This is a genomic window from Bacteroides faecichinchillae JCM 17102, assembly GCF_000614145.1.
Classification (GTDB): domain Bacteria; phylum Bacteroidota; class Bacteroidia; order Bacteroidales; family Bacteroidaceae; genus Bacteroides; species Bacteroides faecichinchillae.
Genome location: NZ_BAKK01000005.1, coordinates 1 through 115,343, shown reverse-complemented (window position 1 = coordinate 115,343; position 115,343 = coordinate 1). Strand labels below are relative to the sequence as shown.

Here is a 115,343-nt window from a genome sequence, read left to right as displayed (position 1 = left end):
TATTCCTTTATTGACTATGGGATTGATGAGTCGCGAATATAGTAGTGGCTCTATTAAGTTATTATTTTCATCTCCAGTGACTAATAGCCAAATTATATTGGGTAAATATATATCAGTTCTTATTTATAATTTGGTATTGATACTTCCTTTATTTTTAATAGGAATTTTTTGTAGTATATTTATAAAGAATCCTGATCTGGGATTATTATTTACTGGTATTTTAGGAATATATTTATTGATTTGTGCTTATGGTGCAATTGGTTTGTTCATGTCTAGTATAACCTCTTATCAAGTAGTGGCAGCAATGGGGACATTGGCTGTATTAGCTGCTCTAAATTATGTTGGAGATATTGGACAGGATTATGCTTTTGTACGTGATATTACTTATTGGCTTTCTATTTCTGGTCGGGCCTATGAATTTATCGGTGGGATGATTTGTAGTGAAGACTTGCTCTATTTTTTATTAATTATAGTGTTTTTCCTAACACTTTCTGTATTGCGACTTCGTGCAGGACGTAGTAAAATATCTTATGCAAAAACTTGGGGAACTTATGGTGTAGTTGTTGTAGTGGCTTTATTGATTGGTTATGTCTCAACATTACCTTCAATGAAATTATACTATGATGCCACTGCTACTGGTCGTAATACATTGACACAGGTGAGCCAAGATATAATGAATAAGTTGGATGGGAAACTTAAGATTACTAGTTATGTCAATCTACTGGATGACAATTATGGTATTGGTTTGCCAAGTCAATTAAAATCTGATCGCGAAAGATTTGAACGGTATATTCGTTTCAAACCGGATTTAGAAATGGATTATGTTTATTATTATGATGAAGCGAATTCTCAGCTTGATTTCCGTTTGGAAGGTTGTAAGACTATAGAAGAGCGGGCTAAAAAGATGGCCAATATATTGGATTTAGATCTTAAGATGTTTTTAACTCCGGACGAAATAAAAGAAAGAATAGATTTAGCTTCAGAAGGTAATCGCTTCATACGTGTAGTAGAACGCGAAAATGGTCAAAAAAGCATTTTGCGTTTATTCGATGATACAGAGAAACATCCATCAGAAACAGAAATTTCAGCTGCGTTCAAACGTTTTGTGGTAAAGTCTCCAAAGGTTGCTTTCCTCGTAGGTCATGATATGCGTAATATTCATAAAACAGGTGATCGTGACTATAATCGATTTGCTGAAAATCAATATTTTCGTCATTCGTTGTTAACTCAAGGGTTTGATGTTGTTACTTTAGATTTGGCGAAAGATGATATGCCGGAAGATATTGACATTGTAGTTATTAGTGAAGTAAAAACTCCTTTTATTGAGGTTGAGCAAGAACGCTTGAACAAATATATAGCTCGTGGAGGTAATCTCTTTATTTTAGGTGATGCACGTCGGCAAGATATTATGAATCCTATTGTGGAACAATTTGGAGTAACTTTTATGCCGGGAACATTGATTGAAATAAAAGAAAACGATTCTCCTTCATTAATTATTGGGCATATCACTAAAGACGCGGCTGAACGCTTTAAACCATATACACGTCCTTATGAATTTGGTTATACTGTAACAATGCCAGATGCTACTGGATTATCTTTTGATGTTTCTAAAGGTTATAATGTCATGCCGATTATTGTGACAGACTCTTTATCTTGGAACGAATTACAAACAACAGACTTTTTGGATGATATCCCTCAATACAACCCAGAAACAGGAGAAAAACAAGGAGTAATTCCTACAGTGCTTGCTCTTGATCGTAAAGTTGGTGATAAAGAACAACGTATTGTGATTGCGGGAGATGCAGATTGTGTAAGTAATGGCGAGATGAGTAAAAGTCGTAATGGATATGCATCTACTAATTTTACAATAGTAACTGGGACATTTAAATGGCTTTCTTATGATGAGTATCCATTGGATACAGAGCGCCCTAATCCAAAAGACAATGAAGTGTATATTAGTCGTGATGCACGTAAGTTGGTGAGATATGGGTGGTATGGGATCATGCCGGTCGTATTGGCAGCTATCGGAATTACTATTTTAGCTCGTAGAAAGAGAAGATAAATGTATATTCTATTAAAAATACAAATATATAATGGAAGAAGTAATTGTTAGAGTAGAGCACCTGTCGCATCGTTATAGTGTAGATTGGGCTATTCGCGATATAAATTTTGAAGTAAAAAGTAAAGGAGTTTTTGGGTTGTTAGGATCTAACGGTGCCGGAAAGTCTACTACTATGAACATAATATGTGGTGTTTTGAATCAGACAGAAGGGAATGTTTGGATCAATAATATCAACTTACGTGAAAATCCTGTAGAAGCAAAAAAGTTCATTGGATTTTTGCCTCAGCGTCCTCCTTTATATCCTGATATGACTGTTGAAGAGTATCTAACTTATTGTGCTAATCTTCATTTGATGGAAACAGGAGAGGTTGGGAAAGCTGTAGAGCGTGCAATGGATCGTTGTGGGGTCACTCACTTCCGTTCTCGGCTGCTTGGTAATTTGTCAGGTGGTTATCAACAACGTATTGGTATTGCACAGGCTATTGTACATCATCCTAAGTTTGTGGTATTAGATGAACCTACTAATGGTTTGGATCCGAATCAGATTGTTGAGATTCGTAATCTGATCAAAGAGTTAGCTGTCGATCATGCAGTAATGTTATCTACACATATTTTACCTGAAGTACAGGCTACTTGTGATGAAATCCGTATGATTGAGCAGGGTAAGGTAGTGTTTTCTGGAACTATAGATGATTTTGATAATTATGTGGCTCCGACTTCTTTTACTGCTACTTTGGGTAATGCTCCTACTAATGATGTATTGGCAACATTAGAAGGAATTACTAAAGTAGATGATCTGGGTGATCATCATTATCGTTTCCATTTTACAGACCCGAAGGACATTACTGAGAAAATGATTGCTATTAGTGTTGCTAAAGGTTGGCAAATAGAGGAGATTCAGTTAGAACGTCTTTCTTTAGATGAGATTTTTGCTCGTCTTTCTGGAAAGAAGTAATCATAAACTTTGAAAATAGAAATAAGTATGAAAACTATATGGAAAATAGCAAAGGCTGAATTGAATACACTCTTCTGTTCACCTATTGCATGGTTAATTCTTATAATCTTTGCATTTCAGGCCGGACTCACATATTCCGATTTGATTGCGGATCAATTGCGTTATTTGGCGTTAAATTATCGTCCTTATAATTTGACTGCAAAACTGCTTGTAGGATACAGTGGTGTTTACTCTGATATGCAGAATAATTTATATCTCTATATTCCGTTACTTACAATGGGGCTTATGAGTAAAGAGTATAGTAGTGGTTCAATTAAACTATTATATTCTTCTCCTATTACAAATACACAAATTATCATAGGTAAATATGTATCTATGTTAGTTTATGCGTTAATTCTGGTAATTATTTTATTTGCTTATTTTATTTATTCAGCATGTATTATTGAGAATTTCGATTATCAGCTAGCTTTTACTGGAGTCTTGGGGATTTTCTTGTTAGTATGTGCGTATGCAGCTATTGGGTTGTTTATGTCTACATTGACAGCTTATCAAGTAGTAGCTGCTGTGGGAACTTTAACTGTTCTTGCTATATTAAACTTTATGAATTCTGTTGGACAGGATATTGATTTTGTTCGTGATTTAACTTATTGGTTGGCTTTAGCAGGACGCTCGGATAAATTCTTGAAAGGAATGATTTGTACTGAGGATTTATTCTATTTTATTATTGTAATTGCATTATTCTTGTCTCTTTCTATTTTAAAATTAAAATTCGAACGTACGAGCACAAGTAGACTTAGTAAAGTATCTCAGTATGTGGGTGTGATTTGTGTAACTTTATTATTAGGTTATACTACTTCACGTCCAAAATTGATGTATTATTATGATGCGACAGCTACAAAAGCAAATACATTGACTCCTCCAAGTCAAGAAGTAGTGAAAAAACTCGATGGTGGATTGACTTTAACTACTTATGTGAATCTTTTGGATGATAATTTTGGTAAGGGAATGCCTAGTAGTAGAAATTGGGAAATGCGTAAGTTTGAAGACTATATTCGTTTCAAGCCTGAAATGAAGATGAAATATGTCTACTATTATGATCATGCATATAATAATTCTCGACTTTATGCTCAATATCCAGGAATGACGGATAAGGAAATTGCACAACGTCTATGTGATACGTATGATTATGACTTTGATATGTTTCTTTCTCCAGAAGAGATAAAAAAACAGACACTTTCTAAAGGAATAAACTTGGAAGAGGAATACAATAGTTTTGTATATTTGTTTGAACGTGAAAACGGGCAAAAAGCCTTCTTGCGTATTTATGATGATAATCAGCGAGATCCTTTTGAAGCTCAAATAACTTCTGCTTTAAAGACAATGGTTGTAACTCCTCCTATGGTTGCATTTGTAACGGGACATGGTGAACGTGATATTTACAAAGGAGGTGAACGTGATTATAGCGCTTTTGCTAAGAACAGAACTTTTCGTCATTCTTTGATTAATCAGGGATTTAGGGTAAGTACCTTGGATTTGAGGGCGGATACTGCAGCTACTGAAATTTCTAAAGATATTGATGTTTTAGTAATAGCAGACGTACGTGAAGCGTATACTCCAGAAGAAATAGCTAAAGTGCAGCGCTTTTTAGCTCGTGGAGGTGATATGATAATTGCTTGTGAGCCTCGCCGTCAACCATTGATGAATCCGTTAGTTGAGAGTTTAGGTATTACCTTTTTGCCTGGAACGGTAGTAGAAGAAACGAAAGGATATGCTCCTAATCAGTTGTTCTTGGATCCTACAGAAACAGCAATAAAAGAGAATAGTGATTTTCGTCGTATGTCGAGATATGGATCAAAACTTTCAATGCCAGGTGCTGTAGAGTTTCAGGTTAATGATAGTTGCGGATTTAAATCAACTGTTCTGTTTGCTACTTCTTCAAAAGCATGGAATGAACTACAGACTACAGATTTTGTGGATGATTATCCAACAATTAATATGGAGACTGGTGAAAAAAATGATTCTATTCCTTTGATTACTCGCTTGACTCGTCAAGTTGGTGATAAAGAACAACGTATTTATGTTTGTGGAGATGCGGATTGCATGGCTAATAGTGAACTAACTACCAGTAGAGATGATATAAGTACATCAAATTTTACTTTAATTAGTGAGGTATTCCGTGAACTTTCTCATGGTGAATTTCCAGTGGATGATAGTCGTCCACATCCTGCTGATGATAAAATGTCTATTGGACAAGGGGCTTTGATTTGGGTTCAGATCATTTTCATGGGACTAATTCCTGTAGGCTTGTTAGCAGGCTATATTATTACTTGGTGGCGTCGTCGTAAAAAATAATTAGAATATAAGATTTGTTGGATAACAGTATATAACTAAACACTGTATTTATGAGAGAAAAGCGAAATTTTGTTGTTGGTTGTTGCTTAGCAGCCTCCCTATTGGTGTGCACTTGTCCTGTAAGTGCACAAACAACTACGGTGACTGTTAAGGTAGAACATGAAAGTAACCGTATCATTAAGGGTAAGGTTACTGATTTAGACGGACACTCTTTGCCAGGAGTGAATGTTGTTGTCAAAGGTTTCCAGGGTGGGACTGTCTGTGATATTGATGGTAATTTTAAAATTAGTGCTCCACGTGAGGATGTTATATTGAAATTTTCTTATATCGGTATGGCACCTCAAGAAATTACAGTAAAAGCAAATCAAAAGAAAGATCTTCAGGTCCGTATGAAGGAAGATACGAATGAGATCAATGAAGTAGTTGTGACGGGATATGCTAATTTAAAGAAAGAGAGTTTTACTGGAAATACGGTGACAATTAAAAGAGACGAATTGCAGAAAGTTTCCAAGACTAATGTAATTTCTGCTCTTCAAGCCTTCGATCCGTCTTTCCGTATTGCAGAAAATACGACATGGGGATCTGACCCGAATGCAGTACCTGAAGTGTATATTCGTGGTAAATCAGGAATTGGTGTGAAGGAATTGGATGCAGAAAGTGTGACTTCAAAGTCTAATTTGCAGAATAATCCTAATCTTCCAACATTTATTATGGATGGTTTTGAGATTAGTGTGACTAAGCTATATGATATGGACCCTTCGCGTATTGAAAGTGTTACCATACTGAAAGATGCTGCTGCAACTGCTATATATGGTTCGCGTGCAGCAAATGGTGTGGTTGTCATAACTACCGTTACCCCAAAACCAGGTAAACTGAATGTAGCTTACAGTTTGACTGGAGAGATCGAGATGCCTGATTTAAGTGATTACCATCTGTTGAATGCATCAGAAAAGCTGGAGGCCGAAAGACTAGCTGGGGCATTTGAAGATCCAAATGGTGAATATGAGTCCGCAAATAGCAATTGGGAATATTATTATAAAAAACTTTATAATGTAAACAATGGAGTAGATTCTTACTGGTTAAGTAAACCGTTGCGTACTTCATTTAATATGACACATAGTCTTTATGTTGATGGGGGGTCAGACAATCTACGTTTCGGGGTAGAGTTGAACATGAACAGGAACAATGGTGTAATGAAGGGCTCTAAACGTGATGTTTGGGGAGGAGGAGCTTATATTCAGTATGCGGTAGGGAATTTTATATTCCGTAATCATTTTACGTATAATTCAAACTCTTCAGTTGATTCTCCATACGGATCTTTCTCTGATTACACTAGTCAATTGCCGTATGATGTGTATCGGAATGAAAATGGAGAATATTTGGAAGAACTAGCATATTGGGGTGAAAAAAGTAATCGTTATAATCCATTATATGAGGCTACCTTAGGAAGCTATACTAGGAGTTCGTATGAACAAGTGATTAATAATTTTAGTGCTCAGTGGAATATTTCTAAATATTTATTGTTTAAAAGCACATTAGGACTTACTCGTCAATTTGAAAGTAGTGATAGATTTCTTGATCCTCATTCTCGTAAAAACTCAAAATTATTGAGTAGCTCGAATCTTTCTTCTGGTGAATTGACTGCTGGCTCTGGAAATAGTTTTACGATTGACTGGCAGGCTTCGTTAGCTTACAATCGTTTTATTGGTAGACATAATATTAATACATCTTTAGGTATGAATATTATGGAAAATAAATCGAAGAGCCTTAGTGCTAGATATGAGGGATTTCCATCAGGTAGTTTGAGCTCACCTAACTATGCTCAAACGGTTGTGGGTAAACCATCTCAATCTGAACAACATTCTCGTTTGATGGGTTTCTTGGGAATGGTGAATTATAGTTATGATAATATTTATTTGTTTGATGCTAGTGCCCGTCTTGATGGTTCGTCTAAATTCGGTTCAGATAACAAGTTTGCTCCATTTTGGAGTTTTGGTGCTGGTTTGAATATTCATAACTACGAATTTTTTAGAGATTTGAGTGTTTTCGATTTATTAAAGGTTCGTGCAAGTTATGGACAAGTAGGTAAGGTGAATTTTGCTTCATATGATGCTAAAACTACTTACCGCATTCTTACTGATCAATGGTATAAATCAGGGTATGGTGCTGTGTTGTATGCTTTAGGTAATAAAGCTTTGACTTGGGAAACAACTAATACATTGGATATGGGACTTGAAATAGGTCTATTTCAGCAGTTGATTTATTTAAAAGGTAGTTACTATATTAAAAGAACTGTAGATTGTATAAATTCAGTCACTATTCCAAGCCATTCTGGGTTTACTACATACATTGATAATATTGGTGAAATTGAGAATAAAGGTTTTGAGTTGGATGTACGCGCTAATATACTTCGTACACGTGATTGGAATCTCTCTTTGTTCGGTAATTTAGCACATAATAAAAATCGTATAGTGAAAATAGCTGAAAGTTTGAAGGCATATAATGATAAAGTTGATGATTTTTTGAATGACAACAAGCAGAGTGTTTCTCAAGCTGGTTCTAAAAGTTATAAAAAGTATGCGGAGGGTGTTTCACAATCAGCTATTTGGGCTATGCAATCTATAGGTATTGATCCTGCAACAGGTGAAGAACTTTTCCGCAATCCTGATGGGACAATTACTAAATATTGGAATTCTGCGAATCAGGTAGTGGTCGGTAATGAAGAACCGAAAGCGCAAGGTACGTTTGGATTTAACCTGACATGGAAACATTTTACGCTTTACACTACATTTATGTATGAATTTGGTGGGCAACGTTATAATAGAACTTTGGCAGACAAAGTGGAAGGTGTGGATATCTTGAACTATAATGTAGATAGACGTGTGCTGACTGATCGTTGGAAAGAACCAGGTGATTTATCTGCATATGAAAAAATTCAGATAGTGCATGGTACAGGCGGTGTTACGACTACTAAAGCTACATCTCGTTTTGTCCAAGACTATAATTGGATGAATATCAATTCTGTTACATTGGAATATGATTTTGATTCAAAATTAGTTAAACCACTGGGATTAAGTATGCTTCGCTTTAGTATTGGTGCAAATGAATTGGCACGTTGGTCGTCAGTTGAATTAGAGAGAGGATTGAGTTATCCGTATTCCCGAACAATTAATTTCTCATTAAAAGCAAGTTTCTAAAAAATTATGAAGAGAATGAATTTATATAAACTTTTTATAGCTTTGAGCATATTGCTAGGATTAAGTTCTTGCAATTGGCTGGACTTGGAGCCAACAGATACAACGACGGAAACTGATTTGTTCAAGACAGGAGATGGTTATCGTATTGCATTGAATGGTATATATCAGCAGATGTCGGAAACGGACTTATATGGACAGCAGTTAACTTGGGGGCTTTTGGATGTTCTAGGACAAACTTACAGTTCTAGCTTTTTAGGTACTGCTTATTATGCTTCGGCTAATTATAAATACACGGACAATCGTGTGAAACCATTAGTGGAAGCGATCTGGGAAAAGGCGTATAATAGTATAGCGAACTGTAACAATATAATTCAACGTATTGAAACGGAGTCTGCTAGTCTTTTTGAAGAAGGGGAGACAGAAAAGAATTTGATTGAAGGAGAGGCTTTGGCTTTACGTGCTTATTTGCATTTTGATATTCTTCGTCTTTTCGCTCCTTCGATGAAGAAGGATGATGGTAAATCGTATATTCCTTATGTTGATACTTACCCTTGCACATTTCAGCCTTATACAACTAATAATGAGGTGTTGAAAAAAGCAATTGCCGATTTAAAAAGAGCTAAAGATTTAGTAGGACCATTTGATACAGCTGATCTTAAGTGGATGCTTACACGATATCGCTTTGAGAATGACGTTAGAGCTGGCGGAGGACGAACTAATCTATTTTTGGCCTATCGTGGTTATCGGATGAATTATTTTGCAATTTGCGCATTGTTAGCTAGGGTTTATAACTATGCAGGTATGCATAAAGAAGCGTTTGATGAGGCTTCAATAGTTATCGAGGCAACTGGTGATAGTTATGGAACTCTTATTTTTGAACCTACTTCTTTAAGTGGATTAAGTGATGGAAATATAAAATTATATGATGAACTAATTTTTTCTTTGTCTAATCGGGATTTGTGGACAAATTACAAATCATATTATGTTTCCACTAGTGATCAATTAGTTCTAGCCGAAAGAAATACGACCGATTTGTTTGATTCACCTATTGATATGAGAGGGAATGCTAAGTTAGTCAAACTAGAGTCTCGTAAATTATTCTGTCTTAGAAATGTAGAAGTTGGAGGAACTTATGCTACATTTGTAAAAGATATGATTCCAATGATACGTTTAGGAGAAATGTACTATATTCGGGCTGAATATTATAATAGTTTGAAAGATATTGAAAATGCAAAATCTGAATTGGATGAATTCCGCTCAGGCTATAGTTGTCCTCCTGGAATGCTAACTGATGATATAGAAAGTGAAATAATAAAAGAAGTACATCGGGAATATTTAACTGAAGGACAATTATTCTTTTATTATAAGAAATTTAATCATTTGCCTAAGAAAATGCAATCGGACGATAGCTTTGTTTTCCCGCGTCCAGATAGTGAAGATTTATAGAAATAGTTTATTATTAATAGAATGAATAAATATTTATATTTAAGTATAATCCTTTTTTCTTTGAGTGCATGCACAAAAGAAGGGGTACAAATGTATGATGCAAATGCACGCTATCTCTATATACCTAATGAGGATGGCGTAAATCAGTTAACATTTACATTTAAACATCATTCGGATGATGTACAATCTTATGATTTGTTTTTTGATGTAAAATTGGCTGGATTGGTTTTAGAAGAAGATAAAACTTATGGAGTGGAAGTGGTAGAAGACGAGACTACTGCTGATGTAGCTGATTACACTGTAGACAAGCAACAAATCTTTCATGCAGGAAAGTTTTCAGATCAATTGAAAGTTACTGTGAATAAAACAGCACATTTAGATACGGAAGTAGTGAATCTGACGGTGCGTTTGGTACCAAATGAAACTTTCGGATTGGCAGAATATTTAGGAGAGAAAATGAATGAGAAGGCAATTACTGCAACTGTTACTTTTAGTAATAAGATGAGTAAGCCTGATTGGTGGGATGATGATATTATTCAAAATTATTTAGGAGAATGGAGTGAATTCAAATATCAACGTTTTATTGAATCTTGTGATGGTGAGGTGCTTGATCTATCTGAAATGACTGCTGATGAAAAGTCGGTATTAGCACTCAAATTTAAGGATGATATTAGAATATATGATTGGAGAGATCCTGATACTAATGAGTTATTGGAAGTTCCAATTTTGGATAAATAGATGAATTTGTAAAAAATGAATTTATGAAATACAAAATATTATTATTGTTGCCTTTTTTAGGCTGTTGCTTGGCGAGTTGCTATGAAGACAAAGGAAATTATGATTATAATGATTTGCTTCAAGTTTCTGGAGTGACTTTTGTTAGAGATGTAGATGGAGAAGAAACAGAATCTGGTTCTTGGGAGGTGCCTGTAGGTACTGTTTTGAAAATTCGTCCGATTCTTTCGTTTACTAAGGAAAAAAGCAAGATGAATCTTGCTTATACATGGATTTATAAAGATGAAGTGATAGGTCAGGAAGAACAGTTGAATTGGTTGACTGAAGAAGTTGGTGGTGGATATGTACGACTGGATATTGAAGATCTAGATACTGAGAACCATTTCTTATTTAATTTCTCTGTGAATATTACAGATCCTTATAGAGATAGTGGATTTTTAATTTTAAATGAGAAAGATGGTATTTCTTACTTCAACTTTATAAGAGGTAGTTATTATGGCAACGATGTAGATACGGAATATGAGCCGTTATTAGGACTTTATCAGAAGGAAAATGGAGAAACATTAAAGCCGGAAGCTGAATATTTTAAGATACATGAGCATTTTCGTAAAGATAATAATTATCCATCTTATAATACTCAATTCATGATTGTTGGTAAACATGAATTGATAGATGTGAATGCTTATACTTTTAAGGAAGTGATAAGAGGTTCCAAAGACATGTTTATGGCTGGAATGCCAGAAATCTCTGATGTGATGTTCATGCAATGGTTTGATATCGTAACAGATCAGGAGGGTAAAGTTTATCGACGTAAGAAAAGTACTAATGAATTGTATCATTCCAACCAATTCTTAGCGGCTCCTATGAAAGATGATAAAGGTAAAGAATTATCTGGAATTAAGATAATTCCTGGTGATTTATCGGATAATTTTTGTTTGTTGTTTGATCAAGAAAGAAATTGCTTTCTGACTATCTCGGATTGGAAAGATTCTTATTATGGAGATAATAATCTTGGGCAGATATCTGTTTTAGAATCTGGATCAGGTGAATGGCCGGAGAATTTTGTTCCATTGGATAATTTGGGAGATTATAAAATGATCTTTTGTGGATTTTATCGTGATGCATGGGGGAGTATTAAACGATATTTTACCATTTTAAAGAAAGATAATCGTTATTATTATCAGCAATTTTCTGTTGATAGTGATTATAATACTGGAATTTTCTATGTGGACAATTGTGTTCGTGGAGAGCTGACTGGTTTCACTGATAATATGGCTGATGGTATTATGTCATTGATGTGGTATTCTAATGGATTTGATTCATCAATGCATCCTTATTTATTTATAGCAAAGGAAAATAAACTTTATCTTTATGATTATACTGCAATAAATGACTCTAAAGAAAAAGTGCAAGAGATATATACATTTGATAGTCCAATTGTAGCTATAGATGGTACTTGTATTTCTGGTGTTCATTTAGGAGTTGGACTTGCAGATGGAACATTTCATGCTATTAAAGCAACTAATGCAAAATATTATTTGAATGATCCGTCTCTCATTCTTTGGACACAGAAGAATTTAGGTAAAATAAAATGTATCAAATATAATACCTCAGCACAAGCTCCTGCTTATTATTAAAAAATAGAGAAATTTAATTTATAAAGATTACCCTCTTTACAATTAGTACTGAGGGTGATTTTTTTTATAAAACTTTAGAAAATTTACTAGGCAGTTAGTTTCTTTGTGAAACGAATGTGTATTTCTTAGTACGCCGCCCTATACTTTCCCTCCTCCTTATCCTCCAACATATTCAGATAAGAAGTATATCGTGACTCACTGATAAGATGTTCCTCCACCGCCTTACGTACAGCACATCCCGGTTCATGCCGATGTGTACAATTTCCATATTTACAGTCTGCAGAAACCTTAAAAATTTCCGGAAAGTAATGACTCACTTCTTCTTCTTCCATATCGAAAGTTCCGAATCCTTTGATTCCCGGCGTATCAATGATATACCCATCTCCCGGAACAGGGAACATTTCAGAGAAGGTAGTAGTATGCATCCCTTTATTATGATAGGTTGAGATTTCACCGGTTTTTGTTTCTATACCTGGTAGGATAGCATTGATAAGAGTTGATTTACCAACTCCGGAATGTCCGGAGAAAAGAGTAATCTTACCTTCCAGTTCCTCTTTTATTGCATCTATTCCGATTCCATCTTTTGCAGAAACTTTAAAGCAAGGATATCCGATATTAGTATACAAGTTGATAAGTGCATCCAAATAACGTAATTCATCTTCATCGTAAGCATCTACTTTATTAAATATCAACTTGACAGGTACACGATATGCTTCAGCGGATGCAAGAAAACGGTCAATGAAAATAGTAGAAGTTTCAGGATAATTGACCGTTACTATCAGCATACATTGATCAAGGTTGGCGGCAAGAATATGAGACTGTTTGGAAAGGTTAGAGGAACGGCGGATAATATAGTTTTTTCTATCCTCTATTTCACTAATAAAAGCAGTCCCTTCTTGGTTTAATATAATTTGAACACGGTCACCTACCGCTACAGGATTAGTGCTGCGGATACCTTTTAACCGGAAATTCCCTTTGATTTTACATTCGATAAATTGTCCGCCGTCGGTCTTTACTTGATACCAACTACCTGTATTCTTGATTACTAATCCTTTCATTTATTTAGTGGATAATGGAAAATAGAAAATGACTATGCAGATATTATTTCTCTGCATAGTCATTTCTTTATATCCGTTATTAATATTAGACAGTCATAATTTCTTTGTCTTTTTCTGCCAACATCTCGTCAATCTGCTTGATATACTTATCATGTATCTTTTGCAGTTTCTCTTCGGCATTCTTTTGTTCGTCTTCAGCCAAGCCATCTTTTACAGCCTTCTTCAAAGCGTCAATACCATCACGACGAGCATTACGAACACTGATCTTAGCAGTTTCGCCTTCACCTTTACATTGTTTTGCCAGTTGTTTACGGCGTTCCTCTGTCAAAGGAGGGATGCCAATACGAATGATTTCACCGTTATTTTCCGGCATGATACCTAGTTCGGAGTCGATAATTGCTTTTTCGATGATACGGAACATACTTTTGTCCCAAGGCTTGATGGTGATACTACGTGCGTCAGGAGTAGTAACTGCAGCCACATTACTGATGGGCACCATGCTTCCGTAAGAATCTACACGGATACCGTCCAACAATCGGGTACTCGCTTTTCCGGCGCGGATATGTGCCAACGCTTCTTCCAGATACATTATAGCCATATCCATTTTTTCTTGTGCATTGCCAAGACAAGTCTTTACATCTACCATATTTTTGATAATTAAAAGTTGCTATTGGGTTGATTGATTAGCAAAAGTATACTATTTTTTATTTATCTGCAACAGCATACCCATCTTTTTTATAAGCGTCTTTCCTAAGATAATCAAAGTGACAGCGGTAATAATCATTAAAACACCAGCCATTAAGCGCGGAGTTAGTTGCTCATGGAATAAAAGTACTCCGAAGAATAAAGCTGTTACCGGCTCCAAAGCACCAAGAATAGCAGTAGGAGTAGAACCTATATAGTGAATTGCTAATGCAGTGCAAACCAATGATATCGCAGTTGGCAATATAGCTAATGCTATAACGTCTGCCCAAAGCCATCCGGTAGGTATCATTTGTAGTTCCGTACAGAAATGCAAACGTATGATATAGATTGACAATCCAAATAGAATTGCGTAAAAGGTTAGTTTGGTGGTAGGCAGGTTTTTCAAAGACGAACGGTTTACTCCTACGATATAAATCGCATAGGAAAGAGAAGAAAGTAATACTAAGATAACACCAATTGTTGATAACGGCTTATTTCCATCACCTTGATAAAGCAAAGCAATACCTGATAATGCCAACAGAATGGAAAAAATGGTGATTGCGGAAATTTTCTCTTTAAAAAATGCCCCCATAATGATTGCTACCATTACCGGATAGACAAATAGAATGGTAGAAGCAATTCCCGCGTCCATGTAATTATAACTCATAAACAGAAGTAGCGAAGAGAAAGAAAACAATAATCCCATGATGACCAAAGGGAGAATGTCCTTTTTCTGAAGGGCAAAAGACTGTCGCTGTACCTTCATCAGAATGCCGAGGACTATGGCTGCAAGCAGGTAACGATAGAATAATACGGTATCGACACTCATGCCCGCCCCATATAGAGGGAGTGTGAAAAGAGGATTCATGCCATAGCTGGCAGCTGCAATCGCTCCGTAGATGAAACCTTTGGTTTTGTTATTCATTAATTGTACTTTCTAAAATAGCGTGCAAAAGTACAGAGTTTGCAGATGAGAAACAAGCGTTTATGTTGTTGATAGCATAATTTAATCTTTTGATCACAATAAGTACTAGAGCTATCGGAAACAAGTACTAAAGTAAATCTAATGATGCACAAGATTTACTCGAGAGAAGTACTAGGTTTAGTTGGAAGGAGTACTAGGGTTAATTAACTGAAGTACTCGAGTTGAAGAATAGAAATAATATTTAGTTATTGCATTTGAGTTGTTACTTCACTGAAATCGGTTGCTTGTTTTGAGCGAATTGAATGTTTAATTGTTCGCCCCAAACTATAGGAAGTTTATTTCACTTTTCCCCATACTTTTTTTCTATCATTGGGATGTCTGAGCACAAACTTCTCAATCTTTTTCTCCGAGAGTTAGCTTATTCGATAAAATGAAATCATCTTTTCGCTTCGTCATATTTCTCTATATCTTGTTGTCATTCAGGAGAATAAAATGAAGCATCTTTTTCCTCTTTGAAGAACAGATAATCACTTGTTTCTAAAATGGGGAAGAGGTAACTTAGATATGTCTGTGTTTTATTATATATTAAAAATTGAACAAAGAAATATTACTAAATTATTGAAAAAGATGACGCAATTCAAATGCTTACATAACAGGTAAATAAGAGAATCTATGACGAAGGAAAAACATTCTATTGTTATATGAATGAGTCATTATTCTCTTATTTGTTTCTTTTTCTCTTTGAATATTTCTTTTATTCCATAAATTTACTTGAATCGCGAATTACAATTTCGCCAGCAAGATTTACCGTTACGGGATATGCAGATTTATCATTGATTCTTCTGAACATTAACTCAACACTGACATTTGCGATCTCTTCGCAAGGTTGCTTAAAAGAGGTTAGTGAATGTTTCAAATGCATGGAGTATTTCATATTATCATAAGCACAAATAAGAAGATCTGAAGAAATCTTCCAGCCGATGTCTGTTAAAGAAGACATCAAAACAGCTGCGGTAGAGTCATTTGCACAAATAATACCTGTTTTCCCTGGAATTATTTGCATTTGCTTGACAAAGTTTGTGTCTTCGGGGTTTCCACAATGAACATCTGATAAATTGAACGGCAGTTTATTTTGCAGCATAACTTCTTTGATACCTATTAAACGCATATCAACGGAATAGGCCGAGTCGGGTCTATGGAAAAAATGAATATTCGTACAGCCCTGGTCTATAAGGTGTTGTGCCATAATGCAACCTGCACTGAAATTATCCAAGCAAACAATATCAAAATTACTTCTTTTAGGGAATTTGAATATGTCTCTATCAATTAGAATGAGTGGAATTCCTGCTTCTTCCATCCTTTCACAAATACGCATGTTTATCTCATTAGCGTCAGCTACTCTTTCCAAAGGAGAAAAGAATACCCCATCTACTTTTTTGCTTATGTAATTATCGCAGCAACTGTCAATTAACTCTCTTCTGATATTTGCATTACTTGCCGTTGCACCTTCCCATAAACATTTGAAATTACATTTTTCCGATTGTTTCAGTAATTGATCGTTGATAATGGAAAATATCTCAGACTCACCTGCTCCGGGAAGCAATAATCCGAAAGTTAATGTTTGGGAAGTCTGTTTATAATTTACAATAGTACCCAGTCCTTTTTTTTTCGTAATGTAACCTTCTGTTTGCAATTGATTGTAAACTTTTGCTATAGTTGGTCTTGAAACTGAGTATTGGTCAGCCAATGTAAGTTCGGTAGGTAATAAAGAACCTGTTGGGAATGTGCCGTTTAAAATATCCTTTTTTACTATACTATATATTGATTTATAGCTTGATTTTGTTTCCATTGCTCTAATTCTTTCTTTGATATATTCTGCAAATATAATAAGATTTTGTGGATTAGTGAGCCGTATATATGAATAAATGCAAAAATGATATCGAATCTATATTTAATAAAAGAAGAGCGTATGTGATTTTATTGTTTTCATATATGTTATTAATATGAATACCGATTTTATTTTAAAATATTACATATATGTTTGCTTATTGTGAAAAGATACTTTATATTTGCTGCTGTAAAACTTACAAACGCTTAAAATAATAATATTATGAGAGTCAAACTGCTGTTGTCACTGACCTTATTTGCAATGAGTATATCTGCGCAAGTGGTGAAAGATTATAATCCTGCTATTCAACGAACTACCAATCTTCAGTATTTCAAGCCTGTGGAAAATCGTTTATTCACAGGTGATTGTATGCCCTATTATCATGAAGGTACATTTTATATTTATTGGCTACTGGATGAGGACATCATGCCGGTCTCGGTGGTTTGGGCGGACATCAATGGGCGTTGAGTACTTCCAAGGATCTTGTGGAGTGGAAGCATTATCCGGTAGCTGTTGGTATCGATGAAGATTGGGAGAAATCAATTTGTACAGGTTCTGTAATTGCTGACAAAGGTAAATTCTATGCTTTTTATTCAACCCGGGTACAAGATAATGACGGAAAAGTACATGAACAATTGAGCTATGCGATGAGTGAAGACGGAGGAGTTTCCTTTGCAAAGCAAGCACCCAATCCTTTTTATTATGCTCCTGAAGAATGCGTAAGCCGGGATTTTCGTGATCCCAAAGTTTTCAAGGATGATAAAGGTGCATACCATCTTTTTATTTCGGGATATAAGAAAGAGCCTGAATTAGAAGGATTCGGAGGATATCTGGTTCATCTTATATCGACCAATCTGAAAGATTGGAAAGAAGTAACTTCGCCTTTGACGGGACAAGTGGCTACTCCTGAATGTTCTGACTATTTTCATTGGAATGGCTGGTATTATTTATTATATAGTATAGGTGGAGACACTTATTACGTAAAATCAAGAAAACCCTATGGACCGTGGGAATATCCTACGACACAAGCTTTCGTGGAATCGTGGGCAAGTGTGTATAAGACAGCGGAATATAAAGATAATCGAAGGATAGCAGTGGCGTACATGCCTTGTAGGAGTAATAATAAGGACTTTGATGGACCTATCTGGGGTGGAAATATGCTTCTGAGAGAAGTAGTGCAAGAGCCGGATGGTACATTGAATACAAAGTTCTTATCAGAGTCTCTTCCTGCCATGACTCTTATCCAGATGCCGGAAGTTGAAATTCCTGCTGACAGCAAAACGGTTTCATATTCGAATGGTAAACTGACTTTAAATTCTCCCAATGGAACCAGTGTCGCTTCTCTTTCCGAACTACCGGTGAACTACCGGATCACAATGAAAATAAAGCCACTAACTAATTATGATGAGATCGGCTTGTTTGTCAGAGCTACTGACTCAAGAGACAGAGGATATAAGGTTGAACTGAACGCTAATAAAGAGAGTGCTTTCATTTATAACACCGGAATAAATACGGTAAAAAATTTAAGGGGGGAAATTACCTTGGATCTAATACTGAAAGATGAATTTATTGATATGAATATTAATGGTAAAAGGTCAATAATCAATCGTCTGCCGGAGAAAAAGGGGCATAAACTTTTCTTTTTCCTTAAAAATGGAAGTGCAGAAATTAAAGACATAAAGATTAGTCAATGGAGTAACGATATTTGGTGAGATTGAGGTAAGGATTGTTTGGGAATAATTTGATTTGTAAATGTGTTTTGCTTGTGATATTTACATATATGCAATAAATAATGGGCAAATGTTAGTGTAAAGTATCAAATTTGATAGCATTTGAAATAAATTTTATATTTCTCAGCTAGTCAAATTCATAGATTTGTGCCGAAATGATGCTTAATATGTAAACTACAAAAACACTATTATCATGAATACTACTTAATTTTTATTTCTGTTTTAATCTGTAAAATCAGGTATTAATAGATTTTACAGCGAGGTACAATAGTCTTTTTATTGAGGAATAGATTGCAAAATTTGAATTTATAAACCTATCGTTAATCATTAAATGTAGAATTATGGAACATTCTAAAAACACGAAAAAAGAATCGGTCGGTATTCTTAAACTGTTTTTACTGTTACTATGTATGGCGGGGACTTCCGTTTTTAATCAGGTGTTGGCGGCAGCTGATCAAGAACCGTTGAAAGTAACAGGAGTTGTGTTTGATGAATTGGATACTCCTCTTCCGGGAGCTACAGTTCAGGTAGACAAATCCACTAAAGGTGTTATTACTGATTTGGATGGAAAATTTGAAATTGAAGTATTGCCGACAGACAAATTACTTATTTCTTATGTGGGATATGAGACAAAGTTAGTAACTATCGGTGATAAGAAATCTTTAGTTGTAAAACTTGAAACGAAAGCCAATGAATTGCAGGATGTAACAGTTGTTGCCTTTGGTAAACAAAAAAAGGAGAGTATGACTTCGGCTATCGAAACCATTAATCCTAAAGAACTTAAGTTGCCAACTGGAAACTTAACAGCTGCTTTGGCTGGGCGATTGGCAGGAGTGATCTCTTATCAAAAAAGTGGAGAACCGGGTAAAGATAATGCAGAGTTTTTTGTACGTGGTGTGACTACGTTCGGGTATTCATCTTCTCCTTTGATTTTATTGGACGGTTTTGAAATCTCAGCGAATGATTTGGCTCGCATACAACCAGATAATATTGAACAGTTTTCAATATTGAAAGATGCGACTGCTGCCGCACTATATGGATCGAAAGGTGCAAATGGTGTTATTATGGTAACAACCAAGAAAGGAAAGGAAGGAAAGCCGCGGGTGACTTTCCGTCATGAATCACGTTTTTCTACACCTACTAAGATTCCTGAAACGGTAGATGGGGTGACTTATATGAAATTGTATAATGAGGCACAGTTCAATGATAATCCATTGTTGCCTCCTTACTATGAAGCGCAAAAGATTCAAAATACGATTAACGGAGTCAATCCATATGCTTATCCTAATGTAGATTGGTATGATGAGTTGTTTAAGAACTTTACATACAATCAATATTATTATTTGAATGTAAGTGGGGGTAGCAAAGATATTCAATACTATTTGGCGGCTGCTTATACCAATGAAACCGGTATCTTGAAGAATGAAAAAAAGAATAATTTTCAGAATAATATTAATATCGGTACTTATGATGTAACGGCAAAAGTCAATCTACAATTGACAAAAACGACTTCTTTTGAGGTTAATATGAATTCTCGTTTTCAGAATTATACAGGTCCCTCGGTTGAGGCAAACGATATCTTTAACAGAGTGATGGACGCTAATCCGGTCGAATTTCCTAAATATTATTTGACGGATGAGGAGCACCGTTATGATGAGCATGTACTTTTCGGGATGAATCCCCGTAACAGCATGGCCAATCCGTATGCGGATATGGTGAAGGGTATAAGGATGGATTCTCAAGTAACATCTTGTCGCAGTTTTCCCTTAACCAGAAGTTGGACTTTTTAACTAATGGACTTGCTTTTCATGCCAAAGTCTCTATCAAGACGGATAGTTCACACGACAGCAATCGTTCATATAATCCGTATTTCTATAATATCAAAGATTACGATGAACTGTCTAATATCTATTCTTTGTCTCAAATAGCAGAAGGTACTAAGGTACTGGGCGATCCTGCTAATACTCGTACGGCTAACAGTCATTTTTATTTTGAAACAGGCTTGAGTTATGCCAATGTATTGAATGAAGATCATGAATTGGGAGCAGTTTTGGTGTATACACAGGAAGAAAATAAAAATACGGCAGCAGAAGGAAGCATTCAGGTTACATTGCCACAACGTAATCAAGCTATTCGTGCTCGTGCGAATTATGCTTATAAGTCTAAATATATGGCAGAGGCCAGTGTGACTTATAATGGTTCTGAAAAGTTTGATGCAGATCATCGTTGGGGTGTTTTTCCTGCCATGGGTGTAGGTTATATGATTTCGAATGAGGATTTCTGGCAACCTTTGTCAGAGGTTATGGAAAAATTCAAGTTACGTTACTCGTACGGATTGGTAGGAAATGATAATATTTCAGATCCGAGGGATCGTTTCTATTTCTTATCGGATATAAAAAGAGAAGGCGGATATACATGGGGAAAAGATTTTCTGACATCTTATAGTGGATTGAAAGTAAATCGTTATGCTAATCCGGAAATCACATGGGAAATCGCTCGTAAACAGAATCTGGGCATGGAAGTTAATCTATGGAGAGTATTGGATATTCAACTGGATTATTTCATGGAAAAACGTGAGAAGGTGTACGAGAAACGAGCACATATCCCGGCAACGATGGGAATTATAAATGATATTTGGGGAAATGTCGGAGAAGTAAAATCATGGGGATGGGACGGATCAGCCGACCTGAATTATGTGATCAATAAGGATGCTTGGGTTACAGGTCGTTTCAATTTTACTTATGCAAAGAATAAGGTTACGGAAAGAGAAGAACCCGCTTATCGTGATGAATATCTGAGAACTATAGGATGGCCGGTAAGACAGCAATGGGGATTAATAGCCGAACGTTTGTTTATTGATGAATATGACGTAGCTAATTCTCCGGTCCAGAATTTAGGAACAAAAGCTCAGGCGGGAGATATTAAGTACAAGGATATTAATAATGATGGAATAATCAATGATAATGATAAAGTTCCTATCGGTTATCCGTCAGTACCTGAGTTGAGTTATGGTTTCGGTTTATCGGCAGGATATAAAAACTGGGATATTTCTTTCTTCTTTCAGGGACAAGGACGTTCTTCTTTCTTTATAGATCCTTATAAAATATCTCCGTTCAGGAATTACCGGAATGTGGTATCTTATATTGCCGACGATCATTGGAGCCAGAATAATCCGGTCAGTCACGCATTCTGGCCTCGTTTGAGTACCCAGGATAATTCGAATAACTATAAAAAAGAATCAACCTGGTGGTTGCGTGACGGGCGTTATCTCCGTCTGAAAAACGTAGAACTTGGCTATTCTTTACCTAAACATACTTTGCGTAAGGTGGGATTGGGTAATGTACGCTTTTATTTCACAGGCTTGAATTTACTTTGTTTCAGTTCGTTTGATTTATGGGATCCGGAAATGGGAGACAACGGGCTGGGATATCCTTTGCAGCGAGTGTATAATGTAGGTGTTCAATTTGATTTTTAAAAAGTAGTAGCAATGAGATTTTCATTAAAACATATTATGGGAGCGATGGCTATCGTCCTAGGGATGGGCAGTTGCGATTATCTGAATATTGTTCCGGATAATACCATTGAGTTGGAAAGTATGTTCGAGACGCAGAAACAAGCTTATGGAGCATTGGCGGCTTGCTATGAGTATATGCCTAATTACGGTTGGTTAAACAATTCTATGAACCTTGCGGGGGATGAATTTATTGTTCGTCTGGACGGAGGTGAATCAGGGAATCGTGACCGGATGCCCGGTGAAAAATTAATGAAGGGATGGAACAGTGCTCAAGATCCTTTCTTGAGTTATTGGAACGGAAATAAAAATGCGGCATCTTTGTATGTGGGTATCCGTTATTGTAATCTTTTCCTGGAAAATATTCATCTGGTAAAAGATATTAAAGAGGAAGATAGAAAAGATTGGATTGCGCAGGTAAAGGTACTGAAAGCTTTTTACCATTTCTATCTGACTCGCCTGTATGGTCCTATTTGTATTGTAGACAAGAACCTGACGCCTTCCGCTTCACCGAGTGAGGTGCGTTTGAAACGTCAGCCTGTGGATGTTTGTTTCAAATATGCGGCCGATTTGATTGATGAGGTATTATATGATGAGAACGGGAATGAGAAAACAGACCTGAAAGACGATCGCCCCAATGAATTTTTGGGAATGGTAGACCGTACGATCGCTAAGGCGATTAAGGCTGTTATATTAGTGACTCAAGCCAGTCCGTTGTTCAATGGGAATGCTGAGTATTATAGTAATTTTAGAAATGTGGATGGTGAGTTGTTTTTCCCGATGGAAAAAGATAACGAGAAATGGAAGAGGGCGTTGGATGCCATTAAGATTGCTATCGATGCGGCTCATGCAAGAAACAAAAAACTGTATAGATATAATGCTGAAGGTGGAGCGAATATAGAGTTTTTTGATAAAGACATCTGGGGAAAATCGGAGATGATAGAATATTGTTATAATAATCGTTATTCCATTGTCGATCCTTGGAATGATGAATTAATATGGGGGTATTCAAATGTTGGTGGCTTCGACCAAGGAACTTTCCAACATGCTTCTCAATGCCGTCGAATGGATAATCAAGGAATGTCGGAATATAGTTGGCAATGGCTGTGTGCCACTTATCGGATGGGTGAGCTGTATTATACAAAAAATGGAGTACCCATCAATGAAGATCAGACCTTTGATTATGACAACCGTTTGGATATAGTCACTATTCCGGATGATACTTATCATTTGGGTTATATGCAGGCTAATGAGAAAACTGTTAAGTTATACTTGAACCGCGAACCACGTTTCTACAGTTGGATTGCCGTTGATAATTGCTATTGGCGTAATCATCAAAACAAATTGGAAATGCATATGAAGTACGATGAATACCCCGGTGGACGTTACGGTACGAAACAGGATGACTTTTATTGGTCGGGTATTGCTATCAAGAAACTAGTGCATCCGGAATCATTGAATGAGTATGCTGTTCGTATGGTTCGTTATCCGAATCCGATTATCCGTCTGGCGGATCTTTACTTGCTGTATGCAGAAGCTTCTAACGAGTATTACGGACCGGGTGAAGACGCTTATTATTATTTGAACGAAGTGCGGAAAAGAGCCGGACTACCCAAAGTAGAAACTGTTTGGAGCGATGCGTCTATTGTGAAGAATGTAAACAAACACCAGACACAAGAAGGATTGCGAGAAATCATACAGACAGAAAGGTTGATTGAACTTTCGTTTGAAGGACACCGTTATTTTGACCTTTGCCGTTGGAAACGTGCTAATGAGTTCTTTGTATCGTCGGTGAAAGGATGGAACGCACGTACCGGTCGTACCTATGAAGACTTTTATCAGGTGACTGAATTGCAAGCGCGTGTATGGGAGACTCCTAAGAATTATTTGTTCCCGATTCCGCTGGATGATATTAATAAAAATCCTAATCTGGTGCAGAATCCGGGATGGGGAAAGTAAGTATTCACAAAATATAAATAGGAACATGAAAAAGATATATTATGGCTTAATGTTGCTTTTAAGCGGAATGTTTATGATCACTGCAAGTTGTTCAGACGATGACGAAGATAGTGGTGACAAGGCAGCACCGGGACAAATCTCTAATGTACGTTTTGTTCCCAATTACGGTGGAGGATATTTCTTGTATGATATCCCGGATGATCCGGACTTCTTATATGTGCGTGCCGATTATACGGTAGATTCCGGTGAGAAAATATCGAAGACGAGCAGTACATACACTGATACTTTGTTTATTGAAGGATTCGGGCAGGTGAAAGAATATGAAGTCAAACTTTATTCCGTAGACCGTAACGGTAACGTATCTGTACCGGTAGTTGAAACGATCACTCCGATGGAGGCCAATACGAATATGGTAGCTTCCACATTGAAGATACGTCCGGGTTTCTCTGCATTGATTGCCGAATGGACCAATGAATTAAAGCAAACGGTAGACGTATATGTACGTCTCAGTGATGGGGAAGCTGTTGCTGAGAAAGTGCTCTCATCCAATTCAAAAGACGGCTTCTTCTTGGTAGAAAACTTGCAGAATAAGGATTATACGGTTTCTACCTATGTGAAAGATCAGTACGGAAATGTTTCCGGGGTACAGGATTGTGGAACCCTGAAACCGTTGGCTGATGCTCCTTTGAGTAAATCAAGTTGGACTTTTCTTGCTAACCAAAAGTTGTATGGAAATCGCTGGAATTATGATATTGATCCGAACCCGGATAACCAGCAACCTTATGATGAGTATTTAGAGGCCTTTACAAAAGACAGTTTGCGAAATGCGCCACCGGCTGCTTATGAAGGACGTATCGAGAAGTTCTGGGATGATGTAACTTATAAGATGAGTCCGGAAAATTATAACATCTTTAATACTGGGGAATGGGGATATCCATATTCTTATTTCATTGATTTGGGACGAACAGTCAGAGGAAGTCGTGTGCGTTACTGGCAACGCTTATCCGATAAATATGGTAATGAGAATGTACAAACTTTCCAATTATATATCAGTGATGACAAAGATCCGACGGACGGAATAACAGACTGGGAGTTTGTAGGAACATATAAAATCATTAAACCGGCGGATTCTTATGAAGCAGATCAGGAGGCAATAGCCGGACATGAGTTTATCTTATACCCGAAAGAAACCAAATACACTAAACCATTCCGTTATTTGAGATTTAAAGCTATCAAAGGATTTTCGGAAAGAATGGTGTCTGTAGGTTCTGAAATCACGTTATATGGGTTGGAAGGTGAATGATTAATCTAAATAAAAACGGATAATTATGAAACGTAAATATATTTATATAGTAGGAAGTTTGTTGTTATTTGCTGGTCTGATCGGTTGTGAGGATATGGATAATAACTATAAACAGTATTTGCAGGAATACAGCTATTCCGGTAAGGTTGAGGCTTTGCGGAGTTACATCGGATTTGAACGTATAGCGTTAGCTTGGGATGTCCCAAAAGATCAAAAGTCAAAACAAATTCTGGTTGAGTACGGAGCAGATAAACAGCAAAAATTATTTGACCACATGGTGGATTCCGTTGTGATTGACGGGTTGGATGCTGCTACGGGATATGATTTTGCCGTATATACTTTGGATAATGCCGGTAATCGTTCTGTACCTGCTACTATTACAGCTTTACCTATTTCTCGGACGATGGTGGATAATTTGGTTCCACCTACTTGTTCTTATGTCGAAGTAGATGGGGTACCAAACGTATATTGGGCCGGACTTTCAGCTGTCAGTATGGCATTCTGTAAGTATAGTTATATTGATTATAAAATAATATTGGAAGATGAAAGTGAAGTTGTTACAAAGGGATGTCTGAAAAATGCAGATATAACGAGTTTGAATCGTGTGAGTGAATTGAAACTGCCTGCTCCGCAGTTGAGCAAAGGATCGACTTATTATGTTGATTTTACAGCCTATGTATATCCTATTTCAAGCGATATTGTTACCATGGATTCGGTTCCTGTCAATAAAAGGACCAGAATTATAGTAGAATAGTACTGTTTTCAAGGCGGAGCTGACTAAAGAGTCGGATAGGTTATCTCAATCCATTCAGATATATCATAAGGACTTTGGGTCAGCCCGTAGTGTGAAGCACTTTGTTTTATATAGGGAAAGTTCTTGTTCTAAGGCGTAAAACACTTTGTTCTAAAGCATGAAACACTTTGTTTCAAGGTATGAAACACATTGTTTCCCTATATGAAACACTTCGTTCTAGCGGTTGAAACTATTTAATTATACGGTTGAAATTAGTTTCTTTACTGTGTAGACGCTTCCGGGAAGCATAAGTAAACTGGTGATAGGTGATAGATAGGGTGATAGGTGATAAGAACAACCTATCACCTCTGAAAGTCCGATGAATAAAGGCATACAGCATTTTGGTGATAGGTTGATAGAGGAAATGATGTTTTTATCTAGGTAGAAGTATGAAATCTACAATAAGTACCGATTATAAATTAATTGTAATGATGTACTTGTGGAAAAATAATGTACTTTTGTGATACTCATCTCCGTATATTTAATAAACTAAAATTATGAATAGAATTAAAGGAATATGTTTAGCAGCTTTTCTGATTATAGGGGAGCGTTCTATAGCGTCCGATAAAGTGACAATAAGCACTTTGTTGGATGAAATGATTTCATTCGAAAAGGCAGCGGAGTTTCCGGATCCTTATTATACGTGTAAAATGATTAGCAGTTATGATCGCCGGACGGTATCTCCTGATAAAGACTGGTGGTATGCCAATGACGATGGTTTCGGTTGCATGAGATTGGATACGATTCAAGGTCGCGTAGAAAAAGTCATGTTCGATTATGAAGGGCCGGGAGTAGTTACACGTATCTGGCTGACTACAAATGTAAAGAATGGTACCCTTCGTTTTTATTTTGATGGCGAAGAAAATCCACGACTGGTAATTCCCGCTTACGATATGACACGTGCTCCTTTCAGGGTAGGTGATGCACTTTCTTTAATTCATACCAATTACACCCCCGAAGGTGCAGGAGGAAATACATTTATGTTTCCACTTCCTTATCAGAAAAGCTGTCGGATTACTTTCGAAGAGCCCAATAAAGATAGGAACACTTGGTCACCGCGATATCATGAAATTGAATACCGCACTTATGCCCCAGGAACAGAAGTCGAAACTTTTCATCCGGGACAGGTACATTCTCATATCATGCAAGAGAAGATACAGGATGTAAATAAGGCACTTTGGAATCCTCAGACTTTTAAAGGTGGCGAACGTCGTGAGTTTGCTATGGACATTGCTCCTAATCAAAAAAGCTCATTGGAACTTCCTGCCGGAAGTCATGCGGTCCGTTCATTGATTATTGATGTACATTGCCGGAAAGGAGACTATGCAAAGATGATGCGGCAGTTGATACTCAAAATTTCTTTTGATGGAAAAGAAACGGTTTGGGCGCCGTTAGGGGATTTTTCAGGAGCAGGATTGGGAGCTCCGAAGGTAGATAGCTGGTATATGGATGCAGACGGTCGTGGACATATCACATCACGCTGGGTAATGCCTTATAAAGAAAATGCTAAGATAGAAGTGGAGAACTTATTTGAATTCCCTGTCTGGATGAATGTCAGAGCACATGTGTCAGACTGGAAGTGGAACAAGAATACGCTTTATTTTCATACGACTTGGAAGCAGGAGAGAGGGATTGAATTATCAAACCGATATGATGACCATAAGGGGGATCATATGTGGAACTATATCACAATCAATGGTAGAGGAGTCTTTAAAGGCGATTTGCTTTCATTGTTTAACTATGCTCCCGATTGGTACGGTGAAGGAGATGAGAAAATATGGGTGGATAATGATGTCTTCCCTTCCCATCATGGGACGGGTACGGAAGATCATTACAACTGTTCTTGGGCACCGGTGGTTCCTTTCCATACTCCATATGGAGGTGCACCGCGAGCAGACAATCCTTCTTCACATGGTTTTAATGCTTTTGTACGTACCCGAAATCTGGATGGCATTCCATTTCAGAAATTATACCGGTTTGATATTGAAATGTTGAGCTGGAATCCGGGTAAGGTGGATTATGCAGTGACAAACTATTGGTATGGAGATTTGGATGCCAAGATAAATGAAAGTTCTGGTAAAGAAGAAGTAGTGAGTCCTTTACCTTATCTCATGTAGTTGAAACAAAACTGATAAATATGTATTGCGTAGGAATTGATATAGGTACGAGTTCTGTTTGTGGTGTCGCTTATAATCTATCAACAGAAGACTACATCACGATTGTAAAGGATAATAATACAAGTATTATCTCTGGCAATCAATGGGAGAAAACACAGGATGCGGATGCTATCTTTCATATTGTAGAGGAAATCCTTTTGGAGTTCAGACAGCAATGTACTGATATAAAAGGAATCGGATTCTCCGGACAGATGCATGGCGTGTTGTATGTGGATACATGCGGTGAAGCTGTCAGTCCGTTATATACGTGGCAGGATGGCAGGGGAAATCTGATTTATAAAGAAGGGCGAAGCTATGCAAGTTTTCTGAATCAGAAAACAGGATATCCGATGGCTACAGGCTATGGATTGGTAACTCACTTTTATAATGAACAAAACAATCTGGTTCCTTCGTCTGCCAATAAGCTGTGTACCATTATGGATTATGTGGCCATGAAGCTATGCCGTCGAAATGAACCGCTTATCGATTATTCCAATGCTGCCGGATTAGGGCTTTTCGATAAAAGACGTTTGTTGTTCGATGTATCGGCTTGTGACGCAATACATTTAGACAGAACCTTATTGCCGGAAGTTATACCTCCGGCTCATTGGTGGGGTATTGTGAAAATATTCCTGTATACGTTGCGATTGGTGATAATCAGGCAGCATTTTTAGGATCAGTGAAAGACATTGAGCATTCCATACATATAACGATAGGTACTAGCAGTCAAATATCTGTTTGCACAGACCGTTATGTGGAAATTGAAGGGTTGGATATCCGTCCATTGCCCGGAGGTGGATATATTCTGGTTGGTGCTCCTTTATGTGGTGGTGCCTCATTTGCTATGCTAAAGGATTTCTTCGCTGATACGGTGAAGCTTTTTACAGGAATAGAGAAAAGCAGTCATGAACTGTATGAACGTATGATTTCTATTCCCTATCAAACGAATACCAATGACGGTATCGAAGTGGAAACTTTATTTAGCGGAACACGAGTGGAACCGGACAAAAGAGGGAAAATAGACCATATATCACTTTCTAATTTTACTCCTGAGAATTTGATACGGGGATTTGTCAAAGGAATCAGTCAGAGCTTATATGATTACTTCCGGCTAATTCCTGATTCAGTCAGACAGAATAAAACAATATTAGTTGGATCGGGGAATGGCATAAAAAAGAATCCGTTAATACGTCAAGCACTTGAAGAACGCTTTGGTTATTCCTTGTATTTATCCAATGTACAGGAAGAAGCCGCTTTGGGAGCATGTGTTTGCAATATGGTATCAGATAAGAAATAATCAGTCAGAGTATGAGTATAGTGGTAATAAGAAATTTGTATGTGAAAGTATTATGCTTCTTATGGATAACATTATGCTCTTGCTTAATGGCATTAAGTTCATGCAGTTCGGGAAATGATAAGACTAATTGTATAGCTTTAGAGAATTTGCTGGATGAAATGGTATCTGTAGAGGCGGACGTTGCTTTTCCGGAACCGGCTTTTACTACCAAGCATGTCTCTAGCTATGATAGGCGATCTGTACTTCCGGGCACTTCTTCGTGGCATGCAAATCGGGATAACACAGGTTTTGTTCGTTATGAGTCCAATAACGGTAGGGTAGAAAAAGTATTGTTTGACGAAGAAGGTCCGGGAGTCATTACCCGTATGATAACAACGGGTGGTGCTAACGGAGCGAATTTGCGTATCTACTTGGATGGAGCGGAAGAAGCTGCTATTTTAATTCCCGCTTATGACATTGCTAAATTCCCGCTGGCAATTCCTGAAGGATTACTCTATCGTCACGAGCATTATGATACGACACAAGGCAGCAGTTTTTATTATCCGCTTCCTTATGCGAAAAGCTGCAAGATTACGGTAGACAATGTAGATCGTGATTATTTCTTCCATGCTTCGTGCCGTACCTATCCAAAGAATACGGAAGTCAGGACTTTTACTTTGGAAGAAGCGAATGAGTTGCAGGCGAGAGCACAACAAGTGAGCAATCAGTTGATGCACCCTCGTACTTATGGAGATAATCCGGTCAGCCGGAAGGAGTCTATGGCTGCCGGAGCATCCATCTTTATGGAATTACCTAAAGGAGGAAAAGCTATTCGTAGTCTACTATTCCAAATTTCAGAATTTGATTCCATTCATTATGCTTCATTGATGAGGGGACTGATCGTGAATATCTCTTTTGATGGCAAAAGAACGGTTCGTGTACCATTAAGTGATCTTATTGGTGCCGGTATGGGTGCTCCTGCTGTGGATAGTTATTATTTGGAAGCGGATGGCAAAGGTAAAGCGTTTTTACGATTTGCGATGCCTTATCAGGAACAAGCGGAAATTGAAATCAATAATATTTCCGGCTATCCGGTTACTTTGGAAGTAAAAGCTTGTCTTTCCGATTGGAAATGGGAAAATAATACACTCTATTTCCATGCTGACTGGCGACAGGAAAATGGCTTGCCTACGAATTGCGGAATAGACTATAATATGGGAACGTTGAAAGGAAAAGGTGTTTTTAAAGGCGATATGTTGTCTCTTTATAATCATTCTCCACGCTGGTATGGCGAAGGTGACGAGCATATTTGGATAGATAACGACACTTTCCCTTCTCATTTCGGATGTGGTACAGAAGATTATTATAACACGACCTTCGCACCTATTCACGTCTATTTTAATCCGTTTGGAGGAGCTCCGAGAGAAGATGATGAGGCATCCCGGGATATAATACTTTTGTCCGTACCCGTAATTTGGATAATGTACCGTTTAATGAACATTTGAAGTTTGAATTTGAACTGATCAGTTGGGATGGGGGGAAGGTAGATTATGCTTCAACTCTGTTTTGGTATGGTGATTTGGACACGCACATGACAAATCCATCGGATGATCAGGCTGCATTATATGATTTTCCGCCTGCTATTTTTACGGATACAGAACACAAATGATACTATTAGAATAATAGGAAATATGAAAGCTACTCTTAAAGCTATGTAAACTGTATCAATTGGCTGATAAGCGTATGGAACTAACATTTGGATAATTGATTTATTTATATAGAAACACAATTGAAAGTATGAAGAAATATGTATGGATAATTGGTCTTTGTACCTAATGACGGAGGAATGATCTCTTGCGAACAAACCGGTAGTGAACAGGAAGGAGCACGAATACATTTACTGAATAATAATTGGAATTTAAATGTGCCTGCCGTAGCGCAAGCGGAATTGAACGGAGATTCGGTTGAAGGCACGCTACCTGTTCTTTCAGATATAGAGAAAGGTTTTACGATTAAATGTAAGGTAAACTTGTGCACACCGACTTTTGACCGTCATCTCATAGAAATACCTGGAGTACTGGATGTTTGCCTTAAACAATATAATCCTTTCGACCGTAATAAGCAGAATTATCCGGCATATAAAATGCAGGATGGTACTGTTCCGGTTTTGGAAGCCGGACTGGAATTAAAGTCTCCGGTAGATGGACATATGGAACGAATGACAGTAGGTATTCCGTTGGCTATGTTGGAACAACCGTGGGGAGAACATGAAGTTGTTTTAAACTTTTCCGGTGTTCGTTGGACTATGTATGTAGATGGGCAATTGTTGGATAATGATTTCCCTTTAGGGTATCCTCTGGTGGAGAAAATGGAACGTTGGAAGATAGACACAACATTTGTTTCACAAGCTGAGTTGTTTTATCCGGCTATACAACCCGAACGCATGGGCGGAGCAGAAGCGGGATTACAGCCCCAAGTACAATTCTGGACACCTACCGGACATAATGCGTGGGTAGGGGATGTTGTCAGTCTGTATCATGACGGAACTTATCATCTTTTCTATTTATATGATCGTCGCGGACATCAAAGTAAGTTCGGACGGGGCGGACATTATTTCGAACATCTTTCAACGAAGGATTTCCGGCATTGGACAGAGCATGAGGCAGCTGTGCCTATTGAAGAACAATGGGAAACATTTGGCACAGGTACTCCTTTTGTTTTCAATAACCAGCTTTGTATTAGCTATGGCTATCATACCACTCGTATCTATCCTCGTGAAGAAACTACACTCCCCGAACTGTATAAGTACTTGGAGGATAATGGACATACAGGTAACTTTGACCGCCATCAGATGTCGGGTGTTGCAGCGGGATCCTCTTATTCGGTAAGTGATGATGGCATTCATTTCCGTAAGACAGGTGTTTTGTTTCACCCTTGTGAAAATCCAAGTATCTATGTCGATCCGAAAGGGAATTTGAAGATGTTGGCCAATTATGGTGCTCGTGGTACGTGGGCTTCTGATTCTGTGAGTGGTGGCTGGCGTTGTTTGGACGAGAACTTCCCTTTAGGAGGTGACTGTACTTTCTTCTTCCATTGGGGAGATTATGATTACATCATCGGAGGTTTTACCCGTTTATGGATTAAGCCAACTGCGCAACCGGATTCTGCTTATCAGGATATGGTAGCAACAGGTACGGATTTTTATAACGGTTCGTGTGTACCGACTATTACGGAAATATTCGACAACCGTTTTGTGATGGCAGGATGGATGTGGATGAAAGCTTGGGGCGGACCATTAGTAATTCATGAACTTGTACAATTGCCTGAAGGACGTATCGGTACGAAATGGATGGATGAATTGCTACCTGCAACCTCAACGGAAGTTACAACGATTCCGGAGAATTCGACGAAGATAGAGACTTTACCTTCTAATTCTTTCTTATTAACTTTTGATGTCACTCCGATTACTTCTGGCGGAAAGTTGTCAGTCTGTTTGTTGCCCTCTATTGATAAAGGTATGCAGGATGCCTGTGAATGGAAACTGGATGGTGCTGAAAAGCGAGCACAATACTCTTTTGCCGGTGATTGGACTACTCGTGAACGTTCTTTACGTGAAGGTGGTGCTCCACAGCAAGGACGTAATTATGCCATTGAGAATTTGATTGATACGGACCAACCTTTTAGGGTACGTATGGTTGTCAAAGCCTCTGATAAATTTGACGGTTCTCTTGTGGATACGGAGATTGCCGGAGAGCGTACAATGGTATCTTATCGTGAAAAATTGACTCCGGAACGTATGCAATTCCGTACAGAAAATATGAATATCACGAATATACGTATTACTCCTTTGGCGGATTAAGAAGTTCTACTGAAAATACGAATCGGATAAGATCAGGGCGGGAAACCTGAACTTATCCGATTATTTATCTGTTTAGGTTGAATTAAATCTGATAAGTAATGCTATCTTTGTGAGTTGGCATTACGTATATGACAAAAGAATCTATAAATAACAGTAAATATGAAAGATAATAGACAAACTTATATTCCTTCTCCAATGGACCTCTCATCAGTAGAATTACCCGAATCTCTTATTGAGTTGTCGGAAATGATTGCAAAGAATGTACATGAGGTATGGTCTAAATCCCGAATGGATGAAGGATGGACTTATGGCCCGGAACGTGATGATGTACATAAAAAACATCCTTGTCTCGTTCCTTATGAAGAATTGCCGGAAGGGGAGAAAGAATATGACCGGAATACTGCTTTAAATACAATAAAGTTGGTAAAGCATTTGGGGTATAAAATAGAGAAGGAGAAATAAAAAGACCACGAATACTATGAAGTTTCAATTGATTAAATAAGAATGCGAATCCATAGTTGAAGATCGCTTACTTTATTGTTTATGTGAAAAAGCATGTTATTCGTGGTAATATACCAATGGAGAGGATTAGTTGTGAACGACAGTTCCTATTTCTTCGCCACTGATTACTTTCTTTAAGTTGCCAACAGTATCCATATCGAATACTACAATTGGCAGATTATTTTCTTTGCACATACAGGTAGCGGTCAGGTCCATTACTTTCAGGCCACGTTTTAATACTTCGTCATATGTAATATCGTGGAACTTGGTAGCAGTCGGATCCTTTTCTGGGTCGGCAGTATAGATACCGTCTACTCGGGTGCCTTTCAACATAACATCTGCTTCGATTTCGATACCTCTTAAAGAAGAGCCGGTATCTGTAGTGAAGAAAGGATTACCTGTTCCGCCGGACATGATAACGATTTCACCATTTTCCATGCATTCGATAGCTTTCCATTTGCTGTAGAATTCACCGATAGGTTCCATACGAACGGCTGTCAGTACGCGGGCTTTCACTCCGGCTGCTACTAGCGCGGAACTTAATGCAAGACTGTTGATAACGGTAGCCAACATTCCCATCTGATCACCTTTCACACGATCGAAACCTTTGTTGGCTCCGCTCAAACCGCGGAAAATATTACCTCCGCCAATCACAATACCTATTTGTACTCCCTGCTCGTGAATATCCTTAATCTGAGCAGCATATTCAGCCAGTCTTTTTTCGTCAATGCCGTATTGCTTTTCGCCCATCAGACTTTCCCCGCTCAGTTTTAGCAGGATTCTTTTATACTTTGCCATATCGATTTACTTTTAATTTCGGACAAAGATAGAGATAAAAACTGAAAGAGAAAGTCGTCCTGTCCCTATTTTTGATGCAGATAGATTTAGAAATGTACGAAGCAGATAGATGGGATCTCATTAGAGAAATATGACCTTTCTTCCCAAGTAGGTTTGTACAATTCCACGCATGGAGAGATAAATAAGGAAAGCTAGCCATAGTGCATGATTACCAAGAAGATGATGAAATATATAGTAAACTCCAAAAAAGCAAGCAGATGCAATGAACATAGAAATAAGCATTTGGCGGGTGGCGGTAACACCAATAAAGATTCCATCCCATAAGAAAGCGGAAAAACCAGCGAGAGGAATGGCAAGCACCCAATAAAAATAAGAGTTTGCTTCCTTAATTACTGAAGATTCATTGGTTAATATGCCCAAAAATGCTTTTCCACCTACTAGATAAAGTAATGTAAATGCTAGTGAAAGGCCGAATCCCCAAAGGAAAAGCTTGCGTACAATCCGGTGAAGAGCGATTTGGTTCCCGGCACCTATATATCGCCCGGCTAAAGCTTCTCCGGCATAGGCAAAACCATCCATGATGTAAGAGAATAAAGTAAATAATTGCATGAGTAGGGTGTTTACAGCCAATACAATTTCCCCTTGTGCTGCTCCGGCAGAGGTGAAATACATGGTTACAATTACCAGGCAAAGTGTTCGGAAAAAAATGTCTCTATTAACTTGGAAGAAACGATTCATTGCTTTCTTTTTCAGAATTTCTTTCCAAGTAATGTGCTGTTTATAAGGCTTATAGTAGCGTAAGTATAATAAGATTGCCATTAAAAAGCCTGCATACTGTGCTATTAAAGTTCCGGTGCTACGCCTGCTACTTTCATATCTAGCAAGTAAACCAAACATAGACTTACAATGATATTCACAATGTTTTGAGTGATGGCAATGTACATCGGAAAACGGGAGTTTTGCATGCCGATGAACCAACCGGCAAAACCATATAAACCCAACATAGCAGGAGCTCCCCAGATACAAATGTAAAAGTAGAGGATAGCCAGTTCTTTCACTTCATCAGTGGTATGTATGAGCATAAAGGCTATCTTGCAAATAGGGTATTGGAGCAAAAGTAAACAGAAAGCTAAAAATAATCCGATCCCTACAGATCGGATTAATAATCGTGTTACCTCGTTTGAGTCCTGCTTACCGAAAGCCTGAGAAGTCATTCCACTGGTTCCCATACGCAGAAAACCAAAAATCCAATATATGATATTGAAAAGCATACCACCCACTGCTATGGCGCCAATGTAGGACGGTGCTCCCAAATGGCCGACAATAGTAACGTCAATAAGCCCCAATAACGGTACGGTAATATTGGAGATGATGGACGGAATAGCTATCTGGAGAATACGTTTATTCGCGGTATTTTGCTTTATCTTAATCACTTTTATCTGGTTCTTTGTTAAAACAACAGCAAAAGTACTCTTTTGTTAGCTATTCTTAAAGCAATCTCTTTATTTAGCCAATAATTTTTGTAATTGTTCCGGCTGATTGGTGGTGATATAGTCTACACCTAAACCAATGAAATATTTCATATCATCTTCTTTATCTACAGTCCATACATTTACTTCCAGACCGAGTTTATGCGATTCTTTTACCCATTCAGGATGTTGCTTTATGGCTCCCATTGAATAATCGATACCTGCAAAGCCTAATCTTTTAATCTTTTTCGGTTCCATATCTCCCTCTAAGTAATAAATCTTAGTGTCGGGAAGTAATTTTTTGAAAGTCAGACAAGCATTAATAGAGAAAGCGATAATGTCCGTTCGGTCCAGTACCTTATATTTCTTTAAAGCTTTTACGATTTTAGCTGCGGCTTCATCTTCTCTTTTGATGTCTGTTAATGATTTCATTTCCAGTACGAGACGAGTTTTTGTGTTGGCCGCTGCATGTTTTAAGTATTCATCTAATGTCGGTAACTGTTCTCCATTATCCAGATATACCTTGCGTATTTCAGCAAATGGGGTCGTTTCCATGTTTACGCCTTTGAAGCTTTTGTCGTGATTGACTACCAGCTTACCATCTGTAGTCATCCATACATCAAATTCAGAACCAAATGCACCGATAGCATCAGCTTTTGTGATGGAGGCTATAGAATTCTGAGCAGACCCCGGAGTAGTCCAATAGCCTCGGTGGGCTACCACTTTGACTTGTGCACATACCATTGTACACATTGCAAGTGTAAATACTGTAAAAAAAGCAAATCTTTTCATCATATTATTTGATATTAAAAATAAAACTATTCTATTTCTTTTCGTCCTCTTCATAGCCATTCGCTTTAGCTTTCCAAGCGAGCATAAAGACAACTGCTCCAATGGAACCGAAAATAATTAAAGCACCGATGGCATAGTTCCAACCCATTGTTTGAGCTAGTAGTCCCAGCCCCCAACCAGAGATTAATGTACTTGCGTAACCAAACAGTCCAGTGAATCCTGCTGCACTTGCGGCAGCTTCTTGTGTTGCGATATTGGCTGCGGCAATTCCTACTAAAGCTTGCGGTCCGTAAATAAAGAAACCTGCACAACCTAGAATTAAAGCTGCCATCCACATAGGCGGATGATTTAATCCCCAAAATAGAGTGATAAATACGGTAGACATAATCATACAGATAACACATACGCGTGGTCCGCGTCCACCAAAGAAACGATCGGTTGCCCATCCGGCTACCAACATTCCGATAATACCGGATATCTCAAAACCTGCTACCATCCAACTGGCGTGTTCAATGGAAATACCTTTCCATTCTCCCAATAAGGTCGGTCCCCAGTCGAGTACAGCGTAACGAACAGTATATACAAAGAAGTTGGCAAAAGCTAATATCCAGATGTAAGGATTGCAAAATACTCGTTTACGAATGATTTGCTTGAACTCTTTCGAGTCTTCATCCTTCTTTTCTTTTTTGGTAATGTTTAGTTCGGGGAGTCCTACTGAACTAGGAGTATCCCGTAGGGCGAACCATAAAAAAACTGCACCTAATAAAGCAACTATAGAAGGAAAGAAAAAGCACCAACGCATCCCAGATTAACTACATAACCGCAGATGATAACAACCAAACCAGCTCCAATGGAATGGGATGTGTTCCAGATAGACATTTTGGTGGCCAGTTGTTTAGGGGGAATCCAATGCGTTAGCAATCGTACACAAGGAGGAAATCCCATGCCTTGGAACCATCCGTTTAGTACCCACATAATACCTAATATTAATACTGTGGAAGAAAAACCGAAAAGAATGTTACAGAATGCGCAGAGAACCAAACCTGTAACCATAAAATAGCGGGAGTTTACTCGGTCGCCTAAGATACCGTTTGCAAAGCGAGATACGCCATAGAGCAATCCATGTAAGGTTAGAAATAAACCTAGGTCTGTTTTAGTGATACCTAGTTCGAGCTGCATGGCTGGCATGGCGATACTCAAGTTCTTACGAACAAAATAAAACATTGCATATCCTATCATTGTAGCTACAATCGTCCGAGTCTGCCAATATTGGAATTTTTTAGCAACGTCTTGAGGCGTAGTTGTAAGTTGTCTCATTTTCCTGTTTTATTTTAAAGGTGTATTTTCATCATAGTAATAAGCGGGTTTCTAGTCTGACAGATTAAACCGTTTTGAAGTATTAGTGTTTCGAATACTTTCGATTAAACGGTTTGATTTGTTTTCTGTGTCGCAAATATATGGAAAAAGAAATGTTTGCCAATGGAAAAAGATGATTATTTTCTTATAAAATGGATTTGTATGTGGATTTTTAATATAAAAAGAAAGTAAATGCTTCGATTCTGTTACTTTTCGATTACAAGAGTAAATTGAGGGTTTAATGAATAAAATAGCCTGAGTTTACCTCTTATCAGTAAACTCAGGCTGGCGTTTTCAATATCTATACCTTATTATAATTATGTGTGAAATCAAATTTCCCAGATCTTTCCCTTGCCGAATAAACCATTCAGCCAGGTATTCATATATCCGGTGCGAAGTGCCAGATCGAGTACGGTGAAACGACGGTTCATATATTGAGTACATAAAAATGTCTGTCGTAAATGGGTTCTTGAAATACCGACTTCTTCAGGATTGGTGGGTAAGCCTATTTGTTTCATCTTTGCTTTCATTTCTCTGTAAGGAATGAGTTGTTGTGACAAACGTTCACGAATCTCTGGCCAGTATTCTTTTAATTGTTGAAGCTGTATGCCAAGTTGCTCGCGAGAGATGTATTTTGCCTTTGCTTCCTGAATGCAAACATTTAAACCTATTTCGGAAATGGCTTCTTTGGCTTGGCGTTCATATTCTTCTGCATCCGGCCAGTTGGCACAACATTTCTGTATATCCAAATCTTCAAGCGAGGCGTTTACTACCCATTCATAAAATGCTGTAATGGCAAGAATACCAATACTGAGAAGGTCCCCATGACTGACTGCTTTTGTCTTTTTGATCCGGCGTTCCAATTCCCAGAAATTGCTAAGCAAATGTTCGGCGCCTGAAGCGGGACGGTTAGTTTTTACTAGTTGCATAGCAAATCCGCCCAGCATAAGACCTTCCATTAATTTAGCAATCGTGGTGTGTTCATCCTGAACAGAAGCCTTTTCGGTCAGTAGTAAAGCTTCATGGAAACCACTTTGGGTGATTTTCCATGCTTTTTCATCTATTGGTTCTACTCCCAGCCAGTCCGCAATAATCCAATCGGCACCTGCGGTCATTTTTGCAAGTAAGTCGGCATAGCCTGAAGTAGTCATCTTTGTCGGTGACTGCAAAATGACGTCTGTGTCTACTAGAACGGCTTGTGGGGCGACACATGGAAATAATTGTTTGATATCGTTTGCACGAATAGAAGCTCCGTAAGCTGTGTATCCGTCCATCGATGCAGCAGTAGCTACACACATATATCTTTTTCCTACCAGGTGAGAGGCAAGTTTTGTCAGGTCATTAATTGTGCCAGAACCGACTGCGATAGGTATTGCTTCACATTTCTTAAAGCATTCCACTAATTCGGTCACACAACTATATTCTGCATGTAAGGTTGAGGATTCGAAAATGAATGGAGATTCTTGTTCGATGTTCGCTTTGTGAAGAGCTTCCTCTACTCGTTTGCCGGCAGCAGCGTATGTATTTGTATCGGCTACAATAATTGCCTTTCTTCGTGGGAATTGTTTGGTGAACAAGTCTGCGACTTCTTCTAGTATTCCATCTCCCAGACGGAGTGCTCTGGTGTCACTGGTAGCTTCCAAGGCTTGTTCTATTCTTAACATGCCTCGTCTATATGGTTTCGGTTTATAGTCCGGATCTTCTTTTATGATGGAGTAAATCCGTTGGATGATTTCAGGGTTAAATTCAATTGAGATTTCAATATTCTCCATAATTCCTTTATATAATCAGGTTAAACATTTCATTTGACTAACTAAATTTCGTTTTCTACTTTCATTCATTCGCTTATTAATTCATATGAAGGCTACAAATATACATAGAAAGATAATTAGTTTGATAAAAATAACTCTTCTTTTTTCGTAAAAGAAAGTTTTTTTGTTCTTTCCTGAGAAATTAGGTTTTCTTTGAGGCTGAAAAGAATGCGGTTAATGGCAAAAAGAAAATATAAATGTTTCGTAATATCGAAAATAATATCTATTTTTGCATCGAAACGAAATAATAGATGTGTAAATCGAAATGTGTAAAAGGCTGTTTTATGCTTAAAAACATAAATGTTAATGGGAAATAGAGCGAATAAAGAGCAATTTGATGTAATTGTCATTGGGGGAGGTGCGACAGGAGCCGGCACAGCTCGCGATTGTGCGATGCGTGGATTGCGTGTGTTGCTGCTGGAACGCTTTGATTACACGAATGGTGCAACTAGTCGTAACCATGGACTGCTGCATAGTGGTGCCCGGTATGCGGTTAACGATCATGAGTCGGCTGCTGAATGTATTAAAGAAAATATGATCTTGCGCCGTATAGCAAGTCACTGTGTAGAAGGAACTTCCGGTTTATTTATTTCTTTACCGGAAGATGATATAAATTATCAGACAACATTCATAAATAGCTGCCGGAAAGCGGGAATTGAAGCGGAAGCGATTGACCCGAAGGAAGCACTTCTTCTGGAGCCTTCGGCAAATCCTAGTTTGATTGGGGCGGTGAGAGTCCCGGATGGTTCCGTTGATCCGTTCCGATTGACTATTGCCAATATATTGGATGCACGTATGCATGGGGCAACGACTCTAACTTATCATGAAGTGATTGAGTTCATCAAAGAGCAGGATCGTGTAGTCGGCGTTTGTGTGCTTGATCATAAAACGAAAGAAAAGAAAAACTTCTATGCACCTGTCACTGTGAATGCTGGGGGATTGGGACATCATATTGCAGAGTTGGCAGGAGTCAGAGTAAATATGTTCCCAGCTAAGGGAGCTTTGTTGATTTTCGGTCATCGTGTGAATAATGTTGTGTTGAATCGTTGCCGTAAACCTGCCGATGCGGATATTCTGGTGCCGGGAGATACCATTTGTGTAATTGGTACTACCTCCAGTCATATTCCATATGATGAGATTGACCATATGCATGTTACTCCGGATGAAGTGAAAATCCTTTTGGAAGAAGGAGAGAAGCTGGCACCTTCATTGGCTACGACCCGTATTCTTCGTGCGTATGCCGGAGTTCGTCCTTTGGTGGCTGCCGATGATGATCCTTCCGGTAGAAGTATTAGCCGGGGTATTGTGTTGTTGGATCACGAAAAACGCGATGGACTTGATGGATTCGTAACCATTACGGGCGGAAAGCTGATGACTTATCGGTTGATGGCGGAATGGGCAACCGATCTGGTTTGTAAGAAACTAAGTATAGATAAAATTTGTCGGACGGCTGACGTTGAGTTACCTGGATCAAGAGGGGCGGTAGATGTAAAGGATAAGAAAGAAGCTGTCACTATCTCAATGGTGAGAAAGGCGGAAGAAGGACGTCATGGTGAACTTGCCAGTAGAATAGCCAATAATAATAAATTTGATGACAGTCTTGTGTGTGAGTGCGAAAGTGTAACGGTCGGTGAAGTAGATTATGCTTTTAATGAGTTGGATGCTGATACGTTGGTTGCACTTCGCCGTCGTACTCGTTTAGGAATGGGGACCTGTCAGGGAGAACTTTGTGCTTGTCGAGCTGCCGGATTATTAGGAAGGCACATCAGTGTTCCGGTCGGGCAAAAGCGGACTTAGTTACTTTTCTGAATGAGCGTTGGAAAGGTATGTATCCCATTGCCTGGGGCGAATGTCTGCGTGAAAGTCAGTTTTCGGCGTGGGTGTATGATAATGTATGTGATTTAGGCTCGACTGACAAAAAATGATAAAGACTTATGAAATTTGATACAATCATAATAGGAGGAGGGTTTGCCGGATTGGTCTGTGGTATCCGTTTGCAAGAGAAAGGACAAAACTGCGTTATTATATCTACCGGCCAAAGTGCATTGCATTTTTCTTCCGGATCTTTGGACTTATTGGGTAAGTTGCCCGATGGTTCCGAAGTCATTCGTCCGTTGGAGGCGATTGGACGATTGGAAGAGTTTCATCCTTATCGAAAGATTGGAGTTGAGAAAGTAAAGCAATATGTAGAAGATACCAATCAGTTCATGGAACGTTGTGGAGTTTTAGTACAAGGTAATTCGGATAGAAATCATTATCGACTGACTCCGATGGGAATGTTAAAGCAAACTTGGCTTACATTTGAAGATTTTACTACGTTTGAGAATCGTGATAAGTTTCCTTGGTCGCGTGTAGCCGTTATTAATTTTGAAGGATTTCTGGACTTTTATACACAGTTTATTGCAGATTCATTTGAGGCGCGTGGGGCTATGTGTACAGTTTCTTCTATCAGTTTGCCTTCCGTAGAGAAATTGCGATCTAATCCTACAGAAATGCGTTCGGCTAATATAGCGCGTGTGTTTGATTCGTATGAATCAATTAATCAGTTGGTTGCGGCACTTCATCCGATGTGCGACGAAGTGGATATGTTGGTGCTTCCTGCCGTTTTTGGTTTGTCATCTCCCATACCGATGCAATATTTGAAGCACCGATTGGCGAAACCACTTTGTCTGGTAGCCACTATGCCCCCTTCTGTGCCTGGAATACGTACCCAACAGCAATTAACTCGCCGCTTTATTGAATTGGGAGGAACTTTTATGATGGGAGATACCGTAGAACGTGGGAGTATAGTAGACGGACAGATAAAAGGAATAGTTACGACGAATCATGGTGATATTGAATTGTCGGCAGATAATTATGTACTGGCTTCCGGAAGTTTCTTTAGTCGGGGGATTATTGCCCGTCCCGACTCTGTATATGAACCGGTGTTTAATGTAGACGTTTACTTTGATGAAGATCGTGCAAATTGGTATCAAACCGATGTTTTTGCTTCTCAACCATACATGAACTTCGGAGTAAAAACAGATGTAGATTTTCATCCGATGATGCAAGGTAAGAAAATAGGTAATTTATATGCTATCGGCTCCATTTTGTCTGGATTCAATCCGATGCAAGAAGGTTGTGGGGCGGGTGTTTCCATTCTGTCTGCCATGAATGTAGCCGATAAAATAGTTAAATAAGAGTATCATGAACTCACAGCAATATAATATAAGTAACAATAACTTTGAGCAATGCATCAAATGTACGATCTGTACGGTGTACTGTCCGGTAGTACCTATCAATCATGATTTTCCCGGTCCCAAACAGGCAGGACCGGACGGAGAACGTTTCCGGTTGAAAACGCCCGACTTTTTTGATCCGACTCTTAAATATTGTCTGAATTGTAAACGCTGCGAAGTCTCTTGTCCGTCTGGAGTACGGATAGGCGATATTATTCAAGCGGCACGTATTAAATATAGTCGTTCGAAACCGAAACTACGTGATATTATGTTGGCTAACACTGACATAGTAGGAACGATGTCTACTAAGTTGGCTCCGGTAGTGAATGCAACCCTTAAGTTGAGTCCGGTAAAAAAAGTGATGGATGCTGTACTTCAGATAGATCATCGGCGTATGTTTCCCAAATATGCTTCGCAAACCTTTGAGAATTGGTATCATCAACAGGCGAAAGCAAAACAGGATTCTTATCAGCGTCATGTTAGTTACTTTCATGGTTGTTACGTGAATTATAATTTTCCACAGTTAGGAAAAGATTTGGTGAAAGTAATGAATGCAATCGGTTATGGAGTACATTTATTAGAATACGAAAAGTGTTGTGGGGTAGCGTTGATTTCTAATGGACTTATTTCGCAAGCTAAGAAGCAAGCATTGCATAATATAAAGGCAATTCGTCAGTCGGTGATTGAGAATAATCGTCCTGTATTGGCCACTTCCTCTACTTGTGTGTTTACTTTGCGTGATGAGTATCCCCATTTATTGGATATTGATAATGCGGATGTTCGCCAGAGTACGGAGCTTGCTACTCGTTTTATATTTCGGCTGGTAGAATCGGGAGAGGTAAAACTAGCTTTCAAGAAAGATTATCATAATAGGATTGCTTATCATACTCCCTGCCATATGGAGAAGTTAGGATGGTCTATTTATTCCACTTCTTTGTTGCGAATGATTCCAGGGATGGACTTTGTAATGCTTAACTCGCAATGTTGCGGTATTGCGGGAACCTATGGATTTAAAAAAGAGAATTATGAAACTTCACAGGGAATTGGTAATCCCCTTTTCCGCCAGATTCAGGAGTCGCATGTCAGTTATGTTGCTACTGATTGCGAAACTTGCAAATGGCAAATTGAGATGTCTACTCCGACACGTGTCATGAATCCGATTTCCATTTTGGCAGGTGCATTGGATGTGGAAGCAACTATTGAACTGAATCGGCATTAAAATATAAAAACGGAAAACACATTACGAAAAACTATATACTATGTCACACTTTCTAACTCCTCCTGCTTTTAAAGCTGAAATGCCGGCAGGAAAAATTGATAAACAGTATAAAAGGCTTCGTTTACAAGTCTTTATAGGAATCTTTGTGGGCTATGCTGGATATTATCTGGTACGTAAAAACTTTACGATGGCTATGCCGGAATTAGAGCAGATGGGGTATGACCATGCCGCTCTTGGTTTTGCCATTTCTGCCAATGCTATTGCTTATGCTTTGTCTAAGTTTTTAATGGGTAGTGTTTCTGACCGTAGTGATGCCCGGAAGTTTCTTCCTTTAGGACTGTTACTTGCAGCCGGAGTAACCTTTATTCTAGGGACTCAATGGGGGACATCATCCATTATTATGATGTTTATTCTTCAGTTTCTGATTGGTTGGTTTCAAGGGATGGGGTGGCCTCCTTGCGGGAGGGTGATGACCCATTGGTTTTCAATCAAAGAGCGGGGAACTAAGATGTCTATCTGGAATTGTGCTCATAATGTTGGCGGGGCATTGGTAGGACCGATGGCAGCTTATGGATTGATTTGGTCGGGGAGTTGGCGCTTCGGAACATTCTGTTTTCCGGCTTTTGTGGCTCTATTTATTGCTATACTTGCTTATTTGTTGATTCGTGATACTCCTCAATCCTGCGGATTGCCTTCCATTGAGAAATATCGAAATGATTATCCGAGAAACTATAGTGCTAAGAGTGAGGAAGTGCTAACTACAAAAGAGATCTTTTTCAAATATGTCTTGAATAACCGTACTCTTTGGTTTATAGCGATTGCTAATGCTTTCATTTATATGGTGCGTTATGGTTGTCTGGATTGGGCTCCTACATATTTGCAAAATGTGAAGGGGTATAATTTAAAGGATATTGGATGGGCTTATTTTGCTTATGAGTTTGCTGCTATTCCGGGAACAATTATTTGCGGTTGGCTGAGTGATAAGATTTTTAAAGGACGCCGTGCCATTACGATTATGATTTATATGGTGCTGACTGCCATATTTATTGCTATCTATTGGTTTAATCCTTCGGGACATGCCATGATTGATGTTATTTGCCTGATTATGATTGGTTTCTTAATTTATGGTCCTGTCATGTTGATCGGCGTTCAAGCTTTGGATCTTGCTCCTAAAAATGCAGCAGGAACTTCAGCTGGTCTGACCGGATTCTTCGGATATTTCTTTGGTACTGCTTTGCTGGCTAATATTTGTGTTGGTTTTGTAGTTGATCAATTTGGATGGAATTGGTATTTCATCATGATGTTGATAGCTTGTGCGCTGGCATTTCTGTTTGTGACATTTACATATAAGGAAGAGCAATATTTGGTGAAGGGAAATAAATAATAATAAGAGTGTTGTTTGCATATGTCCGGCATAGTATGTATATGAATCTATACAGATCTTTGTCGGACTTGCTTTTTTATCAAGTTTGCTTTACTTCTTAGTTGTTTAAGGTAGTCGCTGCTATCGAAAACGGATCAGCAGGTACAAGCTACTAGTGTTTCCGTCAAGCTATTGAGTTGGATATAAGTTGTTCGGGAATGTACTATTGGAAGAATGTGGATAAAACGATGTCTCTTCAATATCTCGTTGTCTACACAATGAAACTTTCGTTTAATTGTAGATGGTATTCGATATGTGTTATTGTTTCTTGAAAAAAAGTGTAATTTTTGCCTAGATGTATTTTTTTATATTTGCAATGCTTTGTTGAGGTAATATTAATTTAAATCTAATATTGAAAAACATGAAATTAAAATCACTTATTATTTTTTGTTCGGTTGTTTTGTTATCATTATTAGTGTTTATAAAATCGAATAATGTAAATTAATCAAATTATTGTTTGTTTTTAAGTAGTATAGAGGCTTTAGCAGGGGATGAAGCTGGTTACTCTTGTACGGTTTCATCGAAATGTTATAATCTAATTGGGGAAGAGACTGGAGAGGTAAGTTGTACAGGGAAAAAATGTAGCAGAGGAAATACAGGCCTTTGGGGTAGTGAACCATGGGTTGAATATGATGGAAATAAAACAACTTGTTAAAATGAAATATTATGAAAATACGTTACTTATTTATAGGCTTTCTATGTATTATACTTTTTTTTTCTTGTATAACTAATACTCGTAAAGAAATAGTTTCTTATGATTTGCTTGTTGATAAATCAATTGCTGAATATCCGGACACATCTTTCTTTTCAGAAATACGGTGTATGCAGTATTATAATAATTGTATTTATACAATGGATGTTAGTAGAAGGGATATTGCAGTACTTGACACTAGTTTTAATGAAATACGTGTAATAGGGAGGGGGGAAACGGACCAGGAGAATTAACAGCACCTATAAGTTTTTACATATGTGCAGACTCTGTATACGTGGTTGATGGTGGAATGGGTAGAATTAGTACGTTTCTTAATGAATCATATATAGGTAGTACTCCGATTGATAGAGCATTAGATAAACGCTTTTTTTATCGGGAGGGTGAATTCTTTGTACCTCAAAAATCGTCTCGTGGACTATTTCTGACCAAATTTAAAGACCGTTCAGATTCATGCTCATACTATGGAGATTTAGAGAAAGTAGGTAACGAAATGCGAACAGTGACAATGAATGGTCGTGATCTCCTATTTGCAAAGGATTGTTTCATTTCGGTTCCAGACGCACTTCCTTTTATAGAGAAATATGATATTAAAACAAAAAAAATAATTCAAAAATATGATTTGTCAGGAATTGAGGTTTTTAAAAATAATATTGATTTTATACTCAAAAAGGATATTCGAAGTGATAAATCTTATTATGTTTTAACAAGAGATTCTTATGGAATTGATGGCCATGTTTTTTTGCTATGTAGTAATTATGGCGATGACTATAAAGCAAGAACTATCGTTCGTGTTTCATTATATCCAGAAATGAAAGTGATTGCAACATATACATTACCTGCAGATTTTTATAATTCTATATGTGTGTCTAAAACTCATATTTATGCGTTTAATGCACTGGAAGCTAAAATTGAATCGTTCCGTTATGAATTTTAAATATAGTTCTTCTTTTTTTTTATTATACTCTTGCTGCTACTCAGTTTCAGTTGTGGTAATCAACCTAGTAAAGTCAAATCAGTAAGTTCTTCTTTTTATTTTGATGATTTATCCGGTAGAGTCGTAAATGCTATGGATTCTGTTTTGGATGTCAAAGACAAAAAATCGTGTTGATATTTAATTGTTTTGATTGTGAAAGTTGTATTTATGCGGGAATGAATTTAGTGAAAAAATAGATGACTATAATAGTCAGAATGTTTGTGTTATTGCAACGATGGAGAATCCAAGTAATGTTCAATATCGTAATGAATACTATGATTATATTTATTATGATAAGAAAGATCTAATAAGGCGAGAATTAAAATTTGTACCGACTCCTATTGTATTACTGTTAGATAAAAGTAATGTAGTTAAATATGCATTTATGCCTAGAGATACTATAAATTTAGCACACTATGCGGAGGAGCTTATTGCGAAAATGAAACACTTATAAAGTGTTATTGTTTATTGTAAAGGTATAGATTCGCTTTCCAAGTTTTATGAAGAAATGATTCTGAAGTAATCGTTGCGATAGTTCAAGTGATTTTAAAGTTCAATGGCTGTGTATTGGCATAAAAAATAAAATGAAGAGGATGTTTAGGTTTATGTTCTTTGTTATCTGAAAGATTTTCTATAACTTGCCAGTGTTTATCAGTCTGGTCTATACATAATACTCCGCTATTCTTTACATACGATTGGATCGTTATATTTAAGAAGGAAGAAAGATGTCAACCGTTCGCTGATAGATTCCTTTGTTAAACCATAATTGCTTCTTTATATATGAAAGACAAGAATAGTATGCAATTAATAATCAGGAAATCATTTACTGTTATTACATTATGTAGCGTTTTGATTTGCACAACGAACACAATGGCAAGTAATGTGCTGTTCAAAAATGGGAAATCAAAATATCAGATAGCTATCTCTGCTGATGCCTCTTCATCCGAACAAACTGCTGCTGAGGAGTTACAAGCATACATTAAGCAGATAGGTGGAGTAGAACTTCCTATTACTAACTCGCTAAATTCTAATGGCCCAAAGATATTTGTAGGTTATAATGATAGAGTTAGCCAACTTGTTGGAAAACAAGATATCACACCTGACTATGAGGGTTTCACTTACTGTAACAAGGGAAAGCATCTAATCATATACGGAGGTAGTAAGCGTGGCACCATGTATGGAGTATTTAGTTTTCTGGAAGATCAGTTTGGAGTGCGATGGTACACACCAAATTGCACTAAAGTGCCCAAACTAAAGAAATGGAATTTTGTTACTTTACATCATAGCGAGGAGCCTGCTATTCAATATCGCTATTCTAATTATTATGTGACTGAAAATGTGCCACAATGGAGTGCACATAATAAAGAAAATATGAAATGGGGACCAGTAGATAATTTATATGGAAGTATAGAAGCATACTGGAACGCACATACCATGGGACAGCTAGTTACAGCTAAAGAATTCTTCAAAGAACATCCGGAATATTTCGCACTAAGAAATGGTAAACGTATTGATAATGGGCAGTTGTGCTTATCGAATCCTAATGTGTTAGACATCTGCAAGAGACGGTTATTTGAAAAAATGAAATCACTGTCGGGATACAGAATCTTTAGTCTTTCGCAAAACGATAATCAGTCTTTCTGCGAATGTCCTAATTGCAAGGCCATTGAAGAGCGATATGGTGGTCATTCAGGGCTTATTATATGGTTTGTAAATCAGGTTGCTGACGAAGCCCGATTGTTGTTCCCACAGAAATATATTGGTACTTTTGCTTATCAGTATACCCGTAAACCACCTGTAGGTATTCGTCCAAAGGACAATGTAGTAGTACGCTTATGTAGTATAGAGTGTTGCTTTGCTCATCCGATTACAGCAGAATGTTCTCAGAATAAATCATTTGTAGACGACATGAGGGCTTGGAGTAAAATAGCTCCTCATTTGTTTATTTGGGATTATATTGTTGATTATGCCCAATACATAGCTCCATGGCCGAACTTTCAGGTGCTGGGACCAAACATTAAAGCATTTCGTGAACACAATGTCATTGGTGTCTTCGAAGAAGCACAATATCAATCCGGTGGAGCCGAGTTTGATGAGATGAAGGCATGGGTGACAAACAAACTTTTATGGAATCCACAACAGGATGTTAATGTATTGGTAAAAGATTTCATAGATGGTTACTACGGTAACGCAGCGCCAAAAATTATGGAATATTATCAGCTTTGTCAGTCGTTGGTTAATCCACAAACTCACTTTGGTATCTATATTAGAGAGAATGATCCAATATACTCTGATGAGTTTATTCAGAAAGGATTTTCGATTATCAATGTTGCCAGACAAGATGCAGAAAACGATACGATAAAAGAGCGGGTAGAGCGAGTGAGTATGCAACTTTTATATTTGCAAAGTGTACGTAATAAAAAGAAATCTATAGAAGATGGTACTTGGGCTGAATTTGTAAGATTGGCCCGACGCTATAATGCCAGACCTAGTGAAGGGCAAACTTTGGATAGTTTTATCTCAAACTTTGAAACTAATAATCAATAAGGATTTACGTATTATGAGTTGTAAAGATATTTATTAGTTTGTATTTCTATTGTCCTGTAATGGTATCATTAAGGTAAAGTGAGTTTATTCGATAACGATAGACAGAAGTATCTGTTATTCAGAATAAAGGGAAGAATCTTTTTTTTAACGCGAAGGGGGCATAACTTCAACAATGAATTTACTATTGAAGCGAATTTGAACAAATACTTAAATAAAAAGCTTATTCCTCGAACAATATTTGTTTTTTATTGTATCTTTGTAATGTTGCAAACTAAATAACAATATAGCAGATTATGAGAACCTTAACTATCCTTTTTTTCTCTTTATTGACAATTCCGTTGATGCTGAATGCTCAAACGGTAGAAGATATGTTGTCTAAGGTATCAACTGCTATCGAAGCAAATCAGCAGGGACAAGCTGTTAGTTATTTTCGTCAAGCTATCAAATTGGAAATCAACCGATCCGAAATGTATTACTGGACAACTGTGGAAAAGAATAGTCCCATTTGTCCTAAGTTGGCGAATGAAATGGCGACGGCTTTTAAAAAGAACCGTAATTACGATAAAGCATATTTGTTTTATAAGGAATTGTTGCAGAAGAGTCCTGATAATGTCGATTATCTCGAGGCTTGTGCTGAGATGCAGGTTTGCCGGGGACAAGAAAAAGATGCTTTGCGTATCTATGAGCAATTACTGAAGATTGATTCCGATAATCTGGCTGCAAATATCTTTCTGGGTAATTATTACTTTTTGATGGGAGAACAGGAAAAGAAGAAAATGGAAAATGAATATAATAAGATTTCTTCTCCTACAAAGATGCAGTATGCGCGTTATCGGGATGGATTGTTCCGGCTGTTCTCCGCTGAATATGAGAAGGCGAGAGCTTCTTTGAAAAAGGTAGTTCAGAAATTTCCTTCTACAGAAGCTAAAAAGACATTGGATAAGATACTATCTATAGAAAAAGAGGTGAATCGTTGATACGGTTCACCTCTTTTTCTGTTATTTATTTCACAATACGTATTGGTAAATCAAGTGGTCCATCGCTTACAGCACGTGCACTTGTAGATTGTCCTATCTTGGGACCTGGTATTAATGGGCTATACATCAATACATGGCGAACACGCGAAAATTGGTCAGAAGTAAATTGATTCAAATAACTATAAGAATAATCCATTATATTGCGCGAAGTGAATTGCTCTCCCGTATTGCAATTAACCCGCAAGGCGAGTATCGAGAAAGAGGAACCGTAATTCTCTCTTGCGAAATTATCATATTCAAACTTGTTATAAGGGGGAGTGTCTTCACAATAATCACTATCGACACAAGCATTTACTGTCTCACCGTTTCTTTCATTGAATACATGATGTAATCCTAAATAATGTCCAAGTTCGTGTGCTACAGTCGCATTAATATTTCCATCCATGGTATGATCGTTGATATAAATACTGTTGATGGATACACAATACGGAAATTTCAAATTACTTTTCCTGAGGAAAGATTTGTCTGTTTCGACAAGTCCTTTCAGAAAATTATTTCCTTTAGTGGAAAACGGTAGGTTGGATATGCCTAAAATAATACTATTGGATTTAGTCCGTTTGAAATTGTAAACCATTACATTTATATAAAGGTTAGGTTCCCATAGATAATTTACATATCCTTTGGTTTCGTCTTCCATAAATTTCTCACAGTCTATAGGATAACTCTCTGGCCATTTAATATATTCCACGCCTGGAGTAGTCATTTCATTCCCTTCGGGATCAATTGTTGCAAGTGTAAAAGTCAGATTCATATCTATACTTTTATTGGCATCTTTATAGAGTTTATTGACCTCTGTGATTATCTCGGAAAGAATGTTTGGATTGACATATTGCAAGGCGTCTGTTTTGTCTTCATAAAAGACATGAAAGATAATTGGAAGCTTGTAGTGATACTCTTTGGCTGTGCTGTTTAAAGCTTTCTGATTTATTTGAATCTTTTTGCTGGTTTTGCTACTCATAATTGTTACCGTAGCATCTCTGGAGCTACCATCCAGATTGGCGACAACAGATAGAACTAATTCTCCGTCGCTATCTCCTTTTTCCTGAAAAGGAATACACCATTGTTGATCGCTACTTACTTTCCAAGCAGAATTACTTTCAATATTTATTCTTAATGTTTCACCGTTTCCATCTACATTTTTAAAAGTAGATTCGGAAAGTTTCAATGAACTGGAATCTGTATCAGAATCGGTACAATTAATAAATAAAAGTAATAGTGGTAACAAGAAAATTAATTTTGTTTTCATAAATCAGAGCTTTGTTAATATAACATTTTCCTCAAAGATAATGTTTTGTTTTATAACTAGTTATCTTTCTAAGATATATTCTACTTCTTTAAACATATAATCTCGCTTTTTCAGTCCTTCATCTTCTAATATTAATCTTCCTTCCGGTTCTACCTGAACAATACGTGCAAGAAATATTCCATTAGCATCTTTATACAGATGTAAACCGTTTTTTCTGAAAAGAGACTCTTTATAACGGTTGGCAATCAATTCAACCTGATTTTGTTGAAGTAGAGTATAATAATCCTGAATACGGATCATAATGTTTTTTAGTATTGTAAATATGTCGTATTCTTTCTGAGTGATCTGTAGTAATGATACAGGATTGGGAGCCTGACTGAAAAATGTTTCCTGATTAATGTTGATACCGATTCCTGCAATGCTTTGATTAATCAGTTTTCCCATCAAATCATTTTCAATCAGCATACCGCATATTTTTTTCTCTTTCCAATAAATATCATTCGGCCATTTGATAGAGATATCCGTAGTATAAATATCCAATTCATCTTTAATTGCCAAAGATATAATTTGAGAAATTAGAAACTGCCGACGTGCTTCCAGAAACTTCGGGAAAAGGACAAAACTGAATAGAAGATTCTTACCGATCTGTGATTCCCAGGAATTGCCACGCTGCCCTCTTCCGGCTGTTTGAAAGTCGGTAATGACTGTAGTCAGTTCTTCTACTGGCTGTTGGATGCAAAGGGCTTGCAAATAGCTGTTTGTAGAACTTGTTTCGTTTAAATGAACTAAACGAAAAGGAAATTTATCAGAGGAGAGCATCATATTCGGCACGTAACTTTTTTGTAAACTTCTTGATAACTTCTTCGTAGGAATGATCAACTAATTCTTTCATTAATTTATCATCTACATCACTGTTAAAACGAACACTATTCCAGTATTTCTTATTGAAATGATAGGCTCCTTCAATCCCGAAATAACGCTCACGTAGTTCGATAGCCCGCTCCGGATTACATTTTAATGAAATTGTTTTTGCTTCTTCCAAGTCGATAAGAGCAAACATTTTATTCATCACCTTCATGACGAGTGATACATCATCAAAAGGAAAAGACTCAGTTACTCCTTTTTTACTTAAGCAATATTCTCTAATTATTTCTACATTCATACATATACTTTATTAAAATAGAGGAGGATAAAATGCCTCCTTTATATGTTCTATCTTAAAATCTATTTTGTTACCCACTACCGTAATGATATCGAAACGTACGGAGGCATCAATCTGAAATAATTTTATATAAGTATCGGCTGCGCGTACAATTCGTTTTATTTTGGGTAGATCAACAGCATCTTCCGGCATGGTAAATTGTGTGTTGCTACGAGTCTTGACCTCTACGATCACTAACTTATTCTCTTTTGCTGCAACAATATCAAGTTCGAGATGTCCTTTTCTCCAATTCCGGTGCCGGATGACGTAACCGTTATCCTCAAGATAAGCAACTGCGGCATTTTCACCAGCCTTCCCTAATTCATTATGTTCAGCCATCTTTTTTCGCAAATTTACTGCTTTTATTCTTTGTTTTTACAGAAGTAAAAGTAATTTTGCAGATGATATGAGAAAAAGAAGTAAAAAGTGCTTGAAGATGCACGTCGAGAGTGTTAAACGAGAACGGCGTATGAGCATTTTGTTAAGCGAAGATGAACAGCAGATTGTTGATCGTTATCTGGAGAAATATAAGATAACGAACAAATCGCGCTGGCTTCGCGAAACGATTCTCATGTTTATTCATAAAAATATGGAAGAAGATTATCCTACACTTTTCGGAGAACACGATATGAGACGTTGATACTATGCTGGATGATATCTATTTTATGAAACAAGCCCTGATTGAGGCACGCAAAGCAGGTGAACGTGGAGAAGTTCCTGTTGGTGCGGTAGTTGTCTGTAAAGAGCGGGTTATTGCACGTGCACATAATCTTACGGAAACCTTGAATGATGTAACAGCTCATGCTGAAATGCAGGCGATTACAGCTGCTGCGAATGTATTGGGAGGCAAATATCTGAATGAATGTACCTTGTATGTTACTGTAGAGCCTTGTGTGATGTGTGCTGGAGCTATTGCCTGGGCACAGACTGCTAAACTTGTTTTCGGTGCTGAAGATGAAAAACGGGGTTATCAGAAATATGCAGCTCAAGCGTTGCATCCCAAAACAGTTGTTGTGAAGGGATATTGGCGGATGAATGTGCAGGATTAATGAAAGACTTCTTTTTATCTAAACGAAAATGAAAGGAATAATATAGTCGAAAAATAAAGGAGGATAAATAACTATTTATCCTCCTTTATTTCTTCGAAATCCACATATTCTCCTTCATCCTTCGAGAATATTTTCTTATGTTTACGCGACCTGTTATTTTCTGAGACGACTTCTTCTGTATTATCAGATGAATTATTTGTGGTAGAATTATAACCGGAACGTTGTTGCTGACTACTATTGCTATATCCGGTTTGTCTTGGTCGAGAAGAAGAGCTTCGTCCAAATCCGAAAATAGCTCTTAAAATGGCTCCAACAATTGAGAGACCAAATAAGAGAATAACACCTAGAAATATAAAGAAGAATAAAATTATATACATTGGGCTATGATTTTAATATTGTACTTGCTAAAACTAATAGTACAACAAACGTGCCAAGAGATTGTTTATTTACTTTTTCTTGTAAAAAGTGAAAGTAAAATGTACCAGACGATGATTGCAGCAAACCCACTTATACCTAGGAAAATGAGGAATGGAATACATACAATCAGAAAAATGAAACTTATTTTATTGCTGCTCCATGATAGATTCTTAAACTTCAAAGAAAACATCGGAATTTCTGACACAAGTAACCACGAAAACAGACAAACCAGAATCAACAGATAGACAGGATGGCAGTTATCTGAAACTAACCAATCGTGTGCTCCTACTACTAGAGAAGCCCAGAACAAAGCATTTGCGGGGACAGGCAGACCTACAAAAGAACTGGTCTGACGTGTATCGTTATTGAATTTAGCTAAACGCAATGCTGAGAAAACAGAAATCAGGAAAGCGGTATACGGCAGATAAGCTACTATAAAACTGATATTTGCTGGATAGTACATCTCTTTAAATAAAGAGAATATAATCATTGAAGGAGCCACACCAAAACTAATGTCGTCAGCCAAAGAATCTAAGTCTTTTCCAATTACAGAATGAGCATTTAAAGCACGTGCCAGCAAACCGTCAAAAAAATCAAAAATAGCACTTAAAATGATGTAAAATAGTGCCATCTCATATTGGGCTTTGAAAGCCATGATACAAGCGATACAGCCGGAGAAAAGGTTTAGGCAGGTTACTGTATTTGGTATGTTGTTCTTAATAACATTTGTCATTTTGACCAGATTATTTAAGTTTGGCAATAACCGTTTGGTTACCCGTAGTTAATTGTCCCATGCTGACACAGACTTCTGTGCCGATAGGAAGATATACATCTACACGTGAACCGAATTTGATAAATCCCATGTGTTCGTCAATGTAGCATTCTTCACCTACTTCCGCATAGGTAACAATACGACGTGCTACGGCTCCGGCAATCTGGCGGGTAAGTATTTCCACTCCTTCAGGGGTTTCGATAACTACTGTAGAACGCTCATTCTCTGTACTGGCTTTTGGCAACCAAGCTTTCATAAAGTTACCGTTGTGATGTGCCACCTTCTTAATGGTACCATCTACTGGATACCAGTTGGCATGTACATTTACGATACTCATGAAAATGGAGATCATCAATCGGCGATCGTGAAAATACTCATTTTCCTCTACCTCTTCGATAACGACAATTTTACCGTCGGCAGGAGCAACAACTATTTTTTCTGTATCTTTTCCGAATAAACGGATGGGGCAGCGGAAGAAATTAACCATCAGCAGATAAACTGTGATACTGGCTACTGCTATTACGTAAAAAGGTATTTTGCAATCGATTCCCCAATAAAGAGCCGCATTAATTAATAGCAGTAGCAAGAAGCTAGCCCATAATATATGTGTTCCTTCGTGGTGAATTCGTATCTTTTTTAATTTCTTTAGTCGGCCCATGAATGCTGTTTAATGATATTGTGTGCAAAAATATACTTAATTTAAAAAATCAGCAAGTAAATGAGCATAGAAATGCAAGTGTTGATAACTTTTTGAGGATTATTTTTGTTTATAACAAGGGAGGTAGTAATTTTATGCCTTCAATTTAACTACTTATCATTATGCAGGATTTCGTTCATTTACACGTCCATACGCAATATTCTCTTTTGGATGGTCAAGCTAGCGTGGCTCGTCTAGTTGATAAAGCCATGCAAAATGGAATGAAAGGTATTGCCGTGACCGATCATGGAAATATGTTCGGTATCAAGGAATTTACGAATTACGTCAATAAGAAAAACAGTGGTCCGAAAGGAGAAATCAAGGATCTGAAAAAGAAAATTGCAGGAATTGAAGCAGGTACGGTAGAGTGCGAAGATAAAGAGGCAGAGATTGCTGCTTGCAAAGCTAAAATAGTAGAGGCGGAGAATAAGATTTTCAAGCGATAATCGGTTGTGAGATGTATGTTGCACGCCGTACAATGGAACTGAAAGAGGGCAAACCCGATCAAAGTGGCTATCACTTGATTGTGTTGGCCAAGAATGAGAAAGGTTATCATAATCTTATTAAATTAGTATCGCACGCGTGGACACGTGGATACTATATGCGTCCACGTACTGACCGTAGTGAGTTGGAAAAGTATCACGAAGGTTTGATCGTATGCTCGGCTTGCCTGGGTGGAGAGATACCCAAACGGATTACTAATGATCAGTTTGCTGAAGCAGAAGAAGCAATCCAATGGTATAAGAATCTGTTTGGCGATGATTTTTATTTGGAGATGCAGCGCCATCAGGCAACGGTTCCTCGTGCTAATCACGAATGTTACCCGTTACAGGTAAAAGTAAACAAGTACTTGCAGGAATATGCACAGAAGTTCAACATTAAGTTGATATGCACTAATGACGTTCATTTCGTAGATGAAGAAAATGCCGAAGCACATGACCGATTGATCTGTTTGAGTACAGGTAAGGATTTGGATGATCCGTCCCGTATGTTATATACTAAACAGGAGTGGATGAAGACCCGTGAGGAAATGAATGAACTCTTTGCAGATGTACCCGAAGCTTTAAGTAATACACTGGAGATTTTGGACAAAGTAGAGATATATTCTATTGATCATGCTCCTATTATGCCTACTTTTGCCATTCCCGAAGATTTTGGAACGGAAGAGGAATATCGGAAGAAATTTACGGAAAAAGATCTTTTTGATGAATTTACTCAGGATGAACATGGAAATGTAGTTTTGAGTGAGGAGGATGCGGTGGCAAAAATCAAGCGTCTAGGAGGGTATGATAAATTGTATCGTATCAAATTGGAAGGCGATTATCTGGCCAAGTTGGCTTTTGACGGAGCCAAAAAAATATATGGTGAGCCTCTATCGGATGAAGTCAAAGAGCGTATGAACTTTGAGTTGTATATTATGAAGACGATGGGTTTCCCGGGGTACTTCTTGATTGTGCAGGACTTTATCAATGCTGCCCGTAAGGAATTGGGGGTATCGGTAGGACCAGGACGTGGTTCGGCTGCCGGTTCGGCTGTTGCATACTGTCTGGGGATTACAAAGATCGACCCTATCCAGTATGATTTGCTGTTTGAGCGTTTTTTGAATCCGGACCGTATCTCATTGCCTGATATTGATGTCGATTTCGATGATGATGGTCGTGGTGAGGTGCTTCGTTGGGTGACTAATAAGTATGGTCAGGAGAAAGTAGCTCATATTATTACTTATGGTACGATGGCAACCAAGCTGGCAATCAAAGATGTTGCTCGTGTACAAAAGTTGCCTCTTTCTGAATCTGATCGTTTGGCAAAGCTCGTCCCGGATAAAATTCCCGATAAGAAACTGAATCTACGGAATGCTATTGAATATGTTCCGGAATTACAGGCTGCTGAAGCGTCTTCTGATCCTTTGGTGCGGGATACGATTAAGTATGCTAAAATGCTCGAAGGAAACGTGCGTGGTACAGGTGTACATGCCTGTGGTACAATTATTTGTCGTGATGATATCACCGACTGGGTACCTGTGAGTACAGCGGACGATAAGGAAACGGGAGAGAAGATGCTGGTTACTCAATATGAAGGTTCAGTCATTGAGGATACGGGATTGATTAAGATGGACTTTCTCGGATTGAAGACTCTCTCTATTATAAAGGAGGCAGTCGAAAACATCCGTTTGAGTCGTAGCTTGGAGATTGATGTAGACCAGATAGATATTACAGATCCTGCTACTTATAAGCTATATAGTGACGGACGTACTATTGGTACTTTCCAGTTTGAATCTGCCGGTATGCAGAAATACCTACGTGAGTTACAGCCTTCTACTTTTGAGGACTTGATTGCCATGAATGCTCTCTATCGTCCCGGACCGATGGATTATATTCCTGATTTTATTGACCGTAAACATGGTCGTAAGCCGATCGAATATGATATTCCGGTGATGGAGAAGTACTTGAAAGATACGTATGGTATTACTGTTTATCAAGAACAGGTGATGCTTTTGTCACGTCTGTTGGCTGACTTCACTCGTGGTGAATCGGATGCACTTCGTAAAGCGATGGGTAAGAAGCTGCGTGATAAACTGGATCACATGAAACCAAAGTTTATCGAAGGTGGTCGAAAGAACGGTCACGATCCGAAAGTACTTGAGAAAATCTGGACTGACTGGGAAAAATTTGCTTCTTACGCTTTCAATAAATCACATGCTACTTGTTATTCGTGGGTGCTTATCAGACTGCCTATCTGAAAGCAAACTTCCCACCGGAATATATGGCGGCTGTGATGAGCCGAAGTTTGTCGAATATTACCGATATCACTAAGTTGATGGACGAATGTAAGGCAATGGGGATTCAGACACTGGGACCGGATGTGAATGAGAGTAACCTTAAGTTTACGGTAAACCATGATGGTAATATCCGTTTCGGATTGGGAGCAGTGAAAGGCGTAGGTGAAGCTGCCGTACAAAGTATAATGGAGGAGCGCGAGAAGAACGGGCCTTTCACAGGTATCTTTGATTTTGTGCAACGTGTCAATCTGAATGCTTGTAATAAGAAAAATATGGAATGCCTGGCACTTGCCGGAGGTTTTGACAGTTTCCCGGAGTTAAAACGTGAACAGTATTTTGCTGTTAATTCAAAGGGTGAAGTGTTCTTGGAAACATTAATGCGCTATGGTAACCGATATCAGGCGGATAAATCAGCAGCTGTCAATTCTCTTTTTGGTGGTGAAAATGTGATTGATGTGGCTACTCCTGAAATCCCTCAAGATGTGGAGCGTTGGAGTGATCTTGACCGCTTGAATCGTGAACGTGATTTGGTTGGTATCTATCTTTCGGCTCATCCGTTGGATGAATTTTCTATTGTTCTGGAACATGTTTGTAATACACGCATGGCCGACTTGGATGATAAAGCAGCTTTAGCAGGACGTGAGATAACAATGGGAGGTATTGTAACCAGTGTGCGAAGAGGGGTTAGCAAGAATGGCAATCCGTATGGTATTGCCAAGATTGAAGATTATTCCGGATCTGCCGAGTTGCCATTTTGGGGAAATGATTGGGTGACTTATCAGGGATATCTAAATGAAGGAACATTCCTGTATATCAAAGCTCGTTGCCAGCCTAAGCAATGGCGACAGGATGAATTAGAGATAAAAATAACCTCTATGGAACTGTTGCCGGACGTAAAAGAAGAGTTGATACAGAAAATTACTATATTAATTCCTTTATCAATACTCAATTCGGGATTAGTAACAGAATTGGCTACATTAACAAAGGAACATCCCGGTAAAACGGAACTTTATTTTAAAGTTACGGATGATTCTGATGCTAATCGTATGTCGGTTGATTTAATCTCTCGTCCTATAAAACTTTCGGTCGGTCGAGATTTAATAACTTATTTAAAAGAGCGTCCTGAACTAGCTTTCCATATAAATTGATTATATTTGTAGCGGAAATCAATTAGAAATCATTTATAATTAACACTTAATATTTAAACAAAATGGCTTTAGAAATTACAGATAGCAACTATAAAGAGCTTATTGCAGAAGGTAAGCCGGTTGTAGTAGATTTTTGGGCTCCTTGGTGTGGCCCTTGTAAAATGGTAGCTCCTATCATAGAGGAATTGGCAACCGAATTTGAAGGGCAGGTACTCATCGGCAAATGTGATGTAGATGAAAATAGTGATGTGGCTGCTGAATACGGTATCCGTAACATCCCAACTGTTCTGTTTTTTAGGAATGGTGAAGTTGTTGATAAGCAGGTAGGTGCTGTCGGCAAACCGGTATTTGTGGAGAAAGTGAAGAAACTTCTGTAAAGGAAGTTTTCATTATACTTATAAATGTATCACTTAACACTTAAAAATCATGGGAGTGGAAGACGAATTTTTATTTGAGGATGTTGATGACGAAAAGACCATCGAATACATCAGGAATTATCTGCCTCAAGAACTGAAAGAGAAGTTCTCGGACGATGAGCTTTACTATTTTCTCGATTTAATTGATGAATACTATTCAGAAAGTGGTATCCTTGATGCTCAACCTGATGCAGACGGCTACGTTGAGATAGACTTGGATGCTATCGTTGAGTATATCGTGAAAGAAGCCAAAAAGGACGAAATGGGTGAGTTTGATCCTGAAGAAATTCTTTTTGTGGTTCAGGGGGAAATGGAGTATACTGACTCTCTGGAGGAGGAAGACTAAAAAGTCTATTCCGTGTAGATAAAGATTAAATGGAAGGTGTGCCTTCTTGAAGTGAACCCCGAAAGTTGGACAAAAAACTTTCGGGGTTCACTTCAACATTAAGATATTTGTTCCTACTAGTTTATCAGTTGTTTCTAACGATGTAAAGATACTAATTTGAAAGCAAATCACAACGCTGAAACGAACGCTCCAGAAGGTATTTTAAAGGATAGGAATAGTTTGTTGCTTTTGTGTACTTAAATCTCTTCTAGAGCATAATATTGATAATCTCTAAGAACAGTTTGTAAGAAACGTTCTCCATTGGAATCTAAAGGGGTGAGAGACAAAAGCTCTTGTAATTTCTTTGCCAACATCATGATACGGCGTTCACGATCTTTTTTGTTTGATTCCAATGTGCGAGTAATTACATTGACCTGTTCCAATGATAAGTCAGCAGATTGCGGATAAACAGGATGATAATCTTTTGTCAGATAATCAAACTCATCCAGGCTGACATGTATTTTCCGGTAGTTTTTCTCCTTAATTATCATAGTTCCTGCAGCAAGATCTCCTAAACGTTGATTGTTCTTGGTCAATATGACAGATAAGACTCCTAAACCTCCGGTCAAAGGAACATCGATGGGAAACAACAACCAACGAAGTAAATAGGAACTAATACCGGGAGTAGAACCATCTATTTTTACGACGCGGATATTCATTAACTTTTTTCCGAAACTCTGTCCTTGATTGAATGTTTCACAAAGAAAAGAGTAAAAAAGTACTGGAAGGATAATGAGGAACGTATATATAACAGCGTTGAAATCTCGTGGGGTATAAAAATTGAGTAAAAGAGTAATGGTAGACATCAAATAGATTACAATCAAAATATAATCGATGAGAAATGCTATGAAACGTTCACCTATACTGGCGGGCGTTTGGCTGATACGAACGAATTGTCCGGTGATAATTGTAGATTCTGCCATTTTTGATTAAACATTTTTATGGTTCCGTTGCAAATATATTAAAATTCTCTTACTTTTGCTTTCGGTTTCGGACAAATCTTATCCGAACACTCGTGAAAGGCATGAAGGAAGTAACGTTTATCCGTCAGAATATTGATAAATGGAAAGATACCGAGAAGGTAGTGGAACAGGCTAAACGTTTGTCCCCTGATCAACTTGCCGATGTTTATTCGGATCTGACTGCTGATCTGGCATTTGCTCAAACCCATTTTCCTAACTCCCGTATTACAATCTATCTGAATAATCTTGCTTCTTCGTTGCATAACGAGATCTATCGGAATAAGCGTGAGAAATGGACGCGGATTATCACTTTTTGGACTCGTGAGGTTCCACAAACAATGTATGATGCTCGTCGTGAATTATTGATCTCCTTTTGTGTTTTCATGGTAAGTGTATTCATTGGTGTGTTGTCATCTGTGAATGATTCGGATTTCGTTAGATTGATTTTAGGAGATCGGTACGTAGATATGACTTTGAACAATATAGCGAATGGAGAGCCGATGGCTGTATATGACGGCTCTTCCGAAATTCCTATGTTTCTAGGTATTACATTAAATAACATAATGGTATCTTTTCATTGTTTTGCAATGGGATTATTAACTAGTTTCGGTACAGGATATATCCTTTTGAGGAACGGGATTATGGTAGGTGCTTTTCAAGCATTCTTTTATCAGCATGATTTGCTTTGGGAATCTTCTCTGGCAATCTTTTTGCATGGCACGCTTGAGCTATGGGCGATTATTGTAGCCGGTGCTGCAGGAATAGCTTTAGGTAATGGCTGGCTATTTCCAGGAACATATTCTAGATTAGAATCATTCCGTCGGGGAGCAAAAAGAGGATTGAAGATTATAGTGGGTACGATACCTGTATTCATTTTAGCGGGATTTATAGAGGGGTTTGTCACCCGTCATACAGATATTCCTGACTTTTTACGGCTTGGATTGATCTTATCATCGTTGGCTTTTATTATTTTCTACTATATTTATTTACCTAATAGGAAAAAAAATGGAATTACAGAAACCTAAAATTGCACTGTATGTTAAACGTCCTTTTGGCGAGAAGTTGAACGCAGCTTTTGATTTTATAAAAGAAAATTGGAAACCGCTGTTGAAGTTAACTACTTATTTGATTTTACCGTTGTGTCTTATACAGGCATTAAGTTTAAACGGGCTTATGGGCGGGGCTATGACAATGACTACTCTTGCCAATAGTGCTGTGGCAAATTCTGATTTAGGAATGCTGGCCGGGTTTATGACATACTATGCGTTGTATATGTTGCTGTATTTGATTGGGACAGCTATGCTATCTTCGCTAGTGTATACATTAATACGTACTTATAATGAGCGTGAAGGAGGGTTGCAAGGTGTTACGTTGAGAGAATTAAAGCCTTTGTTGCTCCGTAATATTGGTCGCATGTTGCTGTTAATGGTTGTAAGTACTGTATTAGTTGTGTTAGCGATGATTCCGATAGGTGTCTTAATGTATTTGTCGATGTATACATTGGCCCTTACTATTCCACTTTTGATTGCTTTTTCTGTACCACTCGCGTTATTTGCTCCTATTTATCTATTTGAAGATATTACAATAATGGCAGCATTGGGAAAAACTTTTCGATTGGGATTTGCAACATGGGGAGGCATATTTTTAATTTCTATTATAATGGGAATTATTGGTAGTGTGTTACAAGGAGTGACTATGGGTCCTTGGTATGTGGCTACAGTAATAAAGTACTTTTTTGCAATGAGTGATACAGGAAGTACGGCAACTGTATCAGTGGGATATAGTTTTTTGCTTTATTTGTTGGGCATTATTCAGGCATTCGGTGCATATCTTTCAATGATATTTACTTTGATCGGATTGGCTTATCAATATGGTCATGCATCGGAAGTTGTAGATAGTGTGACTGTGGAAAATGATATTGATAATTTTGATAAACTTTAAAACCGGAATTTGAACTGGATGATAACTTCCTCTATAGATACGTTGGTTTGTGATACGGCACAGATTGCTGTCTGGCAATCTGATCCTGCCTATGACTATAATCGTGAGTTGATTACTCCGGAGATTAATTTCTTTGAATGGATTAACCAGCGGTTTGGGGAATTATTACGTAAGATATTTGGTGGCCGCTTTTCGGAGCAATATTCAGAGTTGATTTTAATATGTATTGCTATTGTTATTTTGCTTCTGATTATCTGGTTTGTTTACCGGAAACGCCCCGGATTTTTTATGCGTTCGCCTAAAAGTGCTTTACCATATACTATAGAAGAGGATACAATTTATGGAGTTGATTTCCCGGAAGGAATTGCTGACGCACTTGCGCGTAGTGATTATCGGGAAGCTATACGTTTGCTTTATTTACAGACATTAAAGTACTTGAGTGATGCCAAACGTATTGATTGGCAACCGTATAAAACAGCTACTCAATATAATAGCGAAGTACGAATGCCTGCCTTTCGTGAACTGACAAATCATTTTCTGCGGGTTCGTTATGGAAATTTTGAAGCAACGGAGCAACTTTTCTGTATAATGCAAACTTTGCAAGAGGAGATCCGGAAAGGAGGTGCTTCGTGAAAGGAAGTCGTTGGTTTATTTTGGGTATTACGGCTTTTCTGCTGGTGATGTTTGCAGTGGAATATCGTATGCCAAAGAAATTTGTGTGGACTCCAACTTTTAGTCATTATGATAAACAACCTTTCGGATGCGCATTGTTCGATAGTATATTGTCATCTTCTTTACCTCTTGGCTATTCTCTCTCGTCCAAAACATTTTATCAATTGGAACAGGAAGACACATTACATAATCGGGCTATATTGATAGTGGATAAGTCTCTGAGGTTTAGTGAACTGGATGTAGAGTCTTTGTTGGAAATGGCTGAACGGGGGAATAAGATTATGTTGGTAAGTACTTCCTTTGGTAAGGAATTGGAAGATACTTTGAAGTTTACTTGTTCCTATTCTTATTTTAGTCCGTTGATGATGAAAAAGTATGCGTCTTCATTAGCAAAAAAGGATAGTATTTATTGGGTAGGGGATACTACTGTTTATTCTCGACAAGTATTTTGTTTTTATCCAATTCTATGTAGCTCTTATTTTCGTGACTATTATTCATTGCCTTTTCAGAATTTGGCAGAAAAAGATTTGACAGAGGGTTTGGAGGCATTTATGCCTGATATAGATACAACCAATGTATATGGAAATTATCATCCTTCAATGGCATTTGTCCGTCCATGGGGGAAAGGGGAAATCATTTTAGTGTCTACGCCTTTGCTTTTTACGAATTATGGTGTGTTGGATGGAGACAACGCAACTTATCTTTTCCGGTTATTGTCAAGAATGAAAAACTTGCCTATAGTGCGTACAGCGGCATATCAGCAAGGAATAGAACAATTGCAGGAATCGCCTTTCAGTTATTTCCTCTCTCAGCGTCCTTTACGTTGGGCCATATACCTAACTATGATTGCAATATTGCTTTTCATGATATTTACTGCAAAAAGGAGGCAAAGAGCGATACCTGTGATTCCTGAACCGGAGAATAGATCGCTGGAATTTACTAAATTGATAGGTACACTTTATTATCAAAAGAATGATCATGCCAACTTGGTACATAAGAAGTTTACTTATTTTGCAGAAGAGTTAAGAAGAGAAGTACAGGTAGATATTGAAGAAGTGACCGATGATGAGCACTCGTTTCTTAAGATTGCTCAAAAAACAGGTATGGATGTGGAAGTAATTGGGAAATTTATTCGTGAAATCAGACCGGTGATTTATGGAGGACGTACTTTGTCGGCGGAAGAGATGAAACGATTTATTGATAAAATGAATGAAATAATGAATCATATCTAAAGAAAAAATATATGGAAGAGAATACAGAACAACGGATAGATTTAACGCTTTTTTCCGAGAAGATACAAGAACTTAAGGATAGGATTGCTTCCGTTATTGTTGGACAAGAACAAACAGTTGATTTGGTGCTGACTGCTATCCTTGCTAATGGTCATATCTTGATTGAGGGAGTGCCGGGAGTTGCTAAGACTTTGTTGGCCCGATTGACTGCCCGCTTGGTAGACGCAGACTTTAGTCGTATTCAGTTCACTCCGGATTTGATGCCGAGTGATGTATTGGGTACTACAGTATTCAACATGAAAAACAATGATTTTGATTTTCATAGAGGACCTATTTTCGCTGATATTGTATTGGTGGACGAGATTAACCGTGCACCTGCAAAGACACAAGCTGCTCTGTTTGAAGTCATGGAAGAACGTCAGATAACCATTGACGGGATGACGTATCGGATGGGCGACCTTTATACCATTCTTGCTACTCAGAATCCTGTAGAACAGGAAGGTACCTATAAGCTTCCTGAGGCACAGCTCGATCGATTTTTAATGAAAATAACGATGAGTTATCCGTCCTTGGACGAGGAAGTGAATATCTTGGAACGTCATCATACAAATACTTCATTGGTAAAATTGGATAATGTGGTACCAGCAATCACTCGTGAGGAGTTATTAGCGCTCCGGGCATTGATGGGGCAGGTTTTTGTAGATCGTACATTGCTCCAATACATTGCGATGATTGTACAACAGACCCGTACCAGTAAGGCGGTATATTTGGGAGCTTCTCCACGTGCCTCAGTTGCCATGTTGCAGTCTTCTAAAGCATATGCTTTGCTACAAGGTCGTGATTTTGTGACACCGGAAGATATTAAGTTTGTAGCTCCTTTTGTGCTTCAACACCGTTTGATTTTGACTGCGGAAGCTGAGATGGAGGGATATTCTCCTGTTAAGGTTACTCAACGATTGATTGATAGGGTGGAAGTGCCGAAATAATATTCTCTTAGCTGTTAAATCAATTTGTATAATTTATAATTTAAGGATTTGTACCTCACTCGCCGTTTTTATATTGCCCTTGTTCTGGTTATCCTGTTATTGGGTAGCGGATATGTATTTGCTCCATTGTTTATAATAGGGCAAATAGCTCTTGTTATCTTATTTCTGATGGCGTTGATAGACGGATTTCTACTTTATAGTATTCATGGGATAAGAGCATATCGTCGATGTGCCGACCGTTTTTCAAACGGAGATAACAATGAAGTGAATATCCGTGTAGAAAGTAGTTATCCACGCTCGGTATCTCTGGATATTATTGATGAGATTCCTTTTATCTTTCAGAAACGTGATATTGATTTTAAGATAAAGTTGCAAGCGAATGAAGGAAGAACAATTATTTATTCACTGCGACCAACGAGACGGGGTGTTTACGGCTTTGGACATATCAGAGTCTTTGTAACCTTGCAGATCGGTTTGCTTTCACGACGTTACACTTGTGGTGAACCTCTGGAAATCAAGGTATATCCTTCTTATCTGATGTTGCACCAGTATGAGTTGCTGGCTATTAATGATAATCTTACTGAGCTGGGAATTAAACGTATACGTCGGATAGGACATCATACAGAGTTTGAGCAGATAAAAGATTATGTAAAAGGAGATGATTATCGGACAATCAACTGGAAAGCCAGTGCCCGCCGACATCAATTAATGGTGAATGTTTATCAGGATGAACGTTCTCAACAGATTTTTAATGTGATTGATAAGGGGAGGATCATGCAACAGGCTTTTCGTGGAATGACATTGCTTGATTATGCGATGAATGCTTCTTTAGTGCTATCTTATGTGGCTTTACAAAAAGAAGATAAAGCAGGTTTGGTAACCTTTGACGAACATTTTGATTCGTTTGTTCCGGCTTCTAAACAGCCCGGACACATGCAGACTCTCCTTGAAAGTTTGTATAGTCAGCATACGACTTTTGGTGAAACAGACTTTTCTGCTCTTTGTGTTCACATGAATAAGCATGTTAGTAAACGAAGCCTTCTGATTTTATATACGAATTTTACTAATATCAGTAGTATGAATCGGCAACTAACTTATTTGAAACAGTTGAATCGCCAGCATCGTTTATTAGTTGTCTTTTTTGAAGATGCGGATTTGAAAGCCTATATTGCTGCTCCTGCACAAAATACTGAAGAATACTACCGGCATGTAATTGCCGAGAAATTTGCTTTTGAAAAGAGACTGATTGTTTCTACTTTGAAACAGCATGGAATTTATTCCTTGCTGACTACTCCTGAGAATCTGTCTATTGACGTAATCAATAAATATCTGGAGATAAAGTCAAGACAATTATTGTAGTTTTACCAGTTGGAACTAAATTTATAATCCAAGTGTTTTCTGTGTCTCGATAAAGAAGAAAGTAGCCATACCGATAAGCACAATTCCTAATATTCCATAGAAAAGTCGTGCCCGATTGTGCCCCACATTCCGGACGATAGATTGTGCATTGCGTGTCGTGAAAAACCAGTTCCAGTTGAACAATGCTGCCAGCAGGGAAGTGATTCCCGCCAGCGCAAAGATTCCTTGTACGATATATTGTCCGGTCATAGTTTGATAATTCTGCTTCCATCCTCCAACTCTTCGATGGTCACTTTTACAGCGTCTCCCGGTAATAGTTCTTCCACCAGTTCCGGCCATTCGATAAAGCAAAGGGCGCCACTGTAGAAATAATCTTCATATCCCATATCATATACTTCGCTCAGTTTCTTGATACGGTAAAAGTCGAAATGATAAATCAATTCGCCCGTTTCATCCGAACGGTATTCATTGACAATAGCGAAAGTCGGAGAACTGATGACGTCCGAAACGCCTAGTTCTTCACAGAGTGCTTTGACAAATGTAGTCTTGCCTGCGCCCATTTTTCCATATAACGCAAAAACAGTGTTGTCTCCCATCGCAGCGATGAATTCGCGGGCTGCTTCATGGATGTTTTCTAACGATTGAATTTTGATTTCCATATGCTAACTTTTTAATCTAACTATTTTTTATGAAGCTTCTCCCGATTTTACAAACAGCATAAATCAGGATAGAAAAGAAGATAATGGAAGCACCGGAAGGTACTTTCCAATGATAGGAAATGAATAGTCCCCCCAAACATCCCAGAAAACCGATGACGATGGATAACCAGATAATTTTTTTAAAACTGTAAGTAAAGAGATTGGCTGTCATTTGCGGAATGGTAAGTAATGAGATAGCCAATACAATACCTATCATGCGTAAGCAAGCGACGATGGTCAATGCTATGAACATCATCAACAGGTACTCGAATATTTCTACGGGAATTTTTTGAGAACGGGCAAACTCCCGGTCGAAAGCGATATATACGATAGGGCGGATATATAAATAGAAAAATCCGATCATTATTAGAGCTAATATACCCAGTAACCATAAGTCTGCTTGATTGATGGTTAGAATGTTCCCGAAAAGATAAGCCGAAAGGTCGGGCGCAAACCCCGGAGATAGAAAGCTGAACATAATACCTAGAGCCATCCCTAGGGTCCAGAAGACTGCAATAGCAGAATCTTCACGCATATCCTTCCTTTTACTGAGCCATTCTACTCCGAAAGCGGATAGTACAGAAAAGATGGCTGCTGATAATATCGGAGAGATTCCGGTAAACAGCCCCAATCCTATCCCTCCGAAAGAGGCATGGGTAATTCCTCCGCTGATAAACACCAAGCGACGGGTAACGATATAAGTACCGATAATTCCGCAGGCGATGCTTGCCAGCAAACTTCCCAATAGGGCATGTTGAAAGAATGTATATTGTAGTAAATCCACTTCTTTAACCTTGAATTATGAATGCAATGTTCTGCGTTCTCCGATAATTAAAAAAACTTCATCTTTCAGTTCATCCGGCAACTCAACACCCCGAAGTTGGAGGCTTCGCACCCATCCGGCAACGTCTATATCTTGCATAGTGTACAATACATCACGGAATTGGTTGGTTTCTTCTTCGGTGTAAGCATCTCCGGCACGTCCGATGAACTGATCCAGTTCTTCGTCATCGTAATATTCAATCTTTTTGCTGACGGCAGCCAACAAGCTTTCTTTCTCGCATACCTCATGTTGTCCACAGCATTCTACATCTGCTTCTTTCACTTCAGGCATTCGATCCAGTTCGCCTTTTTCTATTTTCTTTTGCAGTCTTTGGTTGCGGATTATCCCGGCAATCAGTGCAATGATGCCCAGCAACACCAGACCAGTTATGAGTATCCACATAATTATATTCAGTCAATTTTCTGCAAAGTTACTTATTAATTTGCATTTTTCTATCTATTATTTCGGTAATCATTTCAAACTTTTTGTTATGAACGATAAAATCTTCTCTTTTGTTTAAAACGCCATTTCCTTATTTTTTGATTTATACTGTAAACTCTTCCCCAATAAAAGGTTTTAAACTTCTTTTTTCTATTGTTATTTTTTGTATTTTTGTTGCGCTATGGGCACAGAAATCACTTTCATGAAGAAAATATGTATGCAAAGTTTGCGTCTACTATATACTTTGTTTGCACTTTGGAGTTTGACTTTGAATTGTTTCTCACAAGGGCTTTCGTTTTACGGGAATGAGAAACGGATTAGTGAACGTTCTTCTTTTCAGGTATTTACAGAAGATAGACTTCCTGATTTCTCCAAAGAATTAAATGTCTCTTTCGAATATTCGGTACAGAATATCGGGAGTCCCGGATATATCCTCCTCTTGAAAGATGAGAACAGTGGTAAAGCGTTTAATCTGAACTATTTGTATAGATGGGACGGAAGTACTCGTTTTATATTTGCAGAAGATGGAAAAAAGGCCTATTATTCCGTTGATTATGCAAATGGTGACTTGAACCATCGATGGATTCCGGTCTCTATCCATTTGTATAATGCACGTAACAGAGCGAAAATCTGTATTGGGAATGATAGCATATTACTTGAAGATATCGGTTTAAAAGGCGAGGCTTTTTCTCCGAATATATGTTTTGGAATGTACGATTATATTTTGGAAACCGCTTCTTTCTCTATTCGAAATTTGTCTGTTGCGAATGAAAAAAGAAAGTGGACGTTTCCTTTGAACGAGAGTCATGGGGAGAATGTACACGACTCGTCCGGAACAATTTTAGGAAAGGTTAAAAAACCGGTTTGGCTGATTAATCAGTCTTATTATTGGAATCCGGTATTCACTCATTACTCTTCAACTCCTTCGGGAATTACCTTTGATAAAAAACAGCATCAAATTTTCATCTATACTGCAGATTCTTTGTTCTCTTATGATCTGGATGATAAAGCTTCGCGTCAGATTCCTTTTCAAAACAGGATCTCGTCAAGGGACTTACAATTGGGATGAACTTTCAGGATCAGGAGACGGGTGAAATTTATGCGTATGAACTGACATCGGAGAAGGTTGTTACGAAGTTTCTGCCGAATGATGAACCTCAATGGACTCCTGTCTATAAAGATGAGGTTGCAGAGTATATCTGTTTACACCACCATTGCGGATTCTATCATCCTGGTCAAAAAGAATTCTTGCTTTTCGGCGGTTATGGAAGGCGAAGTTATAGTGGGAAATTTATTTCTTACCATGTCTCTTCGAATCGTTGGGATACTATTCCATTTTCAGGAGATAAGATCATGCCCCGTTTCTATGCCGGTGTGGGTGTTTCACCTGATTATAAACATTTATATATCTATGGTGGTAAAGGCAATGAAGCGGGTGACCAAAATATAGGTATTGAGTATTTTTATGATTTGTATCAGGTAGATTGGGATAAACGTAGCATTCGAAAGTTGTGGGAGCAAGAGCCGCCTGCTGTCAATCGTGTCGTATCGCGTGATATGGTCGTATCAAAAGATGAACAGTCTATTTATTTTTTAAGTTATCCGGAATATCAACCTCAATCACATATACAACTTTATCGCATGAATATTGCTGATGGAAATTGTGAAGCTTTGGGAGACAGTATCCCTTTAGTATCGGAAGAAATTGCTACAAATGTGAATTTGTATTATAGTGAGAAACTGGGATGCTTTTACTGCACTATTCAGGAATTCGAAGAAACAGGCGGATCGTCTATCCGGATGTATTCGCTGTTGGATGTTCCGGTGACATTGGCTGAGGTCAGATACTATGACCTTTTGGAAACAGAAGATGTGGATTGGCTGGACTATGGTGTTATTGCTATAATTGTTGCAGCCATTCTTTTGCTGTGTTTATTTGTGTGGAAAAACAAAAGACGGGTTGCCCAATCGGGAAATACTGGCATAGCTATTGCCAAAGAAGAAAACATGATAGCTGATGTGGCAGAAGTGCATTTCAAAGATAGAAATGCAATTTTCCTTTTTGGAGCTTTTGTGGTACTGGATCGCGACGGGAAAGACATTACCTATATGTTCAGTCCCAAATTGCGTGCAATCTTTCTGTATATTTTGCTCAATAGTGCATCCGAAACCGGAGTACTATCTTCTGATATGAATGAACTTTTCTGGCCGGATAAAACCGATGATAAAGTAAAGAACCTGAAAGGGGTAACGGTCAATCATATTCGAAAGATATTGCAGGAACTTGATGGCATAGAACTTATTTATGAGAAAGGACATTTCTTGTTGAAGATTCAGGAGAACTTCTATTGTGATTACCTTCATTTCTCTTTTTTGCGGAAAGATAAGAAACTGCTGCAGTTACGAGAAGAAGAGATGGGGCGATTTCTGAAAATATTGATTCGTGGCAGATTCTTGAATGGCATCGATCATGAGCTTTTTGATTATTATAAGCATGAGCTTGAAGAGTTTATTCTGACCTTTATTCCGCCCGAGATAGAGAAAGCCTATAAGGTAGCTGATTTTATGAAAGTGGTTCATCTATGCAATGTCTTGTTTTTTACAGATGCTTTGAATGAGCAGGCGATGTTCTATGCCGTCAGGGCTTTCCAGAAAATGGGGTATCCGAAAGAAGCGCTTAAACGGTATAACTCATTTATTAATTTGTATAAGAAGGCTATGAATGAGAACTATCCCGTAAAATACGAATCAATTCCGTCTCTTGATGAATAGTCTGGATGAATAGATGAATCTACAATTTGTCTGCATATTATGCAAAGAATATGCTTAGGAGAAATTATCGCACCACCGTTTCAATTAAAAAGTTCCAGTCCCAAAGTTTAGCTGTTTTTTTGCATAAAGTAAGCTCTCGGGCTTCATAAATTAATTCGTAGAACTATAGTCTTTCTTTCGAAGGACTATAGTTCTACGAAAGGAATACTATAGTTGTCGCTTCGAAGGACTATAGTCCTTCGAATTAATTTGTGTACACGCAGCGACTAATCACTGCACCCTTACTGCTTAAGTAGTGCAGTAGCTCAACTAACCGACATAATTCTTTTGCCAACCGGATCATAAAACGCTTTTGTACATCATAGAATCGCAATACATGATGTTTTTCTGAGATATAGAACAGGAGAAAAACATTTGATCGATAAAAAAATAAGGAATATGAATTATTCAGGCTAAAAACCTTCGGTTATCAATGGCGATTTCTTTTAAACAAACTTCTTTCAACTTTATCAATCCTTACTTCTAATATTTTCTTTTATTCCTGATTTATGTATAGTTAAAATGCAGTATTATAAAGTGTTACGGTTGGGTTAATAAGAAAAAACAGGGTTAATAAATCCGTTAATCCATTATTAGCCTATCTATTAATACCTCTGATATATCTTCGCCGTACCTTTTTCGAGAAAGAGGACTTGATAATTTTTTTATTGTTAATTTTAAATATAGTATTTATGAGGAAGCGAAAAGTTTTGGTGAAAATCCTCCAGATTTCCGGACTAATCTTTTGTCTCTTGTCGGGTGTTGCACAGTCTTCAATGGCAACACAAAGTCAGAGTCATAAAGCGGCAGACGGATTCAACCAGGTAGAACAGGAGAAATTTAAAATTTCGGGTAAAGTATTAGATGTGCATGGTGAGCCTTTACCAGGTGCCTCTATTCAGGTTGTAGGAAGTACTCGTGGAGTAACCACTGATATGGATGGTAGTTTCTCTATAGAAGCGGATAAAGGAGAAAAGTTGGAGGTATCTTTTCTAGGTATGCAACCAAAGACGATTCTGGTTTCTGCTACTCAAAATCTGACAATAACGTTGGAAGAGAAGTTGGATGAATTGGACGAGGTACAAGTGGTGGCTTTTGCCAAACAAAAGAAATCGAGCGTGGTAAGTGCGATTACTACTATCAATCCGGCGGAACTGAAAGTTCCTTCGAGTAATCTGACAACTTCTCTGGCAGGACGTCTGACAGGAGTCATTGCCTACCAGACCAGTGGTGAGCCGGGAAAGGATAATGCGCAATTTTTTATTCGTGGTATAACTTCTTTTGGGGCTAGTTCAAAAAAAGATCCTTTGATTTTGATTGATAATGTTGAAATGAATTCGACTGACTTGGCTCGTTTGCAGCCGGATGATATTGCCAGCTTTTCTATCATGAAGGATGCAACGGCGGCTGCATTGTATGGTTCCAGAGGAGCGAACGGTGTGATTCTGGTAACGACTAAAGAAGGTAAGGAAGGTAAAGTGAATATTTCAGTACGTTTTGAAGCTTCTACCTCGGCGCCTACGAAGGATATTGATTTGGCAGATCCTATTACGTACATGCGACTACATAATGAAGCGGTAAAAACACGAAATCCATTGGGATTGTTGCCTTACAGTGAATCTAAAATTGCCAATACGATTGCCGGTGCCAATCCGATGGTATATCCTGCGGTTGATTGGAAGCAGATGCTATTCAAGGACTTCACGCTGAATGAGCGTTTGAATTTTAGTGTGAGTGGTGGCGGTAAATTAGCTCGCTATTATATATCCGGAACGATCAATCAGGACAACGGTATCCTGAAAGTGAACGGAAAGAATAATTTCAATACAAATATTGATTTGAAAAACTATAATTTACGTTCCAATATCAATATTGACCTTACGAAAACTACCGAAGTTGCTTTGCGCTTTCATGGCAATTTTGATGATTACACCGGTCCGATAGAAGGTGGAAAGGAACTGTACGAGAAAACCTTGTGGGCCAATCCTGTTATGTTTCCGGCCGTTTATGAACCTGATGAGAAGAATCTGAAAACAAAGAATATTCTCTTTGGTAATGCCGGAAATGGAGAATACATGAACCCGTATGCCGATATGATGAGAGGGTATAAGAACTATTCTTCGTCTACTATTATGGCACAAGTGGAATTGAAACAGAAATTGGACTTCCTGCTGAAGGGCTTGAATGCACGTTTGATGTTTAACACAAACCGATATACATATTTCGATATATCACGCAGTTATAGTCCCTATTACTATAAAGTCTCTTTGTATGATAAATATACTGATAAATACACACTGAAATCATTGAATGAAGGATCGGAGGCATTAAGTTATGACGAAGGGACGAAAACTGTGAACTCGTCTATGTATATGGAAGCGGCGGTGGATTACGGTTATACGTTTGACGAGAAACATAACGTGACGGGTATGTTAGTATATACGATGCGCGATTATCTCAGCGGCAATGCCGGTAGCTTGCAGGCTTCATTGCCCAGCCGTAATATAGGGTTGGCAGGTCGTGTGATGTATGGATTCGACAATCGATATTTATTTGAAGCAAACTTTGGGTATAACGGCTCCGAGCGTTTCTCCGAAAAGAAACGTTGGGGATTCTTTCCATCTGTAGGGCTAGGCTATATTCTGTCTAACGAACATTTTTATCAGGAAAGTAATATAAGCCGGTTGATTCAGAAGATTAAATTCAAAGGTACGTACGGTTTGGTTGGTAATGATCAGATTGGTGATGTAAACGATCGCTTCTTCTATTTGTCGAATGTCAATATATCAGATGACGGAAAAGGAATGAGCTTTGGCTCTGAAGGCGGCTATCACCGTCCGGGTGTTTCTGTCAGCCGCTATGAAAATGAGAATATCGGTTGGGAGACAGCCTATAAAACGGATATAGGTTTGGAATTGAATTTCTTGGGTAGCATTGATTTTCAGTTTGATTATTTTGCCGAACATCGAACAAATATACTGATGGATAGAGCATTGGTCCCTTCGAGCATGGGGTTACAGTCTAATCCGAAAGCAAATGTAGGCGAAGGAAAAAGTAGTGGATTTGAATTCTCCATCGATTATAATAAATATTTCTCCAATGATATGTGGGGCACAGGGCGTGGTAATTTTACTTATGCCACAAGCAAATATAAAGTATATGAAGAACCAGACTATTCTGATATGCCATGGCGTTCGCATGTAGGGCTTTCTTCGCAGCAGGAATGGGGATATATTGCCGAGCGTCTTTTTGTTGATGAATATGATGTTGCAAACTCTCCCAAGCAGAATTTCGGAGGTAATATACCTACTATGGGCGGTGATATTAAATATAAAGATATTAATAATGACGGTAAGATTACCGAGCTTGACAAAGTGCCTATCGGATATCCGAAGGTTCCTGAAATAATTTATGGTTTCGGTTTGTCGTGGGGATGGAAAGGCATTGATGCTTCTGTATTCTTTCAGGGATCGGCCCGTTCTTCCTTCTGGATTAATCCGAATACCACCGCTCCGTTCGTTTACAAACAGCGCGCCTTATTGCAGGCTTATGCTGATAATCATTGGTCGGAAGATAATCGGGATATCTATGCTTTGTGGCCTCGTTTGTCTGAAGACTATGTGGTTAATAATGAACAGACGAGTACCTGGTTTATGAGAAATGGTGCGTTTTTGCGTTTAAAGAATGCGGAGATTGGTTACACAGTGCCCGAGAAACTGGTAAAGAAAGCTCGAATAAGTATGCTGCGTGTTTACTGTAGCGGGACGAATTTGCTAACATTCAGTAAGTTCAAAATATGGGATCCGGAAATGGGCGGTAATGGTTTAGGATATCCGGTACAGCGTGTGTTTAATGCCGGTATTCAAGTTAATTTCTAATTGGTAACATAGAAAAAATGAATAAGATGAGAAAACAATTGCAATTTAATCTATATAGGTGGATGCTGATAATCGCTTTGGCTACCGGTATTACCTCCTGTAGTTATCTGGATATTATCCCCGATAATATTCCAACCATTGATATGGCTTTTGCCGACAGGGCATCTGCAGAGAAATATTTGTTTACTTGCTATAGTTATATTCCGGCGTTTTATCATCCGGATAGTGATCCTGCGATGCTGGGTAGTGGCGAAATTCATATATTTGACGGAGGAAGGAATAGTCGTGCCAATCTGGGGCTGATTACGGGTGAGCAAAATGTAAATGAACCTGTTGCCAATTACTGGGATGGTATATGTTTAATGCCATTCGCGACTGTAATATTTTTCTGGAGAAAGTGGATGGTGTGCATGACCTGTCACAAGATGAATTGAAGCGTTGGAAAGGTGAAGTTATCTTCTTAAAGGCTTATTACCACTATTTGTTGCTGCGTGCTTATGGACCGATTCCATTGATGGACGAAAACATTGAGGTGTCGGCACCTGCTGAAGCCATGGCAGTTGGCCGTATTCCGTTTGACTCCTGTGTGAATTATGTGAATAATCTATTGGAGGAATCCGCCGGGATGTTACCTCTTAAAGTGGACAAAGAAACAACAGAAGCCGGACGTGTTACAAAATCGGTGGCACTAACTATCAGAGCACAGCTATTGACGATGGCTGCCAGTCCTCTGTTTAATGGAAATATTGACTATACAAATGTGATCGATAGAAATGGGGTGAGCTTGTTTAATGTGGTTGCAGATCCGAAAAAATGGGAAAGAGCAGCGAAGGCATGCCAAGACGCCATCGAGGAAACTCAATTGGCTAAACGTAAGCTTTACGAAGATCGAAGATCAATTATTATGTGAATGATGTTTTGAAGTTGCAATGCAATCTGAAGTCTATATTGTTTGATCGTTGGAATGAAGAAGTAATTTGGGGATCTACTCGCACTGACGTGCGATGGATACAGACGCAAGTAATGCCCCGTCTGGAAGCTGAATGGACATTAAGCAGTGATCTGAATGGAGAGGTTTGTCCAACTTTGGAACTGGCAGAGACTTTTTACTCCGAGAATGGAGTTCCTATCGAAGAAGATGTCACTTTTGAATATTCGAACAGGTATAAGACCCGGCAAGCCAGGGAAGAGGAAAAATGGTATGTGAAAAAGGGAGAAGAAACGGCCATTCTGCACTTCAATCGTGAACCTCGTTTTTATGCTGCAATAGGATTCGACCGCGGTATATGGTGGGGAAACGGACGATTTGACTTGGAGGAGGAACTTTATTACCTTCAGATTAGAGCCGGAGAAGCAGCAGGTTTACGCGCTTGGGAGCGTTTGTCGCAAACGGGGTATTTCTGTAAAAAGTTAGTAGATCCGGAAACGATTATAGACAAAGATAATTTTACGTCTAAAACGAATTACTTCCCTCTTATCCGGTTGGCCGATTTGTATCTGATGTATTCGGAAGTATTGAATGAAACAAAAGCGGCTCCGGATGCGGAAGTATACTATTACATTGATGAAGTCAGGAGAAGGGCCGGGTTGAAAGGTGTTGTGGAATCGTGGAAAAACTACTCTAACAATCCTAACAAACCTCTGACCCAAAAAGGAATGCGCGAGATTATTCATCGCGAACGACAAATAGAACTGGCATTGGAGGGAAAATCATTCTGGGATCTTCGCCGTTGGAAAGAGGGATTGCTGAAATGGAATAAGCCATTAAGGGTTGGAATATACATGGAGATACTGCTGAGGATTTCTATAATCCGATTGTCATTCAAAGATGTAGTTTTTCTACTCGTGATTATTTGTGGCCTTTAAAAGAATATGATTTGATTGTGAATAAGAATTTGTGCCAGAATTATGGTTGGTAAAAAATGAAAGGTATGAAGAAATATATATATTTATTGCTAAGTGCCGTAGCATTGATCATGACGGCATGTGGAGAGGAAACGATCGGGCAGACTCCTTTGGAGAATATAGCTCCCGGACAGGTGTATGATGTAAATGTTGAAAATGTACCGGGAGGGGCGAACATTACTTACAAACTGCCCAAGGATGCGGATTTGCTTTATGTAAAAGCTGAGTATCAGTTGAAAGATGGAGGAGAATGGTTGAATACTCGTGCTTCTTTGTATACAGATACGCTTAAGTTGGAGGGATTTGGTGATACGGAAGAACATCGTGTCCGGCTTATTTCGGTAGATAGAAGCCAGAATGAATCGGAACCGGTGTTGGTGACCATCAACCCCAAGACTCCGCCTGTTTTCGCTATCTTCGAAACGTTGGAGTTAAAAGAAGATTTTGGAGGTATCAGATATACGTGGGAAAACGAAACAATGGCCAATATATGTTTGCATATATTGAAGAAGAATAAAGCCGGCGAATATACGGCTATGGATGATTTGTATACGAAGCGCAAACAAGGGGAGGGACAATATCTGGGACTTCCTGCTTTGGAAAGTGATTTTGCCGTTTACATTACCGACCGCTGGGATAATGCTTCGGACACGCTGAAAGCTACATTGACTCCCATCTTTGAGATGCAAATTCCCTATAGCGATATTAAACCTTACAACATGTTAGGAGATACTCCCAGTGAATATTCATGGTTGGTCGATTATTTATTTGACGATAAATATGCTCCGGGGTCCGGAGCCGGTTATCATACGGAGACATTCAGCGGACCTTGGCCTCACCGGATTACCTTTAAAGTGATGACAGGGAAAGTGAAATGTAGCCGTATAAAGATATGGCATCGCGATCAATATTATTATCGTCATGGTAATGTGAAAAAATTTGAGCTTCTGGGGGCGAATGATCCCGATCCGAATGGGGGAGAAGAAGGGTGGACCAGCATTGGCATTTTTGATTCTTATAAGCCGTCAGGATTACCGGGTACGTCTACTACCAATGAAGATATGGAATATATTGAGCAGGGGGAGAACTTCAGCATTCCGGCGGATGTTGAGTCCTATCAATACTACAGAATGAAGTTTCTGGAATCGTGGAGTGGTTCTAAATTTGTGCATCTTATGGAAATTCAACTGTTTGGATGTCCGGAAAACTATGTGCCGGAATATCCGGATGAAGAGGAAGAAGAGTTCAAACCTTAAAAAGAAAAAGAAATGAAGAAAATAATCTATATAGGAATGCTTATGCTGGCTGTAATGTTTACAGCTTGTAGCGAGATGAATGATTTACATCAGCATTATTTGGATGAAGGAGAGAGAGTATATGCGGCAAAGGTAGATTCTGTTTTGACCAAACCCGGGAAGTTGCGTTTGGCATTGGATATATTCCTTCCTTCTCAGCGAGCGGAAAAGGGGATGATCTATTGGAACAACAATCAGGATTCACTTGAGTTCGAGGTAGAACGCACCCAAGATGAGTTTCAGCGAATAATCATTGCGGATTTGCAAGAAGGAAGTCATATTTTCACCTTTATGATGTATGACTCTTTTGGAAATTCTTCGTTGCCTTATGAAGCTGTGGGAACTGTATATGGGGAGGATTATGCGAACTCTTTGTTGAACAGGGGGATAGAGGAAGTTGTAAAGTCGGGCAATGATATGCTCATCCGCTGGAAAGAGAGTGGCGAAAGTGCCGGGGTATTGCTGACTTATACCAATAAGTCTGGCGAAACGATGAATGTCGAGATACCTTCCTACGAGACTGAAACAGTGGTCTCTGATGTAAATTCGGGAGATGAGTTCTCGTATATAACTTACTATTTGCCTGTAGACGAAGCTATTGATGTGTTTCCTACAGTTCCTAAAAGCGGTCGTTTCCCGTATGAAAAGTGGGAGGATCGTTCCGGTTGGGAGGTAATAGCCTGTTCGGACGAACGTGAAGATGACGGTGGAGGAAAGAGTGCAGTGCTGGATGGTAATATGGACACTTATTGGCATTCTCAGTGGGGACCTGATATGCCATTGCCTCATTGGGTACTGATTGATATGAAAAAGAGTTATGAAGTAGGTGGAATAGAAATAGCCCGCAGACTAAATAATACGGATACAAAAGCTTTGAAGTTTGAAATCAGTGAGGATGGAACCAACTTTGTAGAGATGGGGACTATGGATTTCGGTGGTACTTCTAATACAGAGAATTCGAAAACGGTGACTTTTTCCGTTGTTCAAGGCAGATATTTGAAGTGTTGGGTGACCGAATCTAACTCGGAACCGCATTCCAGCATCGCTGAGATTTATATATTAGGCAGGGAAGCCCGATAAACTGAATTTAATTGATTATAATTGCAAATAATTCTACTTTTTCAAGTCGTCTTTTTAGCTATAGATAAGAGCCTCACAAGTCTGGACGACTTGAGGAAAGTAGAATAAGAATCAACATGAAAAACAGATGAGTAAAAGACAGAATTTATTGATTGCCGGTTTAACGGCATTATCTTTGCAGATTTCTGCACAGAAAGCACCGGAACCTTGTGGCCTGACCCCAAGTGAACGTCAGGTGGAATGGTATCATCGTGAAATGATTGCATTTTTTCATTTTGGTATCAATACTTTTGAAGAGTACGTAAACGAAGGGGATGGGAGAGCACCGGCTGCGATATTTAATCCGACAGCACTGGATTGTGGACAATGGATGGAAACGCTAAAAGCCGCCGGTATTCCCAGTGCTATCCTGACTGCCAAACATGCTGACGGTTTTTGCCTATGGCCTAGCCAATACACTGACTATTGTGTGAAGAATGCTACCTGGAAAGGAGGGAAAGGAGATGTGGTTCGTGAGTTTGTAGATGCTTGCGAAGAGCATGGCATTAAAGCTGGTATTTATCTTGGTCCGCATGACCGACACGAACATCTTTCACCACTGTATACTACACAACGCTATAAAGAATATTATGCTCATCAGCTGGAAGAGCTAATGGGAGGATACGGGAAAATATGGGAAACCTGGTGGGATGGTGCAGGAGCCGACGAACTGACGACTCCGATCTATCGCTATTGGTATAAGATTGTGCGTGAGAAACAGCCCGATTGCGTCATTTTCGGAACTAAAAATTCGTACCCTTTTGCCGATGTGCGTTGGATGGGGAATGAAGCAGGAGAAGCGGGTGACCCTTGCTGGGCAACAACTGATTCCATTGCTATTCGTGATGAGGCGCAAAATTATAAGGGGCTGAATGAGGGTGTTTTGGGAGGCGATGCCTATGTGCCTGCGGAAACGGATGTTTCTATCCGCCCAAGTTGGTTTTATCACGTAGAGGAAGACGGAAGGGTGAAGAGCGTGAAAGAACTTTGGGAAATCTACTGCAACTCTGTGGGGCACAATAGTGTATTATTGCTTAACTTCCCTCCCGACCGGCGAGGACTGATTCATCCAACTGACTCTCTGCATGCAGCTCTTTTAAGAAAAGGAATCGATGAAACGTTTGGTACGAATCTGCTTGCTAAGTCGAAGATAAAAGCAACGAATGTGCGTAGCGCTAAATTCGGAGCGGAGTATATGATCGATGAGAATAAAGAAACGTATTATGCAGGAAAAGATGGAAAGGTAGACGCAGAGGTGGTATTCATGCTTGCAAAACCGATTGAATTTGATTGTTTGATGCTACAGGAGGTTATCGAACTGGGACATCGTACGACGCAATGGAGTGTGGAACATTCTAATGATGGCAAGCAGTGGACCTCTATTCCGGAAGCAACAAATAAACAAACCATTGGTCATAAGTGGATCGTATGCTTTGAGCCAGTAAAAGCGAAATATGTGCGTTTACGTATTCAAGACGGTAAGGCTTGTCCTGCTATCCATACGTTTGGAGTTTATAAGCAATCTGCAATTTTACAATAGAAAATTTAATAGGTATTATTATATATGCAACATTTTAAAGCGATTACAGGAGCTATCGTTTTGTTATTGTCTGTTTTCACTGTTACGGCACAGAATTTCGACCCTAAGCAAGGGTACGAAATTCGTACCGTCGGTGGACTGGCACTAGATAATCAGGAGAGCCTGGACACGAACTCCAGTGTATTTATATCAAAGCAAGAGGAAAATAAGGAATCACAGGTTTGGAATCTTATACCTGCCGGACGAGATGGTTACTATTGCATCGTCAGTCCGCTGACAGAACTTGGTATAGATAATGCCGGGGAAAGAGAGAAGGAGCGTGCAGTTATCCAATGGAATATGGATACGCAGAATTCCAACCAACAATGGAAAATAACTTTATTGCCTAATGGTAATTACACATTTACCTGTGCTACGAGCGGATATAATTTGGGATTTCCAGGGGCAGGGTTGATTGGTGAACCTGTATTTCAGGTAATGGCAGATGCTTCGAAAGATAATCAGCAGTGGAAAATAGTAAAATCTAAATTGAAAGTCATTCCGGAAGCACTGAAAACGACGAGTATTAATGATTGGGAGAATGAACGTGTTTTTGCTATTCATAAGGAGGAGGGGAGGGCTACTTTTATCCCTTTTGCCAATAGTGAAGAAATGAAAGCCGATCCGACTTACACTCGTCTGTGGGAACGGACACGTTCTTCCCGTTATTTGCTGCTGAACGGAAACTGGAAATTTAATTGGGTGAAACAGCCTTCGGAACGTCCTGTTGATTTTTATAAGACGGGTTATGACGTATCGGGATGGAAGGAAATCGTTGTACCGTCCAATTGGGAAATGCTGGGTTATGGTACGCCTATTTATACGAATATTACCTATCCGATTCGTAATAATCCTCCTTTTATTCAGTCGCAGAAAGGATATACTGTAGAGAAAGAGCCCAATGCTGTGGGGTCATATCGCAGAGATTTTATGCTTCCGGATCATTGGAAAGATAAGGAAGTCTTTGTCCATTTCGACGGAATCTATAGTGCTGCTTATGTCTGGATTAACGGGAAGAAGGTAGGATATACGCAAGGAGCAAACAATGATGCGGAATTCAACATAACGAACTATGTAAAGCCGGGTAAGAATACGGTAGCAGTAGAGGTTTATCGGTGGAGTGACGGTAGTTATCTGGAAGATCAGGATATGTTCCGTTTAAGTGGTATTCATCGGGATGTTTATCTGATTGCTACTCCGAAGGTACGTTTAAGAGATATTCATTTAACTTCGGCATTGAGCGAAGTTCTGGATAAGGCCGAACTGACAGTGAAAGCAGATATACATAATTATGGTAAGAAAGTAGAAAATGCCGTCTCGCTGCGTATTTCGTTGTTGGACGCAGAAGGAAAATCTGTTCGCCATTTTAATGTTCCTGTGACGGAAGGTATTGCCGGTGGAAAAGAAGTTAGCTGTACGGGTAAAGTAACTTTGCGTGACCCGAAACTTTGGAGTGCTGAGATTCCTTATTTATATACTGTGAATGTGGAGTTACTGGATGGGAAAGGAAATGTACTGGAAGCAACCACACAGCAATATGGTTTTCGCAAGATCGAGATACGGAATAATAAAGTGTATATTAATAATGCTTTAACTTATTTCAAAGGTGCCAACCGTCACGACATACATCCACAGTGGGGTAAAGCGATACCTGTAGAAAGTATGATTGAAGATATCTTGCTTTTTAAACGCTTTAATCTGAATACCATCCGTACCAGTCATTATCCGAATGATCCGAAAATGTATGCCTTGTTTGATTATTATGGACTGTATGTAATGGATGAGGCAGATCTGGAATGTCATGGTAACATGTCTTTGAGCAATCGTGAAAGTTGGGAAGGTGCTTATGTAGACCGGATCGTACGAATGGTGGAACGTGACAAGAATCATCCTTCGGTTATTTTCTGGTCGATGGGAAATGAGTCGGGAGGAGGACGTAACTTTGAGGTATGTTATAAAGCCGCCAAGAGTATTGATGATAGATACATTCATTACGAAGGAATGAATGATATTGCGGATATGGATTCGCGTATGTATCCCTCCATTGAAAGTATGATTGAATCTGATAAGCAACCGCGCAACAAGCCTTTTTTCCTTTGCGAGTATGCTCATGCAATGGGGAATGCGGTTGGAAATTTGGAAGAGTATTGGGATTATATTGAGAATCATTCCAATCGTATGATTGGAGGATGTATCTGGGATTGGGTAGATCAGGGAATCAATATGCCGGGGCAAGCTACGGATCGTTATTATTTCGGCGGAAGCTTTGGCGATCATCCCAATGATAATGATTTCTGTTGTAACGGATTGGTTACTCCCGATCGCCGGATTACTCCCAAGCTGTGGGAAGTAAAGAAAGTCTATCAGTATATAACCATCGAAAAAAATGGTAAGGATAATGTCGGATTTATCAATCATTACTGTTTCCTGAACCTCAGACATTTTAAGTTGCATTATACGCTATTGAAAAATGGAGAGAAAATTGCAGAAGATGAGTTGGATTGCCCGATGGGAAACCGGGTGAGCACAGATCGGTACAGATCCTTTATTCACGCCATCTGACCGATGATGCGGATTATCACCTCAATCTGGAAGTGAAGTTAAAAGAAGATTGCGTTTGGGCGAAGGCTGGTCATGTGGTTGCCACAGAACAGCTTTTGTTGAAGGAAGCTTCCGATAGGGAGACGAAACCGACTTTGGTCGTTCCTGTCGGAAATGGAGATCAAACAATGAAGGTAGTATATGAGCGTGAGGGATTTTTATACCTTCGCAGACCGGATTTGGAAGTTTCTTTTAATACTAAAACCGGAAAGCTGATAAGCTTGAAATATGATGGACAGAATGTGCTTCATCATCGTCAGGGATGGGACTTTAATTGGTTCCGTGCTATCAATAATGATCCCCGTACCTGGCAGCCGACTGAATACAAACTTCAGAATTTCAGTTGGCAGTGGACTGAAGATAAGCAGGCAGTTATTGTAACTTCAACTGTGGAAGCAACGGTTGGTGAGGTAAAGGTGCCTTATGAAGTTGTATATCATATCTATGGTGATGGAAAGATACGGGTGAATGCTTCCTTTCAGACAGGAGTTAATTTTAATCTTCCTCGTTTAGGTTTACAGGCCTTTTTTAATCCTGCTTTGGAACAGGTTGAATGGTATGGACGTGGCCCTATTGAGAATTATCAGGATCGTAAGAATGCTGCGTTTGTGGGACGATATAAAACTACCGTTACGGATATGGCAGAGCATTATTTACGTGCTCAGACGATGGGGGAACGCTGTGATGTCCGCTGGCTGAGTTTGACCGATACTCAGGGAAAGGGACTGAAGATAACCTCGACGGAAACCTTTGACTTCAGTGTGTTGCATTATACGGATAAAGACTTATGGGAGGTGAAATATGGCCATGACTTGAGTGATGTTCATCGTTCGGAAATTGTGTTGAATCTGGATTGTATTCAGCGAGGACTGGGGAATGCCAGTTGCGGACCCGGCCCTCGTCCACAGTATGAAATAAAAAAGGATATGGTTTATAAGTATTCGTTCTGGATGGAACCTGTAAGGCAATAGTTATATATTTTTATGGCATAGGATTCTATAGTTATGTATTAAAAGAACTGTGGAATCCATGCCTGAAATATATTGTTATGATGATTTGTTTTTACTTTTGTTATTTCTCCAATGTGCATCTTTAATAATTAGTAGTGATAGATTATGGGTAGAGTTCCTATTTATTTATAAATTTTCATGGAGTCACATCTATTATGCTATTTCTTTTTTTACTTTTGTGCCATACTCTTTACTCTTATTTGAAATGAGAAAACAAAAGAAACTACTATTCGATCTATTAATGATCTGCCTGTTGCTTAATTTAAGTTCTTGTGCGGAAGACAGGAGTGTGTTTGGTGATGACTTCGGAACCCCGAAGATGACAGACGAGAATACGATTCAATTTACGGTAGAGATAGCCAGTGATTGGAGGCAAATTGATTTGTTTGCCAATGGAGGGAGAATGGTGATCGATTGGGGAGATGGGCGTTTACAAAAGATTGAAGATCCCAGTCAAACGATTATTAGTTATAAATACGGAAATTGCCGGAGTTATCGTATTAAAATCTGGGCAGAAGAATTGGAATATTGCGGAATAGGAACTGAATTATTAAATGTGAGTGACTTGCATTTGGGAATTTTGCCTCGGATGACAAATTTGAATATAAATAGTTTTAAATCTACTACGGAACTGGATTTGAGTACTTCTTGTCCTAATGTGGAAGATCTTAGTATTGGCAATATGCCTGATTTGGAACGGTTGGATATCGTTCGGTGTGATAACTTGAAAACATTACAGATATATTCAAATCCCAACTTGACATCATTGGAAATAGGTAGTAAGTCTTATTTGGAGAAATTATACTGTTCTTATAATAATCTGACTTCTCTTTCTATGAGAGGTCTGCCTCGTTTAAAGGAAGTCGATTGCAGTTATAATCCGAATCTTTCGACATTAAAATTTGATGATGGGATGGCAATAGGTTCCTTGTTTATTAATTATTGCAATTTTGACAGGATTGATTTTCTGGATAAATTGCCGACGATGACCGAGTTTGGTTGTAGTTATAATAAACTAACTGAATTACATATGCCAGGGGCTTTTTCAATTGCTTCTTTACGTTGTGATAATAATCAATTAACACACTTGTCAATTGAGGATACGTGGATATTAACTCAGTTGGATTGTCATTCTAATTGTTTGGGAGCAGATGCTTTAAATGAGCTTTTTGAATCATTGGAACAAGTTCGTCCGTCCGATTATATGCGGTATATACTTTCTATTTACGATAATCCGGGGGAAAAGACTTGCCAGAAAGAGATACCTATACGCAAAGGATGGAAGTTAGAAGATTATCGTTGGAATTAGTTAGTAAATTTAAATCTATATAATACTATGAAGAAACATATTTTGTTGGTGGGATTATTATTTGTTAGCTGGAGTCTTTGTGCTCAGACTTCGTTAGAAAAAGGTTTGAGAAGTATTAATTGTTCTTCTGCAAAGGCGACTATTGTTTTTTTGGCTGCGGATGAGTTGGAAGGGCGTGAGGCAGGATTTCATGGGGCACGTGTATCTTCCGAATACATCGTTTCTTTGTTACAGTGGATAGGAATACAACCTCTGAATGAAAGTTATTTTCAGCCTTTCGAAGCTTACCGTAAAGAACGCCAGAAGCCAGGAAAACTTGAGGTGCATCCTGATTCTATTGCAAAGTTGAAACTTGGAGTGCATCAAAAACTCTCTATGAGAAATGTTCTGGGAATGATTCCCGGTAAAAATGCCAATGAATATGTTATTGTAGGTGCGCACTTTGATCATTTAGGGGTTGATCCGGCTCTCGATGGGGATCAGATATATAACGGTGCGGATGATAATGCTTCCGGCGTATCTGCAGTATTACAGATAGCCCGAGCTTTTGTTATGAGTGGACAGCAACCGGAACGGAACGTCATTTTTGCTTTCTGGGATGGAGAAGAGAAAGGTTTACTTGGTTCTAAATATTTTGTGCAGAATTGCCCTTTTATTTCTCAGATTAAAGGATATTTGAACTTCGATATGATCGGACGTAATAATAAGCCCGAGCAACCTCAACAGGTTGTTTATTTCTATACTGCAGCTCATCCTGTTTTTGGTGATTGGCTGAAAGAGGACATTAAAAAATATGGGTTGAAACTTCAACCTGATTATCGTGCGTGGGATAACCCTGTAGGAGGTAGCGATAACGGTTCTTTTGCTAAAGTCGGCATTCCTATTATTTGGTATCATACAGACGGACATCCTGACTATCACCAACCATCGGACCATGCCGACCGATTGAATTGGGATAAAATTGTAGAAATCACTAAAGCATCTTTCTTGAATATGTGGAAGATGGCGAATGAGAAAAACTATTAATGAAGATATGAGTTTTTATTGTTAATTACATTCTGCAATAAAGAGCCGAAGGTATTAATCTGAACAGCCACGCTACATATTTCCATCTTTTGGAGACGAAAGCTATTTTTTTCTTTTGAGAGATGGCTTTCGTTATTTGTTTTACAGCTTTATCTACCGGAGTGACCCAAAATAGTCCTTCCCCTTTTGCCATAGCTGTGTTTACAAATCCGGGACGAATATCCGTAGTATAAATAGGGTACGGAGATTTGGTCGCTTTTTGTCGAAGTCCTTCCATGTAGTTGATTTGATAGGCTTTGGAAGCATTGTAAGCGGGAGCGATGCCACTTCCTCGAGTACCTCCTACGGAAGAAATGGTGACTAAATGACCGTTCTTTTGGGTTTCGAAATAGCGGAATCCCCAATTGGCTATATGGGTAAATCCGATTACATTGGTTAATAGAGTCGGTTCTTCCAACTGATAAGATAGTTCTGGGTTTAACTCTCCCGTTCCTGCACAGATAATCAGAATATCCATTCCTCCCATTTTCTGTACAAGTGATTCTAATCTAGAGAAGGCGGTTTGGGTGTTGGTAATATCACATACCTGATAAAATACTTGATCTTGATTTTGATTGAAGAGTTCTTTAAGTAAGTTTTCTCTGCGTCCGGTAATGCCGACCAGACAATTTTCTCGCAGATATTGTTCTGCTAATCCGCGACCAATGCCCGAAGTGCACCTATAATCATTATTCTTTTCATAAGTGAATGTTAGTTTGGTTTTGCCTGCAAAAGTAGAGGAGGATAATGAGAATATTCTTGATTTCAATCAAGAATTGAAAGAGATTTGTAGTTTAACTATTTAGACAGGAAATTGATGCTTATAATGATAGTTGTATGGGTGCAAGTGTATGCTATTGTCTGCGAACGACTCTTTTTCGTATTCGGCTAAGTGTTTCGGGACGGATCAGGAGATAGGAAGCAAGTTCTTTTAAAGTGATAAGTTTTAGCAAGCTGGGACAGCGGTTTAAGATTTCCAGGTAACGTTCTTCCGGTGTCAGGCTATACATTGAAATCATTCGGTCATAGACTTCCCATAATAAGGTTTCGGCAATGTGGCGTCCTAAACGTTGATGTTCTACGTTGGCTTCATAAAATTCATTAACTTGTTGGTGAGTGAGTTCATATACAGTACAATCACATAAAGCCTGGATGTCTACGTTTGATCTATCTTGCAGTTGAATGGCCGGATAGTTGCCGACAAAAGACTCTTCGAATGTATAACCTACTATTTTGACTTCTCCCAAGCTGTTGGTGCAACAGTAGCGAAGAGAACCGGAAGTAACAAATCCTATTGTTCTACAGATTTCTCCTTGTCGAACAAAGTATTCTCCTTTTTTATAAGTAACCGGTTTCCCCTGTTTTAATGCAAAGTCTATAATGGGGGCGAAGTTAATATGTGAAGTGTATTTATTGAAGTCTTTCACAGCGTGCAGTTTATTCTTCACATATAACTTGGAATCCTGCTTGCTTCAAATCACTCCAATAATTGGGATATGACTTGGAAACCACTTGCGGTTCTACTATTTGCAGATTGGAATAGTGTATGGCTGCCGGGGCGAATGCCATCGCCATCCGATGGTCTTCATAGGTTTGGATCATTGGCGTTTGTTCCGGCTCGCAACGTTCGCCGTTCCACATCAGTACACTGTCGTTTTCTTCTTCTATGAGGTATCCTAGTTTTTTCAGTTCGTTTCTTAAAGCAGTAATGCGGTCCGTCTCTTTGATTTTTAGACTTTGTAAGCCTGTAAAACGGAAAGGAATATTCAACAAAGCACAGGTTACAACGAATGTTTGTGCCAGGTCTGGAATATCAACAAAGTCTTCGTCCAATCTTTTCGGTGCGTTACCGGTCTTTTTCAGTTTTACACCTTTCGCTGTAAATTCGGTAGTGATTCCCAATCGTGAGAAAACTTCTGCTCCACGACTGTCCCCTTGATAGCTATGGTGAAATAATCCCAATAATTCTATTTCTTCTTTGGAAGATAATGCTGCAATCTGATACCAATAAGAGGCAGCACTCCAATCACTTTCTACAGTAAAAGGAATACTCTCGTATGGTTGTGGTGCAACAGAAATTCTGTTAGGAGCGGTCCATGCAGCTTTTGCTCCAAAATCGTTCATTAATTGTAATGTAAGGTTGATATAAGGGCGTGAGATGATCTCTCCGCTTAAGTGTAATGTTAGTCCGTTTTTGAGTACAGGTCCTATCATTAATAAAGCGGAAATGTATTGGGAGCTTACATTCCCTTTCAACGTGATTTCATTCTTTTTTAGTTCTGTCCCTATAATATGTAATGGAGGAAAACCTTCATTTCCTGCATATTCGATTTCAGCTCCCAGTTCACGAAGGGCATTCACCAATATTTGTATGGGACGTTGCTGCATACGAGCAGTTCCTGTGATAGTACGTTCTCCCGGAGTAACACTTAGATAAGCGGTCAGGAAGCGCATAGCAGTTCCGGCAGCCATGATATCGATCGTTTCCTTACCTTCAGTCAAAGCCTTTATCATAACCTGGGTATCATCACAGTCGGACAGGTTCTCAGGAGAATAAATACCTTTACCCAACGCATTGATGATGAGTGCGCGGTTGCTGATACTTTTGGAGGCTGGCAACTGGATTGTTGCTTTTACCATTGGCGGAGAGGTGAGTTTATAGCGTACCATTCTAAGTATATTCTTTGTTATAGAGGGCAAAAGTAGAGATTTATTCGGAGACTTCCAACTGCTTACGACTCTTATCAAGTGAGTTGAAATAATATTTGTATCGGTGTTTCTGCTGATATCTTATTAGCTAGGGAATAATAAAAAGAAGTCCGACAAAGAGTATTAAAAGGAGTGACATACTTTTTAATTCATCTAAACTGCTAAAATACATGCAGATTAATCTGATGGCCATTCCATAAAAATATATCAGATAGATCATAAAATCAACATTGATCTTCCGTTTTAATTGTCTTTTAAGTATCATATCAGAATCTGTGATTGAATATAAATCGGCTGATTTTGTATATAGTTGATAGTGTCTGATACTCGAAAGTAACAAATATAATAGAAAGGCGCTTGGTATCCATAGGCGAATAGAGAATCTTTCCATAATGATCGTATCTAAAGTACTGGTTGCCACTGAAATTATCAGGAAGATAGTAAATAGACAGATTAGAATTTTCTGACGATGTAATGTGTGAGAAATTACATTGCAGTGTTTTTTGCGTATAATCTCCTTTATATTAACCGGTTTCTCTTCGGTGTTAGTATGTATTTCTTTCCAGAATTCTTTTAAATTATTTTCTTCCATTTTTTATCCGTTTTATGAGTTGCTTCTTGATTCTATTAATTTTCACTCCGACATTGGTTTCGGAAATACCTATTAAGGTTGATATTTCTTTGTATTCGTAGCCTTCAAGATAGAGAATGATAGTTGCTTTTTCTATATTGTCTAATTGATTAATTGCTTGGTATAATTGCTCTTTTCTGTCTGTCATGGAGTTATCTTCCGAATGTATATCATGTATGAGATATTCTCTTGTTGATAGTTCTTTATGAATAGGCCGTATACACTCTTTTCGTACCAGATCGATGTCAGCATTCAAGGCAACCCTATACAGCCAAGTTGAAAAAGCACTTTCTTGTTTGAACATGGGGTATGCTTTCCACAATCGTATTAGTATTTCTTGGAAATAATCTTCTCTGTAAGGATGCTTGTAAAAATAGATATTACAGATTTTTTGCAGTATCCCTTGATAATGGTTTATCTGTTCGATGAATTCTTCTTCCACTTCTTTTATTTTTTTACTTATTATGGAAAGTTAGTCGTATTCGTATAGTTGATTATTACAAAAGAAGAAATAAAAATCAAATAAACTTTTATTTTCAAATAGACTCAATGCTTTTTATACACTTTATAAATTGTATTTTTCTGGTGATTTATCGAATGCTTTGATTAATGATTCTATATTACCTTTAAGTTCCTCATATTTGGCAAGAGGATCATCTGTATATATATATTGGACTATTTGGTTTTTATTTGCAATATATATGCGTGGAACTCCGCTTTTGGCGAATAAACTGTAAATGGTTCGGTCTTCTTGGGCCGAATAAGGCATTGTGTAGCGCTGTTCCTTCCAGAATTTTCCTACTATTTGTTCTCCTTGTTCACGACTAATTGTGAATATGACAATATCCTTATTGTCTTTGTATTCTATATACAACCTCTCTATAATAGGAAGAATAGCAATACAGTCTGGGCAAGTTACACTTATGAACACTATGAATGAAATTTTTCCTTCTAACGATTGGCTGGTAATTGTTTCACCAGTATTCAATCGTACAGAAAATGTGGGTAACTCATCATTCACTTGAATGTTAGCTCCGTTCGGTTCTTCATCGTTGTCTTGTATACATCCGGTTAAGAAGAATACAGATACGGTAAGTAGCAGTAAATAATTAACTATTTTTATTTTCATTGTTATTGTGTATATTACATAACAAAGATATTATAATGGTGTGAATATACGGGATATAGAAGGTGATTATTTTGTGAGAAATGGTACGAATATCTGTTGGCGGAGTAAATTGAAATGGGGAATAAAACAAAAATCCTCGCCCCATATTTCTATGGGTACGAAGATTTTTTGTTAGATGTTTTTGTTATTTATGCTTTTCTGGATTTCTATGCAAACCCATTCAACATTCCGTAGAAATACATAGGTTTTAGGATGTGAACTTTCAGCCACCAAGCTGCTCGTTGTTCTTTGGAAGTGTCGATTAGGTTGAATGGGAAAGAAATTTCCGGTTCTTTTTTGTAATTGAATTCACATAATAGTACATGTCCGTAGTCTGTAACGATCGGGCAAGCGGCGTATCCGTCGTATTTCTCTTCAGGTTCTTTACCTTCCATCAATGATATGAGGTTCTTGGCGGCAATCGGTACCTGCTTGCGGACGGCAGCTGATGTTTTACTGGTCGGAATTCCGGCAACATCTCCTAAAGAGACGATATTGGGATATGTCTTATGGACTAATGTTTCTTTGTCTACCATTACCCAGGCATCGGCAGCCAGTTTGCCTTCCGTCCAACCTAATCCGGCTTCACGTACGAAGTCGGGAGCGACATGGGCGGCGTAAAATGAAGGAAGTCATAGTCTTCAATGAATGGCGTATAGACTTTCTGCTCGCCTACGGTTTCAATCTTTTCGAAGTGTACCTGTTTGGCAGCCGTATCAACACCTTTCACACGAACATTCAGATTGATGGGGATATTGCGTTCTTCGTAGATTTTCAGCAAGCGTGGAGTGAAAAAAGGAATATCGTACAATTCTTTGGAGGCTGTATAGTAGTGCAGGTCTGCTTTGTCACGTGTCTCTTGTTTTCGAGTGTAATCATCTGTCAGTAAACATATTTTTTTAGGTGCACCTCCGCATTTGTGCTTTGTATAGGTGTCGGTATAGATGGCTTTACCACCTGTCTTGCTGAATTCTTGTAAGGCTTTCCAAGTTTTTTGTGCACCTTCGAAATCATAGATGCTATGAGCATTACCTTCTCCTAATGTTGCTTGTGTAATACCTTCAACCTTTTCCCAGTTAGTCTGAAGACCAGGTGTCAGGACTAAGAAGTCATATGCAATTTTACCATTGTTTTTAGTTGCCACTTGGTTCTTATTTGGATCAATAGCAGCGACAGAATCTTTTATCCACTTGATGCCACTTGGCATACAGTCTTCTTGTTTCCTCCATACTTCGTCGGGTTGGTAGACACCTGATGCGATCAGGGTGAATCCCGGCTGGTAGAAATGGCGATCGCTAGGGTCGATTAATGTAATATCCGGTTCGTCCAACCAATCGTTTAGGCGAGCAGCCATGCTGATACCAGCAGCTCCTCCTCCGATAATGACAATTTTTCCTTTAGCGTTGCTTGAAAATTCTTTCGCCTTGTATATGCCAACAGCGGTCACTAAACCTGCTGCTGCCATCAGTTTGAAAAAATGGCGGCGATTGATACCTTTCTTTTCAAATGTTTTTAGTAGATCTTCCAATTCGTGGCTCATGTTTATGAATGAATAATTTTATCTGCAAATATACAAATAACTAGGGAGAATTAATCATTAAAATGAAAACAGAAGTAGGAAGGAGTATTATTTATTATTTCTGTCTCTTTAACTCGCAAAGTAGATTGAAATTCTTGTTAGTATGTTTGTTAATGTTCTTAAGACTATTAAAAAGAAAACCGGAAGTATATTTGATTTATATGGGGTAGAAATCTTATTTTTGTGGATAAAATCGACTGATATGAATCTATTTACAATTCGTCTTTTAAATCAACAGTTATTAAATCCACAATTTTGCCGGCCTAAAGAATTAGTGTCTTGGATGGGAGCGATACAAGCTCAAGATTATACAATGGTAAAATGGGCTGTTGGAATGCGGTTAAAATCAGCAACTATACAGACCGTGGAAAAAGCATTGCAAAAAGGAGAGATATTAAGGATTCATGTGATGCGGCCGACTTGGCATTTAGTGGCGGCAGAAGATATTCGGTGGATGTTGAAACTTTCTGCTCAACATATCAAGTCAGCAAATGACTCTTATGCTAAAGGACATAGTTTAGATATTACAGAGGAGGTTTATACAAAAAGTAATAACCTATTGGAAAAAATTTTGTGTGGAAAGAAAAGTCTCACTAAACAGGAAATAGCAGAACATTTTGAACGTGCCGGACTTTTAGCGGATACCTATCATATGACTCGTTTCATGGCACGTGCGGAAGTTGAAGGCATTATCTGTAGTGGTGAGTGCCGGGGAAGAAATCATACGTATATGCTTTTGGAGGAACGTGTTCCACCTGTACCGGAAATAACGAAGGATGAGGCTTTAGCCCGTTTGGCAAGAAATTATTTTCGTAGTCATGCTCCTGCGGTTTTACAGGATTTTATTTGGTGGTCGGGATTATCAATTTCTGAAGCAAAACAGGCTATTTATCTGATAGAGTCTGAAATGATTACTGAACAGTGGAATAGCCAGACTTGGTATATTCATAACTCTTGCCGCACTCGTGGTAAAATAGCTGATAGTTTACATTTACTTCCTCCATATGATGAATATCTTCTAGGATATAAGGACCGGACGGACGTTTTGCCTAAAGAGTTCTACCCTAAAGCATTTACAAACAATGGATTATTTTATCCGGTATTACTTCATGAAGGACAGATTATCGGAAATTGGAATAAGTCGGTAAAGAAAGGAGTGATAAACTTGAAACATTCTTTTTTTCAGGAAAATGTTTGTTTAGAAGAAAGTTTATTAAGTAATGCGAAGGATAGATATAAACAATATCTTTCATTTTTATAGGAGTTATGGATAGTAACTCCTTTTATATAACGACTATAACTGATGGGCTATCTCAAATTAGAAGGAAGAGATACCCCATTAGTTTTAACTACCAATTTGCATTAACATGGTTTTATTGCTTAGTTTAATTTGCCTGTTTTTATGCCGAAAGCACAATAAGTTAAATACAACACGCATACTAATGTAACACACACACCACCAATAATACCGACTTTCCCGATTGCTATACCAATAATAGGAGTGACTACTCCTCCACCCGCAATCGCAGTAATCATCAGACCAGAGATTTGATTAGCCTTTTCCGGTCTTGCTTGTAATGCCATTGAATAAATAATAGAGAATACTGAAGAGGCAAAGAAACCAACAGCACCAATACAAATCAGGTTTGTTATATCATTTTCTACGAATGCTAAGATCAATAAAGAGCAAAGACATGCGATTATGTTTACTCTGAAATACTTCATTTCGGCAATGCGTGCCAAGAAGAAAACGCCTAATAATGCCCCTATCGTACGAGTCAGGAAATAAACCTGTGGAGCGAATTTTACTTGTTCTGTTGTCCAGTTAAAACGTTCGGCCATTAGTTTAGAACTAATAAAGTTGGTAGCCACATCCACACCGACTATAAAGAAAATGCCAAGGAACAATAGCAGTATCTTTTTATCTTTCAACAAGAAAAAAAGTATCACTAATAGGCAGTAGTTGTGTTGTGGCAGAATCTTCTCTCTTTATAGGAGTAGCCATTAGCCAAATTGCTGACAATAAGGTGATGCAACCTAATATCGGGAAACAATAATACCATTTATCATCTCCAAAATGAGCGACGGCAAACAGAACAATTTCCGGTCCGACAAGAGACGAAACAGCTTTAATCACTTGTCCTGCAGTCAGACTGCTGGTCAATAAATGTTGGTTGGTAATAACATTACTCAACAATGGATTCAGTGAAACTTGCAGAATTGCGTTACCAATTCCTAGAAGAGCATAAGCGATCATACAGGTTACACTACTATAGCTGATTAAGGGCAATAACATACCTATTACAGTAATTGCCATACTAAGTAATACTGTATTTTTACGTCCCCACTTGTTCATATGATTTCCGATAGGGATTCCTAAGAACAAGAACCAGATAAAAACAAGAGAAGGAACAAATCCCGTCATAGCAGGAGACCAGCCGAAAGTACGTTGAACATAGTCGGAAGAAATTCCGACTATGTCACAGAATCCCATTACAAAGAAACCAAAAAGAATGGGAAGAGTCGCTAATGTTGAATTTTGTGTTTTCATGAATATCTTCTTATTTGTTTTAAGTATCTATTTATTCGGAACAACGAGGAGGTTTTTCTGCTCCCCATTGCTCGTTAGGCTGGTTTCCCATGATTAATTTGAGTATTCCTCCCTGATAGAGTTCGTCCCGATACATCCAGCATTGTTCCAATGGTTTCCCATTCAAAGTTGCCGATTGTATATAATAAGCATCCGGTGTATTATTTACTGTTTCAATAACAAAAGTTTTTCCCACAGCATTCATTGGGTTAAGTTTAATTTCAATTTTATCAAATAAGGGGCTACCCATCTGGAAAGTAGGGCGTTCGCAAGAACCACCTTGTACGTCAAACAATCCCATTGCAGCCATTACATACCATGCACCAATTGTCCTTGATCTTCATCTTGTCCATAACCGTAACCATGTTCACCACTAGTCCCATAAAACTCATCACAAATTAAGCGAGTCCATTTCTGAGTGAGAAATGGCTTTCCGGAGAAGTTGAATAGCCAAGAGATGTGGAGGCTCGGTTGATTTCCATGATTATAAGGACTTTGTAGACCGGAAAAAGCATTCACCACTTTTCCTCCTCCAAAAATAGACTTACGAGCCTCTGTGAAAATAGAATCGAGGCGATTATTGAATAATTCTTTGCCTACTTTCTCAATCAAACGACTCGGATTCTGTGGAACAAAGAAAGTATATTGCATTGCATTTCCTTCTTGAAACCCTCTCCATGATTCCAATGGATTGAAGTTATCGATAAATTCACCCTGAGGAACTCGTGGGCGAATCATCTTTAATGAATCATCAAACAATTTTTCCCAGCCATTTGATAATGACATCAAACGTTTGTAATCTTTCGTATGTCCCAATGCTTTTGCCCATTGAGCTACCGCATAAGCACTGAAGCTATACTCTAATGTATGTGATGCCGAGAAGCTGGAACCTTCTGAATGCGTACCGTAAAAAATACTATTTTCATAAGGCACATAACCTCTCTCTACAAACTGTTTCACATCCGTTTTACCAGCTCCTTCAATACGCCCTTCCCAGCCAAGTTCATTTTTCAGAGCGGCCTGATAACCTGTTTCGACATCAAAATTACGGATACCACTATTATATGCACCAGCCAATGCAATGCTTACCATGTTGGTTCCTACTCCTGAAACATATTTACTGGTAGCAATACCATCTCCCAACCAACCGGCATCTTTATATACTAGCAATTGACTATTAACGAAGTCATTATAGTATTCCGGATAAGCTAACGCCCAGAGAGGAGTCAGGTTCCAATAGGCTCCCCAGACAGCATCCGTATTATAATGATTGTGTTCAGGTTTCCCATCCTTATTTAGTGGAATTTGTCCGATAGTACCGTCATTTTTAGGATAAGCTCCATTCACATCATTAGCAAGCCCTCTGCCTAACAAAGCATGATACAATCCGGTATAGAATTTGATTTTGCTATCTTCCGTACCTCCTGATACCAGAATACGGTTCAACGTTTCATTCCATTTCTCTGTCGTTGCTTGTACCACTTCGTCAAAGGTAAGTTTTTCAGCTTCTGCTTCCAGATTCGATTTCGCATTTTCGATTGAGGTATACGACAATCCTATTTTTATAGTAACAACATCATCTTGCTTGGTTTTGTAATTTAAGCACATAATAGCTCCCGGCCCTTTTATTTCATTGCCAGATACTAAGGTGCTATCCTGATAGAAGACTTCTACCGATTCCGGAGTACGATCTAGTTTAGCATAGAAATACATGGCAACAGTAGCGCCCGACTGGTATTTCTTTACGTATTCCGGTTCTGTAATTACATATCCTTCAACTGTATTCTCATTGACCAGCTTAATATACGCATCGCGTACAGCGCCACTTTCTCCTTGACGGTTTCCTATATTAAAAAGAATGTGTGCATTCTCTGAATCCGGAAATGTATATCGTTGAAAGCCAACACGAGCCGTAGCCGTAAGTTCCGCTTTAACTTGGTAATCTTTTAGAAAGACTGCATAATACCCCGGACGTGCGATTTCATCTTTCTTATCAAAACGAGAACGAAAACCATTGTCCGGGTCTTCCAGTTTTCCCGGATTTGTCTTTACCTCTCCTGTAACCGGCATCAGAGAAATACCGCCAATTTGAAACTCGTGCAGACAAGGGAAACCGTCAATCGAAGTATGTCCGTCTTCATAGCCCACAGCTTCCCATCCCTGATTGTTCCCGTAAGTGCCGTTTGTAGAAGCACCTAATTTTGCTAATCCGAAAGGTTCGGCTGCGGGGGTATAAAAGAACCAACGACTATGTATGGTTCCGATATTAGGATTTACATACTCTACAAGATTAAGAGTTTTAGGAGAACTACATCCCCAAATACCGACTAAAACAAACAGGGAACTTATCCATTTCAACCTCATCATATTATACTTATTTTTTCTATTAACTACTTCTTGTTTTATTATACTATATCTGCAAATAAATTTCGGTTTCTTAATATAAAAACTGAAGATCTATGTTTCCAGTTGGGACAGGGCAAAAGTATAAGCTCCCAAAGCTACAGCTTTATTCGTTCCTAATGAAGAAACTGCAATACCTACTTTTTTATGATTGGCATAAATGACTTGTCTTTTAGAAAATGGAATATTCACCATCGTATTTTTCTCTTTCAGGAAGTTTTTCATACCTTCTTCTTCTGTCAAATTGAATACTTCCATTTGTAAGCAGGGAAAGGAAGCTCCGGTAAACGTGTGAATCTGTCTTTGCATTTCTTTCATCATACTTGGAAGAATGTATTTAGCTGCTCCGGCTATTCCTCCTCCAATTACGACTAAACCGTCTACAATATTCAGTGCCTGAATGATAGCGTGAGCTGCCATTTCTCCTAATTCATAGAAACTGTTGATAGCAGCTTGCTGATTTCCCTTTTTTGTTCCTTCAGCAATATCAAAAATATCTTTAGGAGTCAGTGAGGAAGCATCTTCTCCGATAACCTCTTGATATACTCGTCTGACGGCACGAATGCTAACACTTTCTTCCGTTATCATCTCCGGATATTTCTTGTTACGCATGATCCAGACATCACCACCACAACCGTTATCTCCGGTTAGTAATTGATTGTTAATGACCACTCCGGCACCGAATCCTGTACCTAATGTTATTCCTAATAGATTCTTGTATATTTTGTTACTTCCCTCAGCTTTCAAGAGTTTATTTATTTCGGGAAGAGTGCCTGACAAAGCTTCACCGTAAGCAAACAAGTTGCCATCATTATTAATAAAAACAGGAATACCGAATTGCTCTTCCAAATAGGGACCAAGTGCTACTCCTCCTCTGAATGCAGGGAAATTGGGCAAATCACCTATAATCCCATGCTCGTAATCAGCAGGCCCGGGAAAGGCAAAACTTATAGCTACCGGAAGTTTGGGTAATCGTTTTTCTACTTCCAGAAAGCCTTCTACAAGGACAGACAGGCAATGCTCCAAATTGTCGGATACTGCTGGTAAACAAATAGAATCTATTATTTCGTGACAGCCTTGCATTGCCGAAAACACGAAATTAGTTCCTCCAGCATCAAGGGTCATTACGATTCGTTCGTCATGTTCATACATCGGTCTTAATATATTAGATTAATGCGTCTGTTAGTTATTCTTAAAAACGTACGTAGGCTTTCAGTGTCATACATTCTTTTCCGGCAGATTTACCATAAGGACTGATAGTATACTCTTTGATTCCGGCAGGTATGATGAAAGTCTCGGCATAATGTACCACAAAAGGTTCAAAACTATGAATCGGACTTTCAACTACCACTTCTTCTCCTTCAAGTAGATTCAGCACGTTTACGCTGTCATTCGTGTGATGCAATACTGACGATGAGAAGCGGTGGCGGCGGGTTTCGATAAATTCATTCGGATGTAATCCGGTACGTTCTTCTACCCAGCCGTTTCCTGATGCAACTTCCTTAAATTGATTACGAAGGTGCTGATATACATATTTCGTATTTCGGTTCCAATTGATTACGTATTTTCCGCGTTCTATGTTGATAGGGCGTGGTTTGCCGTCTAATCCCAAACGTTGCCAATCCCATAATTTGAAAGTAAAAAGATTGGGTGTCGAACTTATTTCAAGTACCATGCTGTTTGCACCAGAGCAATGTATCGTGCCTCCCGGGATTAAGAAATGATCATGCTTTTTTGCAGGAATCTTGTTGATGTATTTTTCAGTATCAAAAATCTGTTCTCCCTTTTGTGCTGTACGTAGATCATTAATCATGGCTTCTTTATCTACTCCTTCTTTTACTCCTAGATAAACCACTGCATCTTCTCCGGCATCTAACAGGTAATAACTTTCGTCCTGAGTATAATACATGCCGAAGCTTTCACGAATAAACTGTGTAGTTGGATGTACCTGTAGGCTTAAATTACCTCCTTGCATCGTATCCAAAAAGTCGAAACGAATAGGGAAGTCTTTACCAAATCGTGATTCTACGGGTTCACCCAATAATTCTTTGCTTTTCAGCAGAACCAAGTCAATAGAAGGTAATTCAAATCGAATGCCATTTATTTCAAAGTAAAGGCTATTTTCCTCCGGTACACAGTCGAAACACCAACCAAAGTTTTTACGTTTACGGTCCAAGTCGCAAACCTCCTTCATCCACTGCCCGCCCCAAGGAGCCGGATCGAAGAAAGGAACTACTCGGAACGGCGTTTTTATCGTTGCCTCTATTCCTTTAAAAAAAGTCTCCTGATCAATCATTTTCGGTGATCCAGCTATATGAGTATCGATCCAATAATCTATCCTGTTAAATAAACTGTCTTTATAATTGTCACAAACTCTCCAATCATTGAAGTATCCTCTTTTATATTGTAAAGAAACTAATTCGTTCCGATTGTCCACTCCTAAGGCCATTACCTCGTGGCGTCGGAAGCGTTGCTGTATTTCCCAGCGCGCCATATCTGCATAAATAATTAGCGCATCGTGGGGAGCCACTAAAGAAGCCCCCGTTCCAATGATTAGCATAGTGCCTTCGAATTCATTGACTTCCTGGCGAGCTTTCGCTAATCTATCCGCATCAAAATAATCTTGCAGTTTCAGATTAGTAACGTAACCGAACAGCACATCTTCTGTCATGAAGCGTTCGGTCATTGCAAGAATTTCTTGTTCCGGTTTCATTAAACCTCGCACGTTGATTACTTTTTCGGAGAAAACTTTCTTAAAAGCTTCCATCACTTCTTCTTCATATACTCCCGTATACATATCAATCGCCAAGACCTTTTTCCCGTTCATTTTTTCTTTTAAAATGGTAATGATACTATCCCAGCCTTGCACAATCATTCCTGTTATCTTTGTAGAAGGATATTTATCGTAATTAGGTTTTCTCATGTTTACTTCTATTTGATTTTTATATGTTCATACATATATAATATTGTGCAAATATAAAGGTTTTGTTTTTATTCTCTACAATACTTGGCATTTTTTTTGAGAAGTCTTATATTTGCTGAGAAATAAACTGTTTTAAAGTAATGAAATTAGATCATAATAGTGATAAACCACTTCATATCCAGGCTGAAGAAATATTGAGAGGATTTATAGAGTCGGAGGAATATAAGAATGGGAAGCTACTTCCCAATGAAGTTGATTTGTCTAAACAATTACATATCTCAAGAAATACGTTGCGACAAGCTATCAATAAGCTTGTGTTTGAGGGGCTTTTAGTACGAAAGAAAGGATATGGCACTAAAGTGGTCAAAAAAGGTATTGTAGGGGGAGTGAAGAATTGGCTTAGTTTTTCTCAAGAAATGAGGATGTTAGGAATTGAAATTCGTAACTTTGAATTGCATGTTAGTTTAAAAAGACCTGCTGAGGAGATTAGTACTTTTTTTCATTTAGATGATATTTCTGACGCACGCTGTGTAGTGATGGAGCGGGTAAGAGGAAGAAAAGAATATCCATTTGTATATTTCATTTCTTATTTCAATCCGGCTATTCCTTTGACGGGTGAAGAAGATTATACTCGTCCTTTGTATGAAATACTGGAGAATCAATGTCATATAGTAGTAAAGACCAGTAAGGAGGAAATCTCTGCAAGGCTTGCCGGAGAGTTTATTGCTGAAAAATTAGAAATTGAGTCTAGTGATCCTATATTGATAAGGAAAAGGTTTGTATATGATGTGAACAACGTTCCTATTGAATACAACATTGGCTATTATCGGGCGGATAGTTTCACTTATACAATCGAAGCGGAAAGATAGATTGTGATGAATATGATTTAGATGATAATTGTGGGACTGATTAGAAGGTAATCTGATTCACTTTTTAGTCAGTCCCGACATTTATTAGATTAGAGTTTTATTTTCATAGGGTAACTCCCCATGTCTTATTAGGTGTGTCGCCCATTTCTAAAATTAATTCTCCTCCTTTCAGTAACTCAGATGCAGGGAAATAGAAACTTTCCAGAGGTTGTCCATTTAGTGTCGCACTCTGAACATATTTGTTCTTTCTTGATGCATTCTTTGCTGTAACTGTAAACTTATCTCCTCGTCCATAGAGTCCTTTTAGGTTAATAACGGTCTTTTCAAATAGCGGGCTTGCTATTTCATAAATAGGATCCGTTCTACAACCACCATCTGTTTGAAATAAGCCGATAGCGGCCATTACAAACCATGCGCTCATCTGTCCTTGATCTTCATCGCCCAAATAGGCATTAGCGATACCGTAACCATAATATCGGTCAATTATGGAACGGCTCCACTTTTGAGTTAGCCAGGGTTTTCCTGCCCAATTGAATAAAAAAGCAAAATGCATCGATTGTTGGTTACCTTGAACTACCGGATAATCCCAATATTGGTCATTAGGAGCATTGTATCTCCATGGCTCACTGACTGAAAATCCCCAATTCAATCGTTCTGTAAACTTGTCTTGTCCTACTAATTTAACCAAGGCGGGCATGTCTTGAGGTACAAAGAAACTTAGTTGCCATGCATTTCCTTCTACATAGTGATGATTTCGTCCTGATTGGAAAGGATTGAAATCAGATGTATAATTTCCAAGTGTATCCTTCATATGTGCATATCCATTTGCCGGATTAATTGCATTTTTCCACCAAGTTCCTCGTTCATTAAAAGTTTGATATTCTTTGTATTTGCCTAATGATTTAGCCAATTGCCCGATTGTCCAGTCGTCGTACGAATACTCTAAAGTATTAGAAAAACGTCCTTTTTCGATTGGGACATAATGATATTGGAGATAAGGGATTAAATCTCTGTTTCCCGCGAAACCGCCTGCGACATGGGTGGCAGGAGTTGTTTGCATCTTTTTGACTGCTTCAAAAGCTTTATTCACATCGTAATCCCTGATCCCCATTTGATAGGTGGAAACAATTAAAGGAATCTCATGTTCTGCTACCATGACAGGAATATATTTCATACCCGCTGGTCCCTTGGCTAACCAACCATTTGTGTCATACAGAGCTAGCTGAGAGTTCACCCATCTGGAAGACCATTCGGGTGTCAGTAGATTCCAAACTTGATTTAAATTCCAGAAAGTATTCCAAAAAGCATCGCATCCTAAAGCGCGGTGTTCCGGGTTGTTTAGTTTCTGCACTTTTTTGTCTGCTGACATCCATTCTCCGTTCACATCACTCCAGATATTCCTGCAAAAAGCTCGATATACATTTGTATAAAACCGTACCTTTTCCAAGCGATCATGGGTTGTAATCTGTACCCGACCTAGAATATTGTTCCATACTTGTTTCTGGTTTTGTACGATTGCATCAAAGTTCCAATCGAATTTATTGGATATTTCTTCCTTTAAATTCTCCGAGGCATTGGCTATGCTTACTAAAGAGATCCCTGTACGGGCTTGGACAATCGGATGTTTCCGGGTATCAAACTCGACGTATAATCCTGCATATTTTAGATCTTTTCCTTCAATGACGTCAGAATCAAGCACTTTGTCTTCCATCCAACCGCCGACCCTCTTAATGGGGGTGTCAAACTCTATCACAAAATTAACTCTATAATCCTGATCCGCATCATTGCTCCATACATGAGGGCGGGGAGACAGTTGATGACTGTACCCTTCGATTCGATAATCACTGACCTTTTTTATTTTAATGTCTACTAATTGATAATCATATTCCGTAGGAATTTGAAGATCAATCATTACACGTCCGTCTTGTTCTTTTGGAAAAGTGTATTTCTGAAAAGAAGCCCTGGTAGTTGCCGTATTTTCTACCCATATCTTCGTATCAGTCAGATAGACTTTATAATATCCCAGAGGAGCTTCTTCTGTTCTTTTGTCGATACGTGAACGATAGCCTTCATTCGGTTTTAATTCATCGCCTACTCTGATTTGCAGTTCACCATTAGTAGGCATCATACCCAGTCCTCCCATCGTCCACTCATGTATGTGGCTGAAACATCCAATCGTTTCAAAAGTGGGTTGATACCCGGCTTGCCATCCTGCATTTTGATTATCCGGGCTTAATTTTACCATACTGAAGGGCATCCAAGGGCCGGGGGCAATCATCCAACGTGAATGCCCTGTTCCCATTTTAGTATCTACATAATCAGCATAGGAATGTAATGCTTGGGGAGTACGTGTAATGGTGCCGGATTGTAATAGTTCATTGTCCACCCATATTTTATAAGTACTTCTTTTTGATTGATGTACTGCCGGCATAGGAACTTCAAATTGATAACGAGCGGTGTCCATGACGGAGGAAAATATCTCAACGTTATCAACTTCTACTTTAAGCCTGGGGCTTCCGGTCAAATGTTCAACATCAACTAACAACGGTTGAAATCTGTTTCCATCATTTTCTATTTCATAATTAGCAGCGTAAATGTCACGAAGAAATGCTTTTGCGTTCGTTTTACCTAATGTTGCTTGATTGGGGCCCATTAGTTGTATTTGGTCAAATACTATCCAGCCGCCCTCCAAGACAGAGATAACAATGGAATTCCCTCCTTTTTTTAATTGCTTATCTTCAAGCGGAAAGTTTAAAGTTGTTTTCTTTACATTTTCTACGTCACCCTCTAATACTTCTTTGGGACCACCTTCAACTACAAACCTTTTACTTACAGAATTGACCGTAACTTTTACAACTGCCCCTAATGGACTTGCTCCTAATAAATCTATGACTAGATTCCAATCTTTAGATTTAGAAGGATTTTCAAGATTAAAAAGTATAGTTGTATCATGTGTTCGCCAACCTGATGTACCTCCTGTTCCTCCCCATTGATCTGCAGGGCCAGGTAGTACATACGAGAATTCTTTATCTACGTTTGAAGTCCCTATTAAAAAATAGCGATCTTCGTATCCGAAGTCATTGGCCAGAAACTTTGTGTAATCTGAGGGACCTAATGCTAATTCAGCTGATGAGCCATCTTTTTCCCCTATCTGCCATATTATTTTATCTGCTATAATATATAATGTAGGAAATATCGCTAACAATAATGAAAAAAATAGTCGTTTCATATAGATGTGTTTTTTGATTTGTTCAAACATGTAGCAAAGGTATAAAAAAACTGTGTAAACTCTGATATATAATGTAGCAATTATTGCTAGTAATAATGAAAAAAGTAATCGTTTTATATAGATCTGTTCTATGTTTGTTCATACATTTTTTTGGTAAAGTATAAAAGTAGGTATGTCATAATCTAAACTTTAAACATTTACTTACTGTTTATGAACAGTAAATACATTCCTTGTTCAATGAATTTTATTAGTATCTGTTTATATAAGTATTAATAGAAAAGTTACTTTCTATTAGAGATAAACTTTCTTTCCTCTAGTAGTAAACTTCCTTTTGATCTTTACTAAACTATAATTGCAAGTTTTGTTTTTATAATTGCAAGTTGCGTTTATATAATTGCAACTTGCATTTGTATAATCAAAGCTTTCAATTATAGATTTGTTTTAAGCAAGAAAAACTTCTCTATAAGAAGAAAGTAAGTTTATGATTAGTAGAGGAGAACTTATCTATTAATGAATTGGGTGAGAGATAAGGTTATTATGAAATGTGATAAAGAATCGTCAGATTGAGGAATTACCGAATTAGGTCCAGTGAATAAGTGAATGCAGATGTGAAGGAAAGTCTTCACCCTCTAATGATTATGAATAAAGGATTGTGAAGAGGTAAAGGACTTTTTGTTTATAAAGGAATTCCTTTTATTCCAGAATTCCTTTTTAATAAGATTATCAGTTTCTATTTATTTTGCTGTCTTTTTGCCCATTCCAATCTTCGTTGGTCAGGTAATTGAGTTACTTTGAACTCTTCAAATGTAGCAGTAAATCCATTTCCGTCGGGACAAGCCCCCATTAACCCCACCATTACGGGGCAGTTGTCTTGTAACCAGCAGGTACGCATCATAATATATTCTTTGTCATCACGTGAAAAGAAGATTTCTACTGCGTCTAACTTCCGGACTGCTTTGATCCAAATAGAACGTGGAGCATCCGGTAATTGTACTACACTCCAATCACTAGTGTGATGTGTTACTACAGCGCTGACATTCTGTTTACCGTTTACGTATTCTACACCTGCCTTAATCCAGTTCTCATGATCGATGCGTAACATTAATCCCATTTGATCGAAGGTAGTCACATAGTTCCCGGTGATTTTTACTTTTGCTTCAAATTCTCCTCCATATGTGGCATAATAAAAAGGACCGTCATCAACGGTGAATCCATAATGTGAAATTCTCCAGAAGTCTGTTTTTTCCGGAACATCCATTACCAATGTTTTACCGTCTTTAATTTCCCATTGTTGAGGCTCATTCAGCCAATTCATTTTATCCAAACTTTGTGCCATAGTCGAAGTGGTAGCCGTCAATAAAGCAATTGACAGTAATTTGAGTTTTAAATGTTGCATGTACGTTTCTTATTTGTTTATCTTTGTGGGGCAAAGGTAAGTCATATGTTTATATGTGACAATACTGAATATTAACCATTTTAGAAGATGGATGTATTACAAAAAGAAATAGACGAAGTATATGCCATGCATTCGATTGTTCATGAAACGTTGGATTATAAAAAGTTGGAGCAACATCAACTGTTTATCCATTCATTGATAGCGATTAATGGCGGATGTGCTGTAATTTCTGATCTTTCCAATCGGAAAAGTTATGTGACTGTTCATCCATGGGCACACTTCTTGGGATTGACTTTCGAGGAAGCATCTTTGCAAGTGATTGATTCGATGGACGAAGATTATATTTATCGGCGAATTCATCCGGAGGATTTGGTTGAAAAGCGTTTATTGGAGTATAAATTCTTCCAGAAAACCTTTTCGATGTCTCCCAAAGAACGTTTAAAATATCGGGGAAGATGCAGACTACGGATAATGAATGAAAACGGAGAATATCAGTATGTAGATAATTTGGTACAAATAATGGAAAATACTCCTGCGGGAAATGTGTGGCTAATTTTTTGTCTTTACTCTTTGTCTGCTGATCAACGGCCCGAATCTGGCATCTATGCAACTATCACTCACATGGAACGTGGTGAAGTAGAAATGTTATTCCTTTTGGATGAACATCGGAGTATATTATCCGAACGTGAAAAAGAGATACTCCGTTGTATCAGGAAAGGTTTGTCGAGCAAGGAAATAGCAAATTTCTTTTGTATTAGTGTTAATACTGTAAACCGACACCGACAGAATATTCTGGAGAAACTTTCTGTGGGTAACTCGATAGAAGCTTGTAGAGCTGCGGAATTAATGAAATTGCTATAATTGACTTTAACATGTTGCTTTTAATCACTTTCCAATCAATATTATATGTACTATTTCAACTTCTCATATCAATGTTTGTTTGCTAGAACAAGGATAACAGTTCACCGAAACGTTTTATCTGTTTCAGATGTTTATGCGTAAAGGTTTCCACAATTTCGTGTTTCCACATCACCTCGAAGGGAATATGAACTCCGTATCCTCCTAAAGATAATACAGGCTGAATATCTGATTTAAGAGAGTTGCCAATCATAACAAATTCGGAAGGATCTATTTGTAGAATCTTTAATAATCGAAGATATTCTTTCTCTGTTTTATCAGACATTACTTCAATATGGTCAAAGTAAGAAAATAATTCAGAACGCTCCAACTTATTTTCTTGATCCAATAAATCCCCTTTTGTTGCGACAACTAGTTTATATTTACTTTTTCCTTTCAAAACTTCTAGTGTTTTCTTGACTTCTGGCAATAATTCAATTGGCATTTCTAATAATGACTTACCCAAATTAATTATTTTCTCGATATCGCAAGCTGAAATTCTTTGTTTGCTAACAAGCAGTGCCGTTTCAATCATTGAAATTGTAAATGCTTTTGCACCATATCCCAAATACTTTAGATTCTTCATTTCAGTTTGGAATAAGGCTGATGATATTTCTGGTGAAGTACCATAAGAATCCAATAAGGTTGTATATTGTTTTTCTACTTCTTGAAAAAAAAGGCTCGTTACTCCATAATGTATCGTCTGCGTCGAAGGCAATCACTTTGATAGAATTTTTCATTGTTTCTGTTATTGTTTTGTAGTTACTCAAATGGAAACGTTTGTACTAATGGGGCAAAGTTAGAGAAAAATAATAAATAAAAATGGATTTCTTGTTTTTGGAATTGATTTCGATAGATTTTCGTAGAAATGCTCTATCTTTGTTATTCATTATTAGTTTGAACTTTAATAGGAGATATATAACGATGAAAATAGGAGATAAAGTACGCTTTCTTAGTGAAGTAGGTGGGGGAGTCGTAACAGGATTCAAAGGTAAAGATTTCGTTTTAGTAGAAGATGCAGACGGATTTGATATTCCGATGCCGATACGTGAGTGTGTAGTGATTGAAACAGATGATTATAATATAAAGCGTAAGCCAAGTACGTCGGCTCCGAAACATGAAGAACCTGCGAAACCTATAAAACCAGAAATGCCTATCGTACAATGCCAACCGGAAGTACGTGGCGGAGATACATTAAATGTATTTCTTGCTTATGTACCCGAAGATGCAAAGGCAATGATGACTACCCCCTTTGAGACTTATCTGGTAAATGATAGTAATTATTATTTGTATTACACGTATATGAGTGCGGAAGGGACAGCTTGGAAAACTCGTTCGCATGGATTGATTGAACCGAATACAAAATTGTTGCTGGAAGAATTTACTAAAGATATATTAAATGAAATGGAACATGTAGCAGTTCAGTTTATTGCTTTTAAAGACAGCAAACCTGCGGCAATCAAACCTGCTGTGAATGTGGAGTTGAGAATTGATACGGTGAAGTTTTATAAGTTGCATACATTCAGTCCTTCTGACTTTTTTGAAGAACCTGCACTAAATTACGATATAGTCAAAGACGATATGCCAGCTAAACAGGTGTATGTATCGGCGGAAGAACTTCAAACGGTTTTATTGCAAAAAAAATCTATTGATAAACCTAAGTCACAACCTATCATAAAGCCAAACCGGGGACATGATGGAAAAAGTGGAATAATTGAGATTGATCTTCATATCGATTCTTTGCTGGATGATATTACAGGAATGAGTAACAGCGAAATATTGAATTATCAACTGGATAAATTTCGTGAGGTAATGGAGGAATATAAGAATAAGCGTGAGCAAAAGATAGTCTTTATACATGGTAAAGGAGATGGAGTACTTCGGAAAGCAGTGCTTGATGAACTGAAGCGGAAATATAGTAATTGTCGTTATCAGGATGCTTCTTTTCAGGAATATGGATTTGGTGCTACAATGGTGACAATTAAATAAACACAAGTTTTCGTCATATTAATAATGCTGTGAATTACATGAAAAGAAATAGATTACTGAAGCGGTTGGCATTAGTAGTTTTGGGAGTATTTTCTATATCTTTATCGGCTATAGCTGGTAACAAACCATCTGGATTGATGACCGATTTGATAGAACATACCGACCGTACTTGGAACAATGGATATGTTTCCAGTCTTCCGGTTTGGAAGCTTGATTCTGCTATTGAATCACTTCAATATGCTGCTATTCGTTCAATGTATCCTGCCTTTTCATGGATTGTTCCGGGAGAAGCACAAAATACACATCAAATTGCTTATCGACTGATTGTTGCTGATAATCTGTCGGATGTAACTTTCGGAAAGGGAAATGTGTGGGATAGTGGTGAAGTAAAGAACGGACAGTCGGTTGCTGTTTTATATGGAGGTGAAGCTCTGAAACCTGATAAGATTTATTTCTGGAGGGTGAAAACTGTGACAGATACAGAAGGGGAGAGTGAATGGTCGGAAGTGAAAGCTTTCCGCACTGCTGGGAGCTTATCTGAATATGCAACAGCCTATTATCCACAGGTAAAAACAATGGAATCACCAGTTACAGTAAGAAAGCTCTCAACTAATGCATGTCTGGTTGATTTCGGAACCGATGCTTTTGCTCAATTGGTTTTAACATTTACGTCGGTGATCGAGTCTGATTCGGTAACTATACATTTGGGAGAATGTTTGGAAAATGGGCATGTATTGCGTAATCCGGGACAATCGACCATTCGATATCGGCGTTGCCAGTTAGGATTACTAAAAGGAACTCATACTTATCGGATTAAAATAGAAAAGGATGGCAGAAATACTGGAAAAGCGGCAGTGTTGATCCCGGAATATATTGGTGAAGTATTACCATTCCGGTATTGTGAAATTGAGGGATACAATGAATCTCAACCACCTATTTCTATCGTTCGTGAAGTGGTGCATTATCCGTTTGACGAAATGGCTTCTTCTTTCTGTTCTTCTGATGATATCTTAAATCAGGTATGGAAACTATGTAAATATTCTATTCGTGCAACCTCATTTGCTGGAATCTATGTGGATGGGGATCGTGAACGAATCCCTTATGAAGCAGATGCATTGATTAATCAGCTTTGCCATTATGGTGTGGATCGAGAGTATTCGATGGCACGCCGTTCGCATGAATATTTGTTATTGCATCCTACCTGGCCTACCGAATGGATTCTTCAGGCTGTGTTGATTGCTTGGCAGGACTATCAGTATACAGGAGACTGTCGTTCGCTCAAAGCCAACTATGAACTACTGAAACCTCGACTCCTGTTGTCACTCCGTGAAAAGAATGGGCTGATAAGTACAAGTACCGGATTGCAAACTCCGGAGTTTATTTCATCCATTCGTATGAATGGGCAGATTAGAGACATTGTGGATTGGCCTCATACCAAGCCGGACAGTAAACTATGGGATGTAATGGGAGAGTCGGACGGATTTGTTTTCACTGATTATAATGCAGTAACGAATGCTTATCATTATGAAGCTCTAAGATTAATGGGGCAGATAGCAGACGTTCTGGAGAAGTCGGAAGATGCTGATTTGTATACTTCGGAAGCAAAGAATTTCAGGAAGTTGTTTATCCGTTCATTCTTTAATACGAGCAAAGGATATTTTATGGATGGGCTCTCGGCAGATACAGACCATGCTTCATTACATGGCAATATGTTTCCGCTAGCTTTTGGTCTGGTGCCGAAAGGAAAAGAACAGGGAGTAATTAATTTCATCCGCACTAGGGGAATGGCGTGTAGTGTTTATGGTTCACAATTTCTAATGGATGCCTTATACAAAGCAAATGATGCGGAATATGCATTACAAATGCTGAACAAGACAGATGAACGCAGTTGGTATAATATGATTCGTGTCGGTTCTACTATATCCTTGGAAGCCTGGGATAATAAATATAAGACGAATCAGGATTGGAATCATGCTTGGGGAGCAGCTCCAGCCAATGTCATTCCACGTCATCTGATGGGGGTAGAACCATTAACACCCGGTTTTGGAACAGTTCGTATCAAACCTCAATTGGGATCATTGGAGTGGGCGGAGGCAACTGTTCCAACCATTCGTGGAAATGTCCGGATAGCTGTCAAAAATAAGAGTGAAGAGTATTCTCTAAAAGTCTCTATTCCGGCTAATATGGATGCCGAGGTTTATTTGCCGCTTCCTTCCGGTAAATATAAAGTTATGATGAACGGAACTCCGGTAAAGGCTACTCGAGTGAAGGGAGAACCATATTTGTCTGTCGGAAAGATTGGTTCGGGCACTTATTCTTTCTTAATAAATTGATTATTCAGAATGATACAGAGCAAAAGAATGTTACGAGAAAGGGTACACTAAAGTCTACAATGAAACCATGAAAGATGGAAATGATGACAAATTCCTGTCCCGAATAACGGGTGATAATGGGAAGTGTTGTATCCATGGTGGTAGCTCCCCCCACAGATATAGGAGCTAGTTTACCGAAATATTTCACTAATAAAGGTGCACCTAACAAGGCTATTATTTCACGCATAATATTAGAGAGGAGTGCGATCGTTCCTAATTCCGCTCCTTTGTATTCGGTAATAAAGATACTGGATAGTGAATAGTATCCAAATCCGGCTCCTACAGCCATACAATCTAAAGGAGTACGCTGACTCATGAAAAATCCTGCAACGGCACAACCGGCTAATGTTCCTAGTATAGTTATAATGGGCAGAAAAACTAGGCGAGGATTCAATGACCGGAAACTTTTCAATGTTTTCGGGTCATTACCAATACTGATACCTACACAAAACATCAATCCGCAAAGAGCATAATAACTGAGATTACTATCAGAGAAATTGAACGGAATGAGATGATAGAGACCGCAAAGAGTACCTATGATGAAAAAGGATACAATGATTAGGCTGCCTTTCATGCTTTTTCCTCCTTCTCTCTGTTCCTTATGTATAATAGGTACCAAAGTCCCCATGCCAATAAAGTACTGCCGATAACTGCAGCCAAAGTTATAATCAGTGCTTCAAGCCCCAACGTATGTAACCCATACATGATGGCTTTGTTGTCTCCTACGTCTATCCCGAGTAGGAAGAGCAATAGCCATATCAGAAAGGTAATAATTTTGTGTATCCATGTCAGCCGTTTGCTACGTAGTAGGTAGCCGATAAGCATACCTGACAGCATGATTCCTATAATAATGAACATAATTTCTTGCTTTTGGCTGCAAAGATAATATTAATATCGTCTCCAATAATCTGGGAAGTGGATCGTTTTGCTTACTTCAGTACTTATTCCGATGACTCCTATGCCTCCATTGACGTTACTTGGGAGTTTGACGGGTTCGTTTATGGTTTCGTCGTAAGAGTAGGATTCCAATAAATTGAGTGCTTTGAGGTAGTAATATTCTGTTTCTGTAATACTTAGCAGATGTATGACGACGTCTACTTCGATATTTACGGGTAATTGTAAATATCTGGGTGCTTTAATGTTATTGTAGACAGTCATTGTGTAAGAACTATTTTTGAAACGTGAATCATCAAATACACCGTATTGATTTTCTATGTTATCAAATATACCATTATCATCATCGTCCCCTGTGGAAGGGTGTCCGTCTGTTAATACAATATCATCATGTGCCTCGAACCCATAGCTATGTTTGATTTTCATGACAGTTTCGTCAGTATCAAAGTTATAATCAGGTATGGATATCTGTAGGTCTACAAGGATACGATAGTAATTATCTTCGTTTGGGCAATT

General features: G+C 38.4%; 80 protein-coding genes and 12 pseudogenes (1 of these 92 running past the window's edge). 55 read left to right on the top strand and 37 right to left on the bottom strand.

The window, feature by feature from the left end; translation table 11 throughout:
- The 7 genes in view from JCM17102_RS04120 to JCM17102_RS04090 are tightly spaced (at most 60 nt apart) and all read left to right on the top strand, a layout consistent with a single transcriptional unit that may run on beyond the window.
- Positions 1–2,062, top strand: partial view of a Gldg family protein gene (locus JCM17102_RS04120; protein ID WP_025074105.1) — the 3' portion only. The gene continues 233 nt to the left of window position 1, outside the view; only the last 2,062 of its 2,295 coding nucleotides appear in the window; its start codon lies off the left edge, out of view; its stop codon occupies positions 2,060–2,062.
- Between the two features lie 31 nt (positions 2,063–2,093).
- A complete protein-coding gene (locus JCM17102_RS04115) occupies positions 2,094–3,017 on the top strand; it encodes an ABC transporter ATP-binding protein (RefSeq protein WP_025074104.1) in 924 nt (307 codons plus the stop codon).
- A gap of 27 nt (positions 3,018–3,044) precedes the next feature.
- On the top strand, positions 3,045–5,369 hold the full coding sequence (locus JCM17102_RS04110; RefSeq protein ID WP_025074103.1) for a Gldg family protein: 2,325 nt from the start codon (positions 3,045–3,047) through the stop codon (positions 5,367–5,369).
- Positions 5,370–5,419: 50 nt separating this feature from the next.
- On the top strand, positions 5,420–8,566 hold the full coding sequence (locus tag JCM17102_RS04105) for a SusC/RagA family TonB-linked outer membrane protein (RefSeq protein ID WP_025074102.1): 3,147 nt from the start codon (positions 5,420–5,422) through the stop codon (positions 8,564–8,566).
- 6 nt (positions 8,567–8,572) lie between these two features.
- Entirely contained in the window at positions 8,573–10,012 is a 1,440-nt protein-coding gene (locus JCM17102_RS04100) for a RagB/SusD family nutrient uptake outer membrane protein (RefSeq protein WP_025074101.1), read from the top strand.
- Positions 10,013–10,072: 60 nt separating this feature from the next.
- Positions 10,073–10,750 (top strand): DUF4843 domain-containing protein, encoded by a 678-nt coding sequence (locus JCM17102_RS04095; protein WP_275564324.1) that lies wholly within the window; start codon positions 10,073–10,075, stop codon positions 10,748–10,750.
- A gap of 23 nt (positions 10,751–10,773) precedes the next feature.
- Complete coding sequence (locus tag JCM17102_RS04090; protein WP_025074099.1) at positions 10,774–12,384, top strand: PKD-like family lipoprotein; 1,611 nt, start codon at positions 10,774–10,776, stop codon at positions 12,382–12,384.
- Positions 12,385–12,509: 125 nt separating this feature from the next.
- On the opposite strand, the gene rsgA is transcribed toward JCM17102_RS04090, so the two are convergent.
- The 4 genes from rsgA to JCM17102_RS04070 all read right to left on the bottom strand — a co-directional run bounded on the left by rsgA (position 12,510) and on the right by JCM17102_RS04070 (position 16,900).
- Complete coding sequence (gene rsgA / locus JCM17102_RS04085; protein ID WP_025074098.1) at positions 12,510–13,442, bottom strand: ribosome small subunit-dependent GTPase A; 933 nt, start codon at positions 13,440–13,442, stop codon at positions 12,510–12,512.
- A gap of 85 nt (positions 13,443–13,527) precedes the next feature.
- On the bottom strand, positions 13,528–14,088 hold the full coding sequence (frr, locus tag JCM17102_RS04080) for a ribosome recycling factor (RefSeq protein ID WP_025074097.1): 561 nt from the start codon (positions 14,086–14,088) through the stop codon (positions 13,528–13,530).
- A 51-nt stretch (positions 14,089–14,139) separates the two neighbouring features.
- A complete protein-coding gene (locus tag JCM17102_RS04075; protein WP_025074096.1) occupies positions 14,140–15,051 on the bottom strand; it encodes a DMT family transporter in 912 nt (303 codons plus the stop codon).
- 754 nt (positions 15,052–15,805) lie between these two features.
- Entirely contained in the window at positions 15,806–16,900 is a 1,095-nt protein-coding gene (locus JCM17102_RS04070; RefSeq protein ID WP_025074095.1) for a GntR family transcriptional regulator, read from the bottom strand.
- A 261-nt stretch (positions 16,901–17,161) separates the two neighbouring features.
- Here JCM17102_RS04070 and JCM17102_RS31270 point away from each other — a divergent pair, with 261 nt between their 5' ends.
- From JCM17102_RS31270 to JCM17102_RS04020, 13 genes and pseudogenes are all read left to right on the top strand, one after another.
- Positions 17,162–17,407 carry a hypothetical protein gene (locus JCM17102_RS31270; protein ID WP_275564323.1) on the top strand — a complete coding sequence of 82 codons (246 nt, stop codon included), beginning with the start codon at positions 17,162–17,164 and terminating at the stop codon, positions 17,405–17,407.
- The gene (locus JCM17102_RS26130; RefSeq protein ID WP_275564322.1) at positions 17,383–18,651 is read left to right on the top strand and encodes a family 43 glycosylhydrolase; all 1,269 of its coding nucleotides are present in this window, start codon (positions 17,383–17,385) and stop codon (positions 18,649–18,651) included. The genes JCM17102_RS31270 and JCM17102_RS26130 overlap by 25 nt, the downstream gene beginning before the upstream one ends.
- Before the next feature lie 359 nt (positions 18,652–19,010).
- Positions 19,011–22,144, top strand: a pseudogene (locus JCM17102_RS31265) (SusC/RagA family TonB-linked outer membrane protein).
- Between the two features lie 12 nt (positions 22,145–22,156).
- The gene (locus JCM17102_RS04055) at positions 22,157–24,139 is read left to right on the top strand and encodes a RagB/SusD family nutrient uptake outer membrane protein (protein WP_033886527.1); all 1,983 of its coding nucleotides are present in this window, start codon (positions 22,157–22,159) and stop codon (positions 24,137–24,139) included.
- A gap of 25 nt (positions 24,140–24,164) precedes the next feature.
- A complete protein-coding gene (locus tag JCM17102_RS26120; RefSeq protein ID WP_025074093.1) occupies positions 24,165–25,442 on the top strand; it encodes a DUF4959 domain-containing protein in 1,278 nt (425 codons plus the stop codon).
- 25 nt (positions 25,443–25,467) lie between these two features.
- Positions 25,468–26,196, top strand: coding sequence for a DUF4998 domain-containing protein (locus tag JCM17102_RS04045; RefSeq protein WP_025074092.1), 729 nt, complete (start codon positions 25,468–25,470; stop codon positions 26,194–26,196).
- 536 nt (positions 26,197–26,732) lie between these two features.
- Positions 26,733–28,352: a glycoside hydrolase family 172 protein gene (locus tag JCM17102_RS04040; protein WP_025074091.1), complete on the top strand. Its 1,620-nt coding sequence runs from the start codon at positions 26,733–26,735 to the stop codon at positions 28,350–28,352.
- Between the two features lie 20 nt (positions 28,353–28,372).
- A complete protein-coding gene (locus JCM17102_RS31260) occupies positions 28,373–29,065 on the top strand; it encodes an FGGY family carbohydrate kinase (protein WP_051572759.1) in 693 nt (230 codons plus the stop codon).
- On the top strand, positions 28,999–29,688 hold the full coding sequence (locus JCM17102_RS31255; protein ID WP_308417288.1) for a hypothetical protein: 690 nt from the start codon (positions 28,999–29,001) through the stop codon (positions 29,686–29,688). Before JCM17102_RS31260 ends, JCM17102_RS31255 begins: the two co-directional genes overlap by 67 nt.
- A gap of 41 nt (positions 29,689–29,729) precedes the next feature.
- Positions 29,730–31,172, top strand: a complete 1,443-nt coding sequence (locus JCM17102_RS26110; protein ID WP_275564321.1) for a DUF2961 domain-containing protein — start codon at positions 29,730–29,732, stop codon at positions 31,170–31,172.
- Positions 31,169–31,336, top strand: coding sequence for a hypothetical protein (locus tag JCM17102_RS31250; RefSeq protein ID WP_275564320.1), 168 nt, complete (start codon positions 31,169–31,171; stop codon positions 31,334–31,336). The genes JCM17102_RS26110 and JCM17102_RS31250 overlap by 4 nt, the downstream gene beginning before the upstream one ends.
- A gap of 150 nt (positions 31,337–31,486) precedes the next feature.
- A complete protein-coding gene (locus JCM17102_RS04025) occupies positions 31,487–33,526 on the top strand; it encodes a glycoside hydrolase family protein (RefSeq protein ID WP_025074090.1) in 2,040 nt (679 codons plus the stop codon).
- A gap of 159 nt (positions 33,527–33,685) precedes the next feature.
- The gene (locus JCM17102_RS04020; RefSeq protein WP_025074089.1) at positions 33,686–33,988 is read left to right on the top strand and encodes a RyR domain-containing protein; all 303 of its coding nucleotides are present in this window, start codon (positions 33,686–33,688) and stop codon (positions 33,986–33,988) included.
- 126 nt (positions 33,989–34,114) lie between these two features.
- Here JCM17102_RS04020 and pyrH read toward each other — a convergent pair whose 3' ends face one another.
- From pyrH to JCM17102_RS03995, 5 genes and pseudogenes are all read right to left on the bottom strand, one after another.
- Positions 34,115–34,825, bottom strand: a complete 711-nt coding sequence (pyrH, locus tag JCM17102_RS04015) for a UMP kinase (protein WP_025074088.1) — start codon at positions 34,823–34,825, stop codon at positions 34,115–34,117.
- Positions 34,826–34,945: 120 nt separating this feature from the next.
- Positions 34,946–36,258: pseudogene (locus JCM17102_RS26105) on the bottom strand (MATE family efflux transporter).
- Between the two features lie 69 nt (positions 36,259–36,327).
- Positions 36,328–37,089, bottom strand: a complete 762-nt coding sequence (locus tag JCM17102_RS04005; protein ID WP_025074087.1) for a glycerophosphodiester phosphodiesterase family protein — start codon at positions 37,087–37,089, stop codon at positions 36,328–36,330.
- A 28-nt stretch (positions 37,090–37,117) separates the two neighbouring features.
- Positions 37,118–38,403: pseudogene (locus tag JCM17102_RS26100) on the bottom strand (MFS transporter).
- Positions 38,404–38,771: 368 nt separating this feature from the next.
- Positions 38,772–40,214 carry a sn-glycerol-1-phosphate dehydrogenase gene (locus tag JCM17102_RS03995; protein ID WP_234982998.1) on the bottom strand — a complete coding sequence of 481 codons (1,443 nt, stop codon included), beginning with the start codon at positions 40,212–40,214 and terminating at the stop codon, positions 38,772–38,774.
- Between the two features lie 345 nt (positions 40,215–40,559).
- On the opposite strand from JCM17102_RS03995, the pseudogene glpA reads away from it, so the two are divergent.
- The 7 genes and pseudogenes from glpA (at position 40,560) to JCM17102_RS03945 (ending at position 51,322) form a co-directional block, all read left to right on the top strand.
- A pseudogene (glpA, locus tag JCM17102_RS26095) lies at positions 40,560–42,178 on the top strand (anaerobic glycerol-3-phosphate dehydrogenase subunit A).
- A gap of 9 nt (positions 42,179–42,187) precedes the next feature.
- A complete protein-coding gene (gene glpB / locus JCM17102_RS03985) occupies positions 42,188–43,432 on the top strand; it encodes a glycerol-3-phosphate dehydrogenase subunit GlpB (protein ID WP_025074085.1) in 1,245 nt (414 codons plus the stop codon).
- A gap of 7 nt (positions 43,433–43,439) precedes the next feature.
- Entirely contained in the window at positions 43,440–44,690 is a 1,251-nt protein-coding gene (gene glpC / locus JCM17102_RS03980) for an anaerobic glycerol-3-phosphate dehydrogenase subunit GlpC (protein WP_025074084.1), read from the top strand.
- 40 nt (positions 44,691–44,730) lie between these two features.
- Positions 44,731–46,074, top strand: coding sequence for a glycerol-3-phosphate transporter (glpT, locus tag JCM17102_RS03975; RefSeq protein WP_025074083.1), 1,344 nt, complete (start codon positions 44,731–44,733; stop codon positions 46,072–46,074).
- Positions 46,075–47,099: 1,025 nt separating this feature from the next.
- Positions 47,100–47,759: a hypothetical protein gene (locus JCM17102_RS03960; protein ID WP_025074081.1), complete on the top strand. Its 660-nt coding sequence runs from the start codon at positions 47,100–47,102 to the stop codon at positions 47,757–47,759.
- A gap of 909 nt (positions 47,760–48,668) precedes the next feature.
- On the top strand, positions 48,669–50,345 hold the full coding sequence (locus tag JCM17102_RS03950) for a glycoside hydrolase family 20 protein (RefSeq protein WP_025074079.1): 1,677 nt from the start codon (positions 48,669–48,671) through the stop codon (positions 50,343–50,345).
- A 293-nt stretch (positions 50,346–50,638) separates the two neighbouring features.
- On the top strand, positions 50,639–51,322 hold the full coding sequence (locus JCM17102_RS03945) for a tetratricopeptide repeat protein (protein WP_025074078.1): 684 nt from the start codon (positions 50,639–50,641) through the stop codon (positions 51,320–51,322).
- Between the two features lie 25 nt (positions 51,323–51,347).
- Here JCM17102_RS03945 and JCM17102_RS03940 read toward each other — a convergent pair whose 3' ends face one another.
- The 4 genes from JCM17102_RS03940 to JCM17102_RS03925 are packed head-to-tail and all read right to left on the bottom strand — an operon-like array spanning position 51,348 to position 54,168.
- Positions 51,348–52,628, bottom strand: coding sequence for a zinc-dependent metalloproteinase lipoprotein (locus tag JCM17102_RS03940; RefSeq protein ID WP_025074077.1), 1,281 nt, complete (start codon positions 52,626–52,628; stop codon positions 51,348–51,350).
- Between the two features lie 60 nt (positions 52,629–52,688).
- Positions 52,689–53,450, bottom strand: a complete 762-nt coding sequence (locus JCM17102_RS03935) for a biotin--[acetyl-CoA-carboxylase] ligase (protein ID WP_025074076.1) — start codon at positions 53,448–53,450, stop codon at positions 52,689–52,691.
- Positions 53,434–53,790: an MmcQ/YjbR family DNA-binding protein gene (locus JCM17102_RS03930; protein ID WP_025074075.1), complete on the bottom strand. Its 357-nt coding sequence runs from the start codon at positions 53,788–53,790 to the stop codon at positions 53,434–53,436. Before JCM17102_RS03930 ends, JCM17102_RS03935 begins: the two co-directional genes overlap by 17 nt.
- Positions 53,791–53,802: 12 nt before the next feature.
- Entirely contained in the window at positions 53,803–54,168 is a 366-nt protein-coding gene (locus tag JCM17102_RS03925; protein WP_025074074.1) for a YraN family protein, read from the bottom strand.
- Positions 54,169–54,235: 67 nt separating this feature from the next.
- On the opposite strand from JCM17102_RS03925, the gene JCM17102_RS03920 reads away from it, so the two are divergent.
- Together JCM17102_RS03920 and JCM17102_RS26085 are read left to right on the top strand one after the other, a co-directional pair.
- The gene (locus JCM17102_RS03920) at positions 54,236–54,469 is read left to right on the top strand and encodes a hypothetical protein (protein WP_025074073.1); all 234 of its coding nucleotides are present in this window, start codon (positions 54,236–54,238) and stop codon (positions 54,467–54,469) included.
- A gap of 4 nt (positions 54,470–54,473) precedes the next feature.
- Positions 54,474–54,910, top strand: a pseudogene (locus JCM17102_RS26085) (nucleoside deaminase).
- A gap of 39 nt (positions 54,911–54,949) precedes the next feature.
- Here JCM17102_RS26085 and JCM17102_RS03910 read toward each other — a convergent pair.
- The 3 genes from JCM17102_RS03910 to JCM17102_RS03900 all read right to left on the bottom strand — a co-directional run bounded on the left by JCM17102_RS03910 (position 54,950) and on the right by JCM17102_RS03900 (position 56,725).
- Positions 54,950–55,255, bottom strand: coding sequence for a DUF4834 family protein (locus tag JCM17102_RS03910; protein WP_025074072.1), 306 nt, complete (start codon positions 55,253–55,255; stop codon positions 54,950–54,952).
- Between the two features lie 65 nt (positions 55,256–55,320).
- Complete coding sequence (gene pssA / locus JCM17102_RS03905) at positions 55,321–56,028, bottom strand: CDP-diacylglycerol--serine O-phosphatidyltransferase (protein WP_025074071.1); 708 nt, start codon at positions 56,026–56,028, stop codon at positions 55,321–55,323.
- 10 nt (positions 56,029–56,038) lie between these two features.
- Positions 56,039–56,725 carry a phosphatidylserine decarboxylase family protein gene (locus JCM17102_RS03900; protein ID WP_025074070.1) on the bottom strand — a complete coding sequence of 229 codons (687 nt, stop codon included), beginning with the start codon at positions 56,723–56,725 and terminating at the stop codon, positions 56,039–56,041.
- Between the two features lie 161 nt (positions 56,726–56,886).
- Between JCM17102_RS03900 and dnaE the strand changes: the two are divergent.
- The 3 genes and pseudogenes from dnaE to JCM17102_RS03885 all read left to right on the top strand — a co-directional run bounded on the left by dnaE (position 56,887) and on the right by JCM17102_RS03885 (position 61,453).
- Positions 56,887–60,691: pseudogene (dnaE, locus tag JCM17102_RS26080) on the top strand (DNA polymerase III subunit alpha).
- 62 nt (positions 60,692–60,753) lie between these two features.
- Entirely contained in the window at positions 60,754–61,068 is a 315-nt protein-coding gene (gene trxA, locus JCM17102_RS03890; protein WP_025074069.1) for a thioredoxin, read from the top strand.
- Between the two features lie 49 nt (positions 61,069–61,117).
- Positions 61,118–61,453 carry a hypothetical protein gene (locus JCM17102_RS03885; RefSeq protein WP_025074068.1) on the top strand — a complete coding sequence of 112 codons (336 nt, stop codon included), beginning with the start codon at positions 61,118–61,120 and terminating at the stop codon, positions 61,451–61,453.
- 236 nt (positions 61,454–61,689) lie between these two features.
- Here the strand turns inward: JCM17102_RS03885 and JCM17102_RS03880 are convergent, their stop codons facing one another.
- Positions 61,690–62,415: an RDD family protein gene (locus tag JCM17102_RS03880; protein WP_025074067.1), complete on the bottom strand. Its 726-nt coding sequence runs from the start codon at positions 62,413–62,415 to the stop codon at positions 61,690–61,692.
- 101 nt (positions 62,416–62,516) lie between these two features.
- Here JCM17102_RS03880 and JCM17102_RS03875 point away from each other — a divergent pair, with 101 nt between their 5' ends.
- The 6 genes from JCM17102_RS03875 to JCM17102_RS03850 are packed head-to-tail and all read left to right on the top strand — an operon-like array spanning position 62,517 to position 68,644.
- Positions 62,517–63,479: a stage II sporulation protein M gene (locus JCM17102_RS03875; RefSeq protein WP_025074066.1), complete on the top strand. Its 963-nt coding sequence runs from the start codon at positions 62,517–62,519 to the stop codon at positions 63,477–63,479.
- Entirely contained in the window at positions 63,460–64,395 is a 936-nt protein-coding gene (locus tag JCM17102_RS03870) for a hypothetical protein (RefSeq protein ID WP_025074065.1), read from the top strand. Before JCM17102_RS03875 ends, JCM17102_RS03870 begins: the two co-directional genes overlap by 20 nt.
- Before the next feature lie 18 nt (positions 64,396–64,413).
- On the top strand, positions 64,414–65,028 hold the full coding sequence (locus JCM17102_RS03865) for a DUF4129 domain-containing protein (protein ID WP_025074064.1): 615 nt from the start codon (positions 64,414–64,416) through the stop codon (positions 65,026–65,028).
- A complete protein-coding gene (locus tag JCM17102_RS03860; RefSeq protein WP_025074063.1) occupies positions 65,025–66,299 on the top strand; it encodes a DUF4350 domain-containing protein in 1,275 nt (424 codons plus the stop codon). Before JCM17102_RS03865 ends, JCM17102_RS03860 begins: the two co-directional genes overlap by 4 nt.
- Before the next feature lie 11 nt (positions 66,300–66,310).
- Positions 66,311–67,285, top strand: coding sequence for an AAA family ATPase (locus tag JCM17102_RS03855; protein ID WP_025074062.1), 975 nt, complete (start codon positions 66,311–66,313; stop codon positions 67,283–67,285).
- A gap of 48 nt (positions 67,286–67,333) precedes the next feature.
- Positions 67,334–68,644, top strand: a complete 1,311-nt coding sequence (locus tag JCM17102_RS03850) for a DUF58 domain-containing protein (RefSeq protein WP_025074061.1) — start codon at positions 67,334–67,336, stop codon at positions 68,642–68,644.
- A 21-nt stretch (positions 68,645–68,665) separates the two neighbouring features.
- Here the strand turns inward: JCM17102_RS03850 and JCM17102_RS03845 are convergent, their stop codons facing one another.
- The 4 genes from JCM17102_RS03845 to JCM17102_RS03830 are packed head-to-tail and all read right to left on the bottom strand — an operon-like array spanning position 68,666 to position 70,567.
- On the bottom strand, positions 68,666–68,893 hold the full coding sequence (locus tag JCM17102_RS03845; protein ID WP_025074060.1) for an immunity 17 family protein: 228 nt from the start codon (positions 68,891–68,893) through the stop codon (positions 68,666–68,668).
- A complete protein-coding gene (tsaE, locus tag JCM17102_RS03840) occupies positions 68,890–69,303 on the bottom strand; it encodes a tRNA (adenosine(37)-N6)-threonylcarbamoyltransferase complex ATPase subunit type 1 TsaE (RefSeq protein ID WP_025074059.1) in 414 nt (137 codons plus the stop codon). The genes JCM17102_RS03845 and tsaE overlap by 4 nt, the downstream gene beginning before the upstream one ends.
- 16 nt (positions 69,304–69,319) lie before the next feature.
- Positions 69,320–70,126 carry a metal ABC transporter permease gene (locus JCM17102_RS03835; RefSeq protein ID WP_025074058.1) on the bottom strand — a complete coding sequence of 269 codons (807 nt, stop codon included), beginning with the start codon at positions 70,124–70,126 and terminating at the stop codon, positions 69,320–69,322.
- A gap of 15 nt (positions 70,127–70,141) precedes the next feature.
- On the bottom strand, positions 70,142–70,567 hold the full coding sequence (locus JCM17102_RS03830) for a hypothetical protein (protein ID WP_025074057.1): 426 nt from the start codon (positions 70,565–70,567) through the stop codon (positions 70,142–70,144).
- A gap of 241 nt (positions 70,568–70,808) precedes the next feature.
- On the opposite strand from JCM17102_RS03830, the gene JCM17102_RS28815 reads away from it, so the two are divergent.
- The 12 genes and pseudogenes from JCM17102_RS28815 (at position 70,809) to JCM17102_RS03785 (ending at position 89,139) form a co-directional block, all read left to right on the top strand.
- Positions 70,809–71,675 (top strand): hypothetical protein, encoded by an 867-nt coding sequence (locus JCM17102_RS28815; RefSeq protein WP_148302039.1) that lies wholly within the window; start codon positions 70,809–70,811, stop codon positions 71,673–71,675.
- Positions 71,672–73,378 carry a hypothetical protein gene (locus JCM17102_RS26075; protein ID WP_051572747.1) on the top strand — a complete coding sequence of 569 codons (1,707 nt, stop codon included), beginning with the start codon at positions 71,672–71,674 and terminating at the stop codon, positions 73,376–73,378. Before JCM17102_RS28815 ends, JCM17102_RS26075 begins: the two co-directional genes overlap by 4 nt.
- 731 nt (positions 73,379–74,109) lie before the next feature.
- Entirely contained in the window at positions 74,110–77,295 is a 3,186-nt protein-coding gene (locus JCM17102_RS03820) for a SusC/RagA family TonB-linked outer membrane protein (RefSeq protein WP_033886522.1), read from the top strand.
- Positions 77,296–77,321: 26 nt separating this feature from the next.
- A complete protein-coding gene (locus tag JCM17102_RS31245) occupies positions 77,322–77,729 on the top strand; it encodes a hypothetical protein (RefSeq protein ID WP_051572746.1) in 408 nt (135 codons plus the stop codon).
- Positions 77,651–78,205 carry a RagB/SusD family nutrient uptake outer membrane protein gene (locus JCM17102_RS31240; protein WP_275564319.1) on the top strand — a complete coding sequence of 185 codons (555 nt, stop codon included), beginning with the start codon at positions 77,651–77,653 and terminating at the stop codon, positions 78,203–78,205. The genes JCM17102_RS31245 and JCM17102_RS31240 overlap by 79 nt, the downstream gene beginning before the upstream one ends.
- Complete coding sequence (locus JCM17102_RS31235; protein ID WP_051572742.1) at positions 78,202–79,161, top strand: RagB/SusD family nutrient uptake outer membrane protein; 960 nt, start codon at positions 78,202–78,204, stop codon at positions 79,159–79,161. Before JCM17102_RS31240 ends, JCM17102_RS31235 begins: the two co-directional genes overlap by 4 nt.
- 65 nt (positions 79,162–79,226) lie before the next feature.
- Positions 79,227–80,456: a DUF5000 domain-containing lipoprotein gene (locus JCM17102_RS03810; RefSeq protein ID WP_025074055.1), complete on the top strand. Its 1,230-nt coding sequence runs from the start codon at positions 79,227–79,229 to the stop codon at positions 80,454–80,456.
- Positions 80,457–80,468: 12 nt separating this feature from the next.
- Entirely contained in the window at positions 80,469–81,575 is a 1,107-nt protein-coding gene (locus JCM17102_RS03805) for a DUF4998 domain-containing protein (protein ID WP_025074054.1), read from the top strand.
- Between the two features lie 127 nt (positions 81,576–81,702).
- A complete protein-coding gene (locus JCM17102_RS03800) occupies positions 81,703–83,154 on the top strand; it encodes an alpha-L-fucosidase (RefSeq protein WP_025074053.1) in 1,452 nt (483 codons plus the stop codon).
- Positions 83,155–83,178: 24 nt separating this feature from the next.
- A pseudogene (locus JCM17102_RS26065) lies at positions 83,179–86,765 on the top strand (glycoside hydrolase family 2 TIM barrel-domain containing protein).
- A 244-nt stretch (positions 86,766–87,009) separates the two neighbouring features.
- Positions 87,010–88,113, top strand: a complete 1,104-nt coding sequence (locus JCM17102_RS30215; protein ID WP_025074052.1) for a leucine-rich repeat domain-containing protein — start codon at positions 87,010–87,012, stop codon at positions 88,111–88,113.
- A 27-nt stretch (positions 88,114–88,140) separates the two neighbouring features.
- Entirely contained in the window at positions 88,141–89,139 is a 999-nt protein-coding gene (locus JCM17102_RS03785) for a M28 family metallopeptidase (RefSeq protein ID WP_025074051.1), read from the top strand.
- 25 nt (positions 89,140–89,164) lie between these two features.
- Here JCM17102_RS03785 and JCM17102_RS26060 read toward each other — a convergent pair.
- From JCM17102_RS26060 to JCM17102_RS26050, 6 genes and pseudogenes are all read right to left on the bottom strand, one after another.
- Positions 89,165–89,880, bottom strand: a pseudogene (locus tag JCM17102_RS26060) (SDR family NAD(P)-dependent oxidoreductase).
- Positions 89,881–90,032: 152 nt separating this feature from the next.
- Entirely contained in the window at positions 90,033–90,605 is a 573-nt protein-coding gene (locus tag JCM17102_RS03775) for a Crp/Fnr family transcriptional regulator (protein ID WP_025074050.1), read from the bottom strand.
- 10 nt (positions 90,606–90,615) lie between these two features.
- Entirely contained in the window at positions 90,616–91,848 is a 1,233-nt protein-coding gene (locus JCM17102_RS03770) for a 3-phosphoshikimate 1-carboxyvinyltransferase (protein ID WP_025074049.1), read from the bottom strand.
- 617 nt (positions 91,849–92,465) lie between these two features.
- Positions 92,466–92,960 carry an RNA polymerase sigma factor gene (locus JCM17102_RS03760; protein WP_025074048.1) on the bottom strand — a complete coding sequence of 165 codons (495 nt, stop codon included), beginning with the start codon at positions 92,958–92,960 and terminating at the stop codon, positions 92,466–92,468.
- A gap of 123 nt (positions 92,961–93,083) precedes the next feature.
- Positions 93,084–93,647: a TlpA family protein disulfide reductase gene (locus JCM17102_RS03755; RefSeq protein WP_025074047.1), complete on the bottom strand. Its 564-nt coding sequence runs from the start codon at positions 93,645–93,647 to the stop codon at positions 93,084–93,086.
- Positions 93,648–93,853: 206 nt separating this feature from the next.
- Positions 93,854–95,226, bottom strand: a pseudogene (locus JCM17102_RS26050) (NAD(P)/FAD-dependent oxidoreductase).
- A gap of 241 nt (positions 95,227–95,467) precedes the next feature.
- Between JCM17102_RS26050 and JCM17102_RS03745 the strand changes: the two are divergent.
- A complete protein-coding gene (locus JCM17102_RS03745; RefSeq protein ID WP_025074046.1) occupies positions 95,468–96,526 on the top strand; it encodes a winged helix DNA-binding domain-containing protein in 1,059 nt (352 codons plus the stop codon).
- A gap of 119 nt (positions 96,527–96,645) precedes the next feature.
- Here the strand turns inward: JCM17102_RS03745 and JCM17102_RS26045 are convergent.
- From JCM17102_RS26045 to JCM17102_RS03725, 4 genes and pseudogenes are all read right to left on the bottom strand, one after another.
- Positions 96,646–97,816: pseudogene (locus JCM17102_RS26045) on the bottom strand (MFS transporter).
- A 31-nt stretch (positions 97,817–97,847) separates the two neighbouring features.
- Positions 97,848–100,222: pseudogene (locus JCM17102_RS26040) on the bottom strand (GH92 family glycosyl hydrolase).
- A gap of 90 nt (positions 100,223–100,312) precedes the next feature.
- On the bottom strand, positions 100,313–101,410 hold the full coding sequence (locus JCM17102_RS03730; protein WP_025074045.1) for an ROK family protein: 1,098 nt from the start codon (positions 101,408–101,410) through the stop codon (positions 100,313–100,315).
- Positions 101,411–101,450: 40 nt separating this feature from the next.
- The gene (locus tag JCM17102_RS03725; RefSeq protein WP_025074044.1) at positions 101,451–103,181 is read right to left on the bottom strand and encodes a class I mannose-6-phosphate isomerase; all 1,731 of its coding nucleotides are present in this window, start codon (positions 103,179–103,181) and stop codon (positions 101,451–101,453) included.
- A gap of 140 nt (positions 103,182–103,321) precedes the next feature.
- Between JCM17102_RS03725 and JCM17102_RS03720 the strand changes: the two genes are divergently transcribed.
- Positions 103,322–104,050 (top strand): GntR family transcriptional regulator, encoded by a 729-nt coding sequence (locus JCM17102_RS03720; RefSeq protein WP_025074043.1) that lies wholly within the window; start codon positions 103,322–103,324, stop codon positions 104,048–104,050.
- Positions 104,051–104,153: 103 nt separating this feature from the next.
- Here the strand turns inward: JCM17102_RS03720 and JCM17102_RS03715 are convergent, their stop codons facing one another.
- Both JCM17102_RS03715 and JCM17102_RS03710 read right to left on the bottom strand, forming a co-directional pair.
- Positions 104,154–107,279 (bottom strand): GH92 family glycosyl hydrolase, encoded by a 3,126-nt coding sequence (locus tag JCM17102_RS03715; protein WP_025074042.1) that lies wholly within the window; start codon positions 107,277–107,279, stop codon positions 104,154–104,156.
- Positions 107,280–108,009: 730 nt separating this feature from the next.
- Positions 108,010–108,675, bottom strand: coding sequence for a DUF1349 domain-containing protein (locus JCM17102_RS03710; protein ID WP_025074041.1), 666 nt, complete (start codon positions 108,673–108,675; stop codon positions 108,010–108,012).
- Positions 108,676–108,762: 87 nt separating this feature from the next.
- On the opposite strand from JCM17102_RS03710, the gene JCM17102_RS03705 reads away from it, so the two are divergent.
- Positions 108,763–109,536 carry a response regulator transcription factor gene (locus JCM17102_RS03705; RefSeq protein WP_025074040.1) on the top strand — a complete coding sequence of 258 codons (774 nt, stop codon included), beginning with the start codon at positions 108,763–108,765 and terminating at the stop codon, positions 109,534–109,536.
- A gap of 82 nt (positions 109,537–109,618) precedes the next feature.
- Here JCM17102_RS03705 and JCM17102_RS26035 read toward each other — a convergent pair.
- A pseudogene (locus JCM17102_RS26035) lies at positions 109,619–110,312 on the bottom strand (HAD family hydrolase).
- Between the two features lie 184 nt (positions 110,313–110,496).
- On the opposite strand from JCM17102_RS26035, the gene JCM17102_RS03695 reads away from it, so the two are divergent.
- A complete protein-coding gene (locus JCM17102_RS03695) occupies positions 110,497–111,561 on the top strand; it encodes a DUF2027 domain-containing protein (protein WP_025074039.1) in 1,065 nt (354 codons plus the stop codon).
- Positions 111,562–111,599: 38 nt separating this feature from the next.
- Positions 111,600–113,894 carry an alpha-L-rhamnosidase-related protein gene (locus JCM17102_RS03690; protein WP_025074038.1) on the top strand — a complete coding sequence of 765 codons (2,295 nt, stop codon included), beginning with the start codon at positions 111,600–111,602 and terminating at the stop codon, positions 113,892–113,894.
- Positions 113,895–113,898: 4 nt separating this feature from the next.
- Here the strand turns inward: JCM17102_RS03690 and JCM17102_RS03685 are convergent, their stop codons facing one another.
- The 3 genes from JCM17102_RS03685 to JCM17102_RS03675 all read right to left on the bottom strand — a co-directional run.
- Positions 113,899–114,507: a LysO family transporter gene (locus JCM17102_RS03685; RefSeq protein ID WP_025074037.1), complete on the bottom strand. Its 609-nt coding sequence runs from the start codon at positions 114,505–114,507 to the stop codon at positions 113,899–113,901.
- Positions 114,504–114,791 carry a LysO family transporter gene (locus tag JCM17102_RS03680; RefSeq protein ID WP_025074036.1) on the bottom strand — a complete coding sequence of 96 codons (288 nt, stop codon included), beginning with the start codon at positions 114,789–114,791 and terminating at the stop codon, positions 114,504–114,506. The genes JCM17102_RS03685 and JCM17102_RS03680 overlap by 4 nt, the downstream gene beginning before the upstream one ends.
- A 30-nt stretch (positions 114,792–114,821) precedes the next feature.
- The coding region (locus JCM17102_RS03675) for a DUF4249 family protein (RefSeq protein ID WP_025074035.1) at positions 114,822–115,343 on the bottom strand (522 nt) is incomplete at its 5' end.

What these genes read in the sequence shown, in the direction of transcription:
- rsgA (WP_025074098.1), bottom strand. Translation starts at nt 13,442, where the DNA reads ATGAAAGGATTAGTAATCAAGAATACAGGTAGTTGGTATCAAGTAAAG.
- JCM17102_RS03800 (WP_025074053.1), top strand. Translation starts at nt 81,703, where the DNA reads ATGAGTAAAAGACAGAATTTATTGATTGCCGGTTTAACGGCATTATCT.
- JCM17102_RS03810 (WP_025074055.1), top strand. Translation starts at nt 79,227, where the DNA reads ATGAAGAAATATATATATTTATTGCTAAGTGCCGTAGCATTGATCATG.
- JCM17102_RS30215 (WP_025074052.1), top strand. Translation starts at nt 87,010, where the DNA reads ATGAGAAAACAAAAGAAACTACTATTCGATCTATTAATGATCTGCCTG.
- JCM17102_RS03935 (WP_025074076.1), bottom strand. Translation starts at nt 53,450, where the DNA reads ATGATGCTCTCCTCTGATAAATTTCCTTTTCGTTTAGTTCATTTAAAC.
- JCM17102_RS03855 (WP_025074062.1), top strand. Translation starts at nt 66,311, where the DNA reads ATGGAAGAGAATACAGAACAACGGATAGATTTAACGCTTTTTTCCGAG.
- frr (WP_025074097.1), bottom strand. Translation starts at nt 14,088, where the DNA reads ATGGTAGATGTAAAGACTTGTCTTGGCAATGCACAAGAAAAAATGGAT.
- JCM17102_RS04100 (WP_025074101.1), top strand. Translation starts at nt 8,573, where the DNA reads ATGAAGAGAATGAATTTATATAAACTTTTTATAGCTTTGAGCATATTG.
- JCM17102_RS03945 (WP_025074078.1), top strand. Translation starts at nt 50,639, where the DNA reads ATGAGAACCTTAACTATCCTTTTTTTCTCTTTATTGACAATTCCGTTG.
- JCM17102_RS03930 (WP_025074075.1), bottom strand. Translation starts at nt 53,790, where the DNA reads ATGAATGTAGAAATAATTAGAGAATATTGCTTAAGTAAAAAAGGAGTA.
- JCM17102_RS04115 (WP_025074104.1), top strand. Translation starts at nt 2,094, where the DNA reads ATGGAAGAAGTAATTGTTAGAGTAGAGCACCTGTCGCATCGTTATAGT.
- JCM17102_RS03715 (WP_025074042.1), bottom strand. Translation starts at nt 107,279, where the DNA reads ATGAAACGACTATTTTTTTCATTATTGTTAGCGATATTTCCTACATTA.
- JCM17102_RS03725 (WP_025074044.1), bottom strand. Translation starts at nt 103,181, where the DNA reads ATGAGAAAACCTAATTACGATAAATATCCTTCTACAAAGATAACAGGA.
- JCM17102_RS03880 (WP_025074067.1), bottom strand. Translation starts at nt 62,415, where the DNA reads ATGGCAGAATCTACAATTATCACCGGACAATTCGTTCGTATCAGCCAA.
- JCM17102_RS04090 (WP_025074099.1), top strand. Translation starts at nt 10,774, where the DNA reads ATGAAATACAAAATATTATTATTGTTGCCTTTTTTAGGCTGTTGCTTG.
- JCM17102_RS03680 (WP_025074036.1), bottom strand. Translation starts at nt 114,791, where the DNA reads ATGTTCATTATTATAGGAATCATGCTGTCAGGTATGCTTATCGGCTAC.
- trxA (WP_025074069.1), top strand. Translation starts at nt 60,754, where the DNA reads ATGGCTTTAGAAATTACAGATAGCAACTATAAAGAGCTTATTGCAGAA.
- JCM17102_RS03940 (WP_025074077.1), bottom strand. Translation starts at nt 52,628, where the DNA reads ATGAAAACAAAATTAATTTTCTTGTTACCACTATTACTTTTATTTATT.
- JCM17102_RS03995 (WP_234982998.1), bottom strand. Translation starts at nt 40,214, where the DNA reads ATGGAGAATATTGAAATCTCAATTGAATTTAACCCTGAAATCATCCAA.
- JCM17102_RS03900 (WP_025074070.1), bottom strand. Translation starts at nt 56,725, where the DNA reads ATGGGCCGACTAAAGAAATTAAAAAAGATACGAATTCACCACGAAGGA.
- JCM17102_RS03805 (WP_025074054.1), top strand. Translation starts at nt 80,469, where the DNA reads ATGAAGAAAATAATCTATATAGGAATGCTTATGCTGGCTGTAATGTTT.
- JCM17102_RS03885 (WP_025074068.1), top strand. Translation starts at nt 61,118, where the DNA reads ATGGGAGTGGAAGACGAATTTTTATTTGAGGATGTTGATGACGAAAAG.
- JCM17102_RS03910 (WP_025074072.1), bottom strand. Translation starts at nt 55,255, where the DNA reads ATGTATATAATTTTATTCTTCTTTATATTTCTAGGTGTTATTCTCTTA.
- JCM17102_RS03785 (WP_025074051.1), top strand. Translation starts at nt 88,141, where the DNA reads ATGAAGAAACATATTTTGTTGGTGGGATTATTATTTGTTAGCTGGAGT.
- JCM17102_RS31240 (WP_275564319.1), top strand. Translation starts at nt 77,651, where the DNA reads ATGTTTAATGCCATTCGCGACTGTAATATTTTTCTGGAGAAAGTGGAT.
- JCM17102_RS03875 (WP_025074066.1), top strand. Translation starts at nt 62,517, where the DNA reads ATGAAGGAAGTAACGTTTATCCGTCAGAATATTGATAAATGGAAAGAT.
- JCM17102_RS28815 (WP_148302039.1), top strand. Translation starts at nt 70,809, where the DNA reads ATGAAGAAAATATGTATGCAAAGTTTGCGTCTACTATATACTTTGTTT.
- JCM17102_RS03820 (WP_033886522.1), top strand. Translation starts at nt 74,110, where the DNA reads ATGAGGAAGCGAAAAGTTTTGGTGAAAATCCTCCAGATTTCCGGACTA.
- JCM17102_RS04005 (WP_025074087.1), bottom strand. Translation starts at nt 37,089, where the DNA reads ATGATGAAAAGATTTGCTTTTTTTACAGTATTTACACTTGCAATGTGT.
- JCM17102_RS04045 (WP_025074092.1), top strand. Translation starts at nt 25,468, where the DNA reads ATGAAACGTAAATATATTTATATAGTAGGAAGTTTGTTGTTATTTGCT.
- JCM17102_RS31245 (WP_051572746.1), top strand. Translation starts at nt 77,322, where the DNA reads ATGAGAAAACAATTGCAATTTAATCTATATAGGTGGATGCTGATAATC.
- JCM17102_RS03950 (WP_025074079.1), top strand. Translation starts at nt 48,669, where the DNA reads ATGGCAAGTAATGTGCTGTTCAAAAATGGGAAATCAAAATATCAGATA.
- JCM17102_RS03920 (WP_025074073.1), top strand. Translation starts at nt 54,236, where the DNA reads ATGAGAAAAAGAAGTAAAAAGTGCTTGAAGATGCACGTCGAGAGTGTT.
- JCM17102_RS04110 (WP_025074103.1), top strand. Translation starts at nt 3,045, where the DNA reads ATGAAAACTATATGGAAAATAGCAAAGGCTGAATTGAATACACTCTTC.
- JCM17102_RS03720 (WP_025074043.1), top strand. Translation starts at nt 103,322, where the DNA reads ATGAAATTAGATCATAATAGTGATAAACCACTTCATATCCAGGCTGAA.
- JCM17102_RS04105 (WP_025074102.1), top strand. Translation starts at nt 5,420, where the DNA reads ATGAGAGAAAAGCGAAATTTTGTTGTTGGTTGTTGCTTAGCAGCCTCC.
- JCM17102_RS03705 (WP_025074040.1), top strand. Translation starts at nt 108,763, where the DNA reads ATGGATGTATTACAAAAAGAAATAGACGAAGTATATGCCATGCATTCG.
- JCM17102_RS26120 (WP_025074093.1), top strand. Translation starts at nt 24,165, where the DNA reads ATGAAAAAGATATATTATGGCTTAATGTTGCTTTTAAGCGGAATGTTT.
- JCM17102_RS03925 (WP_025074074.1), bottom strand. Translation starts at nt 54,168, where the DNA reads ATGGCTGAACATAATGAATTAGGGAAGGCTGGTGAAAATGCCGCAGTT.
- JCM17102_RS03690 (WP_025074038.1), top strand. Translation starts at nt 111,600, where the DNA reads ATGAAAAGAAATAGATTACTGAAGCGGTTGGCATTAGTAGTTTTGGGA.
- JCM17102_RS04075 (WP_025074096.1), bottom strand. Translation starts at nt 15,051, where the DNA reads ATGAATAACAAAACCAAAGGTTTCATCTACGGAGCGATTGCAGCTGCC.
- pssA (WP_025074071.1), bottom strand. Translation starts at nt 56,028, where the DNA reads ATGACAAATGTTATTAAGAACAACATACCAAATACAGTAACCTGCCTA.
- JCM17102_RS04055 (WP_033886527.1), top strand. Translation starts at nt 22,157, where the DNA reads ATGAGATTTTCATTAAAACATATTATGGGAGCGATGGCTATCGTCCTA.
- JCM17102_RS03730 (WP_025074045.1), bottom strand. Translation starts at nt 101,410, where the DNA reads ATGTATGAACATGACGAACGAATCGTAATGACCCTTGATGCTGGAGGA.
- JCM17102_RS03845 (WP_025074060.1), bottom strand. Translation starts at nt 68,893, where the DNA reads ATGACCGGACAATATATCGTACAAGGAATCTTTGCGCTGGCGGGAATC.
- JCM17102_RS03685 (WP_025074037.1), bottom strand. Translation starts at nt 114,507, where the DNA reads ATGAAAGGCAGCCTAATCATTGTATCCTTTTTCATCATAGGTACTCTT.
- JCM17102_RS31260 (WP_051572759.1), top strand. Translation starts at nt 28,373, where the DNA reads ATGTATTGCGTAGGAATTGATATAGGTACGAGTTCTGTTTGTGGTGTC.
- JCM17102_RS03865 (WP_025074064.1), top strand. Translation starts at nt 64,414, where the DNA reads ATGATAACTTCCTCTATAGATACGTTGGTTTGTGATACGGCACAGATT.
- JCM17102_RS04040 (WP_025074091.1), top strand. Translation starts at nt 26,733, where the DNA reads ATGAATAGAATTAAAGGAATATGTTTAGCAGCTTTTCTGATTATAGGG.
- pyrH (WP_025074088.1), bottom strand. Translation starts at nt 34,825, where the DNA reads ATGGCAAAGTATAAAAGAATCCTGCTAAAACTGAGCGGGGAAAGTCTG.
- JCM17102_RS03870 (WP_025074065.1), top strand. Translation starts at nt 63,460, where the DNA reads ATGGAATTACAGAAACCTAAAATTGCACTGTATGTTAAACGTCCTTTT.
- JCM17102_RS03755 (WP_025074047.1), bottom strand. Translation starts at nt 93,647, where the DNA reads ATGAAAATAAAAATAGTTAATTATTTACTGCTACTTACCGTATCTGTA.
- tsaE (WP_025074059.1), bottom strand. Translation starts at nt 69,303, where the DNA reads ATGGAAATCAAAATTCAATCGTTAGAAAACATCCATGAAGCAGCCCGC.
- JCM17102_RS03770 (WP_025074049.1), bottom strand. Translation starts at nt 91,848, where the DNA reads ATGGTACGCTATAAACTCACCTCTCCGCCAATGGTAAAAGCAACAATC.
- JCM17102_RS03710 (WP_025074041.1), bottom strand. Translation starts at nt 108,675, where the DNA reads ATGCAACATTTAAAACTCAAATTACTGTCAATTGCTTTATTGACGGCT.
- glpC (WP_025074084.1), top strand. Translation starts at nt 43,440, where the DNA reads ATGAACTCACAGCAATATAATATAAGTAACAATAACTTTGAGCAATGC.
- glpT (WP_025074083.1), top strand. Translation starts at nt 44,731, where the DNA reads ATGTCACACTTTCTAACTCCTCCTGCTTTTAAAGCTGAAATGCCGGCA.
- JCM17102_RS04070 (WP_025074095.1), bottom strand. Translation starts at nt 16,900, where the DNA reads ATGGAAACAAAATCAAGCTATAAATCAATATATAGTATAGTAAAAAAG.
- JCM17102_RS31270 (WP_275564323.1), top strand. Translation starts at nt 17,162, where the DNA reads ATGAGAGTCAAACTGCTGTTGTCACTGACCTTATTTGCAATGAGTATA.
- JCM17102_RS03745 (WP_025074046.1), top strand. Translation starts at nt 95,468, where the DNA reads ATGAATCTATTTACAATTCGTCTTTTAAATCAACAGTTATTAAATCCA.
- JCM17102_RS03695 (WP_025074039.1), top strand. Translation starts at nt 110,497, where the DNA reads ATGAAAATAGGAGATAAAGTACGCTTTCTTAGTGAAGTAGGTGGGGGA.
- JCM17102_RS03830 (WP_025074057.1), bottom strand. Translation starts at nt 70,567, where the DNA reads ATGTGGATACTCATAACTGGTCTGGTGTTGCTGGGCATCATTGCACTG.
- JCM17102_RS04020 (WP_025074089.1), top strand. Translation starts at nt 33,686, where the DNA reads ATGAAAGATAATAGACAAACTTATATTCCTTCTCCAATGGACCTCTCA.
- glpB (WP_025074085.1), top strand. Translation starts at nt 42,188, where the DNA reads ATGAAATTTGATACAATCATAATAGGAGGAGGGTTTGCCGGATTGGTC.
- JCM17102_RS26075 (WP_051572747.1), top strand. Translation starts at nt 71,672, where the DNA reads ATGAACTTTCAGGATCAGGAGACGGGTGAAATTTATGCGTATGAACTG.